This is a genomic window from Streptomyces sp. NPDC015130 (assembly GCF_043080005.1).
GTDB lineage: Bacteria > Actinomycetota > Actinomycetes > Streptomycetales > Streptomycetaceae > Streptomyces.
Window position 1 is genome coordinate 1 of the sequence record NZ_JBIBVC010000003.1, and the last position, 110,592, is coordinate 110,592.

The 110,592-nt window shown below is 73.2% G+C and carries 106 protein-coding genes, 1 tRNA gene and 3 pseudogenes (1 of these 110 only partly in view); 57 read left to right on the forward strand and 53 right to left on the reverse strand.

Features of this window, described 5'->3' with window-relative positions:
• Window positions 1-246 precede the first annotated feature (246 nt).
• The 4 genes from ACF08F_RS06320 to ACF08F_RS06335 form a co-directional block, all read right to left on the reverse strand.
• The gene (locus ACF08F_RS06320; RefSeq protein WP_392297335.1) at window positions 247-1,689 is read right to left on the reverse strand and encodes a GH1 family beta-glucosidase; all 1,443 of its coding nucleotides are present in this window, start codon (window positions 1,687-1,689) and stop codon (window positions 247-249) included.
• Between the two features lie 71 nt (window positions 1,690-1,760).
• Window positions 1,761-2,648, reverse strand: a complete 888-nt coding sequence (locus ACF08F_RS06325; RefSeq protein WP_392297336.1) for a carbohydrate ABC transporter permease — start codon at window positions 2,646-2,648, stop codon at window positions 1,761-1,763.
• Window positions 2,649-2,653: 5 nt separating this feature from the next.
• Window positions 2,654-3,658 (reverse strand): carbohydrate ABC transporter permease, encoded by a 1,005-nt coding sequence (locus ACF08F_RS06330; protein WP_392297337.1) that lies wholly within the window; start codon window positions 3,656-3,658, stop codon window positions 2,654-2,656.
• Window positions 3,659-3,750: 92 nt separating this feature from the next.
• Complete coding sequence (locus ACF08F_RS06335) at window positions 3,751-5,091, reverse strand: ABC transporter substrate-binding protein (protein ID WP_392297338.1); 1,341 nt, start codon at window positions 5,089-5,091, stop codon at window positions 3,751-3,753.
• Window positions 5,092-5,423: 332 nt separating this feature from the next.
• On the opposite strand from ACF08F_RS06335, the gene ACF08F_RS06340 reads away from it, so the two are divergent.
• Window positions 5,424-6,503, forward strand: coding sequence for a LacI family DNA-binding transcriptional regulator (locus ACF08F_RS06340; protein WP_392297749.1), 1,080 nt, complete (start codon window positions 5,424-5,426; stop codon window positions 6,501-6,503).
• Between the two features lie 125 nt (window positions 6,504-6,628).
• Here ACF08F_RS06340 and ACF08F_RS06345 read toward each other — a convergent pair whose 3' ends face one another.
• Together ACF08F_RS06345 and ACF08F_RS06350 are read right to left on the reverse strand one after the other, a co-directional pair.
• Complete coding sequence (locus ACF08F_RS06345) at window positions 6,629-8,392, reverse strand: glycoside hydrolase family 6 protein (protein WP_392297339.1); 1,764 nt, start codon at window positions 8,390-8,392, stop codon at window positions 6,629-6,631.
• Between the two features lie 132 nt (window positions 8,393-8,524).
• Window positions 8,525-10,093: a cellulase family glycosylhydrolase gene (locus tag ACF08F_RS06350; protein ID WP_392297340.1), complete on the reverse strand. Its 1,569-nt coding sequence runs from the start codon at window positions 10,091-10,093 to the stop codon at window positions 8,525-8,527.
• Between the two features lie 522 nt (window positions 10,094-10,615).
• Here ACF08F_RS06350 and ACF08F_RS06355 point away from each other — a divergent pair.
• Genes ACF08F_RS06355 through ACF08F_RS06365 form a run of 3 tightly spaced genes read left to right on the forward strand, consistent with a single transcriptional unit; the run spans window position 10,616 to window position 12,043 of the window.
• Entirely contained in the window at window positions 10,616-10,813 is a 198-nt protein-coding gene (locus ACF08F_RS06355; protein WP_392297341.1) for a hypothetical protein, read from the forward strand.
• Window positions 10,794-11,333, forward strand: a complete 540-nt coding sequence (locus tag ACF08F_RS06360; RefSeq protein ID WP_392297342.1) for a SigE family RNA polymerase sigma factor — start codon at window positions 10,794-10,796, stop codon at window positions 11,331-11,333. Before ACF08F_RS06355 ends, ACF08F_RS06360 begins: the two co-directional genes overlap by 20 nt.
• Complete coding sequence (locus ACF08F_RS06365; protein WP_392297343.1) at window positions 11,333-12,043, forward strand: hypothetical protein; 711 nt, start codon at window positions 11,333-11,335, stop codon at window positions 12,041-12,043. The genes ACF08F_RS06360 and ACF08F_RS06365 overlap by 1 nt, the downstream gene beginning before the upstream one ends.
• A 175-nt stretch (window positions 12,044-12,218) precedes the next feature.
• Here the strand turns inward: ACF08F_RS06365 and ACF08F_RS06370 are convergent, their stop codons facing one another.
• Complete coding sequence (locus tag ACF08F_RS06370) at window positions 12,219-12,701, reverse strand: hypothetical protein (protein WP_392297344.1); 483 nt, start codon at window positions 12,699-12,701, stop codon at window positions 12,219-12,221.
• A gap of 119 nt (window positions 12,702-12,820) precedes the next feature.
• On the opposite strand from ACF08F_RS06370, the gene ACF08F_RS06375 reads away from it, so the two are divergent.
• Together ACF08F_RS06375 and ACF08F_RS06380 are read left to right on the forward strand one after the other, a co-directional pair.
• Window positions 12,821-13,168 (forward strand): PadR family transcriptional regulator, encoded by a 348-nt coding sequence (locus ACF08F_RS06375; RefSeq protein ID WP_392297345.1) that lies wholly within the window; start codon window positions 12,821-12,823, stop codon window positions 13,166-13,168.
• Entirely contained in the window at window positions 13,165-13,911 is a 747-nt protein-coding gene (locus tag ACF08F_RS06380; RefSeq protein ID WP_392297346.1) for a permease prefix domain 1-containing protein, read from the forward strand. Before ACF08F_RS06375 ends, ACF08F_RS06380 begins: the two co-directional genes overlap by 4 nt.
• Before the next feature lie 115 nt (window positions 13,912-14,026).
• Here the strand turns inward: ACF08F_RS06380 and ACF08F_RS06385 are convergent, their stop codons facing one another.
• From ACF08F_RS06385 to ACF08F_RS06440, 12 genes are all read right to left on the reverse strand, one after another.
• A complete protein-coding gene (locus tag ACF08F_RS06385; RefSeq protein WP_392297347.1) occupies window positions 14,027-15,163 on the reverse strand; it encodes a pectinesterase family protein in 1,137 nt (378 codons plus the stop codon).
• A gap of 40 nt (window positions 15,164-15,203) precedes the next feature.
• Entirely contained in the window at window positions 15,204-16,529 is a 1,326-nt protein-coding gene (locus ACF08F_RS06390; RefSeq protein ID WP_392297348.1) for a polysaccharide lyase family 1 protein, read from the reverse strand.
• A 2-nt stretch (window positions 16,530-16,531) separates the two neighbouring features.
• The gene (locus tag ACF08F_RS06395) at window positions 16,532-17,377 is read right to left on the reverse strand and encodes a rhamnogalacturonan acetylesterase (protein WP_392297349.1); all 846 of its coding nucleotides are present in this window, start codon (window positions 17,375-17,377) and stop codon (window positions 16,532-16,534) included.
• Complete coding sequence (locus tag ACF08F_RS06400) at window positions 17,374-18,714, reverse strand: ABC transporter substrate-binding protein (protein ID WP_392297350.1); 1,341 nt, start codon at window positions 18,712-18,714, stop codon at window positions 17,374-17,376. The genes ACF08F_RS06395 and ACF08F_RS06400 overlap by 4 nt, the downstream gene beginning before the upstream one ends.
• A gap of 70 nt (window positions 18,715-18,784) precedes the next feature.
• Window positions 18,785-20,335, reverse strand: a complete 1,551-nt coding sequence (locus tag ACF08F_RS06405; protein WP_392297351.1) for a family 43 glycosylhydrolase — start codon at window positions 20,333-20,335, stop codon at window positions 18,785-18,787.
• A complete protein-coding gene (locus tag ACF08F_RS06410; protein ID WP_392297352.1) occupies window positions 20,332-21,183 on the reverse strand; it encodes a PmoA family protein in 852 nt (283 codons plus the stop codon). The genes ACF08F_RS06405 and ACF08F_RS06410 overlap by 4 nt, the downstream gene beginning before the upstream one ends.
• A complete protein-coding gene (locus tag ACF08F_RS06415; RefSeq protein ID WP_392297353.1) occupies window positions 21,180-22,343 on the reverse strand; it encodes a Gfo/Idh/MocA family protein in 1,164 nt (387 codons plus the stop codon). Before ACF08F_RS06415 ends, ACF08F_RS06410 begins: the two co-directional genes overlap by 4 nt.
• A 32-nt stretch (window positions 22,344-22,375) precedes the next feature.
• Window positions 22,376-23,275: a carbohydrate ABC transporter permease gene (locus ACF08F_RS06420; protein ID WP_392297750.1), complete on the reverse strand. Its 900-nt coding sequence runs from the start codon at window positions 23,273-23,275 to the stop codon at window positions 22,376-22,378.
• Between the two features lie 14 nt (window positions 23,276-23,289).
• Window positions 23,290-24,243 (reverse strand): carbohydrate ABC transporter permease, encoded by a 954-nt coding sequence (locus tag ACF08F_RS06425; RefSeq protein WP_392297354.1) that lies wholly within the window; start codon window positions 24,241-24,243, stop codon window positions 23,290-23,292.
• 112 nt (window positions 24,244-24,355) lie between these two features.
• Window positions 24,356-26,140 carry an L-arabinonate dehydratase gene (gene araD, locus ACF08F_RS06430; RefSeq protein ID WP_392297355.1) on the reverse strand — a complete coding sequence of 595 codons (1,785 nt, stop codon included), beginning with the start codon at window positions 26,138-26,140 and terminating at the stop codon, window positions 24,356-24,358.
• Complete coding sequence (locus ACF08F_RS06435) at window positions 26,137-27,078, reverse strand: dihydrodipicolinate synthase family protein (RefSeq protein ID WP_392297356.1); 942 nt, start codon at window positions 27,076-27,078, stop codon at window positions 26,137-26,139. Before ACF08F_RS06435 ends, araD begins: the two co-directional genes overlap by 4 nt.
• 11 nt (window positions 27,079-27,089) lie before the next feature.
• Entirely contained in the window at window positions 27,090-27,740 is a 651-nt protein-coding gene (locus ACF08F_RS06440; protein ID WP_392297357.1) for a GntR family transcriptional regulator, read from the reverse strand.
• Window positions 27,741-27,987: 247 nt separating this feature from the next.
• Here ACF08F_RS06440 and ACF08F_RS06445 point away from each other — a divergent pair, with 247 nt between their 5' ends.
• The 3 genes from ACF08F_RS06445 to ACF08F_RS06455 all read left to right on the forward strand — a co-directional run bounded on the left by ACF08F_RS06445 (window position 27,988) and on the right by ACF08F_RS06455 (window position 29,363).
• Window positions 27,988-28,527 (forward strand): VOC family protein, encoded by a 540-nt coding sequence (locus ACF08F_RS06445; protein ID WP_392297358.1) that lies wholly within the window; start codon window positions 27,988-27,990, stop codon window positions 28,525-28,527.
• Window positions 28,528-28,587: 60 nt separating this feature from the next.
• Window positions 28,588-28,908: a hypothetical protein gene (locus ACF08F_RS06450; protein WP_392297359.1), complete on the forward strand. Its 321-nt coding sequence runs from the start codon at window positions 28,588-28,590 to the stop codon at window positions 28,906-28,908.
• A gap of 143 nt (window positions 28,909-29,051) precedes the next feature.
• Entirely contained in the window at window positions 29,052-29,363 is a 312-nt protein-coding gene (locus ACF08F_RS06455; RefSeq protein WP_392297360.1) for a hypothetical protein, read from the forward strand.
• A 144-nt stretch (window positions 29,364-29,507) separates the two neighbouring features.
• Here the strand turns inward: ACF08F_RS06455 and zapE are convergent.
• From zapE to xylA, 5 genes and pseudogenes are all read right to left on the reverse strand, one after another.
• Window positions 29,508-29,684 (reverse strand): annotated as a pseudogene (gene zapE, locus ACF08F_RS06460) (AFG1/ZapE family ATPase); the annotation flags it as partial.
• A gap of 43 nt (window positions 29,685-29,727) precedes the next feature.
• On the reverse strand, window positions 29,728-30,372 hold the full coding sequence (locus ACF08F_RS06465) for a lactate utilization protein C (protein ID WP_392297361.1): 645 nt from the start codon (window positions 30,370-30,372) through the stop codon (window positions 29,728-29,730).
• On the reverse strand, window positions 30,369-31,793 hold the full coding sequence (locus ACF08F_RS06470; RefSeq protein ID WP_392297362.1) for a lactate utilization protein B: 1,425 nt from the start codon (window positions 31,791-31,793) through the stop codon (window positions 30,369-30,371). Before ACF08F_RS06470 ends, ACF08F_RS06465 begins: the two co-directional genes overlap by 4 nt.
• Window positions 31,790-32,506 (reverse strand): (Fe-S)-binding protein, encoded by a 717-nt coding sequence (locus tag ACF08F_RS06475; RefSeq protein ID WP_392297363.1) that lies wholly within the window; start codon window positions 32,504-32,506, stop codon window positions 31,790-31,792. The genes ACF08F_RS06470 and ACF08F_RS06475 overlap by 4 nt, the downstream gene beginning before the upstream one ends.
• Before the next feature lie 222 nt (window positions 32,507-32,728).
• On the reverse strand, window positions 32,729-33,898 hold the full coding sequence (xylA, locus tag ACF08F_RS06480; protein WP_392297364.1) for a xylose isomerase: 1,170 nt from the start codon (window positions 33,896-33,898) through the stop codon (window positions 32,729-32,731).
• Between the two features lie 135 nt (window positions 33,899-34,033).
• Between xylA and ACF08F_RS06485 the strand changes: the two genes are divergently transcribed.
• The 4 genes from ACF08F_RS06485 to ACF08F_RS06500 all read left to right on the forward strand — a co-directional run bounded on the left by ACF08F_RS06485 (window position 34,034) and on the right by ACF08F_RS06500 (window position 36,931).
• Entirely contained in the window at window positions 34,034-35,653 is a 1,620-nt protein-coding gene (locus ACF08F_RS06485; protein ID WP_392297365.1) for an FGGY family carbohydrate kinase, read from the forward strand.
• 85 nt (window positions 35,654-35,738) lie between these two features.
• Window positions 35,739-35,966, forward strand: coding sequence for a hypothetical protein (locus ACF08F_RS06490; RefSeq protein ID WP_392297366.1), 228 nt, complete (start codon window positions 35,739-35,741; stop codon window positions 35,964-35,966).
• Between the two features lie 79 nt (window positions 35,967-36,045).
• Window positions 36,046-36,429, forward strand: a complete 384-nt coding sequence (locus ACF08F_RS06495; RefSeq protein WP_392297367.1) for a VOC family protein — start codon at window positions 36,046-36,048, stop codon at window positions 36,427-36,429.
• A 115-nt stretch (window positions 36,430-36,544) separates the two neighbouring features.
• A complete protein-coding gene (locus tag ACF08F_RS06500) occupies window positions 36,545-36,931 on the forward strand; it encodes a VOC family protein (RefSeq protein ID WP_392297368.1) in 387 nt (128 codons plus the stop codon).
• Between the two features lie 57 nt (window positions 36,932-36,988).
• Here ACF08F_RS06500 and ACF08F_RS06505 read toward each other — a convergent pair whose 3' ends face one another.
• The gene (locus ACF08F_RS06505; RefSeq protein WP_392297369.1) at window positions 36,989-37,864 is read right to left on the reverse strand and encodes a GNAT family N-acetyltransferase; all 876 of its coding nucleotides are present in this window, start codon (window positions 37,862-37,864) and stop codon (window positions 36,989-36,991) included.
• A gap of 179 nt (window positions 37,865-38,043) precedes the next feature.
• Between ACF08F_RS06505 and ACF08F_RS06510 the strand changes: the two genes are divergently transcribed.
• Both ACF08F_RS06510 and ACF08F_RS06515 read left to right on the forward strand, forming a co-directional pair.
• Complete coding sequence (locus ACF08F_RS06510) at window positions 38,044-39,339, forward strand: serine hydrolase domain-containing protein (RefSeq protein WP_392297370.1); 1,296 nt, start codon at window positions 38,044-38,046, stop codon at window positions 39,337-39,339.
• A 128-nt stretch (window positions 39,340-39,467) separates the two neighbouring features.
• Complete coding sequence (locus ACF08F_RS06515) at window positions 39,468-40,685, forward strand: ROK family protein (protein WP_392297371.1); 1,218 nt, start codon at window positions 39,468-39,470, stop codon at window positions 40,683-40,685.
• A 114-nt stretch (window positions 40,686-40,799) separates the two neighbouring features.
• On the opposite strand, the gene ACF08F_RS06520 is transcribed toward ACF08F_RS06515, so the two are convergent.
• Window positions 40,800-41,603 carry an MBL fold metallo-hydrolase gene (locus tag ACF08F_RS06520; RefSeq protein WP_392297751.1) on the reverse strand — a complete coding sequence of 268 codons (804 nt, stop codon included), beginning with the start codon at window positions 41,601-41,603 and terminating at the stop codon, window positions 40,800-40,802.
• A gap of 219 nt (window positions 41,604-41,822) precedes the next feature.
• Between ACF08F_RS06520 and ACF08F_RS06525 the strand changes: the two genes are divergently transcribed.
• From ACF08F_RS06525 to ACF08F_RS06535, 3 genes are all read left to right on the forward strand, one after another.
• Complete coding sequence (locus ACF08F_RS06525) at window positions 41,823-43,313, forward strand: ABC transporter permease (RefSeq protein ID WP_392297372.1); 1,491 nt, start codon at window positions 41,823-41,825, stop codon at window positions 43,311-43,313.
• Window positions 43,314-43,386: 73 nt separating this feature from the next.
• Window positions 43,387-44,073 (forward strand): ABC transporter ATP-binding protein, encoded by a 687-nt coding sequence (locus tag ACF08F_RS06530; protein WP_392297373.1) that lies wholly within the window; start codon window positions 43,387-43,389, stop codon window positions 44,071-44,073.
• A gap of 187 nt (window positions 44,074-44,260) precedes the next feature.
• The gene (locus ACF08F_RS06535; protein ID WP_392297374.1) at window positions 44,261-45,133 is read left to right on the forward strand and encodes an alpha/beta fold hydrolase; all 873 of its coding nucleotides are present in this window, start codon (window positions 44,261-44,263) and stop codon (window positions 45,131-45,133) included.
• On the opposite strand, the gene ACF08F_RS06540 is transcribed toward ACF08F_RS06535, so the two are convergent.
• Window positions 45,102-46,139 carry a M23 family metallopeptidase gene (locus ACF08F_RS06540; protein WP_392297375.1) on the reverse strand — a complete coding sequence of 346 codons (1,038 nt, stop codon included), beginning with the start codon at window positions 46,137-46,139 and terminating at the stop codon, window positions 45,102-45,104. The two genes, ACF08F_RS06535 and ACF08F_RS06540, sit on opposite strands and share 32 nt — an antisense overlap.
• Window positions 46,136-47,251 carry an SPFH domain-containing protein gene (locus ACF08F_RS06545; protein WP_392297376.1) on the reverse strand — a complete coding sequence of 372 codons (1,116 nt, stop codon included), beginning with the start codon at window positions 47,249-47,251 and terminating at the stop codon, window positions 46,136-46,138. The genes ACF08F_RS06540 and ACF08F_RS06545 overlap by 4 nt, the downstream gene beginning before the upstream one ends.
• Window positions 47,252-47,517: 266 nt before the next feature.
• Here ACF08F_RS06545 and ACF08F_RS06550 point away from each other — a divergent pair, with 266 nt between their 5' ends.
• Together ACF08F_RS06550 and ACF08F_RS06555 are read left to right on the forward strand one after the other, a co-directional pair.
• Window positions 47,518-47,994 carry a hypothetical protein gene (locus tag ACF08F_RS06550; protein WP_392297377.1) on the forward strand — a complete coding sequence of 159 codons (477 nt, stop codon included), beginning with the start codon at window positions 47,518-47,520 and terminating at the stop codon, window positions 47,992-47,994.
• Between the two features lie 120 nt (window positions 47,995-48,114).
• Window positions 48,115-49,143 carry a S66 peptidase family protein gene (locus ACF08F_RS06555; RefSeq protein WP_392297378.1) on the forward strand — a complete coding sequence of 343 codons (1,029 nt, stop codon included), beginning with the start codon at window positions 48,115-48,117 and terminating at the stop codon, window positions 49,141-49,143.
• 84 nt (window positions 49,144-49,227) lie between these two features.
• On the opposite strand, the gene ACF08F_RS06560 is transcribed toward ACF08F_RS06555, so the two are convergent.
• The 3 genes from ACF08F_RS06560 to ACF08F_RS06570 all read right to left on the reverse strand — a co-directional run bounded on the left by ACF08F_RS06560 (window position 49,228) and on the right by ACF08F_RS06570 (window position 51,881).
• On the reverse strand, window positions 49,228-49,650 hold the full coding sequence (locus ACF08F_RS06560; RefSeq protein WP_359675448.1) for a DUF350 domain-containing protein: 423 nt from the start codon (window positions 49,648-49,650) through the stop codon (window positions 49,228-49,230).
• Window positions 49,651-49,817: 167 nt separating this feature from the next.
• Window positions 49,818-50,420, reverse strand: a complete 603-nt coding sequence (locus ACF08F_RS06565) for an HdeD family acid-resistance protein (RefSeq protein WP_392297379.1) — start codon at window positions 50,418-50,420, stop codon at window positions 49,818-49,820.
• 54 nt (window positions 50,421-50,474) lie between these two features.
• Window positions 50,475-51,881 (reverse strand): dipeptidase, encoded by a 1,407-nt coding sequence (locus ACF08F_RS06570; protein WP_392297380.1) that lies wholly within the window; start codon window positions 51,879-51,881, stop codon window positions 50,475-50,477.
• Window positions 51,882-52,061: 180 nt separating this feature from the next.
• Here ACF08F_RS06570 and ACF08F_RS06575 point away from each other — a divergent pair, with 180 nt between their 5' ends.
• Both ACF08F_RS06575 and opcA read left to right on the forward strand, forming a co-directional pair.
• Complete coding sequence (locus ACF08F_RS06575; RefSeq protein WP_392297381.1) at window positions 52,062-52,628, forward strand: DoxX family membrane protein; 567 nt, start codon at window positions 52,062-52,064, stop codon at window positions 52,626-52,628.
• A gap of 32 nt (window positions 52,629-52,660) precedes the next feature.
• Window positions 52,661-53,572, forward strand: coding sequence for a glucose-6-phosphate dehydrogenase assembly protein OpcA (gene opcA / locus ACF08F_RS06580; protein WP_392297382.1), 912 nt, complete (start codon window positions 52,661-52,663; stop codon window positions 53,570-53,572).
• A gap of 22 nt (window positions 53,573-53,594) precedes the next feature.
• Here the strand turns inward: opcA and ACF08F_RS06585 are convergent, their stop codons facing one another.
• Window positions 53,595-54,782: a cytochrome P450 gene (locus ACF08F_RS06585; RefSeq protein ID WP_392297383.1), complete on the reverse strand. Its 1,188-nt coding sequence runs from the start codon at window positions 54,780-54,782 to the stop codon at window positions 53,595-53,597.
• 276 nt (window positions 54,783-55,058) lie between these two features.
• On the opposite strand from ACF08F_RS06585, the gene ACF08F_RS06590 reads away from it, so the two are divergent.
• The gene (locus ACF08F_RS06590; protein ID WP_392297384.1) at window positions 55,059-56,249 is read left to right on the forward strand and encodes a cytochrome P450; all 1,191 of its coding nucleotides are present in this window, start codon (window positions 55,059-55,061) and stop codon (window positions 56,247-56,249) included.
• Window positions 56,250-56,403: 154 nt separating this feature from the next.
• On the opposite strand, the gene ACF08F_RS06595 is transcribed toward ACF08F_RS06590, so the two are convergent.
• Window positions 56,404-57,375, reverse strand: coding sequence for an acetylxylan esterase (locus tag ACF08F_RS06595; RefSeq protein ID WP_392297385.1), 972 nt, complete (start codon window positions 57,373-57,375; stop codon window positions 56,404-56,406).
• Window positions 57,376-57,927: 552 nt separating this feature from the next.
• Here ACF08F_RS06595 and ACF08F_RS06600 point away from each other — a divergent pair.
• Window positions 57,928-58,209 (forward strand): hypothetical protein, encoded by a 282-nt coding sequence (locus tag ACF08F_RS06600; protein WP_392297386.1) that lies wholly within the window; start codon window positions 57,928-57,930, stop codon window positions 58,207-58,209.
• A gap of 542 nt (window positions 58,210-58,751) precedes the next feature.
• Here ACF08F_RS06600 and ACF08F_RS06605 read toward each other — a convergent pair.
• Window positions 58,752-59,711: an SMP-30/gluconolactonase/LRE family protein gene (locus ACF08F_RS06605; protein ID WP_392297387.1), complete on the reverse strand. Its 960-nt coding sequence runs from the start codon at window positions 59,709-59,711 to the stop codon at window positions 58,752-58,754.
• Window positions 59,712-59,818: 107 nt separating this feature from the next.
• Between ACF08F_RS06605 and ACF08F_RS06610 the strand changes: the two genes are divergently transcribed.
• Complete coding sequence (locus ACF08F_RS06610; RefSeq protein ID WP_392297388.1) at window positions 59,819-60,280, forward strand: Lrp/AsnC family transcriptional regulator; 462 nt, start codon at window positions 59,819-59,821, stop codon at window positions 60,278-60,280.
• A 105-nt stretch (window positions 60,281-60,385) separates the two neighbouring features.
• On the opposite strand, the gene ACF08F_RS06615 is transcribed toward ACF08F_RS06610, so the two are convergent.
• Window positions 60,386-60,871, reverse strand: coding sequence for an SRPBCC family protein (locus ACF08F_RS06615; protein WP_392297389.1), 486 nt, complete (start codon window positions 60,869-60,871; stop codon window positions 60,386-60,388).
• Window positions 60,872-61,014: 143 nt separating this feature from the next.
• Here ACF08F_RS06615 and ACF08F_RS06620 point away from each other — a divergent pair, with 143 nt between their 5' ends.
• The 6 genes from ACF08F_RS06620 (at window position 61,015) to ACF08F_RS06645 (ending at window position 65,468) form a co-directional block, all read left to right on the forward strand.
• Window positions 61,015-61,575: a SixA phosphatase family protein gene (locus tag ACF08F_RS06620; protein WP_392297390.1), complete on the forward strand. Its 561-nt coding sequence runs from the start codon at window positions 61,015-61,017 to the stop codon at window positions 61,573-61,575.
• A 103-nt stretch (window positions 61,576-61,678) separates the two neighbouring features.
• A complete protein-coding gene (locus tag ACF08F_RS06625) occupies window positions 61,679-62,692 on the forward strand; it encodes a glutathione S-transferase family protein (RefSeq protein ID WP_392297391.1) in 1,014 nt (337 codons plus the stop codon).
• Window positions 62,693-62,887: 195 nt separating this feature from the next.
• Window positions 62,888-63,112, forward strand: a complete 225-nt coding sequence (locus tag ACF08F_RS06630) for a DUF6479 family protein (protein WP_392297392.1) — start codon at window positions 62,888-62,890, stop codon at window positions 63,110-63,112.
• A complete protein-coding gene (locus ACF08F_RS06635) occupies window positions 63,109-63,435 on the forward strand; it encodes a hypothetical protein (protein ID WP_392297393.1) in 327 nt (108 codons plus the stop codon). Before ACF08F_RS06630 ends, ACF08F_RS06635 begins: the two co-directional genes overlap by 4 nt.
• Before the next feature lie 310 nt (window positions 63,436-63,745).
• Window positions 63,746-64,300 (forward strand): hypothetical protein, encoded by a 555-nt coding sequence (locus tag ACF08F_RS06640; RefSeq protein WP_392297394.1) that lies wholly within the window; start codon window positions 63,746-63,748, stop codon window positions 64,298-64,300.
• A 736-nt stretch (window positions 64,301-65,036) separates the two neighbouring features.
• Window positions 65,037-65,468, forward strand: a complete 432-nt coding sequence (locus ACF08F_RS06645) for a hypothetical protein (protein ID WP_392297395.1) — start codon at window positions 65,037-65,039, stop codon at window positions 65,466-65,468.
• Window positions 65,469-65,704: 236 nt separating this feature from the next.
• Here the strand turns inward: ACF08F_RS06645 and ACF08F_RS06650 are convergent, their stop codons facing one another.
• Window positions 65,705-65,848 (reverse strand): hypothetical protein, encoded by a 144-nt coding sequence (locus tag ACF08F_RS06650; protein ID WP_392297396.1) that lies wholly within the window; start codon window positions 65,846-65,848, stop codon window positions 65,705-65,707.
• A 124-nt stretch (window positions 65,849-65,972) separates the two neighbouring features.
• Window positions 65,973-67,133, reverse strand: coding sequence for a serine/threonine-protein kinase (locus tag ACF08F_RS06655; RefSeq protein ID WP_392297397.1), 1,161 nt, complete (start codon window positions 67,131-67,133; stop codon window positions 65,973-65,975).
• 264 nt (window positions 67,134-67,397) lie between these two features.
• Between ACF08F_RS06655 and ACF08F_RS06660 the strand changes: the two genes are divergently transcribed.
• Together ACF08F_RS06660 and ACF08F_RS06665 are read left to right on the forward strand one after the other, a co-directional pair.
• Window positions 67,398-67,622, forward strand: coding sequence for a DUF6458 family protein (locus ACF08F_RS06660; RefSeq protein ID WP_392297398.1), 225 nt, complete (start codon window positions 67,398-67,400; stop codon window positions 67,620-67,622).
• 60 nt (window positions 67,623-67,682) lie between these two features.
• On the forward strand, window positions 67,683-68,057 hold the full coding sequence (locus ACF08F_RS06665; protein WP_392297399.1) for a PRC-barrel domain containing protein: 375 nt from the start codon (window positions 67,683-67,685) through the stop codon (window positions 68,055-68,057).
• A gap of 48 nt (window positions 68,058-68,105) precedes the next feature.
• Here the strand turns inward: ACF08F_RS06665 and ACF08F_RS06670 are convergent.
• Window positions 68,106-68,179 (reverse strand) — tRNA-Trp (locus ACF08F_RS06670).
• A gap of 768 nt (window positions 68,180-68,947) precedes the next feature.
• Here ACF08F_RS06670 and ACF08F_RS06675 point away from each other — a divergent pair.
• Window positions 68,948-69,535, forward strand: coding sequence for a DUF6328 family protein (locus tag ACF08F_RS06675; protein WP_392297400.1), 588 nt, complete (start codon window positions 68,948-68,950; stop codon window positions 69,533-69,535).
• 96 nt (window positions 69,536-69,631) lie between these two features.
• On the opposite strand, the gene ACF08F_RS06680 is transcribed toward ACF08F_RS06675, so the two are convergent.
• Together ACF08F_RS06680 and ACF08F_RS06685 are read right to left on the reverse strand one after the other, a co-directional pair.
• The gene (locus ACF08F_RS06680; protein WP_392297401.1) at window positions 69,632-71,362 is read right to left on the reverse strand and encodes a thiamine pyrophosphate-dependent enzyme; all 1,731 of its coding nucleotides are present in this window, start codon (window positions 71,360-71,362) and stop codon (window positions 69,632-69,634) included.
• 33 nt (window positions 71,363-71,395) lie between these two features.
• Window positions 71,396-72,988 (reverse strand): FMN-binding glutamate synthase family protein, encoded by a 1,593-nt coding sequence (locus ACF08F_RS06685; RefSeq protein WP_392297402.1) that lies wholly within the window; start codon window positions 72,986-72,988, stop codon window positions 71,396-71,398.
• 169 nt (window positions 72,989-73,157) lie between these two features.
• Between ACF08F_RS06685 and ACF08F_RS06690 the strand changes: the two genes are divergently transcribed.
• Complete coding sequence (locus tag ACF08F_RS06690) at window positions 73,158-73,601, forward strand: hypothetical protein (protein WP_392297403.1); 444 nt, start codon at window positions 73,158-73,160, stop codon at window positions 73,599-73,601.
• 116 nt (window positions 73,602-73,717) lie between these two features.
• The gene (locus ACF08F_RS06695) at window positions 73,718-73,879 is read left to right on the forward strand and encodes a DUF5670 family protein (RefSeq protein ID WP_392297404.1); all 162 of its coding nucleotides are present in this window, start codon (window positions 73,718-73,720) and stop codon (window positions 73,877-73,879) included.
• A 78-nt stretch (window positions 73,880-73,957) separates the two neighbouring features.
• Here the strand turns inward: ACF08F_RS06695 and ACF08F_RS06700 are convergent, their stop codons facing one another.
• The gene (locus ACF08F_RS06700) at window positions 73,958-74,185 is read right to left on the reverse strand and encodes a DUF5133 domain-containing protein (RefSeq protein ID WP_392297405.1); all 228 of its coding nucleotides are present in this window, start codon (window positions 74,183-74,185) and stop codon (window positions 73,958-73,960) included.
• Window positions 74,186-74,469: 284 nt separating this feature from the next.
• Here ACF08F_RS06700 and ACF08F_RS06705 point away from each other — a divergent pair, with 284 nt between their 5' ends.
• The 4 genes from ACF08F_RS06705 to ACF08F_RS06720 all read left to right on the forward strand — a co-directional run bounded on the left by ACF08F_RS06705 (window position 74,470) and on the right by ACF08F_RS06720 (window position 82,881).
• The gene (locus tag ACF08F_RS06705; RefSeq protein WP_392297406.1) at window positions 74,470-78,498 is read left to right on the forward strand and encodes a HAMP domain-containing protein; all 4,029 of its coding nucleotides are present in this window, start codon (window positions 74,470-74,472) and stop codon (window positions 78,496-78,498) included.
• 115 nt (window positions 78,499-78,613) lie between these two features.
• Window positions 78,614-81,235, forward strand: coding sequence for a SpoIIE family protein phosphatase (locus tag ACF08F_RS06710; protein ID WP_392297407.1), 2,622 nt, complete (start codon window positions 78,614-78,616; stop codon window positions 81,233-81,235).
• Window positions 81,236-81,294: 59 nt separating this feature from the next.
• Window positions 81,295-81,660, forward strand: coding sequence for an STAS domain-containing protein (locus ACF08F_RS06715; protein WP_392297408.1), 366 nt, complete (start codon window positions 81,295-81,297; stop codon window positions 81,658-81,660).
• Between the two features lie 60 nt (window positions 81,661-81,720).
• On the forward strand, window positions 81,721-82,881 hold the full coding sequence (locus ACF08F_RS06720) for a PP2C family protein-serine/threonine phosphatase (protein ID WP_392297409.1): 1,161 nt from the start codon (window positions 81,721-81,723) through the stop codon (window positions 82,879-82,881).
• Between the two features lie 133 nt (window positions 82,882-83,014).
• On the opposite strand, the gene ACF08F_RS06725 is transcribed toward ACF08F_RS06720, so the two are convergent.
• The gene (locus tag ACF08F_RS06725) at window positions 83,015-83,527 is read right to left on the reverse strand and encodes a MarR family winged helix-turn-helix transcriptional regulator (RefSeq protein ID WP_392297410.1); all 513 of its coding nucleotides are present in this window, start codon (window positions 83,525-83,527) and stop codon (window positions 83,015-83,017) included.
• 113 nt (window positions 83,528-83,640) lie between these two features.
• Here ACF08F_RS06725 and ACF08F_RS06730 point away from each other — a divergent pair, with 113 nt between their 5' ends.
• The 8 genes and pseudogenes from ACF08F_RS06730 to ACF08F_RS06765 all read left to right on the forward strand — a co-directional run bounded on the left by ACF08F_RS06730 (window position 83,641) and on the right by ACF08F_RS06765 (window position 92,046).
• Entirely contained in the window at window positions 83,641-84,873 is a 1,233-nt protein-coding gene (locus ACF08F_RS06730) for a PP2C family protein-serine/threonine phosphatase (RefSeq protein WP_392297411.1), read from the forward strand.
• Between the two features lie 92 nt (window positions 84,874-84,965).
• Window positions 84,966-85,445, forward strand: a complete 480-nt coding sequence (locus tag ACF08F_RS06735; RefSeq protein WP_392297412.1) for an ATP-binding protein — start codon at window positions 84,966-84,968, stop codon at window positions 85,443-85,445.
• Between the two features lie 59 nt (window positions 85,446-85,504).
• Complete coding sequence (locus tag ACF08F_RS06740; RefSeq protein ID WP_392297413.1) at window positions 85,505-85,912, forward strand: STAS domain-containing protein; 408 nt, start codon at window positions 85,505-85,507, stop codon at window positions 85,910-85,912.
• Window positions 85,909-88,122 (forward strand): SpoIIE family protein phosphatase, encoded by a 2,214-nt coding sequence (locus tag ACF08F_RS06745; protein ID WP_392297414.1) that lies wholly within the window; start codon window positions 85,909-85,911, stop codon window positions 88,120-88,122. The genes ACF08F_RS06740 and ACF08F_RS06745 overlap by 4 nt, the downstream gene beginning before the upstream one ends.
• A 171-nt stretch (window positions 88,123-88,293) precedes the next feature.
• Window positions 88,294-89,976 (forward strand): annotated as a pseudogene (locus ACF08F_RS06750) (SpoIIE family protein phosphatase).
• Window positions 89,973-91,088 carry a B12-binding domain-containing protein gene (locus ACF08F_RS06755; protein ID WP_392297415.1) on the forward strand — a complete coding sequence of 372 codons (1,116 nt, stop codon included), beginning with the start codon at window positions 89,973-89,975 and terminating at the stop codon, window positions 91,086-91,088. Before ACF08F_RS06750 ends, ACF08F_RS06755 begins: the two are co-directional and overlap by 4 nt.
• Window positions 91,085-91,486 (forward strand): STAS domain-containing protein, encoded by a 402-nt coding sequence (locus tag ACF08F_RS06760; RefSeq protein WP_392297416.1) that lies wholly within the window; start codon window positions 91,085-91,087, stop codon window positions 91,484-91,486. The genes ACF08F_RS06755 and ACF08F_RS06760 overlap by 4 nt, the downstream gene beginning before the upstream one ends.
• 134 nt (window positions 91,487-91,620) lie before the next feature.
• Window positions 91,621-92,046: an SsgA family sporulation/cell division regulator gene (locus ACF08F_RS06765; RefSeq protein ID WP_392297417.1), complete on the forward strand. Its 426-nt coding sequence runs from the start codon at window positions 91,621-91,623 to the stop codon at window positions 92,044-92,046.
• A gap of 97 nt (window positions 92,047-92,143) precedes the next feature.
• Here the strand turns inward: ACF08F_RS06765 and ACF08F_RS06770 are convergent, their stop codons facing one another.
• On the reverse strand, window positions 92,144-92,566 hold the full coding sequence (locus ACF08F_RS06770) for an ATP-binding protein (RefSeq protein WP_392297418.1): 423 nt from the start codon (window positions 92,564-92,566) through the stop codon (window positions 92,144-92,146).
• 170 nt (window positions 92,567-92,736) lie between these two features.
• On the opposite strand from ACF08F_RS06770, the gene ACF08F_RS06775 reads away from it, so the two are divergent.
• Entirely contained in the window at window positions 92,737-93,597 is an 861-nt protein-coding gene (locus ACF08F_RS06775; RefSeq protein WP_392297419.1) for an RNA polymerase sigma factor SigF, read from the forward strand.
• A 73-nt stretch (window positions 93,598-93,670) separates the two neighbouring features.
• Here ACF08F_RS06775 and ppk2 read toward each other — a convergent pair whose 3' ends face one another.
• From ppk2 to ACF08F_RS06790, 3 genes are all read right to left on the reverse strand, one after another.
• Window positions 93,671-94,630, reverse strand: a complete 960-nt coding sequence (ppk2, locus tag ACF08F_RS06780; RefSeq protein WP_392297420.1) for a polyphosphate kinase 2 — start codon at window positions 94,628-94,630, stop codon at window positions 93,671-93,673.
• Window positions 94,627-95,070 carry a hypothetical protein gene (locus tag ACF08F_RS06785; RefSeq protein ID WP_392297421.1) on the reverse strand — a complete coding sequence of 148 codons (444 nt, stop codon included), beginning with the start codon at window positions 95,068-95,070 and terminating at the stop codon, window positions 94,627-94,629. Before ACF08F_RS06785 ends, ppk2 begins: the two co-directional genes overlap by 4 nt.
• 119 nt (window positions 95,071-95,189) lie before the next feature.
• Window positions 95,190-95,870: a DUF4230 domain-containing protein gene (locus ACF08F_RS06790; protein WP_392297422.1), complete on the reverse strand. Its 681-nt coding sequence runs from the start codon at window positions 95,868-95,870 to the stop codon at window positions 95,190-95,192.
• Between the two features lie 267 nt (window positions 95,871-96,137).
• Between ACF08F_RS06790 and ACF08F_RS06795 the strand changes: the two genes are divergently transcribed.
• Both ACF08F_RS06795 and ACF08F_RS06800 read left to right on the forward strand, forming a co-directional pair.
• Window positions 96,138-96,773 carry a VanZ family protein gene (locus ACF08F_RS06795; protein WP_392297423.1) on the forward strand — a complete coding sequence of 212 codons (636 nt, stop codon included), beginning with the start codon at window positions 96,138-96,140 and terminating at the stop codon, window positions 96,771-96,773.
• 161 nt (window positions 96,774-96,934) lie between these two features.
• Window positions 96,935-97,768 carry a class II glutamine amidotransferase gene (locus tag ACF08F_RS06800; protein WP_392297424.1) on the forward strand — a complete coding sequence of 278 codons (834 nt, stop codon included), beginning with the start codon at window positions 96,935-96,937 and terminating at the stop codon, window positions 97,766-97,768.
• A gap of 55 nt (window positions 97,769-97,823) precedes the next feature.
• On the opposite strand, the gene ACF08F_RS06805 is transcribed toward ACF08F_RS06800, so the two are convergent.
• Window positions 97,824-99,080, reverse strand: coding sequence for an NAD(P)/FAD-dependent oxidoreductase (locus tag ACF08F_RS06805; protein WP_392297425.1), 1,257 nt, complete (start codon window positions 99,078-99,080; stop codon window positions 97,824-97,826).
• A gap of 86 nt (window positions 99,081-99,166) precedes the next feature.
• Entirely contained in the window at window positions 99,167-100,666 is a 1,500-nt protein-coding gene (locus tag ACF08F_RS06810; protein WP_392297426.1) for a cryptochrome/photolyase family protein, read from the reverse strand.
• 306 nt (window positions 100,667-100,972) lie between these two features.
• On the opposite strand from ACF08F_RS06810, the gene ACF08F_RS06815 reads away from it, so the two are divergent.
• Window positions 100,973-101,878, forward strand: coding sequence for an SDR family oxidoreductase (locus tag ACF08F_RS06815; RefSeq protein ID WP_392297752.1), 906 nt, complete (start codon window positions 100,973-100,975; stop codon window positions 101,876-101,878).
• Window positions 101,879-101,902: 24 nt separating this feature from the next.
• On the opposite strand, the gene ACF08F_RS06820 is transcribed toward ACF08F_RS06815, so the two are convergent.
• Window positions 101,903-102,442 carry a hypothetical protein gene (locus ACF08F_RS06820; protein ID WP_392297427.1) on the reverse strand — a complete coding sequence of 180 codons (540 nt, stop codon included), beginning with the start codon at window positions 102,440-102,442 and terminating at the stop codon, window positions 101,903-101,905.
• Between the two features lie 239 nt (window positions 102,443-102,681).
• On the opposite strand from ACF08F_RS06820, the gene ACF08F_RS06825 reads away from it, so the two are divergent.
• The 3 genes from ACF08F_RS06825 (at window position 102,682) to ACF08F_RS06835 (ending at window position 106,100) form a co-directional block, all read left to right on the forward strand.
• Window positions 102,682-105,075 carry a hypothetical protein gene (locus tag ACF08F_RS06825; protein ID WP_392297428.1) on the forward strand — a complete coding sequence of 798 codons (2,394 nt, stop codon included), beginning with the start codon at window positions 102,682-102,684 and terminating at the stop codon, window positions 105,073-105,075.
• Window positions 105,076-105,389: 314 nt separating this feature from the next.
• A complete protein-coding gene (locus ACF08F_RS06830; RefSeq protein WP_392297429.1) occupies window positions 105,390-105,806 on the forward strand; it encodes a hypothetical protein in 417 nt (138 codons plus the stop codon).
• A 240-nt stretch (window positions 105,807-106,046) separates the two neighbouring features.
• Window positions 106,047-106,100: a hypothetical protein gene (locus ACF08F_RS06835; protein WP_392297753.1), complete on the forward strand. Its 54-nt coding sequence runs from the start codon at window positions 106,047-106,049 to the stop codon at window positions 106,098-106,100.
• Window positions 106,101-106,133: 33 nt separating this feature from the next.
• On the opposite strand, the gene ACF08F_RS06840 is transcribed toward ACF08F_RS06835, so the two are convergent.
• Entirely contained in the window at window positions 106,134-106,562 is a 429-nt protein-coding gene (locus ACF08F_RS06840; protein WP_392297430.1) for a Fur family transcriptional regulator, read from the reverse strand.
• 358 nt (window positions 106,563-106,920) lie between these two features.
• Between ACF08F_RS06840 and katG the strand changes: the two genes are divergently transcribed.
• Window positions 106,921-109,116 (forward strand): catalase/peroxidase HPI, encoded by a 2,196-nt coding sequence (katG, locus tag ACF08F_RS06845; RefSeq protein ID WP_392297431.1) that lies wholly within the window; start codon window positions 106,921-106,923, stop codon window positions 109,114-109,116.
• Between the two features lie 135 nt (window positions 109,117-109,251).
• Here the strand turns inward: katG and ACF08F_RS06850 are convergent, their stop codons facing one another.
• Window positions 109,252-109,572 carry an aldo/keto reductase gene (locus ACF08F_RS06850; RefSeq protein WP_392297754.1) on the reverse strand — a complete coding sequence of 107 codons (321 nt, stop codon included), beginning with the start codon at window positions 109,570-109,572 and terminating at the stop codon, window positions 109,252-109,254.
• 38 nt (window positions 109,573-109,610) lie between these two features.
• Here ACF08F_RS06850 and ACF08F_RS06855 point away from each other — a divergent pair.
• Window positions 109,611-109,757 (forward strand): annotated as a pseudogene (locus ACF08F_RS06855) (LLM class flavin-dependent oxidoreductase); the annotation flags it as partial.
• Window positions 109,758-109,901: 144 nt separating this feature from the next.
• On the opposite strand, the gene ACF08F_RS06860 reads toward ACF08F_RS06855, so the two are convergent.
• Complete coding sequence (locus ACF08F_RS06860) at window positions 109,902-110,405, reverse strand: flavin reductase family protein (protein WP_392297432.1); 504 nt, start codon at window positions 110,403-110,405, stop codon at window positions 109,902-109,904.
• Window positions 110,402-110,592 carry the final stretch of an LLM class flavin-dependent oxidoreductase gene (locus ACF08F_RS06865; protein WP_392297433.1) on the reverse strand. 940 nt of this gene lie beyond the right edge of the window, so only the last 191 of its 1,131 coding nucleotides appear in the window; its start codon lies beyond the right edge, outside the window — the gene reads right to left on this strand; it ends in the stop codon at window positions 110,402-110,404. Before ACF08F_RS06865 ends, ACF08F_RS06860 begins: the two co-directional genes overlap by 4 nt.

Genomic DNA, 110,592 nt, shown 5'->3' on the forward strand with positions numbered 1-110,592 from the left:
GGCCGCCCGAAGGGCGGGCCCGACGGCGTCTGGTGCGTGCGATCGCAAGGCGGAGGGTCACCCCGATACTGGACGTATCGGGGTGATCCCGACAATGCGGCGAGCGTGCGTGCCAGGCGCCGTCGGGCAGGCGGGACTTTCGCAACACGCCCTAGCGAGCGTCCTGCCGATCAGGCCGGGTTCGCAGCGCCCGGCAGCGCGACGGGCCGTGCCGGTGGTCCCGGCACGGCCCGTCGCACCGCCGCCTCAGTCGCCGTGCGGGGCGTGCAGCTCGCCCGTCCGGGCCACCCGGCCGTACCAGCGGGCGCTGGACTTCGGGGTGCGCTCCAGGGTGTCGTAGTCGACCCGGACCGCTCCGAACCGCTTCGCGTAGCCGTACGCCCACTCGAAGTTGTCCAGCAGCGACCAGAGGAAGTAGCCGCGGACGTCCACCCCGTCGGCGATCGCGCGGTGCACGGCCTCCAGGTGCGCGTGCACGTAGGCCGCCCGCTCCGGGTCGTGCACCGAGCCGTCCTCGCCGACCTCGTCCTCGTACGCGGCGCCGTTCTCGCTGATCACCAGCGGCAGCTCCGGGTAGGCGGTGGAGACCCGGTTCAGCAGGTCGTACAGCGCGCTCGCGTCGACCGGCCAGCCCATCGCCGTCCGCTCGCCGGGCGCGCGGTGGAAGGCGACGGAGTCCGCGCCGGGCCACGGCGAGTGCTCGCTGTTGCCGTGACCGTCGTCCTGCGGCTTCTCCTCGCCCTCCGCGACGTGCGAGACCAGCGTCGGCGTGTAGTAGTTGACGGCCAGCAGGTCCAGCGGCTGCCGGGTCGCCGCCGTGTCGCCGTCCCGGACGAAGGACCAGTCCGTGAGGTGGGCGGTGTCCGCGAGCAGGTCCTCGGGGTAGGCGCCGTCGAGCATCGGGCCGAGCCAGATCCGGTTCCCGACGGCGTCGATGCGGCGGGCGGCGTCCAGGTCCTCGGCCGAGTCCGTCAGCGGGCGCACCTCGTGGAGGTTGAGGGAGACCGCGAGCTGCCGGTCCGCCGGGAGCGCGGCCCGCAGGGCCTGGACGGCGAGGCCGTGCCCGAGGTTGAGGTGGTGGGCGGCCCGCAGGGAGTCGACCGGGTCGGTGCGGCCCGGGGCGTGGACCCCGGAGCCGTACCCCAGGAAGGCGCTGCACCAGGGTTCGTTGAGGGTGGTCCACCGGGTGACCCGGTCGCCGAGGGCGTCGGCGACGATCCCCGCGTACTCGGCGAACCGCTCGGCGGTGGACCGCTCGGGCCAGCCGCCGGCGTCCTCCAGCTCCTGGGGCAGGTCCCAGTGGTAGAGCGTCAGGGCCGGTGCGATCCCGGCGGCGAGCAGCTCGTCGACGAGGGCGCGGTAGAAGTCCAGACCCTTCTGGACGGCGGGTCCGCGCCCGGTCGGCTGGACCCGGGACCAGGAGACGGAGAACCGGTAGGCGTTCAGGCCCAGTTCGGACATGATCCCGACGTCCTCGCGGAACCGGTGGTAGTGGTCGACGGCCACGTCACCGGTGTGGCCCTCGAAGACCCTGCCGGGGGTGTGCGAGAAGGTGTCCCAGATGGACGGTGTGCGGCCGTCCTCCGCCGCCGCCCCCTCGATCTGGTACGCGGCGGTGGCGGCGCCCCAGAGGAAGTCGGACGGGAACGAGCGGACGGCGGTGAGCGGCCGGGTTTCGGACGCGGTCATAGGAGGGCGCTCCCAACGCGGTTACGGGGTCGGTACGTTCGGAAGGTGGTGTGCGAGCGGGTGCGGGCCGCTCAGCTCTTGACGGCGCCCGCCGTGATGCCGCCCACGATGTGCTTGCCGAGGAAGGCGAAGACGAGCAGCAGCGGGACGGTGGATATCAGGGCGCCGGTCAGGACGACGGCGTGGTCCACGGTGTGGTTTCCCGCTCCGAGGCCGGCGAGGGCCACCTGGAGGGTGGGGTTGCCGTCCTGGGTGAGCGCGATGAACGGCCAGAAGAAGTCGTTCCACGCCTGGACGAAGACGAGCATGCCGAGCACCGCCATCGCGGGCCTGGCCACGGGGAAGACGACGTGCCAGATCACCCGCAGGCTGTGCGCGCCGTCCATGCGGGCGGCCTCCACCAGCTCGACGGGCAGGGCCTCGACGAGGAACTGGCGCATGAAGAACACGCCGAAGGCGGCGACGAGCGAGGGCAGGACGACCGACTGGAGCTGGTCGAACCAGCCGAGGTCGGTGATGATCCGGTACAGCGGGATGACGCTGAGCTGCGGCGGGATCGTCATCGTGGCGACCACGAGCGAGAGCAGCATGCCGCGCCCCCGGAAGGGCAGCTTGGCGAAGGCGAAGCCGGCGAGCGTGGAGAAGAGGACGGTGGACGCGGCCACCAGACCGGCGACGACCGTGGTGTTGATCAGCGCCTCGCCCATGTGGACCTGGTTCCAGGCGAAGCTGAGGTTGTCCAGGAGGTGGGGGCCTGGCAGGAGCGGCGCCGGGGCCTGGACGACGCGCTCGCCGCTGTGGGAGGCGGCGACCAGGTTCCAGTACAGCGGGAAGAGCGAGACCACGGCGGCCACGGCCAGCAGGACGTAGGTCACGGGGCCGGCGTGGTGCTGGCGACCGGCCGTCTGGCGGAACCGGCGCCCGGACCGGGGTGCTTCCCTGTCGAGAGTGCGGGCCATGGGGTTCAGCCTCCCAGCTTCTTGCGGTTGTGACGGGAGACGAGTGCCTGGACGCCGCCGACGAGCAGGAGGAGCAGCAGCATGATCCAGGCGATGGCGGAGGCCTGGCCCAGCGCGTTGTTGACCCACCCCTTCTCGTACATCAGCAGGCTCAGCGTCTGGAACTGGTTGCCGCTGCCGCCGCTGATGCCGACGCTGCCGCCGTAGAGCATCGGCTCGCCGAAGAGCTGGGTGGCGCCGATGGTGGAGACGACGACGGTGAAGAGGATCGTCGGCCGGATCGACGGGATGGTGACGCTGATGAACTGGCGCCAGCGTGACGCCCCGTCGAGGGAGGCGGCCTCGTACAGGTCCTGGGGCACGGCCTGCATGGCGGCCAGGTAGATCAGCGCGTTGTAGCCGGTCCAGCGCCATATGACGATCACCGAGATCGCGATCTGCGCCGGCCACTTGGACGACTCCCACGGGACGGGGTCGAAGCCGATCCAGCCGAGGACGGTGTTGATCATCCCGTAGTCGGTGTTGAAGAGCTGGGCGAAGACCAGCGTCGCGGCTGCGATCGACGTGGCGTACGGGGCGAGGACCGCGATCCGGAAGAAGCCGCGGCCGCGGAGCCTGTAGTTGAGCAGGTGCGCGAGGCCCAGGGCCATGAGCAGCTGGGGGACGGTCGAGATGACGCCGATGGTGAAGGTGTTGGCGAGGGCGTTCCAGAAGAACTCGCTGGTCGCGAGGTCGGTGTAGTTCTCCAGGCCCTTCCACTGCGGATCGCCGCCGAGCTCGACCCGGTGGAGCGAGAGCCAGCCCGTGTAGATCAGCGGGAAGAGGCCGAAGGCGGCGAAGGTGAGGAAGAAGGGGGCGACGAAGACGTACGGGGTCGCCTTGATGTCCCAGCGGTAGAGGGTGCTGCGCCGGCCGCCGGGGGCGGAGCGGCGGCTCCGGGGGCCGGAGGAGGAGGGCGGTGCGGCGGGCGGCGGGGAGCCGTCGGACCTCGCCCGAACGGAGGTGGCCACGGGGGCGTCCTTCCAGGTCGATGCGTGCGGTGGTGCGGACGGTGCCGGTCCGCCGCCGGCTGTGGGAGGCGGCGGACCGACAGGCGCCCCCGCTACTGGTCGATCTTGTCGTCGACCAGCTTCTTGACGTTCTCCCAGGCCTTGGCCGGGTCGGTGCCGCGCTGCTCGATGTCGAGGATGCCGTTGTCGGTGAGGAAGGTCTTCACCTGGCCGTCCCAGCGGCTGATGGCGGCGGGCGTGATCCCGGCGGCGGCGGACGAGAAGATCTTGCCGACCGGGGTCTCGCCGAAGTACGGCAGCTTGGCGTCCTGGACCGCCGAGGAGGTGAGCGTGTCCTTGGACGAGGGGATGTTGCCGTTGACCGCGAAGACCTTGGCGTGCTGCTCGGGGGCGGTCAGCCAGGCGGCGAGCTCGGCCGCCTCCTTGGTGTGCTTGCCGGACTTCGGCACGGCGAGGAAGGCGCCGCCCCAGTTGCCGGCGACCGGCGGCGCGGCGATGTCCCACTTGCCCTGGTTGGCGGGTCCCGCCTGGTCCTTGATGATGCCGGTCATCCAGCTCGGGCAGGCGACCGTGGCGAACCTGGAGTTCTTGAAGGCGGCGTTCCAGGTGCCCTTCTCGTCGAACTGGCGGAGCTTGGCGGTCAGTCCGCCCTCGCTCGCCGCGACGGCGGTCTCCCAGGCCTTCTTCACGCCGGGGCTGTTCTCCCAGTCGAGCTCGCCGCTCGTGTTCGCGTACTGGACGGGGTCGCTGGAGACCACCGCGTTGAAGAGGCCGCTCGCCGAGTCGTGGAAGGCGGTGCCGGCGGGCGCGTTCTTCTTGTACGTCTTCCCGGTCTCGACGAACTTGGCCCAGTCGCCGGCCCACAGCGCGGCGACGGCCTCGCGTTCGGTGGGCAGCTTGGCCTTGGCGAAGAGCTCCTTGTTGTAGCAGACGGCCATCGGGCCGATGTCGGTGCCGAGGCCGATGACGCTGCCGCTCGCCGTCGTCGCCTGCTTGACCTTCCAGTCGAGGAAGGCACCGATGTCCGCGCCGCCCTCCTTGCCGAGGTCCACCCACTTGTCCGCCATGGTCTCGCCGGTCGCCTCGGCGATGTAGCCGACCTCGACGGCCTGGATGTCGGCGAGACCGTTGTTCTGGCCGAGGCGCAGCTTCAGCGTGTCCCAGTACTTCTGACCGTCGGAGACGTTCGTCTCCTCGATCTTGATGTTGGGGTGGGCCTTCTCGTACTCGGCGTAGAGCTTGGCGCCGGTCTTGTTGTCGTACCCGAAGGAACCGAAGGTCCCGACCCGCAGGGTGATCTTGCCGCCGCCCCGGGCGTCGCCGTCGTCGTCGCTGCCGCTGCCGCAACCGGTGAGCAGGGTCGTCCCGGTCACGACGACGGCGACCGCCGCGATCGCCGCACGGCGTCCGCGTCTGCTGCTGGAAGTGCGCATTCCACTCTCCTCGTCCAAAGGTGGTGCTCGTTGTGCGCCAAGAGGTCCGGCCGGCTGATCGCGGCTCGGCGGCTGCCCGCCAGGACCTGATGCAGGCTGTGTGCGCTCGATGGGAGCGCTCCCACGTCGCTGCCGGAAGGTTGCTGCCTGGCGGGCGCGGGTGTCAAGACATGAACGCGGATTCGTTACGGGAAGGTGCTCGGCGGGTTTCGCCGGGGTCGCGCGGGGTCCGGGACGTCATCTCCTGAACACACGCACGTGGCGCGGGGAGAGGGTGGTGAACTAGTGTGGGAGCGCTCCCATTCGCCGCAGTGGTCGTGGTGGGCTGCACGATGTCCTACGAGGGGAGTTCGGCGCTTGTGAACGGACGGCAGAACGGCAGACCGACCCTGGAGCAGGTCGCGGCCAGGGCCGGGGTCGGCCGGGGAACGGTCTCCCGGGTGATCAACGGCTCCCCCCGGGTGAGCGAGCAGACCAGAACGGCCGTCGCCCGAGCCGTCGCCGAACTCGGCTACGTACCCAACCAGGCCGCCCGCGCCCTCGCGGGCAGCCGCACCGACGCCATCGCGCTCGTCATCCCCGAGGCCGAGGCCCGGCTCTTCGCGGAGCCGTACTTCCTCGACCTCATCCGCGGAGTGAGCGCCGAACTGGCCGACGCCGACAAGCAGTTGCTGCTCACCCTGGTCCGCAGCGAGCAGGAGCGGCAGCGTTTCGAGCAGTACCTCGCCGCCCAGCGCGTCGACGGGGTGCTGCTCGCCTCGGTCCACGGCGACGACCCGCTGCCCGACCGGATCCGCGAGCTCGGCCTCCCGGTCGTCATGAACGGGCGCCGCTCGGAGGCCGAGCCCGTGCCGTACGTCGACTCCGACAACATCGGGGCCGGGCGCACGGCCGTCGCGCACCTCGTGGGCGGCGGCCGGCGCCGGATCGCGACCGTCACCGGCCCGCTCGACATGTACGTCGCCCGCGCCCGGCTCGGCGGCTACCGCGCGGGCCTCGCCGAGGCGGGGCACGCGCCGGACGAGGACCTCGTCTCCACCGGCGACTTCACCGAGGAGGGCGGCCGGCGGGCCATGCGGCTGCTGCTCGACCGCAGTCCGGACCTGGACGCCGTCTTCGCCGCCTCCGACGTGATGGCGGCCGGGGCGCGCGGGGTGCTGCGGGAGGCGGGGCGGCGGGTGCCCGAGGACGTGGCGCTGGTGGGGGTCGACGACTCGGCGGTGGCGCGGCTGATGGATCCGCCGCTGACGAGCGTGCGGCAGCCCATCGAGGAGATGGGGCGCACGATGGCGCGGATGCTGATCCGGGAGATCCAGGGGATCCAGGAGTGCGGCGGTGGCGGTGTGGAGGTGCCGGAGGAGCCGCGGCGGCACGTCCTGCCGACGGAACTGATCGTGCGCGAGTCCTGCTGACGGCCCCGGCGCCGGATGCGGCACGGCTCGTCGGCGGAGGCCGCGCGGACTCCTGCGGCCGGCCGGGACCCGACGGGGTCCGGCCGGCCGCAGGCCTCGTGCGAGAGGTCTCGCCGGGGGCGGTGCTACAGCGCCGGGTGGGCGTTCTTCAGGAGCTCCTGGAACTGGGCCGAGAACCACTGGCCCGAGATCGGGGCGTCCGGCAGTGAGCCCGACATGCTGTTCCCGTTACGGGCGTTGCCCGTGTAGGTCGGGTCGCACATCCGGTCGAAGCCCTTGCCCTCGTTGTTCGGGATCTCCTTGCTGGCGCCGTCGGACTCGCCCGGGGGCTTCATCCAGACGTACGCGTCGATGCCCGCGGCGGGCGCCGCCTGGGGCCGCTCGCCGAGACCGGCGCCGGCCTGGTTGCACCAGTTGCCGAGGTGGATGCGACGGTCGTAGCGGCCGCCGTTGACGTAGGTGTCGACGCTGGTCAGGGCGCCCGGGCCGGTGGGCCGGGCGGCGCCGCCCCAGCCGTTGCGGGAGGTGTCGATCAGCATGCCGAGGTTGCTGCTGAAGCCGATCGAGACCAGCTTGGCGCGCATCGCCTGGGCGTAGGACAGCTCGTCGGTGTACCGGTTCCAGTCGACCCACTTCGACTGGCGCACGGAGGTGCCGTTGACGCTGTCGTCGACGGTGAAGTGGTCCTCCTTCAGGGCGCTGTAGTTGGCGGTGTTGACGATGAAGCCGTGCACGTTGTCGACCGTGGAGCCCTCGGCCACCGCGGCCTGCCTGAAGAGCTCGGCGGACGGGCCGAAGTTGTCGTCCCAGCCCAGCCAGCCGTGGTGTCCGGCGTCGATGTAGTTGTAGACGTTGCCGATCGCGCCCAGCTTCTTGAGCGCGTAGCCGACACCGGTGATGTAGTTGCCGTTGGCCTTCATGACGTCACAGTTGGCGGTGGCCGTCGGGCGGCCGGAGACGTTGGTGACCAGGTTGGGCAGCGAGTCGATCTCGACCGTGGTGACGATCCGCAGGCCCGCGTACTTCGGGTCGGCGAGGATCGCGGCGATCGGGTCGATGTACTCGGTCTTGTAGCGGCCGATCTCCGTCGGGCCCAGCTCGCCGTTGGAGGCGAGCGCGGCGCAGTCGCGGCCGGGCAGGTTGTAGACCACCAGCTGGACGACGAGCTCGCCGGAGCCCTTCTGCTCCAGGGCCTTGTCGAGGTGGCCGCGCAGGCCCATCGAGGTGGCGGAGCCGTTGACGGCGGCGATCCGGTCGAGCCAGACGCCGGTGGGCTGGCCGGAGACCTTGGTGCCGCCCGGCTCGGCGGCGGCCTTCGCTGCCCACTCGGGGTTCACGTACACCTTGGCGCCGGCGTACGGGTTGTCGGCCTTGGTCCCGGGCGGCGGCGTGGTGGGCGGTGTGGTCGGGGGAGTCGTGGGCGGTGTGGTCGGGGGTGTGGTGGGCGGTGTCGTCGGGGTGGAGCCGTTGCAGACGACCCCGTTCAGGGTGAAGGCGGCCGGCACCGCGTTCGTACCGCTGTAGGAGCCGTTGAAGCCGAATGAGGTGGAGCCGCCCGTGGCGAGCGTCCCGTTGTAGGAGACGTTCCTGGCGGTGACGGCGGCGCCGGACTGGGTGATGGTGGCGTTCCAGCCCTGGGTGACCTGCTGGTTGCCGGCGTAGGACCAGGCGAGCGTCCAGGAGGACACGGGGTCGCCGGTGTTGGTGACGGTCACGTTGGCGCCGAAGCCGGTGTTCCACTGGTTGGTGATCTGGTAGTTCACCGTGCAGCCGGGGGCCGCGGCGCCGGCGGTGGCGGTGCCGAGGACGGTGGCGGTCGCGCCGGTGGCCGTGACGAGGCCGAGTGCCGCCAGGAGGGCGGTGCGGCTGGTGCTTCTGGTGCGGCTCATGCGGGTGGGGGTTCCTTTCCGGTGACTCACGAGGGATTCGCGAGGGGTTCGAGAGGGGTTCACGAGGGATTCGAGGGGCTTTCACGGCGTGAGGGGTTCCACGGCGTGACGGCTTTCACGGGGTGACGGCTTTCACGGGGTCAGCGCGCGCAGATGGTCGCGCAGCCCGATGCCGAATGCGGTGGGGGTGCCGTCGTACGAACTGATCAGCGCGGGACCTGAGTTGCAGTTCCAGGTGTTCCAGGTCCAGCCCAGGTACGAGAGGCCGCGGTCGTCGAACCACTTCATGACGCGGTCGATGAACGCGTGTCCGCAGGTGTTCTCACCGATCTCGCCCGCGAGGAGCGGTACCTCGGCGGCCACGGGGGCGAGGGTGCTGTTCCAGCACGTCTCGTCGGCGCAGGTGTTGAAGTTGTAGACGTGCCAGGCGGCGGCCAGATTGCCCGCCGGGTCCGTGGGTCGGTACGCGCGCCACTGGCTCAGGTCGTTGGAGTACGCGAGGCCCGGGACGAGGACCAGGTTCTTCGCCCCCGTGGCGCGGACGGCGTCCACCAGGTCCTGCATGCCGGCGACCTCGTAACCGATGCCGGGACAGGTGCCGCCGTCGCGCCAGCAGGTCCATGCCTGGGTCGCGGTGGAGGTCGCCCGGTCCGGGTAGGGCTCGTTGAACAGGTCGAAGACGACCCGCTTGTCGTGCTTGAAGGTGTTCGCCACCGAGGTCCAGAACGCCGGGGTGTACCGGGCGCCCGGCATCGGCTTCTGGCAGGAGGCGTGCACGTCGGAGCAGCCGGCCGAGTTGCCGGTGTACTGGCCGTGCGTCCAGTGCAGTTCGACGACCGGGGTCATGCCGTGGGCGAGGACCTTGGTCACCAGGCCCTTGACCGCGTCGACGTAGTGCGCGCCCCGGTACTCGGGCTTGATGTTGTCCAGGCCCAGCCAGCACTCCTCGTTGAGGGGGATGCGGACCGTGTTGGCCTTCCAGTCGGCGATGGCCTCGACCGAGGCGTCGTCGACGGGACCGTCGAAGAAGCCGTGGCCCTGGACGCACATGAACTCGCCGCCGGAGCGGTTGACGCCGAGGAGGCGGCGGACCGCGCCGTTCTGGTCGGTGAACTTGTTACCCGTGACGCCGAGTTCGGGCGCGCCGGTGACGGGGGTCGGCGGCGGTGAGGTCGGGGGAGTGGTCGGTGGGGTCGTCGGGTCGGTGGGGGGCGGCGTCGGGGTCGTCGGGGTGGGTGTGGGTGTGGGTGTGGGGGTCGTCGGGGTGGGTGTCGGGGGAGTGTTCGTGTCGCAGGGCGTGCCGTTCAGGGTGAAGGCGGTGGGTGCCGTGTTGGCGCCCGTCCAGGAGGCGATGAACCCGGCCGTCACCTCGGCGCCCGTCCCGAGCGCCGCGTTCCAGCTCTCGTTCACGACCGTGACGGAGGCCCCGGACTGGGACCACTTGCCGCCCCAGCCCTGGCCGACGGCCTGGCCGGCCGGGAAGGCGAAGCCGAGGCTCCAACCACTCAGCGCGGCACTGTTGTTGGTGACGGTGACGGCACCCTGGTAGCCGCCGGCCCACTGGCCGACGACCGAGTACTCCACGGTGCAGGCGGATGCGGCCGCGGCTCCTGAGGCCGTACCCATGACGGCGAACGCGGTGCTCGCCGTCGTGAGCGCCACTCCTGCGAGCAGCGCGGAAAGACGTGGGGGATGTCGCATGAGCGAGTCCTCGCAGCGAGGGCACACCACTGGCGGTGTGCCGACCGGACGGATTCGCTCCCACTGGTCGGGCAGACCGTAGCGTCAACTGCCGCCAAGGAAAAGAGGGGTTGGGTAAATTTCCCCGTCATCCGCCTTCGACTCTTCGCACACCTTGACGCCGATGCGGGCCCCCTGCACAGTGGGAGCGCTCCCACTGGTTCAGGGCTTGTCCCCACGGGCTCATCCGCTCTTCGCACCCCCGTCCTCCCGAGCCGCGAGGAGAACCACCCGCATGTCGCCACCCCGTGTACGACGATCACTCCGCCTGGATCGGCACCCTCTCCGCGGGGGCCACCGCCGACGCCGGGTGGTCCCCGAGCGGGGGCCGCCCGGCCTCCGGGTCCCCGGACTCTTCACGGCCCGTCTGGACAGCTCGGTGAGCGGCCGCTTAGGGTCGGGGCCGGACCAACGGGCGGTCGCCCGGAACCAACACCGACGGGCGGTCGCCCGGATCACCGGGAACGGACGAGGAGCGCACACGTGGTCACCCTCGCCGATGTCGCCCGCCACACCCGGGTGTCGGCCGGCATCGTCAGCCGCGTGCCCAGCGGCAAGCGCTCCGTCTCCGCCCCCGCCGGCTCCGCACCACCCACCGGATCCACCGGATCCACCCGATCCACCCGATCCGCCCGGTCCACCGGATCCACCGAGGGCCGTCGTGGTCGCGGCGGACGCTGAGGCCGACGACAGTGCGACGGAGTTCCGGGCCTTCTTCGCGCGTCACTACGCCGAACTCGCCCGCCTCGCGCACCTGCTGACCGGCGAGACCGACGCGGCCGACGACCTCGCCGCCGACGCCATGCTCGCGCTCTGGCACCGCTGGGACCGGGTCCGCGCGGCCGATCACCCCGCCGCCTACGCCCGGGGAGTCGTCGCCAACCTCGCCAAGACCCGGATCCGGGGCACGGTGCGCGAGCGGCGCCGGATCGCCGCCTTCTGGGACCGCCGCCCCGACCACGTCGAGGACCCCGACGTCCCGGCGGTCCTCGACGTACGGACGGCGCTGCGCTCCCTGCCCTTCCGCAAGCGCGCCTGCGTGGTGCTGCGGCACGCCTTCGACCTCTCCGAGCGTGACACCGCGCTCGCGCTGGGGATCTCGGTCGGTACGGTCAAGAGCCAGACCTCCAAGGGGATGGCCGAGCTCCAGCGCCTTCTGGGCGACCGGGCCGCCACCGAACTCGTCGCGGGGAGGCGTTGATGGACGAGGAGCGGCTGCGCCGCGAGCTGCGTGAGGCCGGGCTCGCGCACCGGCCCGACCACGCCCGCATGCTGGCCCGGGTGGAGCGAGGCCTCGCGGCTGCGCCGCGGGCGTCCGAGCGGCGCCCCGCCGTCGGCCGGAGGACCTTCCCCGGAGCCTTGCCGTGGGCTTCCCCGTGGACCGGCAGGCGCTGGACGGCCGCGTTGGCCGTGGCGGTGGCCGTCGCCGGGGTGGTCGGTGTCGGCGGGCTCGCCGTGACCACGCTGGACCGCGGGCCGGTCGCCCCGGCGTCGGCGCCGCCCGCGCCCGGGCCGGTGGCCGCCGCGGCCGGCACCGTCGACCCCGGCAGCAACCGCTGGTGGGCGCAGGGCGATCTCGCGGTGACGACGGAGACGCAGGTGTCGGGTCTCGTCGTCGACGTGCGGGTGGCCCGTACGGCCGGCGTCGTGAGCACGGGCCACTGGCGCACGCGCCCGGCCGAGGACTTCGCCGTGACGGTCACGGAGGAGCCGGGGGCCCTGCACTACCGGTGGACCCTGAAGCCGGGCCGCACGGTCCCGCCGGGCCGCCACGTCTTCGCCGTCCAGTACAACCACGCCGAGGGGGTAAGGGACGCCTCGGCCGACACGTACACCGTCGCCCTGACGGGCGCCGACGGCGGCCGGTCCACGCTCAGGGGCGGCTTCGGAGGCGCGGCCCCGGCGAAGTGACGCCCGCGCGCCGGGGCCGTACCGATACCCGTGTCCCCTGCTCCTCCGGGCGGACCGCCCCTCGGCCGCGTGGGGGAGCGGGTTCGGACCGGGTTGGGACTCCCCGGCGGGTGCCGTCCGGGATCGTCGGGAGCGGACGGGCCGCTCGGCGGCCCACCGCCACAGAGGACCGCGATCACACGCCCGTCGTGGAGCCCGGGCGGACGATCATCAGGACGACGACGACCGCCCAGAGCAGGTTGAACACCCCGGTGAGCATGGCCAGTCGGGATGCCACCGGGCGGGCCTCCGTCTCGGTGGCCGCGGCCTCGGCCAGGGCGAGGAGGCGGCGCTGGCCGGGCAGGACGGCCAGGCCCAGGAGGGCCGCGGCGAGTGTGGTCAGGAGCATCGACGCGATCAGCCAGGCGTCGGTCAGGACGCCGAGCTGGGCGCCGGTCGCCACGCCGAAGACCGGGACGACGACACCGGCGACGGCGTACCCGGCGCAGACGCGGTGCAGGACCACGGCCGTTCCGGTCCGTCCGGACGGCCCGTCCTCCCGCTCCCCGCCGCCGCAGGCCCGCAGGGCGACGCGGGGGAACATCGAGGCGGCCACGGTGATCGCCCCCACCGTGACGATCGCCACCAGGACGTGGACGGACAACAGGAATTCGGTCACGGCGTGTGCCTCCGCACGGGAGCTGGATGAGACCGGCAGCCCCCCGATGTGTTGGCTGCCAATATATTGCTCTCCTATGCATACACTGCCTACCGGTCTTGTGGGTAGGCTGCCTACTCATGAAGGCGGATGCGGTACGAGGGCACCTCGACGGGCTGCTGCTCGCGGTGCTCGAACAGGGCCCGCTGCACGGGTACGCGATCATCGCCGCGGTCCAGCAGCGCAGCGGCGGTGTGCTCGAACTGCGGACGGGCACGATCTATCCGGCGCTCCAGCGGCTGGAGCGGCTCGGACTCCTCAGCAGCAGCTGGCAGTCCTCCTCCGGCGAGCGGCGCCGACGCTGCTACGAGCTCACCGAGGCCGGCCGGGAGACCCTGGCCGGCGAGCGCACGGCGTGGAGCGAGTTCACCACCGCCATCGGCTCGGTCCTGAACCCGGCCGCCCCGCCGCCCGGCCTCACCACATGACCACCGCCGCCGGACAGCCGGACCCCCTCGACCCCACCGCCGCCGGACAGCCGGACCCCCTCGACCCCCACGCCGCCGGACAGCCGGACCCCTTCGACGCGTACGCCGCCGAACTGGCCGCCGCCCTCCACGGACCCGCCCGCGCGAAGGCCCGGATGGTCGAGGAGATCCGCGGCGGACTCGCCGACACGGCCGACGCCCACGCCGAGCGCGGTGACCCTTACCCGGACGCGATCCGCGCGGCGGTAAGGGAGTTCGGGACGGTCGAGGAGCTCGTGCCGAGCTGTCAGCGCGAGCTGACCCTCGCCCAGGCCCGGCACACCGCCCGGGCCGTCGCGCTCACCGCCCCCTTCCTCGTCGCCTGCTGGTACCTGGCCGTCACCCCCGCCGCCGACCCGGCCGGGGCCGTCCCCCGCACCGCCCAGCTCATCGCCGCGCACCTGGCCGGGCTCGCGACCGGCGCCGCCCTGCTCTCCGCCGCGACGCTGGCCGTCACCGGCACCCTCGCCCGCCGGCTGCCCACCCCGCCCCGGCTGCCCCTCTTCATCGCCTGGACCGGCACCACCGCCGGGGTCGCGATGGCCGTCACGACGCTCGCGCTCGCCGTCGCCTCCGCCCTCGCCGCGAACTGGCCGCTCCTCGCCTGCGCCGGAGCCCTCGCGGCCGTCTCGCACGCGGTCGTGGCGACCTCGGCCCGCGCCTGCCGCCGCTGCGCCCGCCTCCCGGTCTCCCGGACGGCGTGACCCGGCGGACGTGCGGCGCCCTGCGTGCGCTCTGGCGGACTTCCCTCTCCTCCGTCCCCGAACGGCGCGGCACCCGGACCCTGTCCGAGGCCCGGGTGCCACGCGTGTCCCGCCGTCAGGCGCGGGCCCTCCAAGGCACCCAGTCGCCGAGATACGTCTCCCGCGTCGCCGTCGCCGCCTCGGCGGCGCCGAGCTGCGGACGGTTCTCCGGGACGAGGACCACCGCGCCCCGGCCCGTGTTGCGGTACTCCGCGAAGCGCTGCGCCTGCCAGGGGTGGGCGTCGCGCATGTTCGCGTACGGAGCCGCCGTGTCGATCCCGGCACCGAGGACGCTGTCCCGGACCACCAGCGACGGCCGGGCGGTCGGGTCAGAACTCGGCACCCAGGGCCGGGCCAGCTTGTAGTGGCCGTCCGGGGCCTCGCTCGTGACCCGCGAGCGGGAGACCAGGAAGCCGTACGGGTTGGCGCCCGCCGTCGACGGGGCGAACACGAAACCGTACGGCGCGCCGACCAGATCGGTGCGGAGCAGCGTACGGAACCGGCAGTGCTCGAAGACCGCCCGGGCGCGCCCGAAGACGAAGTCGACGTCACCCTCGACGTGGCAGTGCGCGAAGTACTGCCGGGCGAAGGACGCCAGGGACGTCGAGTCCGCGTACAGCGTGTCCTGGTGACCGAGGAACCGGCAGTGGAAGAACGCGGAGCGGTCGCCCTGCGCCTTCAGCGCGACGGCCTGCGTGCCGGGGTTCCCGGGCAGGTCGGTACGGAGGAAGTCGTTGGCGAAGGTCACGTACCGCGCCGTGAAGCCGTCCGCCTGCACGGTCGTCGTCGCGGAGCCGCTGGTGCCGTGGGTGCCGCCCTCGGGCCGGGGCGTGCCGGCGGCGTTGTCGTACACCACGACGACGTCACGTGGATCGCCGCTCGCGCCGATCCACGTCATGCCGGTACGGGCGGCGGTGACGACGACGGTCTCCCGGTACGTGCCGGCGGCGAGGACCAGCGTCCAGCCGGAGCCGCTCGCCGCGGAGACCGCGGCCTGGACCGTGGTGTGGTCGCCGAGGCCGCCGGGGTGCACGTAGAGCGTCCGCCCGGTGAGGCGTGCGGCGGGCGAACCGAAGCGTCCGAAGGGCCTCTTCGACGACGGGGACGCGCTCGCGGTCGTGGCGGGCAGGGCCAGGGCGACCGCCGCGCCGAGACCGGCGGTGAGCAGGGAACGGCGGCCGGGGGCGGCCGTTCCGGGACGGTGCGAGGGCATGCGGGTGCTCCATTCTTCCGGGACGGGGTTCGACGCCGGGTCAGCGGAGGCGGCCCGCGCCCGCGCGGTGGTCGACGAGCGCCGGGACGGCCCTCGGGTGGTCGACACGGGTGCGCAGCACCGGGGTCCAGCCGGCGTCCCCGCGCAGGATCTCCCCGGGGTACTGCTCGTTGTGGACGGCGAGCAGGTCGACCGGACGGCCGTTGACGTGGTTGCCGGAGGTCGTGACCGGCGCGTCCTTCCACTTCTTCAGGATCTGCCCGGCGGGCACGTCGGCGGCGAGCGTGAACGCGTTCTTCTCGGCGACGAGCTGCGACTCCTGGCCGATGCCGAGGCTGTAGACGTAGGACGGACCCGCCACCACGAAGTGGTTGTTGTACGCGTCGACCTGACCGAAACGCACCCGGGGCGCCCGCTCCACGACCTTGTCGAAGAGGTTGTGGTGGAGGGTGACACGGAGCCTGCCGCGGTCCGTGGCGCCCGCGCTGTCGCTGTTGCCGATCATCAGGGTCTTGTCGTGCTCGGTGAAGACGTTCCACGAGACCGTGACGAGGTCCGCGCCGCGCACGACGTCCAGCTCGCCGTCGTGCTGCTGGTAGACCTCCCCGTAGTACGAGGGCAGCGAGCTGTCCGGGTGGGCCCCGTCGGTGAAGGTGTTGTGGTCGATCCAGACGTGCGTGGAGCCGTACACGACGAGGCTGTCGTACTCGGAGTTCCACGCCCCGGTCGCGCCGTCCGTCGGGTCCCACTGGGGGAAGCAGTCGAGGGGGCTCTCCAGGGTGAGGTTGCGGACGACGACGTTGTCCACGCCCTGCACCTGCAGGCTGCCGCCGGTGATCCCGGCGTGCCTCCCGACGCCGACGATCGTGGTGTTGCCCGGCACCTTCACCTTGATCGCCTTGCCCTGCGCGGTGGCCGAGGCGGCCCGCAGCTCCTCCTGGGGGCCGGTGACCTCGTCCTCGTACCCCCAGACCGCGGGGTCGTAGTCGGAGAGGTAGCGGGCGAAGTCGTAGCCGGGGGCCTCGAAGGCGGCGCAGCCCTGGGCGGTCGCGTCCAGCGTGCCCCGCACCTTCACGATCCGGGGCTCGGTGCCCGGCGCTTCGAGCGCGGCCCGGAACTCCTCCCAGGTGGTGACGGTGAAGACCCGGGAGGCCTCGGCGGCGGAGCCGCCGGTGGTGCCGCCGCCCTCGGACGCCCATCCGTCGCCGGTCGGCAGGACCGCCCTGGCCGGGTCGGCGGCGGGGTGGTGGCCGGTGCGGGCGCCGGTGGCCGGGTGGTGGCCGGTGTGGGCGCCGGCGGCGGGCGCGGTGACCGTCAGGGCGAGGGCGGTCGCGGCCACCACTCCCAGCTTGCGGTGTCGGTTCACGGTCAGCTCTCCTCGGAAACGGGCCAGGTGATCCGGTCGGTGGGTATCTCGTCGTCCAGGCGGCACGTCTCCCGCGGTGCGAGGACGTGCGTGCGGAGCAGCTCGGCGGTGACGAGGCGGGCCACCTCGATCGCGCCGGGCGGGTTGAAGTGGGTGTTGTCCTGCTCGGTCGCGGTCCAGTTGAAGTACGTCTTCGTGGCCTCGGGGCCGAGCTCCTGCCACAGCGTCAGAGACAGCGCCTCGATGTCGAGCAGCGGGACGTCCGCCTCCAGGGCGGCCTCCCGCATCGCCGCCGGATACGCGCCGTGTGTGCGCAGCGCCGTGCCGTCGGCGGCGAACCTCCGCCGTTCCACGGAGGTGGCGAGCACCGGGAGGGCGCCCCGGGCCCGCGCGCCCTCGACGAAGACCCGCAGGTTGTCCTGGTACGTGGTCCACGGCTCGGTGTGGCGGGTGGGGTCGGCGACCTTGGCGTCGTTGTGGCCGAACTGGACCAGGAGCAGGTCGCCGGGGCGGATCGCCGCCAGGATCGGGTCGAGCCGGCCCTCGTCGAGGAAGCTCTTGGTGCTGCGTCCGTCGACCGCGTGGTTGGCGACGGTCAGCCCCTTGTGCAGGAAGAAGGGGAGCGCCGTGCCCCAGCCGGTCTCGGGGGCGGCGTCGGCGTACTTCTGGGCGGCCGTGGAGTCGCCCGCGAGGAAGACGGTGCGCATACGGGGGCGTCCTCGGGGTGGGAGTCCCGGGGAGGGGAGTCCTCGGGGCGGGAGTCCTTGGGAACGGGCGGTGGGCGCCCCGGCCAGGGCGAGCGCGAGGCCCGCCCCGGCCGTGACCACCGCGCGGCGGCCGACGCTCACTGCTTCTGCTGCTTCCACTCGGCCTGGGCCGCGTTCAGCTGCTCGGCGAGCCCGTCGAGGAAGGCCTTGGCCGTCGTCTTCCCGAGCAGGACCTTCTGGAAGCCGGCCTCGTTGTCGGCCTTGGAGATGGTGTTCCAGTCGGGCAGGTGGTACGGCAGCTGGACGATCGCGGCCTTGCCGCTGAAGAGGACGTCGGCGGCGAGCTTGGTCGGCTCGGCCTCCTGGAGCCACGCGTCCTTCGCGGCCTCCGTGTTGGCGGGGATCGCGCCGGCCGACTTGTTCCACTTGCTGTTGGACTCGTGGGAGGCCGCGAACTCGATGAACTTCCAGGCGGCGGCCTTGTTCTTGCTGGACGAGAAGAGGCCGAGGCCGTCGACCGGGTTGGAGACCTGCACCCGGGTGCCGTCGTCCAGGGTCGGGTTCGGGATGCCGCGGAACTTCTCCGTGCCGAGCGCCTTCACATGGTCCTGGTACGAGCCCAGGTTGTGGTTCAGCATGCCGATCTCGCCGCTGTCCCACTGCGCGACCATCTTGGTGAAGTCGTTGTTGACGTCGGCGGCGGGGGTCGTCCGCTTGAACAGTCCGGCGTACTTCTCCAGGGCCGCGACGTTCTTCGGGTCGTTGACGGTGGTCTTGTCGCCGTTCCAGAAGTCGGTGATGCCGCTCTGGCCGTACATCGCGTCCAGGGCCTGCGCGATGGAGCCGGCGCCGCCGCGGATCGTGTAGCCGAAACGGTTCTTGTCCTTCTGCGTGAGCTTCCCGGCCGCCGCGTAGAACGCCGACCAGGTGGTGGGCTCGGCGAGGCCGGCCGCCTTGAACAGGTCGGTGCGGTAGTAGAGGACGCCGTTGCTGGCGGAGGTGGGGACCGTGAACAGCTTGTCCTGGCCGCCGGCGGCCTTGACGCTGTCGACCATGCCGGTGTTCAGCCTGCCCTTGAGCGAGCTGTCCTCGACCCGGGCGTCCAGCGGCTCCAGGGCGTCCTGGGCGGCGATCCCGGCGAGCATGGCCGCGCCGACGCCGCCGACGTCGGGCAGTGCGCCGCCCTGGATGGCGGTGTCGTACTTGGACTGCACCTCCTTGGAGGCCACGCCGACGTACTCGACGTCGATGTCCGGGTTCGCCTTCTCGAAGTCCGCGATGATCTCCTTCCAGACGTCGGTGCGGACGCCGCCGTTGTTGTCCCAGAAGGTGATCTTGCCCTTGCCCGATCCCTCCGTGCCCTTGTCGCCGCCCGCGCCGCTGCCGTCGTCACCGCAGGCGGTGGCGGTCAGGGCGAGGACACCGGACAGGGCGAGGGCGACGGCGGCTCTGCGCCGTCCGCCGGGGAAGATGGTCATCGTCGGCTCTCTTCTCTCGGGGTCTTGCGGGGATGGGGATGTGGGGGAGCTCAGAGGGGTCAGTGGGGTGTCAGTCGGTGACGTGGAAGTCCGAGAACACGGCCGTCCCGGCGTGTCCCGAGCCCTCCGGCGCGCCGGCGAACAGGCCGAGCAGCGCGCCGACCCAGCGCCAGGGGGCGGCGGCGAACTCCGGGCCCAGCGGGACCGGACCGTCATCGGTGCCGTGGGAGGAGTACGAGAAGCGGCAGCGCGCGTCCGTCGTGACCTCGATCCGCAGCAGGACCCGGTCCCCGGCCACCGGCCGGGAGCGGGCCGCGTCCCGTTCGCGCCCGGCACCCGCCGGGGCGAAGCGGTGCGTCAGCCGGACCGTGCCGTCCGGGGCGCGCTCCAGACCGATCCAGGCGTACGCGTCGCCCAGGACCACGAGCCCCGCGCGGGCCCCGGCGGCCTCGCCGTCGAGGCGCAGCCCGACCTCGACCGCGCACGCCCCGGCCGGCAGCCGCTGGGTGAGCACGTGCGGGACGCTCCGCAGGTCGTCGAGCCGCTCCGTACGCACACAGCCCAGGCGCAGGCCGTCGCCCGCGTGCTGGGTCGCCCAGCCCTCGTCCGGATTGGCGGTCCACTGCCACTGGCGGCCGAACCGCCCGCCGGGGAAGGTGTCGTCGACCGCCGGCCGCGACGGCGGCTGCTCCGGCAGGCGCGGCTTGCGGTGGACCCGGACGGGCGCGCCGCCGTCGCCGAGCACCGGCCAGCCGTCCGCGCCCCAGCGCATCGGCTGGAGGTGGACGAGCCGGCCGTGCGCGCCCGACTGCTGGAAGTGCAGGAACCAGTCCTCGCCGTGCTGGGTGCGCACCCAGCCGCCCTGGTGGGGGCCGTTGACGTCGGTGTCGCCCTGCGCGAGCACGGTCCGCTCCTCGTACGGGCCGTGGAACGACCGTGACCGGAAGGCGCCCTGCCAGCCGGTGGCCACGCCCCCGGCCGGGGCGAGGATCCAGAACCAGCCGTCGTGCCGGTACAGCTTCGGTCCCTCCAGGGTGAACCAGCCCGGGATCAGGTCGGCGTCGACGAGGACCCGGCCCTCGTCGAGGACCTTCGTGCCGTCGGGGCTCATCCGGTGGCCGGTGAGCCGGTTGTTGAACCCGGCCCGGGACTTCGCCCACCCGTGGACGAGGTACGCCTCGCCGGACTCCTCGTCCCACAGAGGGCAGGCGTCGATCAGTCCGAGCCCCGACTTCACCAGGTGCGGCGGGGTCCACGGCCCGCGCACCGAAGGGGCGTTGACCTGGAGGATCCCGTGGTCGGGATCGCCCCAGAAGATCCAGAACCGGCCGTCGTGGTGCCGGAGCGAGGGCGCCCAGACCCCTCGGTCGTGCCGGGGCACGGTGAACGCGGCCGCCGGTTCGAGCCGCTCCAGGGCGTGGCCCACGATCGTCCAGTTGACCAGGTCCCGGGAGTGCAGCAGCGGCAGGCCGGGGGCGCGGCCGAAACTGGACGCCGTCAGGTAGTAGTCCTCGCCGACCCGGACGACGTCCGGGTCCGACCAGTCGGCCGCGAGGACCGGGTTGCGGTACGTGCCGTCGCCCAGGTCGCCGGTGGGGGCCCGGCCGGCCGGGCGGCTCACGAGGCCACCGCCTTGCGGACCAGGGCGGCGGCGCCGGACCGGTCGAGCCGGCCGTCGGCGACCACGGTCACCACCCGGCGTACGAAGGTCTCCCCGGCGGGCACCGGCAGCCGGCCGTCGTGGGCGAGGGACGAACCCACGCCCGGATACTCGGCGGCCCGCACGAACCACGGGTCGCGGCGGGTCGTCTCCGTCGCCCCGGCGAAGAGCAGGGTCCAGCCGTCGCCCGCGAGCGCCACCCAGTCGGACCGGGCGCCGTGCACCGACTCCTCGTCGTCGGCCCCGGGGTCCGCGCCGAAGACCGCGGGCACCGCCGCCTCCTTGGGCGCGCGCCAGAAGAACCCGCCGTACGCGGCGCCCGGCCGGCCGTTCGTCGCGGGACTGCCGATCGACAGATCCCGCCCCGACGTGTTGACGAGCGAGAACGTCAGGTCGAGCGCCCAGGCGGTGTCCGTGAGGGCCGTGGCCGCCACGGTCCGGTGCTCGCGCAGGAGCCGCTCGCCCGCCGCCCACCAGCTCAGCTCCTCGACGAAGCCGTCCGGGTCGCACAGCTTGAACCCGTCGTGGCGCTGCACTCCGTGGTTGTCGAGCTCGACCGGGCCGCGGCCCCGGACGAAGGTGCGCCCGCCCCAGAAGTTGTGGCCCGCGACGTCGGGGACGGCGACCCCCGCCCCCAGGTGGTGCGGATGGTCCGCGGGCACGGTCTCGGTCACGACCCGCCCGGCGAGGGTCGTCACCGGGTGCAGGTACGGCCGGGGGGAGTGGCCGATGGCCAGCGGCGGCCGGGTGGTGTAGCGGGCGACGGTGCGCCCGGCGCAGCGCAGGAGGGTCGGGTGCCCGGTGCTCATCGCGCCCCCGCCCGGGTCGACGGCGCCCAGGCGGCGCCGAGTTCGGAGAAGAGCCGCAGCTCGTCGGCGCTCGCGTCGACCAGGGCGTCGATCCCGTCGACGACCCGGCGGGGCGCGATCCCGCCGGGCTCGTGGTGCCAGTGCCCGGCAGGCACCTCCAGCGGATCCGGGGCGGTCCGGACCGCCTCGACGACCTGCATGAACGCGCCCGTCTCCACCGGGGGCACCCGCAGCGGCTCGCCGTCCGTCACCTGCGCGACGAGGTTCTCCAGGAGGTCGGTCCGCCCGTACACGGTCTCCACCGGCCCGTGCCCGGCCCGCTGGACCAGGACCCGGTCCTGCCGGTACCAGAAGGTGATGCGGCCCCGGCTGCCGTGGACGACGACGTACGGCTCCGAGGACCGCTCGGCGCAGAGCGTCGCCGCCACCGTCACCTGGGGGCCGGCCGCCGTCACGACCCGCACGCAGGAGGTGTCGTCGGACTCGACGGGATTGGCGCGGAGCAGTTCGCTCTCGATGTGCTCGACGTCCTCGGCCCGGGTGGCTCCGGCGAGCGCGAGCGCCGTGGCGACGGCGTGCGCGAGGGGGTTGGTGAGCACCCCGTCGACGACGTCGGCGCCGCCGAGGCGCCGGCGACCCGCCCAGGGCGCGCGCCGGAAGTAGGCCTCGTCGCGGACCCAGGCCCCGGCGGCGCCGACGCCGAGGAGTTCCCCGATCGCGCCCTCCTCGACCATCCGGCGGATCGCGACCACCGCGTGCGAGCCGAGCGACTGGAAGCCGATCTGACAGGCCACTCCGGCCGCCGCGACCCCTTCGGTCATCCGGCGGAACTCCGCGAGCGAGGGGGCGGGCGGCTTCTCCAGGAGGATGTGCGCCCCGTGCCGGGCGGCGGCGAGCGCCATGTCGGTGTGGGTCTGGATGGGCGTGCTGAGCACGGCGACCCGGGCGCCGGTCGAGGCGAGGAGCGCCTCGAAGTCGGCGGACTGCTCCGGGTCCCCGATGCCGTCCAGCTCGGCCGCGTCCAGCGGGCGCAGCTCGCAGACCCCGGCCAGGCGGACGAGCCCGCGCTCCTCCAGGCGGCGGATGTTGAGGAGGTGGCTGCGGCCGTGACCGCGGGCGCCGGCGAGGACGACGGGCAGCGGGATGCGTGCGGGGTTCATGTCTTCCTCGTCGAGGGTCGTCCGGGCGCCGTTCATCCCTTCACCGCCCCGGCGCTGAAGCCGGTGACCAGCCACTTCTGGATGAAGGCGAAGACGATGACGACGGGGACGGCGGCGATGACCCCGCCGGCCGCGAGCGCGCCGAGGTCGACGCTGTCGGCGCCCATCAGGGTGTTGAGGCCGACGGGGATCGTCTGCTTGGACTGGCTGCTGAGGAACATCAGGGCGAAGAGGAAGTGGTTCCAGGCGTGGACGAAGGCGAAGGAGCCGACGGCGACGAGCCCGGGCCGCAGGAGCGGCAGGACGACGATCCGGAACGCGGAGAAGCGGTTGCAGCCGTCGACCCAGGCGGCCTCCTCCAGGGAGTACGGCACGTTCCTGATGAAGCCGCTGATGAGGATCATCGACAGCGGGAGCTGGAAGACGGTCTCGGCGATGACGACCGAGCCGAGCGAGTTGATCATCCGCAGCTCGGCGAAGATCTGGAACAGCGGGACGAGCAGCAGGGCGCCCGGCACGAACTGCGAGCAGAGCAGGGCCAGCATGAAGCCCTTCTTGATCCGGAAGTCGAAGCGGGCGAGCGCGTACCCCCCGGCCAGGGCCACGACCGTGGTCATGACCAGCACCGCGACGCCGATGAGCAGGCTGTTCTGGAAGAAGACGCCGAAGCTGCGCTCCGTCCACACCTTCTCGAAGTGCTCGGTGGTCATCGGCCAGGGCAGGAGCGAGGTGGAACCGGCCGGCCGCACCGCGAACAGCAGGATCCAGTAGAAGGGGACCAGGGTGAAGACGAGGTAGATCCCGAGCGGCAGGTAGATCTGCCAGCGGGGGACCTCGTCCCAGGCCCGGCGGCGCTTGCGGGCGACGGCCGGCGGGGTCCGGTCGGGGGGCGGTGGGACCTGCGCGGCCCCGGGGGCGGGGGCGGCGGTCAGGGTGGACTCGGCTGTCACTTGCCGTCGCCTCCGAACTTGCTCAGGCGCAGATAGGCCATCGAGCAGAAGAGAAGGATCACGAACGCCACCGTGGTGAGGGCGGAGGCGTATCCGAAGTTGTGGGCGTCGACGCTGGTGTGCGCGATGTACAGCGGGAGCGTGGTCGTCTCGCCCGCGGGGCCGCCGCCGGTCAGCGTGTACAGCAGGTCGACGTTGTTGAACTCCCACACCGCGCGCAGCAGCGTGGACAGCACGATCGCGTCCCGGATGTGCGGCAGCGTGATGTGCAGGAACTGGCGGACCCGGCCGGCCCCGTCGACCTCGGCCGCCTCGTACAGGTCCTTCGGCACGGACTGGAGGTCGGCCAGGATGAGGATGGCGAAGAAGGGCACCCCGCGCCACAGGTCGGCGACGATCGCCGCGGGGAACACGGTCGCGGTGTCGGAGAGCAGGGACGTGCCGTACTCGCCGATGCCCAGGTCCGCCAGGTAGCGCGTGATGCCGGTCTGGGAGTTGTAGAGCAGCACCCAGATCGCGGAGGTGAGCACGCCCGAGACGGCCCACGGCGAGAAGACGAGGGCCCGGCCCAGGGCGCGGCCCACGAAGGTCTGGTTCACGATCAGGGCGAGCGCGAGGCCGAAGAGCAGCTGGAGGGTCACCTCGACCACGACCCACTTCAGGCTGAAGGACAGCGTCCCCCAGAAGTGCGGGTCCTCGGTGAAGATGCGGGTGAAGTTGTCGAGGCCGGCGAAGCCGTTCCGCCAGGGCTTGGTGGGGTTGTGGTGCCGGAGGCTGTAGTAGAAGACGCTGAGCACCGGGTAGGCGATGAAGCCCAGCATCAGCAGACCGGCGGGGGCGATCAGGAGATACGGCAGTCGGCGGGGGGCCGATCCCGTGCGGCGGCGCCTCCGTGCCGGATCGGCCTGGGGCGTTCCGGCCTGGGGCGGTGAGGTCACAGCTGAGGCCATGACGGCGGCTCCGTTCTCGGTGAAGCGCTTCGCGAACGACTTCGAGATTTCGGACAGGGGGGACGAGGGGGAGGTGCGTTCGGGGTTCCGACGGTGCTTCGCGCGGCGGGGCTCAGCCCGCGTACGGGTCGGGGGTGGTCCCCGGCCTGGCCAGGAACGCGAAGTCGCAGCCGGTGTCGGCCTGGGAGATCTGCTCCATGTAGAGCGCGCCGTAGCCGCGTTCGTACCGCACCGGAGGCGGTGTCCACGCGGCCTTCCGGCGGGCCAACTCCTCCTCCGTGACGTGCAGATGGAGTGAGCGCGCCGCGACGTCGAGAGTGATCGCATCGCCCGTGCGGACCAGGGCGAGGGGTCCGCCGACATGGGACTCGGGCGCCACGTGCAGCACACAGGCCCCGTAGCTCGTCCCGCTCATCCGGGCGTCGGAGATCCGGACCATGTCCTTCACCCCCTGCTCCAGGAGGTACGAGGGGATCGGCAGCATCCCGTACTCCGGCATGCCGGGACCGCCCTTGGGTCCCGCGCCGCGCAGCACGAGCACATGGTCCGCGGTGATGCCGAGCGCCGGGTCGTCGATGGTCCGCTGCATGGTCCGGTAGTCGTCGAAGACGACCGCGGGACCCGTGTGCTTCAGCAGCCGCGGCTCTGCCGCGATGTGCTTGATCACCGCCCCGTCCGGACAGAGGTTGCCCCGCAGCACGGCCACCCCGCCCTCGGCGGCCAGGGCCCCGGCCCGGTCCCGGATCACGTCCTCGTCGTGCACGAGCGCGCCGGCCAGCTGCTCGCGCAGGGTGGCGTGCGAGACCGTCGGCCGGTCCAGGTGCAGCACGTCCGTCAGCCGCGACAGGAAGCCCGGCATCCCGCCCGCGAAGTGGAAGTCCTCCATGAGGTACCGGCCGCCGGGACGCAGGTTCGCCAGGACCGGGACGGTCCGCGCGATCCGGTCGAAGTCGTCGAGCGTGAGCTTCACCCCGGAGCGCCCCGCCATCGCGATCAGGTGGATCACCGCGTTCGTCGAGCCGCCGAGCGCCAGGACGGCGGCGACCGCGTCCTCGTACGCCTCCCGGGTCAGCAGCCGCGACAGCCGCAGGTCCTGCCGTACGAGCTCGACGATCCGCAGCCCCGAGGCCGCCGCCATCCGGTCGTGGCCCGAGTCCACCGCAGGCACCGAGGAGGCGCCCGGCACGGTCACGCCCAGGGTCTCCGCGGCGGCGGTGAGCGTGGAGGCCGTCCCCATCGTCATGCAGTGGCCGGGGGAGCGGGCCAGGCCGCTCTCCAGCTCGGCCATCTCGCAGTCACCGATCCGGCCCGCCCGCTTCTCGTCCCAGTACTTCCACATGTCCGTGCCGGAGCCGAGGGTCTCGCCGCGCCAGTGCCCGGGCAGCATCGGCCCGGCCGGCACGAAGACGGCCGGCAGGTCGACGGAGGCGGCGCCCATCAGCAGCGCCGGGGTCGTCTTGTCGCAGCCGCCCATCAGGACCGCCCCGTCCACCGGATACGAGCGGAGCAGCTCCTCCGTCTCCAGGGCGAGGAGGTTGCGGTAGAGCATCGGCGTCGGCTTCTGGAACGTCTCCGAGAGGGTCGAGACCGGGAACTCCAGCGGGAAGCCGCCCGCCTGCCACACCCCTCGCTTCACGGCCTGCGCGCGGTCCCGGAGGTGGACGTGACAGGGGTTGATGTCGGACCACGTGTTGAGGATCGCGATCACCGGCTTGCCGAGGTGCTCCTCGGGCAGGTAGCCGAGCTGCCGTGTGCGGGCGCGGTGGCTGAACGAGCGCAGCCCGTCCGTGCCGTACCACTGGTGGCTGCGCAGCTCCTCGGGGCGCCGGGGGGTGCCGGGCTCGGGGTGCGGGGGGTCGCCGGGCTCGGGGCGTCGGGGGTCGCCGGGGGCGCTCATGACGGCCAGCCGGCGGCTATCGCGGCGACCTCGGCCCGCTCGCTCTCCGGGAGTTCCCGGCTCGGCGGGCGGATGTCGCGGCGGCACAGGCCGAGGGAGGCGAGGGCCTCCTTGACGACGGTCACGTTGTCCGCGCTGCCGTTCGCGGCCCGCAGCTCCTCGAAGCGGCGGATCCGCTCCCACACCTTCATCGCGGTCGGGTAGTCGCCCGCCCGCAGCGCGTGCAGCATCTCCAGGGAGAGCGCGGGGGAGACGTTGACGAGCCCGGAGGTGAAGCCGGTCGCGCCGCTCGCGAAGTACGAGGGGGCGTACGGCTCGGCCAGCCCCGCCACCCACACGAAGCGGTCGAGGCCCGCGTCCCGGGCGAAACCGGCGAACCGGGAGGCGTCCGGGACGGCGTACTTCACCCCGACGACGTTGGGGCAGGCCGCGCCGAGCTCGGCGAGCCGGGCACCGGAGAGGAGCGGGTTGCGGATGTACGGGACGACGCCGAGCTCCGGCACGGCCTCCGCGATGGCCCGGTGGTAGTCGACCCAGCCGCTCTCGGAGACGTACGGGTGGACGGGCTGGTGCACCATCAGCATGTGGGCCCCGGCGGCGCGGGCGTGCCGGGCGGCCTCGACGGCCGTCGGCACGTCGTGGCCGACGCCGACCAGGATCACGGCGCGGTCCCCGGCCTCCTCGACGGTCACCTCGGTGAGGGAGCGGCGCTCCTCGGGGGTGAGGGCGTAGAACTCGCCGGTGTTGCCGTTCGGCGTGAGGGTGCGGACGCCGCCGTCGAGCAGCCGGCGCAGCAGCGCGCGGAGGGCGACGGTGTCGACCGAGCCGTCCGCGGCGAACGGGGTGACGGGGATGGCCACGACGTCGGCGAGGGCGGCCCTGAGGGTCTCGAAGTCGACGGCGGGGGAGTGCTGTTCGTTCTCCGGCTCTTCGTTCACTGGCGGTTCGCTCACTCGTCGTTCAGGGCGGACTGGGGGAAGGCGCGCTCGACGAACGAGGCGATGTGGTCGTGCACGGCCCGGCCGGCTCCCTCGGCATCGCCCGCGGTGGCGAGTCGCAGGATCTCCTCGTGCTCCGAGGCCTCGCGCTCCCAGGAGGGAACGGCGGCCCAGGCGACGGTGGAGACCAGGGCGGCCTGGTCGCGGACCTCGTCGAGCATCCGGCCGAGCAGCGGATTGCCGCAGGGCAGGTAGAGCGCGCGGTGGAAGTCCCGGTTGGCGAGGGACCGTTCGGCCGGGTCCTCGGCCCCGGCGGCCCGGCGCAGTGCCTCGTGCGCCGCGTCGAGCGGGGCGGCGGAGGCGACGGCGCGGCGGACGGCCTCGGGCTCCAGGAGCAGGCGGACGTCGTAGACCGCGCGGGCCATGTCCGCGTCGACCATCCGGACCGTGACGCCCTTGTACTGGCTCATCACCACGAGCCCGCTGCCGGCGAGGGTCTTGAGCGCCTCGCGCACCGGGGTCTTCGACACCCCGAAGCGCGCGGCGAGTTCGGTCTCCACGAGCGCCTGGCCGGGTCTGAGCCCGCCGGTGAGGATGTCGTGCTTGATCGCCTCCAGGACGTACTGGGTGCGGGACGGGATGGGGCTGGGGGCGAAGGCCATGGAGCACTCTCAGATCTCGTGTATCGCGTCTCATATATGACGTACGAAGTGCAACGGGCATGAAGTTAGGGGGGCGTTGGTGTTTCGTCAATGCTTCGCACAGGGTTCGTGAAAGCGTTTTCTATCGTGCCGGGTCAGCGGCCTCGAAGGGCGGGCCCGCCACTCTGCTCTGCCGTACGGTGTACCTGTCTCGGGCCCGCGGGCATGGAGGTCGCCGGCTGACCTAAATGCGGCCTAGCGTGACGGCATGAGCGACGACACCCCCGCCACGCCCGCCTCACCCTCCCCCGCCCCCGTCCAGGCCGTCCCCGAGGGCTACACCACCGTCACGCCCTGGATCATCGGAGCCGACACCGCCGGTCTGATCGACTATCTGGAGCGGGCCTTCGGTGCCGAGGACCTGGGCCGGTTCGTCATGGAGGACGGCACCATCGGCCACGCCGAACTGCGGATCGGGAACGGCCGGATCATGGCCTTCGACAGCCCGCCCGGCTGGGCGCCGACCCCCGCGTTCGTCCGGCTCTACGTGGACGACGCCCGGGCCGTCCACCGGCGCGCGGTCGAGGCGGGCGGAACCTCCGTCACCGAGGTCACCCACCTCTTCTTCGGCGACCTCGTCGGCCGCGTCCGCGACCCGTTCGGCAACCTCTGGTGGATCCAGACCCACATCGAGGACGTCGACGACCAGGAGATGACCCGCCGCCTCACCGACCCGGCCTTCACGAAGGCCATGGAGTACGTCCAGGGGGCGCTGTACTCTCCGGGCCAGGACGACGGCGTCGTGTAGGCGAGGGGGCGGCCGTCAGCGGGCTCGTCGGGCGGGGGCCGTCGTACCTATGATCCGGCCATGACCACAGCAACGAACGCCACCCGCCCCTGTGCCTGCGGGAGTTACTCGTACCTGGTACTTCTCCACGAGACCCCGCACGGCGACAGGACCTGGGAGCCGAAGACGACCCGGTGCACCAGCACCACCCAGAGCACGTACGCCCAGGGTCACGACGCCAAGCTGCGGAAGTTCCTCGTCGAGGCGGGAGTGGCCGGGGTGCAGGTGCGCAAGGCCGAGGAGAAGGTCGTCGTCGAGCGGGACGCGGTGCGGATCGCCGACGACCTCGGCTGGGGGGACGACGTCCGCCAGGCCGTCGAGAAGGGGAGGCGCGGAGTCTGAGGCCCGCCCGGGCGGCGATCGTGACGGGTGCGGCCCGGCAACCTCAACCGAACCGTTCAGTATTGACAGTGAACTGATCGGTGTAGTTCAGTCCTCCCGAGGGCGGTGCGCGCCGCCGTCGCCATGACGAAGGAGGCGGAGCGATGTTCGCGATGGTGTACCGGTGGCGGCTGCGGCCGGGCAAGGAGCAGCTGCTCGTCGACGGCTGGCACCGGGTGACCGTGGCGATCCGTCAGGAGTGCGGAAGCTACGGTTCCAGGCTCCACAAGGCCGACGACGGCACCTGGGTGGCGTACGCGCGCTGGCCCGACCGGGAGACCCGGGAGAAGTGCGGGACCCCCGATCCGGAGGGCGAGGCGATGATGCGCGAGGCGATCCTCGAGTACTTCCCCGAGACCCGCCTCACCATCGTCGACGACCTCCTCGCCGAGCCCGAGCCCCTCGTCGTCGGCTGAGGCGCGGGGCAGCTCAGTCCGCGCGCCGGAGCATCGCGAGCCGGCTCGCCGTGCGGTCGAAGCCGCGCGTCGGGGGGTTCGGCCCTCGGAGAGGGAGGCCGGCGGGTCGGAGCCGATGAGGACCGGCCTGACGCCCCGGTCGCAGGCGACGTCCACGAGGTTCGCGAACCGCCGCCGTCCGTCCGCGGAGGCCTCGGCCGACGGGGGCACGCCGTCCAGGACCAGGGTGTCGAACCGTTCGGCGAGGGCCAGGTGGTCGGGACCCGCCGTCGCCGTCTCGCGCAGTGCGTCGAAGGCGAACCACACGAGTCCGCCGCGCACCGCGCGGGCCGGGAGCTCCCGCAGCCGGCCCGACCGGCCGGCGTCAGCCGTCGGTCACCAGGATGACCTCCAGGGTGCGCGGGCCGTGGACGCCCTCGACCCGGTCGAGCTCGATGTCGCTCGTCGCCGAGGGCCCGGAGATCCAGGTCAGCGGACGCCCCGGATCGAGCCGGGGGAGCGCCGACGGCACCGAGGCCACCACCTGCTCCGGCGCCAGGACCACGCAGACGTGCACGTCGGGAACGAGGGTGAGGGCGCGGCGCCCCTGCCCCGGACCGCCGTCGAGGACGATCGTGCCGGTCTCGGCGATCGCCAGCGCGCAGCCCGTCACCACCGCGTCGACGCCGTCCAGTTCGTACGGGGTGAGCCGGGGCCTGTCGGGCCGCCGGACGGCGTCCGTGGCGGCGAGCCACTCCTCGGGCAGCCCGGGCGGCACGGCGACGCTCCGGGCACCGCGCTCCGCGAGCCGCTCGGCGACCAGGGCGGCGAGGCCGCCGGGGGCGGTGCGGTGGACGTGGGCCCGGTAGTCGGCGAGGTTCTCGTGGAGCAGGCCGAGCACGGCCGCCGGGTCGTCCGCCGTGTGGCTCGTCCGGTAGTCGCGGGCGACGGCGGGCGCCTCGGGCGCGTCGGCGACGGCGGCGCGGACCCGGGCGAGGATCCGCTCGCGCGAGGAGACGGTGTCGGTCATGCGCGGTTCTTCCTCCACCAGTCGCGGAACGGTTCGGCGGGCAGCTCGGGCAGGTCCCGGTGGTCGGACCACTGACGCGCGCCGGGCCCCGGCAGGCGCTTCGGGTGGACCTCGCGGGTCGCGGACGCCAGCCGCTCCCCGGCGGCCAGTACGTGCGGACGGTCGAGGATCCAGGAGGCGGCCCTGATCGCGGCCTTCTCCAGACGGTGACCCTTCCCGCCCTGCCCGGCGACCCGCTCGCGCAGATGCACCAGGACCTCGGGGATGTCGATCGCGACCGGGCACACCTCGTAGCAGGCGCCGCACAGCGAGGAGGCGTACGGCAGCGAGGCGTCGATCTCGCTGACGGTTCCCCGGAGTTGAGGGGTCAGGACGGCGCCGATCGGCCCGGGGTAGACCGAACCGTACGCGTGGCCGCCGGCCCGCTCGTACACCGGGCAGACGTTGAGGCAGGCCGAGCAGCGGATGCAGCGCAGCGCCTGCCGGCCGACCTCGTCGGCGAGGGCGTCCGTACGGCCGTTGTCGAGGAGCACGAGATGGAAGGCGCTCGGCCCGTCCCCGTCCGTCGTACCGGTCCACATGCTGGTGTACGGGTTCATGCGCTCGGCCGTCGACGAGCGGGGCAGCGTCTGCAGGAACACCTCCAGGTCCCGCCAGGTCGGCACGACCTTCTCGATCCCGACGACGGAGATCAGGGTCTCGGGCAGCGTCAGGCACATGCGGCCGTTGCCCTCGGACTCGACGACGACGAGCGTGCCGGTCTCGGCGACCATGAAGTTCGCCCCGGAGATCCCGACCTTGGCCCGCAGGAACTTCTCCCGCAGGTGCAGCCGGGCCGCCTCCGCCAGCTCGGCCGGGGTGTCGCTCAGCCCCTCCGGCGCGGGGCGGCCCCAACTCCCCATCTTCTCGGCGAAGATGTCGCGGATCTCGCCGCGGTTGCGGTGGATGGCCGGGACGAGGATGTGCGAGGGGCGGTCCTCTCCGAGCTGCACGATGAGCTCCGCGAGGTCCGTCTCGTAGGCGGCGATGCCCTCGGACTCCAGGTGTTCGTTGAGCCCGATCTCCTGCGTGGCCATGGACTTGACCTTGACGACCTCCGTCTCGCCCGTCGCCCTGACGAGACCGGCGACGATCCGGTTGGCCTCCGCCGCGTCCGCCGCCCAGTGCACGGTGCCGCCGGCGGCCGTCACCGCCTCCTCCAACTGCACCAGATACCGGTCCAGATGACGGAGCGTCTCGTCCTTGATGCGCTTCCCGGCCTCCCGCAGCGCGGCCCAGTCGTCGAGCTCGGCGACCGCCCGCGCCCGCTTGTCCCGGATCGTGTGTGTCGCGTGCCGCAGGTTCGCCCGGAGCGTCGTGTCGTGGACGGCCTCGCGCGCCGCCTCCGGGAACGCCGGCATGCCGACGAAGACTCCGCTCATCGCCAGGGCTCCTCTTCCGTGCTCGCCAGGATCTCCGCCAGGTGCAGTGCCCGCAAAGGGTCCTCCCGCCGTCTCAGCATCCCGCCCAGGTGCAGCAGACAGGAGTTGTCCGCGCCGCACAGCACGGCCGCGCCCGTGGACTGCGCGTTCGTGATCTTGTCCGCACCCATGGCGGCCGACACGTCCGGGTTCTTCACCGCGAAGGTCCCGCCAAAACCGCAGCACTCCTCCGCCCCCGGCAGCTCCACGAGCTCCAGGCCCTTCACCGCCTCCAGGAGCCGCCGCGGCCGCTCCCCGAGCCCGAGCAGCCGGAGCCCGTGGCAGGACGGGTGGTACGTCACCCTGTGCGGGAAGTACGCGCCCACGTCCGTCACGCCGAGCACGTCCACCAGGAACTCCGTCAGCTCGTACACGCGCGGGCCGAGGCCCGCCGCATCCGCGCCGAAGGACGGGTAGTGGTGCCGCACCATCGCCGCGCAGGAACCGGACGGGACGACGACGTGCTCGTACCCCTCGAAGGCCCGGACCGTGCGCCGGACGAGCGGCCCGGTCTCCTCCCGGTAGCCGGTGTTGAACTGCGGCTGCCCGCAACAGGTCTGCGCTGCGGGGAAGTCGACCTCCACGCCGAGCCGTTCGAGGAGCCGGACCGTCGCCACGCCCGTCGAGGGGAAGACGGCGTCGTTGACGCAGGTGACGAAGAGGGCGACGCGCATCACGGGTTCCTCGGGACGGTTCGGTTCGGGCGGCGGCCGCGTCCCGGGCGGCGCGGCCGGCGGGATCCTTCCGCGGTACGCAGTGTCGCAGGGGCCGCGACGCCGCGACGAGCCGACGCGACGAGCCGACGCGACGAGGGCGGTTCGCCGACGGGAGCGCCGGCCCGCGCCTGCACGAGGACGCCGGCGACTCGCGCCGAGGTCCACCTGTTCCCCGGAGGCTCAGCGGACGCCGAGGAGGTGTTCCAGAGCGAGCTGGTCGAGGTGCTCGAAGGCCATCGACCGGGCGGCGGCGGCCTCCGCGTCGAAGGTCTCGTACGCCGTGGGGTCGGCGAGCAGCGCGGCGAGGCCGTCGGCGGCCGTGGGGACGGCGAGCTCGGGCAGCCGCGAGGCCGCCAGGGCCCCCTGGACGTCGGGGTCGGCGCGGAAGGCCGCCGCACGCTCCTCAAGGATCAGGTAGTTGCGCATGCAGTTCCGCGCCGACTCCCACACCCCGTCGAAGCCGTCCGTGCGCACCGGCTTGAAGTCGAAGTGGCGCGGCCCGGCGTACCCGGCGGTCTCCAGGAGGTCCACCAGCCAGAACGCCTGGCGCAGGTCGCCCGCCCCGAAGCGGAAGTCCTGGTCGTACTTGATGCCCGACTGACCGTTGAGGTCGATGTGGAAGAGCTTGCCCGCCCACAGGGCCTGCGCGATGCCGTGCGGGAAGTTGAGCCCGGCCATCTGCTCGTGCCCCGTCTCGGGGTTCACCCCGACGAGCTCCGGGCGCTCCAGGCGCTCGATGAAGGCGAGGGCGTGCCCGACGGTCGGCAGCAGGATGTCGCCGCGCGGTTCGTTCGGCTTGGGCTCGATCGCGAACCGCAGGTCGTAGCCCTGCTCGGTGACGTACTCGCCGAGGAGGTCGAAGGCCTCCTTCATCCGGTCGAGCGCGATCCGCACGTCCTTGGCGGCGCCGGACTCGGCGCCCTCCCGGCCGCCCCAGGCCACGTACACGCTCGCGCCGAGCTCGACGGCCAGGTCGATGTTGCGGAGGGTCTTGCGCAGCGCGAAGCGGCGCACGTCCCGGTCGTTGGCGGTGAAGGCGCCGTCCTTGAAGACGGGGTGGGTGAAGAGGTTGGTCGTCGCCATCGGGACCGCGAGCCCGGTCCGCTCCAGCGCGGCACGGAAACGCTTGACGGCGGTGTCGCGCTCGTTCTCCGAGGCGCCGAAGGGGATGAGGTCGTCGTCGTGGAAGGTGACGCCGTACGCGCCGAGGGCGGCGAGCCGCTCGACGGTCTCGACCGGGTCGAGGGCGGGGCGGGTGGCCTCGCCGAAGGGGTCGCGGCCCTGCCAGCCGACGGTCCAGAGGCCGAAGGTGAAGCGATCCTCGGGGGTGGGGGAGTAGAGCTTCGGCACGGTGTGTCCTTCCCTTGCTCTCGTGATTTGTTATCTGAGATAACTAATACGGGACGAGGGCGCCCCGACGCCAGACCCGGACCCGGATCCACATCCGGATCCGGACCGGACGACCCAGAGAGATGAGGTGAGGGCATGCGCACGCGTACGCGCACCGGCCGCTCCGTCGTGATCGGCGTGGACAGCTCGACGCAGTCCACCAAGGCCGCCGCCGTCGACGCCGCGACGGGCGAGCTCCTCGCCGTCGGTCGCGCCCCGCACACCGTCACCGGCACGGGCGGCGCGCGGGAGAGCGATCCCGGCGAGTGGTGGACCGCCCTCGTCACGGCCGTCCGCGCGGCCGTACGGGACGCGGGCGTCCCGGCCGCCACCGTCACCGGCATCGCGGTCGCCGGACAGCAGCACGGCCTCGTCGCCCTCGGCCCCGACGGCCGGCCCCTGAGGCCGGCGCTGCTGTGGAACGACACCCGCTCCGCCCCGGAGGCCGCCGCCCTCGCCGCCGCGCTGGGCGGCCCGGAGTCCTGGCTGGAGCGCACCGGTTCGGTGCCGGTGGCCGCCGTGACCGCCGCGAAGTGGCAGTGGCTGCGCGCCCACGAACCTGCGCACGCCGCCGCGACGACCGCGGTCCGCCTCCCGCACGACCACCTCACCGAACGTCTCACGGGCCACGCGGTCACGGACCCCGGGGACGCGTCGGGGACGTGCTGGTACGGAGCCGGGGCGGGAGCGGGCGGGGGAGCGGGTACGGAAGAAGGCGCTGGAGCGGGTGTGGAGGCGGGATCCGCCACGGAGGCGGGGGCGGGTACGGAGGCAGGGCCGGGTACGGGTACGGGAGCGGTACGCGGTGGCGGCTACGACCCCGAGATCCTGGACCTCCTCGGCCTCGACCCCGCCCTCCTGCCCGATGTCGCCCCCTCCGGCGCCACCCGCGTCGGGACCCTCACCGCGGCCGCCGCGGAGGCCCTCGGGCTGCCGCGTACGGTCGTCGTCGCCGCCGGCACCGGCGACAACATGGCCGCGGCCGTCGGCCTGGGGCTCGGCGGCGCGGGCCTGCTCGACCACCCGGTCGTCAGCCTCGGCACCTCCGGCACGGTCTTCGCCGCGACCCGGACCCGGCCGGCCGCCCCCGGGCTCGCCGGCTTCGCCGCCACCGACGGCACGTACCTCCCGCTCGGCTGCACCCTCAACTGCACGCTCGCCGTCGACCGGTTCGCCGCCCTCCTCGGCCTCGACCGCGAGGACACGGCGCCGGGCGGTGACGCGGGGGTCGTGGTCCTGCCGTACCTGGACGGCGAACGCACCCCGGACCTGCCGCACGCCGCCGGGCTCGTCACCGGCCTGCGCCACACCACCGACCCGCGTGCGGTCCTCGGCGCCGCCTACGAGGGCGCGGCCTTCACCGTCCTGCGGGCCCTCGACGGACTCCTCGCCGCCTGCGGCCTCGACCTGACGGACCCCGCCGTACGGGACCGTCCGCTGCGCCTGATCGGGGGCGGCGCGCGCGGCAGGGCGTGGACCGACACCGTACGCAGGCTCTCCGGGCGCCCCCTGGTCGTCCCCGCCGCGGAGGAACTCGTCGCCCTCGGGGCGGCGGCCCTCGCCGCGGCCGCCGTCACCGGCGAGGACCCCGTGACCCTGGCCCGGTCCTGGGGCACGGGCGAGGGCGAACTCCTGCCACCACTCGCGCGCTCGACGGAGACGTGGGACCGGATCGCCGGAGTCCTCACGGCGGCGAGCCCGGAACTCCTGAGCTGAACCACGTTCCCTTCCCCGGAGATGACCAGGGCGGTTACCGTGGCGGAACGACGGGGGACGACGGGGGACGACGGGGGGAGTCGCCATGACTGCTGTACTGATCCTTTTCGGGGTGCTCGGCGGTGTCGGCGTGCTGATGACGGTCACGCTGATGCGGCGGGGCAGCAGCCGCACCGAGACGGCCGAGGGCATGCTCGCGGAGCAGGAGGCGCTGCGCCAGGCCCAGCACGACCGGGCGTCCTTCGGCTCCTCGGCCGTCCACAACTCCGTACCGACGGCGAGCGACACGTACAGCCGCCGCGGCCGCCCCTGACCCGGCGGAAGGCCCGGCTCCGGCAACGGGCCCGGGCGGGTGACGACCGGCTCCGGAGCCCGCTCCGTACACTGCGGGCATGGCATGCCGCATCAGTGAACTGATCGTCGACTGCGCGGACCCGGCCCGGCTGGCCGCGTTCTGGAGCGAGGTCCTCGGCTACGTCGAACTCGGCCGGGAGGACGACGGAAGCATCGAGATCGGGCCGCCCGACGCAGGCTTCGGCGGCCCGCAGCCCACGCTGGTCCTCAGCCCGAGCAGCGACCCGCGGCCCGGGAAGCTCCGCCTGCACATCGACGTCAGCCCCACCGACCGCGACCAGGACGCCGAGCTCGCGCGCCTGCTCGCGCTCGGCGCCAGTCCCGCCGACGTCGGCCAGGACGGGACCGAGAACTGGCACGTCCTGGCCGACCCGGAGGGCAACGAGTTCTGCCTCCTGCACGCCCGGATCCCGTCCGTCTGACCGCCTCGGGCGCGCTGTGCACACTTGATCGACTCCCCTCGGACCTGCATGATCGTCTGGCTCCGGCACGACCGCGACCGGACGTGACACACCTTCCAGAACGGGGATTCCACACATGCGCGTCAAAGCCTTCGACCACCTGGTACTGAACGTGACCGACGTCGACAGGGCGCTCGACTTCTACACCGGAGCCCTGGGCCTCGCTCCCGAGCGGGTCGAGGAGTGGCGGGCCGGCAAGGTCTCCTTCCCGTCCGTGCGCATCGACGAGAGCACGGTCATCGACCTCTTCTCGCGTCCGCGGGGCGAGTCCAACGTCGACCACATCTGCCTGGTCGTGGACCCCCTGGACTGGCAGGAGGTCATAGACTCCGGGACGTTCGACGTCCTGGAGGGCCCCGTCCCGCGCTGGGGCGCGCGCGGTTCGGCCCAGTCGGTCTACGTGAAGGACCCGGACGGCAACACCGTCGAGCTGCGCTGGTACCCGCAGGACGTCGAGGCCTGACGATCCGGCACGACCGGAACCGGGGCGCGCAGGGGTGACACCCCGCAGGGGGTGCGCCTACGCGTCCCGGTACCGGTCCCGCACCTCGGTGCGGCTCCGGAAACCGGCCGACTCGTAGGCGGCGACGGCGCCGGTGTTCGCGCTGGGGGTGCAGACGAGCGCGCTCGACGCGCCCAGCTCCCGGAGCGCCGCCGCCGCGGCGAGGCTGATCGCCCTCCCGTACCCGCGCCGCCGGTGCGCCCGGTGGACGCCCATCGGTTCGAGCACGCCGGGCCTGCCGGGACCGGCCGACCACACCGTCACGGCCGCGACCGCCTCGCCCTCCTCGTCGTACGCGAGGAGGCACCGGGCGTCGGTGAACGGCAGTCCGGCGGCCATCGCGTGCCAGCGGCCGTCCGAGAACGTCGATCCGTCGAACGCCGCCCGGATGACGGCGGCGTACACGTGCGCGTCCCCCGGCCCGGCCACCTCGATCCGTACGCCCGGGATCCCCGCGTCGGCCACCGGCTCGGTCAGGTCGCGGCGCAGAGGCGTCCAGGGCTCGTCCGTGCCCCAGCCGCACTCCGCCAGCAGGTCCTGGAGCAGGGCGTCCCCCGGCGCCTCGATGCTCGCCTTACCCGCGGGCAGGACGCCGCGCTCCGGCCCGGTCACGTCGTCCGCCAGGCGGCGCGCCAGCTCCTCGTCCCGTCGGACGTCCGGCGCGGTCGTCAGGCGCAGCAGCCCGGGGCCGTCCAGCAGTCCGACCGCGAGGATCCTTCCGTCGCGGCTCCACGTCCTGACCGCCGCGGCGGTAGCCGCTCCGCCCGACCGCCAGAACCAGCCCACGTCCCCCGGATGCAGCTGGGACGGCGCACCGTCCTCCTGCCACTCCCGCAGCGCGCCCACCGCCCGCCCCAGCCCGTCGACTTCCGGTGTGCTCAGTACGATCGCCATGCCCCGATCACACCGCACGGCGCCCGCCGTGCGCACCCGGATTTCCGCGGGGCGGCGCCTGCGGGCGGGCCCGCGCTGCGTCCGAACGGCGTCAGGTGTCTGCCCCGCACGGGCGCGACCGGACCCGCGCGCGGAGTGTTCCGGCGGGCGCCGCCGGACTTCCGGACATAGTGCCGCCCATGACACGAACCCCCTTCCGTTCCCTGACGCGGCCACGTACGCGTCCCCGGGCGGGCGTCCGCACGTCCCTCCTCTGCGCCGCGCTCCTCGCCGTCACCGTCCAGACGGCCGCCCTGACCGTCCCGGCGACCGCCGTCACGGCCCCGGCGACCGCCGTGACCGCCCCGGCGGCCGCCGGAGACGGCGGGCGGGACTGCGTACGGACCGAGGATCCCCGCGACGACCGGGCCCGCCGCATCCTGGCCATCACCCGCAAGGCCAAGAAGGACCTCCGTCTGAACGCCGTGCAGCTGCGGGTCACCGTCGACGGGCACGAGGTCGTCACCGACGCGCTGGGCGAGTCCATGACCGGGGTCCCGGCCGAGCCGGACATGCACTTCCGTGCCGGCTCCGTCGCCTTCGCCCACATCGGTACGGCCCTGCTCCGGCTGGTCGAGGAGCGGAAAGTCCGCCTCGACGACACCGTGGAGCGCTGGCTGCCCGATCTGCCCAAGGCCGACAGGATCACCCTGCGGATGCTGGCCAGCAACACCACCGGCCTCCACGACTACGTCACCGACCCGGCCTTCGGCGCCGAGCTGGAGGCCCATCCCTTCCGCGCGTGGACCCCGAAGGAGCTGGTGAGTTACCCCCTCCGGCACTCCTTCTGGTATGAGCCGGGCGCCAGTTGGAGCTACTCCCACGCCAACTACGTGCTGCTGATCGCCGCCTTGGAGAAGATCACCGGCGTCCGGATCGACAGGCTGGTGCGGGAGAAGGTCACCGGTCCCCTCGGACTGCGGAACACACGGAACAACTTCACGCCCGACATCCCGCGCCCCGTCCTGCACGCCTTCACCTCGGACCGCGGCCTCTACGAGGAGTCCACCTTCTGGAACCCGTCGTGGACCACCGCGCCCGGCGCCGTCATCACCACCCACATCTGCGACCTCGCGCGCTCGGCCCAGGCCATCGGCAGCGGCGAACTCCTCTCGCCGCGCTCCTACCGCACCCTGCTCGACCCGGGCACGGTCGGCCTCGGCGGCGCGACCAAGACGTGCCCCGCCTCGATCTGCCTGAAGCAGACCGAGGCCAAGCACTTCGGCTTCGGCGTCATCGTGATCAACGGCTGGGTGATCCAGAACCCGTCCTTCTCGGGGTACGCGGCCATCCAGGCGTACCTCCCGTCGGAACGCCTCGCCATCGCGGTCTCCGCCACGAAGACCGCGACCACCCCCGAAGGCAACATGGCCCAGGAGGTCGCCAAGCGGATCGCGGCGGAACTCGCGCCGGGCACGCCGCTGGACATCGGCTGACGCGGCGGCGGCCGGCGGGCCCGCGCGCGTCGGCCCCCGGCCGCCCCAGGGGGACCAGTAACAGAAGAAGGTTCGGTCACCGAACTGTTTTCTGGTGAGCGAAAGGGGCGACTAGGCTCTCGCTCACCATGAACCAGCCCACGGAACCCAAGGCCGACAAGTCGGGCGTGCGCCGGCACAACCTGAGCCTCGTCCTGCGGACCGTCCACGAGGCGGGCGAGACGACCAGGGCCGCCGTCGCCGCCCGCGTCGGACTCACCCGGCCGGCCGTCTCCTCCCTCGTCGAGCAGCTCCTCGACCTCGGCTTCCTCGTCGAGTCGGGCAAGACGTTCAGCGGACAGGCGGGCCGGCCGGGCACCGTGCTGAAACCGGCGGACACCGGACCCGCGGGACTGGGCGTCGAAGTCAACATCGACTACGTGTCGGTCTGCGTCGCCGACCTCACGGGCACCGACCGGGTCCGGCGCACCGAACGCCTCGACAACCGTGCGGCCGGTGCGGCCGAGGTCCTGGACCGGGCCGCCCGCATCGCGGCGGACACCCTCGACGAGGCGGCCGGACTGGGGCTGGTCCCGGCCGGCGCCGGACTCGCACTGCCGGGACTCGTCACCGGCGGGACCGTCCGGCAGGCGCCCAACCTCGGCTGGAACGAGGTCGCCGCCGAGCGCCTCTTCGGCGAGGCCCTCGCCGCGCGTCGCCCCGGCACGGGCGGCCCCGCGGGCCTGGCCCTGACCTCCGACAACGAGGCCAACATGGCGGCCCTCGCCGAGCTGTGGTTCGGCGCGCTCGGCGACCTCCGGACCTTCCTGTACCTGACCGGCGAGATCGGCGTCGGCGGAGCGATCGTCGTCCGCGGGGAACTCCTGCGCGGCGCGCACGGCTTCGCCGGCGAGATCGGCCACCTGACCGTCGACGCGGAGGGTCCCCGCTGCCGCTGCGGATCGCGCGGCTGCCTGGAGCGGTACGCGGGTCAGGCGGCGCTCCTGCGGGCGGCCGCCGCCCCCGACGTCACGGAGCTCGTACGCCGTGCCGAGTCGGAGGAGCCGGTCGCACTTGACGCGCTCGCCGAGGCGGGCCGCATGCTCGGCCGTGCCCTGTCGGGCGCCGTGAACCTCCTGGACCCCGAGGCCGTCGTCCTCGGCGGCATCTACCCGCTCCTCATGCCCTGGCTCGCCCCCGCCGTCGCCGAGGAGCTCGCCGCCCACGTCGTCTCCGGCCTCTGGCCCCCGGACGCGGCCCGCCTCCGCGCCGCCTCGCCGACGTCCGACGCGGCCAGGGGTGCGGCGGCCCTCGTCCTCCACGACGTCCTGACGGACCCGCTCGCCTACGCCACACCGGTCGCCTGACGCGCCTCCGGCAGGCGGCCGACGGCCGACGGCCACCGACCGTGGTCACGGCGGCAGGGGCGCCGGCGGCCGGTCTCGGACCCGGCGGTCAGGCCTCGGTGCCGGACCCGGCGGTCAGGCCTCGGTCCCGGACCCGGCGGCGGCCTCGGGCAGGTCGACGAACGGCCGGGTCAGATGGGCCGTCGCCAGTACCGCTCCGCGTTCGACGGCCCGCGCGAGCAGCTTCTCGCGGGAGGCCCGCGCCGTCTCCGGGTCGCGCTCGTGCGCGTACGCGACGCCCGGGGCGGCGAGCTGCACCGCATGGACGAGCAGGTCTCCGGTGACCAGGACGTCCCGGCCGTCCGCCCGCTCGACGAGGACCGACTGGTGACCGGGGGTGTGCCCCGGCGTGGGCAGCAGGGTGACACCGGGCCGGAGCCGGTGCGCGCCGTCGACCTCGTGCAACCGACCGGCGGCCCGCAGCGGTTCCACGACCCAGGACCACACCGGGTCGCTCCGGTCGAGGGCGGCGGTCTCCGCGCTCTGGACGGCGTACCGGGCATCCGGGAAGAAGGGCCGGCCCGCGGCGTCGGCGGCCCAGCCCGTGTGGTCCTCGTGCAGGTGCGTCAGGACCACCGTGTGGACGTCGCCCCGGTCGATCCCGGCTTCCGTCAGCAGGTCCGGCAGCCGGCCCGGGACGGGACACCAGGGCGCTCCCGGTCCCTCGGCGGGGCCCACGCCGGCGTCGATCAGGGTCCAGCCCCCACCGCCCGGGTCGGCTACCGCGAAGCAGCGGAAGTCCAGCCGCCAGGCCCCGTCGGGCCCGACCGAGCCCGGGTCCAGGGCTGCGGCCGCCGCCCAGTCGGCGGGGGTCGCGCCCGGGAACGCGTCCCGCGCCGACTTGAAGAACAGCCCCGTGGCGTCGAGCAGGGCGGTCACCGCCCCCTGCCGCGTCTCGTCCGCCCGCTCCCGCTGCCGTGCCGTTCCCGGCCCGACCGTTCCCCCGTTGTCCGTCATGGCGCCGACTCTGCCAGCCCAAGGTCCGGCCCGCCCGGGGATTCGGCCGATCTCCCGGCCCGTGATCCGGGCTGACGTGCTCTCATCCGGCTCTCACGCGGGCCTTATCCCACCATCACACGACGCTCCTACCTTCGCGCCATGTTCTTCACCTACCTCCGGCGCGAGCTGCGCCGCCGCAGAAAGGCGGCGCTCGTCGTCGCCTCCGGGCTCGCGCTCGGCATCGCGCTGGTCATCGTCGTCAACTCCGTCTCCGCCGGCATGAAGGTCGCCCAGGGCAAGGTGCTGGAGTCCCTCTACGGGCTCGGCACCGACCTGACGGTGACCAAGGCCCAGGAGCGGCTCCAGGAGGGCGCGCGGCCGCAACGGCCCCGGTTCGAGTTCGAGGGCCAGGAGGAGGGCGAGGAGAAGCAGAGCAGCGACCGCCTGATGGTCCAGGGCTTCCAGACGCTCGCGGACTCCACCGTCGCGACGGTCGCGAAGCAGCAGGGCGTCGACCGGGCGGTGGGCGGTCTGAGCCTCGTCAACCTGAAGATCGACGGTGAGTTCACGCGCGGCCGGATCCAGCGCGGCGAGCAGCAGCCCGGCCGGCCGGCCCGGCCGGGCGAGGCCACCGGCGGAGGCTCGGGCGGACCCGGCGACACGGTCACCGGCGGCGGCGCGGCCTTCGACGTCGACTCCTTCACGCTCTACGGCACCGACGTCACCGTCCCCGACCTCGGCCCCCTCACCACCTCCACCGTCTCCGAGGGCCGCACCTTCACGGCCACCGAGACCGACGCGAAGGTCGCCGTCCTCGACAGCGCCTACGCCGAGCAGGAGGGGCTCGCGGTCGGCGGGAAGCTCACGGTCAAGGGCGTCGCGTTCGAGATCGTCGGGCTCGCGACCGCCGACAGCGGCCAGTCCGCCGCCCAGGTCTACCTGCCCCTGAAGCAGGCGCAGTCGCTGTCCGGCTCCACCGGCAAGATCACCACGATCTATGTGAAGGCCACCGACTCGACACGGATCGAGGCCGTCAAGACGGCCATCCAGAAGAACGTCTCCGGCACCACCGTCACCACCTCGGCCGATCTCGCACAGACGGTCTCCGGCTCCCTGGACACCGCGGCGAACCTCGCCACCACGATGGGCAGGTGGCTCTCGTACGCGGTGCTCCTCGCCGCCGTCCTCGTCGCCGGCCTGCTCACCTCCTCGGCGGTCGGCCGCCGGGTCCGCGAGTTCGGCACGCTCAAGGCGCTCGGCTGGACGAGCGGCCGGGTCACCCGCCAGGTCGTCGGCGAGGCACTCGTCAACGGCGTCGTCGGCGGGGCCCTCGGCATCGCGGCCGGCCTCGCGGGGGCGTACGCGGTCACCGCCGTCAGCCCGAACCTCACCGCCGAACTCGGCGCGAGCGTCGGCGGCTTCGCAGGCCGGGGCGGCGGCGCGGTCTTCGGCGGCGGCGCGGGCGGCCCCGGTGGAGCCCGTACGGCCGTCGGGAAGACCGTCGAGATCGCCCTCACCGCCCCGGTCGGCGTCACCACGGTCGGTCTCGCCGTGCTCCTCGCCCTCGGCGGCGGTCTCGTCGCCGGCGGCGTCGGCGCGTGGCGCGCCTCGCGCCTGCGCCCCGCCGACGCGCTGCGCCGCGTCGAGTAGCCGAGAACACCGGGGCCGGCCCGTGGCCGTGGCCGAGCGCCCGCACCGCACCACCTCACACCGGAGTCGCACCATGTACGAACTCATCGGCGTCACCAAGCAGTACCGGCGCGGCCGGAGCAGAGTCGACGCGCTCGCGGGGATCGACCTCGCGATCGGCCAGGGGGACCGGCTGGTCATCCAGGGCCCCACGGGCGGCGGCAAGTCCACCCTGCTCCAGATGCTCGGCGGCCTCGACCGCCCCACCGCCGGCAGCGTCCTCCTCGACGGCACCGACCTCGCGAAGCTCCCGGAGCGGCGACTGACGGCCGTACGCGGCCAGAACATCGGCTTCGTCTTCCAGAGCTTCAACCTCATCCCGACCCTCACCGCCCTGGAGAACGTGGAGACCGCCCTGGTCCCGCTCGGCGTCAAGGCCGCCGACCGCCGCGACAGGGCGGCCGCGGCCCTGGACTCGGTCGGGCTCGGCGAACGCCTGGGGCACCTGCCGTCCGAGCTCTCCGGCGGCCAGCAGCAGCGCGTGGCCATCGCCCGCGCGCTGGTGAAGCGGCCGAAGGTGCTGCTCGCCGACGAACCGACGGGCAATCTCGACGAGTCGATGCGGGACGAGATCGTCGACCTGCTCGAAGGGCTCTGCGAGGAGCACGGGCTGACCTTCGTCATGGTCACCCACGACAGCGCCGTCGCCCGCCGCGCCCCGCGCCTGGCCACGATCCGCAAGGGCCGGATCACGGTGAAGGAGAACCGCCCGGTCGGGTGAACGGCCGGGTGGGCCTGCCGTCGAGCCGTCGAGCCGTCGGGCGGTCGAGCCGTCGGTCCGCCCGTCGAGCGGTGGAGACGGGGATCACCGGACACCGTAGCGGTGTTCGGCAATGCCGAACACCGCTACGGTGTCCGGGCACCGGAAGTCCGGCACGCGCCCTCGGGGTCAGGAGTCAGGAGTCGCGATGTTCACCTTCACCTCCCGGGACGGGATCGCCGTCCACGTCCACACGTGGCTCCCCGAAGGGGACGCGCGGGGCGTCGTGCAGATCGCGCACGGCATGGGCGAGCACGCCGCCCGCTACGCCCCGCTCGCCGAGCACCTCACCGGCCTCGGCTTCGTCGTCTACGCCGGCGACCACCGAGGCCACGGACTCTCGATGCACGCGGGCGCGGGCCACTTCGGCGAGGACGGCTGGAACCTCCTCGTCGAGGACGTCGCCGCCCTCACCCGGATCGCCCGGGACCGCCACCCCGGGGTCCCGGTGATCCTGCTGGGGCACAGCATGGGCTCCTTCGCCGCCCAGCAGTACCTCCTCGACCACGCCGACCTCGTCGACGGTGTCGCCCTCTCCGGCACGACGGCCGTGGACGGGCTCCTCACCGGACTCGCCGATGCCGCCCGACAGGCCGCGGAGGCGGGCGTCGGGGGAGGCGGCGTCTTCGACGCCTTCAACGCCGCCTTCGCGCCCCACCGCACGGAGGCGGACTGGCTCAGCCGCGACGAGAAGCAGGTCGACGCCTACCTCGCCGACCCGCTCTGCGGCTTCGCCGCCGACGCCCGGGGGATGGCCGACATGGGCGCCGCCGCGGCCCGGCTCGCCGTACCCGAGGGCATCCCGGCGGCCCTGCCGGTCTACGTCCTCGTCGGCGACCACGACCCGCTCAACGCCCGCCTCGCCCTCTCCGACCTGCTGGTCGCCCGCTACCGCGAGGCCGGGCTCACCGACCTCACGTACCGCAGCTACGAGGGCGCACGCCACGAGCTCCTCAACGAGACCAACCGGGACGAGGTCGTCGCCGACCTCACCGCCTGGATCGAGCGCGTGACGGCCTGACCTCGTCTCCTACGCGGACGCCGTGGCCGCGCAGATAGGCCAGCGGGTCGACGTCCGAGCCGAAGTGCGGCGTGGTCCGCACCTCGAAGTGGAGGTGCGGGCCCGTGACCCGTCCCGTGCTCCCGGACCGCGCGATCCGCTGACCGGCCGACACGGACTGCCCGGGGGACACGTCGATCCGCGAGAGGTGGGCGTACTGCGTGTAGCGGCCGTCGGGATGGCGGATCACGACCTCGTAGCCGTACGAGCGGCCGTACCGCGCCGTCACCACGCGCCCGGGGCCGACCGCGCGGACCGTCGTCCCCGTAGGCACCGCGAAGTCCTGGCCCGTGTGGTAGCCCCTCGACCACGCACCCGGCTGCCCGTAGTACCCCGTGAAGACGTGCGAGGAGACCGGCGCCGTCCAGCCCCGCGCGGACGGAACGGCGGGGGCCGTGGGGCCGGTCGACTCCGAAGGGCCCGTGTTCCCCGAGATGCCCGTCCGCTGCTCGTACTTCGACCGGTGGCTCGTCCAGTACCAGTGGCCGCGGTACTCGTACCAGTAGACGCGGTCCCGGGCGTCCCAGCCCTGCCGCCCCCGGAAGACGGGCTCACCGGTGCGGCCGCCGCCGGTGGGGCCCGTGCGCTGGACGTACGTCGCGTGGTGGCTCGTCCAGCGCCACTCGCCCGCCGCGTCCCGGAACCAGTACTTCGAACCGTCCCAGCCGGCGTGCGCGGGGGCCGGTTCGGCGACAGCCGTTCCCCCTCCGGCGCCCACGAGGGCCACCGCCCCGACGGTCGCGACGACGGCACGACGTACCCCGTGCAGTGCCGCCGCACCGGAACGCACGCCGTCCGGGACCTGCCCGCGGGCGGCTTCGCCGCAGCCCGCGCAGGCGCAGTCCCGAGGTATCTCGTCGGTGAACCCGGGCGCCGGGAGCTCGGGCGCGGCGGGCTCAGAAGCGGTGCGCCCGGGAGCGGCGGGTTCGGGTGCGGTGAATCCGGGGGTGTTCACGATGCTCGTCACTCCTGGTCCTGGGGGGCCGGCCCGCCACGCCGGGTGCAGAAGGCCACGGTCAGGTCCTTGACCAGGGCCTGGCGTTCGAAGTCGTCGAGTACGACGAGCCCGCGGGTGGTCAGCCGGGTCACGGTGTCGTCCACGGCGTCGATCACGCCGGTCAGGACGGTGTCCCGGTGCTTGGCGTCGAGCGCCGCGATCTGCCGCCGCTGCATCGCGGCGGCGACCTCGGGGGCGTACTCGATGCGTGTCGGCTGGGCCGAGAAGACCGCGATGCCGACCGGCCGGCACTCGGCCGCGAGCATCCGGGTGAGGGCGTCGCCGACCGCCTCGGCGTTCCGCAGGGTCGGTGCGTCGCCCCGGAAGGCGTCGGCGGGCAGCTGGGAGAGGACCCGCGCGGTGGCCGCCTCCACCTGCTCCCGCAGATAGCCGAGATGGTCGTCGACGGCGTAGAGGGCGCGGGCGGTGTCCCGTACCGACCAGACCACCAGGACCACGACGCGGAGCGCCGAACCCTCGGCGTCGACGACGGAGATCGGTTCGCTGCGCCAGTGCCGCAGCCTGATGTCGATCCGGCGCCGCAGCACGAACGGACTGACCCAGGCGAGGCCGGTGCGCCGTACGGTGCCGCGGTAGCGGCCGAAGAGCGACAGCACCCAGGCGGAGCCCGTGCGGCCACGGGTCAGGCCGCCGAAGGCGACGACCGCGACGACGGCGCAGCCGGCGAGCGCGGCCCACTGCCAGGGCGGCAGCCGGGCGCCGCTCAGGGGGCGGGCCCGCCACAGGGTCGCGGCGGCTCCGGCGAGCGCGGTCAGGCCGGCCAGGACGGCGAGCGAGCCCGGGAGGGCGGGTGCGCGGCGCTCGACGAGGTCGGGGTCCGGGTCGGAGGGCGGCGGACGCCGGGGGACGGCGACCGGTGGCACGGCCTGCGGGGGCTGCGGCTGCGGGGACTGCGGGGCCTGCTCGGTGGGGTGAGCGGGCGGCCGTACGGACGCGGTCCTGCCCGTCCGCTCCCCGGGCCGGGCGATGGACTCCGCCGCCCGTGCCCACGCCGCTGCTCCAGTCAGTTCCACCGCCTCCGGCCGGTGGCCGGGCCTGAGCAGGGTGTCGGTCGGTCGCACGGGCTCCGACCGAAAGAGGTCGTCCATCGGTATGGCGTCGGGGTGGCGACGCACTCGGACGGGCAGGGGCCGCTTCTGTGGCTCGGTCATGAGGCCCTTCCGGCCGTCGTCCGGAGATGACGGCACGTCGGATGATCTTCAAAGGCCATCGTCACAGGGGTGAATGTCCGGAATGCCACGACGAAAGTCCCGAATGTCCAAGGCTTTGGTCCCTTGGCCACGGGTTTACGCGGGCGGTTGTCAGTGGCGGCGCCTACCGTTTTCGTATGACGACGACGAGCGGTGGGGGAACGTTCGAGGCGGCGACGGGAGACGGTCCGCCGCTGCCCGGGTCCGAGGCCGAGCAGCGTTCACGGGAGGTCCGGGCGGCCCGCGACGGGCTGCTCCAGATCCGACGACTGACGAACGGTCAGGGGGGTGACCCGAAGGCGTACCCCGCCGAGTGGGAGCGCGCCAGACCGGTCCGCGCGGTGGCCCTGGCCCTGGAGGCCGGTGGAGTCACCCCCTCCTCGGTGGACGCCGCGGGCACGCGGATCGCCACCGGCTACCGCGTCAGGACGGGGGACGCCCCGGCGACGGCCGTGGTGGAGTGGCTGGGCCCCCCGGGCTCGGGCGCCGCCCAGGAGGAGCCGGAAGCACTCGCCGCCTGCACGGCCGCGCTCACCCGCCTGGGCTGGGACGCCCTCCTCTACCGAGGCCCGCGAGGGCGCCGCTTCCTGGAGGTGGAGCCCATGACCCCGTGACGGGAGCACCCGAGCAGGACCGGGACGCGGCGTCCCGGTGGAGCCGGGAGCGCGAGGCCCCGGCGGCGGGGCCGGGAATACGATGTTCCCGGTCGGTGACGGCATGCCAGAATCCCGCGCATGCCGATTCGTTATCCCGCACCCCTGCGCCCCGGTGACCGCATAGGCGTCACCTCCCCCTCCAGCGGCGTGCCGAAGAGCATGCGGGCGCGGCTCGACGTGGCGATCCGCGCCGTGGAGGCGCGGGGGTTCGAGGTCGTGGTGGGCGACTGCATGGACGGCGAGGGGCACGTCAGCGCGCCCGCCGCCGAGCGGGCGGCCGAGCTGACGGCGATGCTGACGGACCCCGGCATCAGGGCCGTCGTGCCGCCGTGGGGCGGCGAGACCGCGATCGACCTGCTGCCGCACCTGGACTGGGACCGGCTGCGGGCGGCCGAACCGACCTGGCTCGTCGGGTTCTCCGACATGGCGACCGTCCTGACACCGCTGACCCTCCTCACCGGGACGGCGACCGTGCACGGCAACAACCTCATGGACACGCCCTACCGCGCACCGGAGGGACTCCTGACCTGGCTCGACATCGTCACCGCCGCCCAAGGGCACCCGTTCACCCAGGTGCCGCCGGACCGGCACCGGGCCGCCGGCTGGGACGACTACGTCCTCCACCCCGAGGTGAACGAGTTCACGCTCGACACTCCCGGCCGGTGGACCCGGCTGGACGGCACCGGGGACGTGGACGTCGAGGGGCGCTTGATCGGCGGCTGCGTCGAGATGCTGTGCAACCTCACCGGAACGCCCTACCTGGACGCCTCCGCCTTCGCCCGGGCCGAGGCCCCCGAAGGGCTCCTCGTCTACGTCGAGGCGTGCGAGGACAACGCGTTCGCCATCTGCCGGTACCTGCACGGCATGCGGATGGCGGGCTTCTTCGACGAGGCGAACGCCGTCCTCGTCGGCCGGACCTCCGCCCCCGGCCGCGACTCGCTCAGCCAGCACGAGGCCGTGCTCGACGCGCTCGCCCCGCTGAACGTGCCGATCGTCGCCGACGTCGAGTGCGGGCACGTGGTGCCCTACCTGCCGATCGTCAACGGAGCGCGCGGCCGCCTCGTCCACACGGCGATACGCAGTGAACTGACCCAGACGCTGGACTGACGCGGGCGGCCGCCCGTACCCGGCCCGACGTGCGAGAGGACGCGACCCGAACCGGGCCGCGTCCTCTCGTGCGTACGACGGTCGTCAGGCGATCGAGGCGGAGACGATCGCCGAGACCGCGAGGTTGCAGGAGGCCGTCACCCACACCGCCGGGTGCGGCTCGGGGTCGACGAGCGTCGCGCCGAGCTTGCCCGGCGTCACCAGGTCCAGGACGAGGAAGGCGATCGCCATCATCACGAGGCCGAGCAGACCGAACGCGGCGGTGGAGACGAGGCCCTTGCCGAAGTTGTCGTACGTGGTCCAGATCGAGGTGAAGACGATGCCGCCTATGCCGAGGAGCGCGGAGCTCAGCAGGATCGCGGCGTTGCGGTTGCGCTCTTCCCAGATCTGCCGGCCGAGCTTCCCGGGCGTCAGCAGATCCACGAGCACGATGCCGAGGATCAGCAGGACCACGCCGAGGGCGCCGTAGGCACCTGCGCGGCCCAGGCCGTTGACGATGTCGCTCATGGGATGCCGGCTCCGAAGGGTTGCGATCGCGGGGGATCGGTGGTCAAGGACCGGCAAAATGTAGCGCACAGGTCAAGCGCTCCCGCCGCCCGCCCGGAAATCGGGCGGACGGCGGGAGCGTGGTGGGAGCGCGAAGAGGCGGGCCGAGGCGGCGGTGAGCCGCCCCGTCAGGCCCCGGCGGGCAGGTCCTTGGCGCGCGAGCGGATCATGAATGCGGTGACCCCCTCGACCAAGCCCACCATGAGCAGCCAGATCCCGGCGAGGACGGTGAGGACCTCCGCCGACTTCAGCGGCGAGACGATGAGCACCACACCGGCCACCGCGCTGACGACGCCGAGAAAGACCTGCCAGCCGCGCGCCGGCATCGTGGGGTCGGACGCCGCGGCCACCGTCTGCGTGATGCCCCGGAAGAGCCAGCCGATGCCGATCCAGAGCGCGAGCAGCAGAGTCGACTGCATCGCGCCCCGGAAGCAGAACAGACCGAGCAGGATCGAGAGCGCACCGCTGATGAACGCCATGACCCGCAGAGCGGTCGTCGCATGCGTACCGAAGGCCGCGACCAGCTGCATCACGCCGCTGAAGAGCAGGTAGACGCCGAAGAGCACACCGGCCACGCGCAGGGAGGCATCGGGCCAGACGAGCACCATGATGCCCAGGACCACCGAGACGAGCCCGGCCACGAGCAGCGCCTGCCAGGCCGCGCCCGCCAGTACGCCGAGCGGACCGGGCGGTACGTCCCGCCGTGCGGTCGTGTCATGAGTGTGTGTCATGGAATCCTCGTTCCCTTTCCGTTCGGTGCCGGCGGGGCGTCACGGCCGCCGGGGTCATCCGGCCACCGACGCGTAGTCGCGCAGGAACAGCGCCTCGGCCAGCGCCATGTGCTCGATCTCCGAGGGGTCCACGCTCTCGTTCGGCGCGTGGATGAGACAGCCCGGCTCCTCGACGCCGATCAGCGCGACCTCCGCGTCCGGGAACCGGTCGGCCAGCACGTTGCACAGCGGGATCGACCCGCCCTGCCCCGACTGGACCATGTCCTTCCCGTACGCCTCGCGCAGCGCCGACGCCAGCGCCCGGTACGCCGGGCCGTCGGTGCGCGCCCGGAAGGGCTGCCCGCCGCTCTCCGCCTCCACCTCGACACGGGCGCCCCAGGGCGCGGACGCCACGAGGTGCTCGGTGAGCGCGCGGAGCGCGTCGTCCGCGTCGATGCCCGGCGGCACCCGCAGGCTGACCCTGGCCCGTACCTTCGCCTGGATCGCGGCCGAGGAGCCCACCACCGGCGGGCAGTCGATGCCGAGGACGGTGACGGCCGGCCGGGCCCAGAGCTCGTCGGCGACCGAGCCCGTACCGACGAGGGACACGCCGTCCAGGACGCCCACATCGGTGCGGAACTGCTCGGGCGGGTAGGCCACGCCGTCCCAGGAGCCGTCGCCGGGAAGCCCCTTGATCGCGGTGTTGCCGTCTTCGTCGCGCAGGCCGTCGAGGATCCGCACGAGCGCGGCCAGCGCGTCGGGCGCGGGGCCGCCGAACATGCCGGAATGCATCTCGCCCTTGAGCGTGGAGACGGTCACCACCACGTTGGCGAGCCCCCGCAGCGAGGTGGTCGTGGTGGGCAGCCCGAGCGCGAAGTTGCCGGTGTCGCAGATCAGCAGGGCGTCGGCGGCGAAGAGCTCGGGCTGGAGCGGCACCAGCTGCTCCAGGCCGCCCGTGCCCTGCTCCTCCGAACCCTCCGCCACGAACTTGATGTGTACGGGGAAGGCCTTGCCCTCCGGCCCGCCCAGCGCGCGCAGCGCCGTCAGGTGCATGGCGATGTTGCCCTTGCAGTCGGCGGAGCCCCGCCCGTACCAGCGGCCCTCGTGCTCGCTGAGCTCGAAGGGCGGTGTCCGCCAGGCCGCGTCGTCCAGCGGCGGCTGGACGTCGTAGTGGCAGTAGAGCAGCACCGTGGGTGCCCCCTCGGGGCCGGGCGCGTGGCCGACGACGGCGTCCGTGCCGTCCGGGGTCGTCACCCGCCGCATGTCCTGGAGCCCGGCCTCGGTGAAGGCCGTGACGAGGAAGTCGGCGGCCTTCGCGCACTCCTCGGGCGGGAACTGCCGGGGGTCCGCGACGGAGCGCATCGCCACCAGCCGGGCGAGGTCCTCCTTCGCCCGGGGCATCAGGTTCCGGACCTTCTCCCGCAGAGCGGCGGTGCCGGCGCTGTCGGCGGTCTCGGGGGACAAGGGGGACTCGGTGGTCATGCGTACCCACTTTCATCGGGACGGCCACGGCCCCCTCACTTAAGCAACAGAGGACATATGCCGCAAAAGATGACTCCGATGGAGCAGGGGACGACGGTCCCGGGCGGCGCGTCCGGGTGAGGCGTCCGAGAGTGGACGGCGTACGAGCCCCACTCCCCGACACGTTACGGAGACCCCCTCATGGCCGACCTCAACCGACGCGACCTCGGGCTGCTCGTGCTGCGGGTCGGCACCGGCGCCGTACTCGCCGCGCACGGCACGCAGAAGCTCTTGGGCTGGTTCGGCGGCGGTGGCATCGAGGGCACCGCCAAGGGCATGGAGGCGATGGGCTTCTCGCCCGGCCGGCCGAGCGCGATCGCCGCCGGTGTCGGCGAGGCGGGCGGCGGCCTCCTCCTCGCCCTCGGCCTCGCCACCCCGGCCGCCGGCGCCGCCGCGGCCGGAGCCATGACGGGAGCCGTCGCCGTCCACGCCCCGGCCGGCTTCTTCGCCCAGGCCGGCGGATACGAGTACCCGGCCTTCCTCGGCTTCACCGCCGCCGGGATCGGCATCGCCGGTGCCGGGCGCTACTCCCTCGACCACGCCACCGGCCACGTCCTCGACCGGCCGTGGGTGGTGGCGACCGCCTTCCTCGGCACCGCGCTCGCGGCGGCGGCCGTGGTCGGCCGCCGGGCCCAGGAGAAGGCGTCCCCGCCGGACGACGAAGCGGAGACCGAACCGGCCGACACCGCACCGGGCGAGGAGCGTTAGGCTCGCCGCAGAGGAAGGGACGGGCGCCGCGCATGAAGATCGATCTGACGGACACCAACTCCAGCGAGATCAACAAGGCGATCCTGGAGGGCCGGCGGGCCGTCGGCACACCCGCCGTCGGCGTCGTGCTCACCCTCCTCGTCGTCACCGACGAGGAGAACGCCTACGACGCGGTCAAGGCCGCGAACGAGGCCTCCCGGGAGCACCCCTCCCGCACCCTCGTCGTCATCAAGCGCCACGCCCGCACGCCCCGCGAGCGGCACGAGAACCGGCTCGACGCCGAGGTCAGGCTCGGCACCGACGCCGGCGCGGGCGAGACGGTCCTGCTCCGCTTCCACGGCGAACTCGCCGCCCGCGCCGACTCCGTGGTCCTGCCGCTGCTCCTGCCGGACGCGCCGGTCGTCGTCTGGTGGCCCGTCGACGCCCCGGCGGTCCCCTCCCGGGACCCGCTCGGCGTCCTCGCGCAGCGCCGCATCACCGACATGTACGCGGTCGAGGACCCGCTCTCCGCGCTGGAGGCCCGGGCCGCCTCGTACGCCCCCGGCGACACGGACCTGGCCTGGACCCGGCTCACGCCGTGGCGCTCGATGCTGGCGGCCTCGCTCGACCAGGCCCGGACCACCGTGATCTCGGCCGCCGTCGAGAGCGAGGCGGAGAATCCCAGCGCCGAACTCCTCGCCCGGTGGTTCGAGGTCCGGCTCGGCGTCCCCGTCGACCGGATCGTCAGCGACGGCCCGGTCGTCACGGCCGTCCGCATGGGCACGCCCGACGGGGAGATCCGCATCGACCGGCCGGAGGGCCCGGTGGCCCGGCTCGCCATCCCCGGCCAGCCCAGCCGGGTCCTCGCCCTCAAGGTCCGGACCACCGCCGAGCTGATCGCCGAGGAACTGCGCCGCCTCGACCCCGACGAGGCCTACGCGGCCGCCCTCCGCGGCCGCGCCTGACCCCGAGGGGCCGGGCGCCCGCTCAGCCCTCCGGGGTGAAGACCACCGGCAGGGTCGCCATGCCCCGCAGGATGCCCTCGCGCCGGGTCAGGTCCGCGTCCGGGTCCGCGAGGCGCATGTCCGGGAAGCGGCGCAGCAGGGTGCCGATGGCGATCCGGGCCTCGGCCCTGGCCAGCGGGGCACCCAGGCAGAAGTGCACACCATGGCCGAAAGCGAGCTGTTGCGGGACCTCGCGGCGTGCGATGTCGAGGATGTCGGCGCGGTCGTAGCGGGCCGGGTCGCGGTTGGCCGCGGCGAGCCCGATGATGATCATCTCGCCCGCCGGGATGGTCACCCCGCCGATCTCGTACGTGTCGACGGTGAAGCGCGCGACGCCCCGGCTCACCGGGCCCTCGTAGCGCAGCAGTTCCTCGATCGCGCCGGGGAGCAGCGAGGGGTCGTCGCGGAGCGCGGCGAACTGCTCCGGGTGGCGCAGGAGCGCGTGCATGCCGTTGGCGACGAGGCTCGCCGTCGTCTCGTGGCCGGCCAGCGTGAGCAGGATCGTCATGGCCGTCAGCTCGCGGTCGCTGATCCGCTCCTCGGCCTGTGCGGCGCACAGCGCGCTCAGCAGGTCGTCCTTCGGGTCGGCCTTGCGCTGCGCGATCAACGGCTCGAAGAACTCGGTGAGTTCGGCCCGCGCCCGGGCGCCCTTGGCAAGCCGCTCGGGGGTGTTGGGCGGCATGATGAGACCGACCGCGAGGCGGGCGAAGTCGGGCTGTCCCTCGGCCGGGATGCCGATGAGTTCGCTGAGGACGGCCATGGGCAGCGGGAGCGCGAACTCGGAGACGAGATCGGCCGATCCGCGTGCCGCGAAGGAGTCGGCGAAGGCGTCGGCGTGCGCCTGGACGCGGGGCGCCATCTGCTCGACACGGCGGAAGGTGAAGGCCTTCGAGACGAGGTTGCGCAGCCGCGTGTGGTCCTCGCCGTTGGCGACGAGCATGCTGGCCATCAGGACGTTGGTGCGCTCCTGATGGGCCATCTCCTCCTCAAGTCCGTTGACCCCTACCGGACTACTGCTGAGCCGGGGGTCGGTGAGCGCGGCCACGGCCTCGTCGTAACCGGTGACCATCCACACTTCAAGAGTGGGATTCAGCCGGACGCGCTGAACGACTCCGTGCTCACGGATCCGCTCGAAGAGTGGGTAGGGGTTGGGCTGTTGGGCAACGTTCACCGGAACATCGTGAACAATCGTCTGGTCCTGGCCGGTCATCTTCCGTAACTCCCCGAAGCTTTGTGAAAGATCTGAGGCAGGTAGTCATACCAGCCACCTCAGTTGCGTGGTAGCGTCACCGGCGCTCGGCTCGAATGGCGTACGGGGAAGGACCGGCGAACCGTCGGTGGCACACCGGCGAGACGCTCCGCCCACCGGCGGACCGGCGTCTCGCTCAGCTCGACTCGTCAGCAGGCAAGGCCTCAACCAGGCCGTATGCGAAGGGGGAGATGTGTCGTGGAGCAAGCGTTAGGCGTGGACCCGATCCTGGATCTGGTCCGTCCGTCGAACCTGCGGAACCCGTACCCCGCGTACGCCCGGATGCGGGAGTCCGCCCCCGTCTTCTGGCACGAACTGCTCGGTTCCTGGGTACTCACCCGCCACGCCGACTGCCTCGCCGTACTCACCGACAGTCACCGCTTCGCCTCCGACTGGCGCCGCGCCGGGGAGGACATCCCCGCGCCGCTGCTGAGCGTGCAGACCCTCGATCCGCCGGAGCACACGGCCATCCGGCACCTGCTCCTCGACGGCTTCCGGGCCCAGGACCGGCGGGCGCTGCACGACGGTCTGGACCTCCAGGTCGACGACCTGCTCGCGGAGTTGGCCGAGCGTCCCTCGTTCGACCTGGTCGGAGAGCTGGCCGAGCCGGTGGCGCTGCGCTTCGTCACCGCCTTCCTCGGCGTCCCGGCCCCCGAGCTCGACTGGTTCGTGCCCATGTCCCGTACCGTCGTCGACGGCATGGACGCCGGCCTGTGGCCGGAGAAGCACGAGCCCGCCGTCGCGGCCAGGGCCCGGCTCGCCGAGTACGCCGGCGGATGGCTCGCGGATCCGCCCAAGGAAGGGCTCATCGCCTACGTCGCCGAGCACGCGGCGGACAGCGGCGTAGAGGAAACGATTCTGCGGAACAGTCTGCGCGCGGTCCTGCACGCCGGCTACGAATCCGCCTCACGCCTCCTCGGCAACGCCGCGGCGGCCCTCCTGGCCACCCCCGGCGCGACGGCCGCCTTCCGGGCGACCCCGTCCTCCGCCGTGGACGAACTCATCCGGTACGACGCACCCGTCCAGGCGGACGCCCGGGTCTGCGTCACCGACACCGAACTGGGTGGCGTCACGATGAGAGCGGGTGATCCGGTCACGCTGTTCCTGGGCGCGGCCAACCACGACCCGCTCCGCTTCGACCACCCCACAGAGCTGCGACTCGACCGCGCCCCGAACCCGCACCTCGGGTTCGGCCGCGGGGCCCACGCCTGTCTGGGCGCGTCCATGGCTATCCGGCTCGCCGGATCGGTCCTCGGGGCCCTGGCCAGGGACTACCCGGACGCACGGGGAGTCGCGGAACCGGAACACCGGCGCAATCTGACCCTCCGCGGTCTCGACCGCTTCGAGGTCACTCTGCGCCCGAGAGCGGGGGAGGGGGTACGACCATGAAGTACTGGCACTGAAACCAGTGAGCGGGGCGCCCGTCCGGGAGGCGCGCGCCACGCCTCGTGCACGACGACCGTGCACGACCTGAAGCCCGAGCCTGTTGTACGGCTCGGGCTTCAGCCCTGTCCGGACCCGTCCGGAAGGCGTCGTGGCGGCCTCAGCCGCGCAGCCTCCCCGGCAGCCAGCGGAGCTGGGCCGCCTGCTGGAAGGAGCCGCCGCCCTCGTGGTCGTTGAAGTCGTAGACCTCGATCTCCTTGTCCTCCTCCGCGTACGCGTTGAAGGCCGCGAACACCGTGGACGGCGGGCACGTCTGGTCCTCCAGAGCCGTCGAGAACAGTGCCGGCGCGGTGGCACGGGCGGCGAAGTGGACGCCGTCGAAGTACGCCAGCGTGTCCCGCGCCCGATGGACGCGGCCCCGGTGCGCCTTGAGGTAGTTGCCGATCTCGCGGTACGGCATGCGGTCCGTGAGGGTCGTCGCGCGCGGGAAGTCGCAGAGGAACGGCACGTCGGGGGCGACGGCCACCAGGTCCCGTACCAGCCCGGCCACCGCGAGGGTGATGCCGCCGCCCTGGCTCGCGCCGGTCACCGCCGTCCGGCCGGCGTCGACCAGCGGGTGCGAGCGGGCCGCCTCCACGGCACGGACCGCGTCCGCGAAGAGCCGCCGGTAGTAGTAGGTGTCCGGATCCTCGATGCCCCGGGTCATGAAACCCGAGGCGGCGGGGGCACTGCCGACCGGGTCGGGGGTGTCGCCGGTCGCCCAGCCGCTGCCCTGCCCCCGGGTGTCCATCACGAAGTGCCCGAATCCGGCGGAGGCCCAGAGCAGATGGGTGTGCGGCAGCCCGCGCCCGCCTCCGTACCCGAGGAACTCGACGACCACGGGCAGCGGTTCGGAGGTGCCCGCCGGCAGCGCGAACCAGCCCTTGACCGGATGGCCGTCGAACCCGGCGAACGTCACGTCGTACGTCTCCACCGTGGCGAGCCCCGTCGCGACGCGCTCGAACCGCGCGTCGAGCGGGTGGGCGCGGGTCTCGGCCAGGGTCTTCGCCCAGAAGGCGTCGAAGTCCTCGGGCTCCACGGACGTGCTGCGGTAGGTGCGGAGTTGGTCGACGGGCAGGTCGAACTGGCTCATGGGAACCGCCTGGTGAGTGAGGTGTCGTCCGAGATCTCGACCGGTCACTCCGGTCCTCACCACCCTAGGGCGTGTTGCGAAAGTCCCGCCTGCCCGACGGCGCCTGGCACGCACGCTCGCCGCGTTGTCGGGATCACCCCGATACATCCAGTATCGGGGCGACCCTCCGCCTTGCGATCGCACGCACCAGACGCCGTCGGGCCCGCCCTTCGGGCGGCCGGCGCTACTTTCGCAACACGCCCTAGTGGGACTCCGGCATCGATTCATGTACGTGAATCAGCCGAGGGCGCATCAACCGGCCCGCCGACGCCTCGCGCCGAGCCCCGCACGGACGACCCGCACCGGTGACCCGCAGCGGTGACCCGCGCCGAGGCCCCAATCCGATGCGTCGCACCGACACAGCACACCGACACGTCGCACCGACACGTCGCACCGACACATCGCACGGAGCGGGCCACGAGAACGCCCCAGGAGCGCTCCCCGTGGCATCCTCGGACGATGCCCCCACCGCGTACGGCTGCGGGCCTTCGTCGTCCTGCGCGGAGGAACACCATGCTCATCAGCCACACCGTTCGCCACCACGTCCTGCACGTGGCGCTCCACCGTGATCTGGACGTCACGAACAGGGCAGCGGCGGCCCTCCAGATCCAGGCCCTGGTCCAGACCCACCGCCCGAGCAGCGTGGTCATCGCCCTCCCGGCGGCCGACCCCACCCCCGCCACGCTCAGCGCCCTCGCCCGCGCCCACCGCATGTGCGGCAGCCTCGACATCCCCCTGACACTCACCGGCGCAAGCATCCGCACCAGCCGCCTCCTGGAGGCGAACACCCCGTAGGGGGAGGCCGAACGCCGGTGGCCGACGGACGCCGACCGCCGAGCAGGCGGTCGCCGGTCCCCGGCCCGGGCGCTCCGCGGGGGTGGGTCCGGTGGTCACTCGGCCCAGGGCAGCGGGATCCTGTCCTCGCTGCCCGGGAGCATCGCCCGGCCTCCCGCGGCCATGGCGACCAGTGCCTGCGCCGGGCCGCCCACCGCCTTCGGCTCCCGTACCGCACCGGCGGGGACGATGACGGCCTGACCGGGCGCGGCCCGGTCAGGCCCTCCACCTCGACCTCGAACTCGCCCGCCAGGGGCATCCACACCTGCTCGCGGTCGATGACGTGCACCGGCGTGCCCGTGTCCAGTTCCACCCGCCAGGTACTGACCTCGGTGCTGCTCCTCTCCGAGTTCGTGAGCCGTATGGACGCCGAGGGGTACGCCGAACTGCGCCCCGTCTGGTGACCTCGCGCGGCGCCAGGCGCGGCCCACCGCCGCACGTTCCGCGGCGCTGCCCCGCCGACGCGCCGAGCGCGACCGTCCCCGTCGGCCGGGCGCCGTCGGTCACCGGTCGGCCGGGGCCGACCAGGGTCGGCGGCCCGGTCCGGTCGGGTGGGTGCCGGTGTTGCCCATGACCACCGAGTAGAGGCTGGTCTCCGCCGCGATGAAGAGGCGGTTGCGCTTGGCACCGCCCCAGGAGATGTTGGCGACCGCCTCCGGGACGTTCAGCCGGCCGATCAGGGTGCCGTCGGGGTCGTAGCAGTGCACGCCGTCGTTCATCGCGGCGACCCAGAGCCGGCCGCCGTCGTCGAAGCGGAGGTTGTCGAAGCGGGCCTTCTCGCGGGCCCCCGCCTCGGCGAAGACCTTGCCGTCGGACAGGGTGCCGTCCTCCCGTACCTCGAAGACCCGGACGACGCCCGCCCTCGTGTCGGAGACGAAGAGCTGCCGCTCGTCGGCGGAGAAGACCAGGCCGTTCGGCGCGCCGAAGCAGTCCGCGACCAGCCGCACCTCGCCCGTGGCCGGGTCGATCCGGTACACGTTGTTGGCGCCGATCTCGCTGTCGGCGCGGTACCCCTCGTAATCGCTGGTGATGCCGAAGTCCGGGTCGGAGAACCAGACCGAGCCGTCGGACTTCACGGTCGCGTCGTTCGGGCTGTTCAGCCGCTTGCCCTGCCACCGGTCGGCCAGCACGGTGAGCGTGCCGTCGTGCTCGGTCCGGGTCACCCTGCGATTGCCCTGCTCGCAGGTGATCAGCCGGCCCTCGCGGTCCAGGGTGTTGCCGTTGGTGTGCCCGGCGGAGCGGCGGAAGACGCCGACCGCGCCGGTCTCCTCGTCCCACCGCAGCATCCGGTCGTTGGGGATGTCGCTCCAGAGCAACTGGCGCCAGGCGGGCACGTAGAGAGGCCCCTCGGCCCAACGGCAGCCGGTGAAAAGGACCTCCAGCGCGTCGTCGCCGTTCATGCACCTCCCCGCGCGGAACCGGTCGTCCAGCATCTCGTACAGCCCGGGGCGCTCGTCGCTCATGGAGTCCACTCCTCACGAAACCTGCCATACGCCGAACATGAATCGGCCTCAGGTGCAGAATGCAAGATGAGGTACGGTCAGTGATAGCAGAAACCGAATGGAGAGTTGTGGATCACATCGACCGGGTCCTGCTGGATCAGCTCCAGCAGGACGCCACCCAGTCCTACGCCGCACTCGGCCAGGCCGCCGGCCTGTCGGCCGGTGCCGCCCACGAGCGCGTACGGAAGCTGCGCGAGCGCGGCGTCATCCGGCGTACCGCCGTCGACGTGGACCCGGCCGCCGTCGGCAGCGCCGTCCTGGCCTACGTGATGGTCGACTCGACGTCCTGGATGGGGGATTCGGCACAGGACTTCGCCGCGATCCCCGAGGTGATGGAGGCGCACGTCATCGCCGGCAGCGCCTCGGTGATGCTGAAGGTCAGGACCGCGACCACCGAGCAGCTGCAGGACGTGCTGCGCCGGATCTACGCCATCGACGGGGTCAGCGGAACACAGGCCACCGTGGTCCTGGAGACCTTCTTCGAGCGACCGCTCTCGCCGCTCCCGCCTCTCACCGCCGACCAGGGGTGACCCCCGGATCCCCTCGCACCCGGACGACCGGCCCGCGGTGACGACAGGCCGCCCGGGGTGACGACCGGCCTGCGGTGACGACCGGCCCGCGGTGAGGGGGCGCGGTCAGGGGCGCCAGGCCTCGGCGGCGGCCGGGAGCCGGGTGACCACACCGTCGCCCAGCTGCTCGAACTCCCGGCGCAGGAACGGCGCGGCGAGCCTGGCGAGACCCTTGAACCGCAGCGACGCCCGGTAGGTCAGCAGCGTCGACGTCCCCTGCTCGGTGAACCGCAGGTCGTCCAGTGCGGTCACCGTCTTGTTCTCCCCGACGAACAGCAGCCGGTCGGAGTCCCGTACGACGAGCTCGTACCGCAGCTCGGTGGTGCGGCCCCGGAACCGCGAGGTGTTCAGCCACCGTGCCCCCGGCCGCACGAGTCCGTCGTCGAGCCGCACGCAGCGGAGGGTGCCGGGATCCCACTCCTCGGTGCGGGCGAAGTCCTCCAGATATCCGACGACCTCGGCCCGCGGACGCCCCACCCTCATGACCCGCTCCACGGTGATCACCGCACGGCCCTCCTCTCGCATGGCGCCGCCCACGACGGCTCCGTTCATCCAGGGCTTCCGGATCCGCGGCCGGACCGGATGCACCGGCCGGCCGGCGGACGGCCCGCCGCGCCGGTGCGTGCGGCCACCGGGACGGGGTAGGCGCACCTTCCGTAGCGACCCGGAGCCGTACGCGCGCGGAAGGAGACGCCATGTCCCCGAAGCCCGGATCCCGGCGGGCGCCGCCGGGCGGAGACGGCACGGACGGGTTCCGGCTGCTGCTGGTGCGCCACGCCAAGGCCGTGCGCAAGGACCGGCGGATCGACGACCGTGACCGCGAGCTGAGCGGGCGGGGCAGGAACGACGCGCCCCGGACGGGCCGCTGGCTCGCGGACTCCGGGCCCAGGCCCGACTTCGTGCTGTGCTCTCCGTCGCGCAGGACCCGCCAGACCTGGCTGCTCGCGGCCCCCGCGCTGGACGACCCGCCGCCCGTCGTCTACGACGAGCGCATCTACAAGACGCCGCCGAGTGAGCTGGTCTCCGTACTGGCCGAGCGGGACCCGGGCCTTCGTGCCGTGGTCCTCGTCGGCCACAACCCGGGGATCCACGAGCTGGCCGCCGACCTCTGCGGGAGCGGCCCTCCGGACCTGCTGGAGCGGGTGAGGGCGGGTTTCCCGACGTCGGGGGTGGTGGTGATCGAGGTGCCCGGCGGCTGGGAGCTGCTGTCGCCCGGCAGCGGAAGGGTGATCGCCTGCTGGTCACCGGCCGACTGACCCGGCCGGCACGGACGGAGGGTCCGGCCGGTTCCGCCGGCGGGTGGGCGGTGCCGTGGCGGGCAGGAGCCCGCTCCGTACACGAGGAGAAGGGTGCGGAACGATGACCGGTGACGGCTCGTACACGAGCGACCGCACGTACAAGCGCGACCGCAATTACCTCACCACCCGGATCACGGCCGACGGACGGGACGGTTACCCGGTGGAGCCCGGCCGGTACCGCCTGATCATCGCCCGCGCCTGCCCGTGGGCGAACCGGAGCGCGATCGTACGGCGTCTGATGGGGCTGGAAGGCGTGCTCCCGATGGGGATCGCCGGACCCGTGCACGACGAGCGGAGCTGGTGCTTCCACCTCGACCCCGGAGGCCGGGACCCCGTCCTCGGGATCGAGTGGCTGAGGGAGGCGTACGTCGCGCGCGAACCCGACTACTCGAAGGGCGTCACCGTGCCCGCGATCGTGGACGTCCCGACCGCCCGCGTGGTGACCAACGACTTCGAGCGGATCACGCTCGACCTGGGCGCCGAGTGGACGGCCCATCAGCGGGACGGGGCGCCGGAGCTGTATCCGGAGCGGTGGCGCGACGAGATCGACGACGTGGCCGGCAAGGTGTACCGGGACGTCAACAACGGCGTCTACCAGTGCGGCTTCGCCGGTGACCAGGCGGCGTACGACCGGGCGTACCGGAGGCTGTGGGAGCGGCTGGACTGGCTGGAGGAGCGGCTCGCACGCCGGCGCTATCTCGTCGGCGACACCCTCACCGAGGCCGACGTCCGCCTGTTCCCGACCCTCGTGCGCTTCGACGCCGTCTACCACGGCCACTTCAAGTGCAACCGGCACAAGCTGAGCGAGATGCCGGCCCTCTGGGCCTACGCGCGGGACCTGTTCCAGACGTCCGGCTTCGGGGACACGATCGACTTCGCGCAGATCAAGGCGCACTACTACGTCGTCCATCACGACATCAATCCGACCGGGATCGTCCCCCGGGGCCCGGACGTCCGCGGCTGGCTCGCGCCGCACCACCGGGAGGAACTCGGCGGCCGGCCGTTCGGCGACGGCACCCCGCCCGGGCCGCCACCCCAGGCAGAGCGCGTGCCGTCGCCCGCCGGAATGCGATGACGACGGCCGGCTGATGACCGCGAGGACGTGGGCGGCTTACTGATGCCTTCGAGGACCCAGGAGGCTTACCGATGACCGTGAGGACCCGGGAGGCTTCCTCGCCACCCGGCGTGCCGCGATTGCTTCGGCGTTGCCGGGGTAGCAGCGCCAGCGTCATGCTTTGCCCTGTTTTCTTCCCTTCAGGAAGGCGGATTCATGTCTCTCTCCCTGGTTACCGCCTCCGGACTCGCCGCGTCCGGATCGCCCTCGCTGCTCCTGCTCCTGGTGGGAGTGGTGCTGGTGGTCATACTGCTCTCCGCGTTCTGGTGGGGTTCCCGTCGTGTCGCCCGCAGACGGCAGAACGCCCGAGTCGCCCAGCCGCCGGCCGCGGAGGCGAGGCGGGATTCCTGGTCCGCCCCGGAGGAGGGGCAGGAGCGATGAGCCGGGACGCCTACGTCCCGCGAGGGAGCGGAGGAGACGCCATGGGCCAGAAGAAGCAGCGCAGGACGGACGAGGGCCGTGGTAGCCGGCCGCGCACCACGCCTGCCGACGCGGTGGGGGAGAGCGGCGACGACGAGGCCCGCAGGGCGGCCGACGAGGCCGTGACCTCCAGGGGACCCTCCGGCGGGGGGCGCAAGGCCGACGAGCACCGCGGCACGGCCGGCCGTGGGGCCGGTGACCGGCAGGGCGCCGGCGGCCACACCGCCAAGCACCAGCGCCCCGGGGTGGGACGCGAGGAGCAGACACGGCGGCACGACGGCTGACGGATGTGCCGGGTCAGTCGCCGCAGTACCGCGGCGCCGTAGCGCCCCATGTGTGTGGGTGGGGGAGTCTGCCCCGTCCACAGGCACCGCCTCCTTCGACGAGGGCCACCGGTCGACTCCGGTGGCCCTCCCGGCATGTGCCGGTGCGCGCTCGGGGGCCGTTCTGTCGTCGCACCTCGGCTCCGCCCGTCCTGGATGCCCGGTTTGCCTTCCTGAGTGAGGGGCACGCGGATCTCCATGAGTCCCGGGCCCCTCGCAGGGCCGGGCAGGAAGAGCGCGACTTCGAGGGAACGCGGAAGGGTGAGGGCCGATGTCGATCGGAATCGTCCTGGTCGTCGTCGCGGCCGTCGTCGTGGTCGGGTTCGCCGCCGGTGCGGCGGCGGACCGCCGACGGCGATCGCGACTGCGCGACCGCTTCGGGCCCGAGTACGAACGGGCCGTCGAGGCGACCGGCAGCAGACGGGCCGCGGAGCAGGAACTGGACGCCCGCGAACGCCGCTTCGCCGGACTGGAGATCAAGCCGGTGCCCGGTGAGGCGCGGGAGCAGTACGCGCGGCGGTGGATGCGCGTCCAGGAGGAGTTCGTGGACCGGCCCGAGGCCGCCGTCCGCGACGCCGACGAACTGGTGGCGGCCCTGATGCACGACCGGGGTTACCCCGACGAGGGCTACGAGCAGCGGCTGCGTGACCTGTCGGTGCGGCACGGCCGCGCCCTCGAGTACTACCGGGCGGCCCTGGAGGTCCATGCGTTGAGCACCCACGACGCCGCCACCACCGAACAGCTGAGGGGCGCGATGATGCACTACCGCACCCTCTTCGACGACCTGCTCGCCGACGGCGAGCCGACCGGCACCCGCCGGTCCTGACGCGGAGGCAGGAGAGATGCGACACCACGAGACGTCCGAGCGCGCGACCCGGGCGCCGGGTCGACGACACCACACGGACCCGACGGGCGAGTACCCCGAGCGGTCGGAGGGCCGCCCCGAGCCGGCTGAACGCCCCGAGCCGGCTGAACGCCGCAAGTCGCCTGACCGCGCCGAACCGGCTGACCGGCCCGAGCCGCCTGTGCGGCCCGAGTCGTGGAGCGGGCAGGGCCGGTCCGGCCTCGGCCGACCCGGACCCGCGACGACCGAAGGCGGCGCGGTGCGCCCGCCGGAGCACAGCCCGGCAGACGCACCGGCCCCGCCGTGGCTGCACGGCGCGGAGGAGGCGGCCGGGCCCAGCGCGGCAGCGCCCCGGGCTGCATACCGGGCCACGCCCTCCGACCCGCCCCAGCAGGACCAGCCGCAGCGGACCGCGTCGCGGCCGGGTGGGCCTCAGCCGGGCGGGCCGCAGCAGGGTGGGCCTCAGCCGTACGGGCCCCAGCCAGGCGGACCGCGGCAGGGTCGGACGCAGCAAGGCGGACCGCAGCAGGGTGGGCCCCGGCCGGCCGGGCCTCAGCCAGGTGGCGCCCAGGCGGGTGAGCCCCAGCAGGGTCAGCCGCAGCCCGGCCGGCCGATGCACGAGCAGTCCCCGCCCGGCGGCCCGGGCGGCGCGCCGCTCCCGCCCGCGGTGTCCCCGCGGGTACCGGCTCAGAGGACGCCTCGCGCGTACCCGCCCGCCATGCCCCAGATCCCGCCCCAGCCCTCCGCGCCCTCGGGTCCGGCGCCCGCTGCCCACGGCGGTCACGCGCGGCACGCCGCCCCCGCCCCGCAGGAGCGGTCGCAAGGTCCGGACGACGGACGCCCCACGCGACCCGGCGCCGCCGGAGCGGACGCGGAGGGGATCCCGGATCTGCTCGGCCCGGCCGAGGAAGGGGAGTTCCGCCGCCGCTGGCACGAGGTCCAGGGCCGGTTCGTCGACGACCCCCGCCAGGCGGTCCACGCGGCCGACGTCCTCGTCGGGGACGTGATGAGGACCCTGGCGGACACCTTCGCCCGGCACCGGCACACCCTGGAGGGGCAGTGGAGCCAGGGGCTGGAGGCCGACACCGAGAGCCTGCGCCTCGCGCTCTGCCAGTACCGCGCCCTGTTCCAGCGCCTGTTGTCCACCTGACACCCGAAGGCGCCCCCGTTACCGCGCCCGGCGGTGCGCTCGGCCTCACGGCCCGCACTGCCGGGCCGGCGTCATGTCCGGGCCGCTTCCCCTCAGGCGCTCCACTCCGGTCGCCCTGGCCGCACGGCGCCTCCGCGCAACGCCGCGCAGGGTCCGTACTCGCGCACACCGACGCCCCGCGCGGTACCTCGCGCGGGGCGTCGGTGGTCCGGCCGTGAGGGCCGGGCGAGCAGGTGTCAGCGGTGGCGCAGCCTGCCGAGCAGGCGCCGTGCCTGGGCGCGCCTGCGCGGGTCGGCCGCGGCGCGGCGAAGGGACGCCGCCGCGCCACGGCCCTGGGGACTGCGGGCGAGTCGCTTGATGCGGTCCAGCAGTGCGGTCATGGGATCGTCCTCCTCCGATGTCGAATGCGCGGGGCGGTTCCCGAGAGGGCGCGCCTACCGAAGAACCTGGTACTGCGTATTGCCCTGAGTGGCCGTCTCACACCTCAAGGTTGCCGATGGCCCATCAGGTGAGATGGTTCAGCTGGGTGTTCGCGTACGGGAGTGGCGACGCGGGTGCGCTCGTCCGGGTCCGGTCCGCCGCCCCGCCCCGGGGCGCCGCCTCGCCGGCGGGCGCGCCTCCCAGCGAGCCGGTCAGCGTGAGCCCGAGCGTGACGAGGGTCGCCGCCACGGCCCGCCCGGCGGCGGGCCGCCCTGGCCGGGCCGCGGAGGACCGGCGCGACCGTGGCAGCCGGTGTGACGGGTGTGACCGGCGTACCCCCGCCTCCCTGGAGCCGGACGCGGCGGAAGGCGCGGAAGGCGCGGAGGGCGCGGAGGGCGTGGAGGTACGTCCGGCGGTTCGCGGGTCGGCGAGGATCCGGGCGCAGGCGGCGGCGTCCGGGCGGGACTCGGGGGAGCCGTCGGTCATCGCCGTGAGCAGGCGGGCGAGTTCCGTCGGGAGACCGGGCGGCAGCACCGGAGGGCGGTGCAGGTGCGCCAGCGCCGCCTCCAGCGGTGCTCCGCCGTACTCCGGCTCGCCCTTGAGGGTTTCGAGCAGCACCAGGCCGAGGCTGTACACGTCGGCCGCGGTCCCCGTCCTGCGGCCCAGGGCCTGCTCGGGCGCCATGTAGGAGGCGGTGCCGACGAGGGTGCCCGCGCCCTCGGGGTCGTCGTCCGCGGCCTCGACCCGTCGGGAGATGCCGAAGTCCGTGAGGTGCGGGGTGTCCGACCGGTCCAGCAGGATGTTCGACGGCTTGACGTCGCGGTGGACGACGCCGTGGGCGTGCACATGGGCGAGGGCCGAGGCCAGGGCGGCCCCGGTTCGGCAGGTCGCGGCGGGCGTGAGGGCGCCGCGGGCGATCCGTCGGCGCAGGGTCGTCCCCCGGACGAGCTGCATCACCAGGAACGGCCGGCTCGCGTCGAGGCCCGTGTCGTAGAGGGTCACCAGGCCGGGATGGTGCATCCGGGCCAGCAACCGGGCCTCCTCGCCGCACTGGGCGTCGGTCCGGCGGGCGCCCGCGGGCCGGAACACCTTCACGGCCACGGGGCGCCGCAGCCGCAGGTCCAGTGCTTCGTACACGTCCGCGGCGCCGCCCCGGCCCAGGAGTCGGTCGAGCCGGTAGCGCCCGGCGACGGTACGGGCCGTCCATGTGACGTCCGGGTGTACGGGCCTCGCTCGGACCTGCATCGGGGGCTCCCTGGGGGTGTGGCCGACCCTCTGCCGACGGGCCGGGTATCGGGTGCGTCGCCCGCCGGTGCGTGTGCGGGCCCGCGGTTGAACGCGTGCCCCGTCCGCCCATGAACATCCCCGGGAAGACGGTGGACCGACGGCTCCGGCGCGCCGACGGGCCGATAGGGGAACCGGCTCGAACGTCTCCGGGGACGGCGGAATGATCCCCGGAGACCCGGGTACGCGGACGCTGTCCAAGCCGCAGGGGAGGAGCAACCAACCATGGGTCTGGGACTGTTCATCATCATGATCGCCGTCGGGGCCATCCTCACGTTCGCCACCGACTGGGAGCTCGAAGCGGTCGACCTCGATCTGGTCGGCCTGATCCTGATGGGCGTCGGCCTGCTCGGGACGTCCGTCTACACCAGCGTTCTGCGCCGCCGCCGCATGGTGGTCCCGCCGGTGGCGCCCACGGTCACCGACGACGACCGTCGTGACCTGCTCTGAGGCGGCCCGCACGTCCGGCGCCGCGCCCTGCACGAACTCAGCGACAGAGGAGTGACAGCGATGACCGACCATCTGTGGTCCTTCAGCACCGAGTCCGGCCACCTGGCGGGTACCGACCTGACCGGGTGGCGCGTCGAGGCCTCCGACGGGCACATCGGCAAGGTGGACAAGCACTCCGACGAGGTGGACGACTCCTACCTGGTCGTCGACACGGGCGTCTGGATCTTCGGCAAGGAGGTGCTCGTCCCGGCGCGGGCGGTGACCCGTGTCGACCTGGAGGAGCAGACCCTCCACCTCGCCCTGTCGAAGGAACAGGTGAAGGACTCGCCCGAGTTCGTCTCCGACAAGCACCTCGCGGACCGCCAGTACCGCGAGGAGATCGGCCAGTACTACAGCACGGCCTGGCCCTTCCCGGGAGGTCGCGGCGGCCTCTGACGGCCGCCGGAGCGCGGTCCACGGGGACCGGCGCCGGCGCGTCCTCGGCAGGGGTGACAGGAGTCGAACCTGCGACATCCGGTTTTGGAGACCGGCGCTCTGGCCAGCTGAGCTACACCCCTTCGGTGTACGGGAAGCGTGCCACGCCCACGGGAGGCGGCGCCACCGGTTATTCGGGTGAGCGTCGGGGAGGAAGGGTGGCATGGATCCCGGTCGACGGGGCAGGCGGGTGTCGAGCGATGGGTCACGCTCACGCCGGACGATCCGCGGTTCTCCCCCTTCCCGCGGGTCGGCGGCACCCGCGAGCGGCCCGCACCCCACAGGGTGCGGGCCGCTCGCATGCGGCCCCCGGGCGCGCGGCCCGCAACGACGTGCCGGCGGACCGGACCGCCGAGCGGTTCTTTCGTCCTCGGGGTTTGACCCCGGGCGGAGCGGCAAACCGAACCGGTGGGTGCCGAAGGCGGAATGACGGTCGGTCGGCCCACGGAAGCCACGCAGGAGGTGCTCATGTCGAACCCGGCCCGGGCCCTCGTCCGTGTGGCACCGTGCGCCGCGCCTGCCCGTCGTCCGACCCGCCCTCCGGTGACGCCGCCGTCACGGCAGCCGGAGTCCGCGGTCCCGTCCGACGATCCCAGTGCCTCGGGCCGGAGCGAGGAGAACCGCACGAACGCTCCCGCCGTGACCCCCGACGCACCGCGCGGACGGTGGCGGCACCACGCGCCCCCGCGCACGGCCGGTACGCCGCGGGCCTGACTCCGCCTCGTGCCGCGCCGGACGGAAGCCCCCACGCTCGACGGGGGCTTCCGCCGTGCCTGCCCGGCTCCCTGTCCCGTGCCCGTGCCCGTGCCCGTGGCCGTGTTCCGTGTTCCGTGTTCCAGAGGAGGATGTTCGTGAACGAACGAAGCGGTGGTACCCCGGAGGTCGAGCCGAGGGAGGCACGCCACGGCGGAAGGGCACAGGAGCCGGGCAGCGACACCGGCAGCGGTGTCGGCGCCGGCACCGGCAGACGCGACGGGCGCGGCGAGACGGAGGAGGAGCGCGCGGACCGGAGGTGGCAGGAGCTCCTGCAAGAGATACGGGTCGCCCAGACCGGCGTCCAGATCCTCCTCGGCTTCCTCCTCACCGTGGTGTTCACCCCGCTCTTCCACGACTTGGAGCGCACCGACAAGACGATCTACCTGGTCACGGTCGTCCTCGGGTCTCTGGCGACGGGCGCGCTGATCGGCCCCGTCTCCTTCCACCGGATCGTGTCCGGGCGGCGGGTCAAGCCCCAGGCCGTCGCCTGGGCCTCCCGGCTCACCTTCACCGGCATTCTGCTGCTGCTCGCGACGCTGACGGCCGCCCTGTTCCTCATCCTGCGGGTGGCGACCCACGACCCGTACGTGCCCTGGCTGGTCTCCGGCGTCCTCGCCTGGTACCTGATCTGCTGGTTCGCCCTGCCCTTGTGGGTCCGTACCCACTACGCCGACGGAAGCTGACGGGGCTGACCGGGCTGCGCGCACGACCAGGGAACCCCGAGGGGCGGCCCGCCATCGGGCGGGCCGCCCCTCTCCGGCCGGTCGGCGCGTCACCGCTCAGCGCGCACCGGAGGGGAGGTTCTCCTTGATCTTGGCGATGGCGAAGCCCCATCCCTGTGACACCGTCGGCTTCCCCGGCACGGCCACCTCAGCCGGGTTGGTCAGCACGTCGAGGAGGACCGGGCCGGGGAGGGCGAGCGCCTTGCGCACGGCCCCGTCCAGCTCGCCCGGCGCGGTGACGCGGATGCCGGTCAGGCCGAGGGCCGCGGCCACCGCGGCGAAGTCGGGGTTGTCCAGTACCGTCCCGAACTCGGGAAGCCCCGCCTGCTCCTGCTCCAGCTTGACCATGCCGAGGCGGCGGTTGTCGAAGACGACGAGCTTCACCGGCAGCCGTTCGGAGCGGATGGTCATCAGGTCGCCGAGCAGCATGCCGAGGCCGCCGTCGCCGCAGAAGGCCACGACCTGCCGGTCCGGTGCCCACAGCTGCGCCCCGATGGCCTGGGGCATGGCGTTGGCCATGGAGCCGAGGTTGTAGGAGCCGATCAGCCGGCGGGTGCCGCGCATCCGCACGTGCCGCGAGAGCCACACGGTGGCCATCCCGGTGTCCGAGGTGAAGATCGCGTCGTCGGCGGCGTGACGGTCGACGGCCGCCGCGAGGGCCTCGGGACGGATGTCCGCCTCCCGGTTGTCGAACATGGCCCGTACCCGTCCCAACAGCCGCCTGTCGTGGGCGGGGTCGGCGAGGGCGGCCTGGCCCTCCTGCCAGTCCGCGTACCGCTCGCGGGCCTCGTCGAGGTGGGAGCGCGACGGGACGGGGGCCAGCAGCGGCAGCAGGGCCCGCAGCGTCGCGCCCACGTCCCCGGCGAGCCCGACGTCCACCGGAACACGGCGGCCGAGGTGCTCCTCGCGGGTGTCGATCTGCACGACCCGGCAGTCCTCCGGATACCAGTCCCGGTAGGGGAAGTCCGTCCCGAGCATGATCAGCGTGTCGCAGGAGTCCATGGCGTGGGCCGCGGCCGGATTGCCGATCAGGCCGGTCTGGCCGACCTCGTACGGGTTGTCGTGCTCGAAGCCCTCCTTGGCCTTCAGGGTCAGCACCATCGGGGCCGAGAGCAGCTCGGCGGCGCGCAGCACCTCCTCGCGGGACTCCCGGGCACCGCGCCCGACCAGGAGGGTGACCCGAGAGCTGCCGGCGATCACCTCGGCCGCCTCGGCGAGCGCCGGGTCGTCGGGACGCGTGACGGCCGGGCGCGGCAGCGCGAACCGCGTCGGCCGGTCCTCCTCGACCTCCTGGTCGCCGAGGTCGCCGGGGACGGTCAGTACCGCCACGCCCCGCCCGGTCACCGCCGCCCGCACCGCGGACTCCAGCAGCCGGGGCAGCTGGGAGGGGGAGGTCACCGTGGCCCGGTACACGGCCACGTCCCGGAAGAGGAGGTCGTTGTCGACCTCCTGGAAATAGTCCCCGCCCACCTCCGACAGCGGCACCTGGCCGCAGATCGCCAGGACCGGTGCCCCGCTCTTGGCCGCGTCGTACAGTCCGTTCAGCAGGTGCACCGAGCCCGGCCCCACCGTGCCCGCGCAGACGGCGAGTTCTCCGGAGAGCTGGGCGCGTGCTCCTGCGGCGAAGGCCGCCGCCTCCTCGTGGCGGAAGCCGGTCCAGTCGATGCCCTCGGTGGTCCGTACGGCGTCGGTGAGCGGGTTGAGCGCGTCGCCGACCACGCCGAAGACGCGGCCGACACCGAGGTCCGCGAGCCCGTCGACGATCACCTGTGCGACGGTACGAGTCATGGGGTTCTCCCTTCACTGTGGACGTCGACCGGTTCACCGGAGGGTGAACCGGTCCGGATGAGCCGCCTTCCAGTCGCCTGCCCACGTGTCCGGAACCGACGCGGGCGACAGCAGCAGGTCGGGTTCGAGCGGTTCGTACAGCTCGGCGTGGGACCGCACGGCGTCCGGTCCGACGCGGCGCAGCAGCATGTCGGGCCCCAGCTGCCGGGGGCTGTCGGCGCCCATGGCGGCCATGAGTGCAAGGGCGCTTTGGACGGTCGCCTCCTGGAAGCGCCGGACCCGCTCCGCCTTGTCCCGGACGTCGAGGGCGCGGGCGCGCCGTCGGTCCTGGGTGGCGACGCCGACGGGGCAGGTGTTGGTGTGGCAGCGCTGGGCCTGGACGCATCCGAGGGCGAACATCATGGCCCGGGCCGAGTTGGTGTAGTCGGCGCCCTGGATCAGCCGCTTGACGATGTCGCTCCCGGTGGCGATCTTGCCGGAGGCGCCGATCCGGATCCGGTCGCGCAGTCCCGTGCCGACGAGGGCCCGGTGCACCGTGGTCAGGCCCTCGGTGAGGGGCAGGCCGACGGTGTCCGCGAACTCCAGCGGGGCGGCGCCCGTGCCGCCCTCCGCCCCGTCGACGACGATGAAGTCCGGCGTGAGGTCCTCCTCCAGCATCGCCTTGCAGACGGCGAGGAAGTCGCGGCGCGCGCCCACGCACAGCTTGAAACCGACCGGCTTGCCGCCGGAGAGCTCCCGCATCCGGCCGAGGAAGCGCGCCAGTTCCCGAGGGGTCCGGTAGACGCGGTGGTACGGCGGGGAGATCACCGTGCGGCCCTCGGGGACGCCGCGGACGGCGGCGATCTCCCGGCCGACCTTGGAGCCGGGCAGGACGCCCCCGATGCCGGGCTTCGCGCCCTGGCTGATCTTCAGCAGGACGCAGGCGACCTCGTCGAGCGCAGCCTTGTCGGCGAACCGTCGCGGGTCGAAGCCGCCGTCCTCGGTACGGCAGCCGAAGTAGCCGGTGCCGATCTCCCAGACGAGGTCGCCGCCGGGGGCGAGGTGATGCTCCGATATCCCGCCCTCGCCGGTGTCGTGGGCGAAACCACCCTGCCGGGCGCCCTCGTTCAGGGCGCGGATCGCCCGGGCCGACAGGGAGCCGAAGCTCATCGCCGACACGTTGAGCAGGGCCATGTCGTAGGGCCGGGCGCAGTCGGGGCCGCCGATCCGGACCCGGGGCGGCTCGTCCGGCACCGGGCGCGGGGCCATGGAGGGGACCAGGTACTCGGTGCCGGTCCGGTCCAGCTCCAGCTCGGTGCCGAAGGGGTCCTCGGCGTCCGTCCCCTTCGCCCGCTCGTACACGATGGACCGGGTGTCCCGGTCGAAGGGCACGCCGTCGACGTTCCCCTCGACGAAGTACTGCTGCACCTCGGGGCGGATCGCCTCCATCGCGAACCGCAGGTGCCCGAGGAGCGGATAGTTGCGCAGGATCGAGTGGCGCCGCTGGACGACGTCGTACGACGCGACGGCGGCGAGCAGCAGGGCGGGTCCGGCCGCGCACCACCACCACGGGGACACCAGGACGGCCGCGAGGCCTGTGGCGGACGCGGTGAGGACGGGGAAGACCACGAGCAGTGACGTCACCATGGACGACCGTCTGTCCCGGACGGGCGCGGTCAAGCGCGCGCGAGGGGAACGGGGGAGAGAACGGGAACGGGAGAGGGAAACGCGCGAGGGGAACGGGCCTGGGCGGGACCCGGCGGGAACGGGACGGTCCACCAGGTTTAGCGTGCGGGAGTCCGGCGAGACGATGCCCATGAGTGCTTCGGAGAACAGCGAGCGGAACCAGTTCCCCTGGACCGGCCCCTACGTCGTCCCGGACTACCCGGACCTGACGCGGGTGGACGACCCGGACGTGCCAAGGGACGACGACCCCGACGTGGAGGGGGAGGACGACCCCGACGTGGAGGGGGAGGACGACCCCGACGTGGACGAGGGGTACGGGCCGGCCGCTCTCGGGCCGCCGAGCTTCCTGCCCGCGCCGTTCGCCGAGAAGGCCCGCGCCGCCGCGTACATGGCCCGTGGCGCCGGGAACGGGCTGTGGGCCGCCGCGCGTGCGCACCCGACCGTGACGGCCGGTACCGCCGTCGGCACGGCGGCCGCGCTCGCCCTCGTGTACGGGTGGGGACGCCGGTCGGGGCGCCGGGCCGCGCGGCGCGACCTCGGCCCGGTCGCGCTGTTCCTCACCCGCCGCGGCTGACCGGGCGGGCGCTTTCCCGTCCCCGTACCCCGTAGGCGGCCGGTGCGCGTGTGTACGCCGCCGCCCGGCCGTCCCTCCGCCTTGTGCCGTCACCGTCCCCATGGAGGTCGAACCGCATGGTCCCCCTGCTTCTCGTCCTGCTGCTCATCCTGCTCCTCTTCGGCGTGGGCTTCGCCGTCAAGGCGCTCTGGTGGATCGCCGTCATCGTGCTCGTCCTGTGGCTGCTGGGCTTCGTGGCCCGGCCGAAGGGCGGCACGGGCCGCTGGTACCGCTGGTAGGCGGTCCCGCGGCGCCCGGCCGCCCGTGACACGACCGAGCCCGGCACCTTCCGTCAGGTGCCGGGCTCGGTCGTGTGCTCAGGCGCTCAGCACCGAGTCGTCCTCGGGCCGGGCGCCCGGCAGGCGATGGCGGGCCGCGACCAGCGCCGCGTCCACGTCACGCGTACCGGTGGAGACGCACAGCGTGTAGGCGATGTCGTCCATGCGCCGCCGTACTTCTGCGCCGCCGTTCTCGGCCTGGAGCGCCTTGAGTGTCTCGTACTGCTCGATGAGACCGCGCAGGACCGCGGGGTGGGCCATCAGCACGTACTGCTCCCCTCGTCGTCGGGGCGGTCGACCGCCCGGTTCGACGCGCGGCTACCCCGGTCTCGCCGTCGTATGCCCTCTGGCCGTGGCCGGAGAGGGCGGGTTCCGGCCGGATGACCCGGCACCGCCCTCCTCTTGTCGATCACGGAGGGGTAGTGTCGTCATCGATTGCCGTACGGCAACGATCGCGGCAGTCGGACCCGGCCCGGGGGAGCGGGCGTCCGGCACGCGGCGTGGGTCGCACGGTCCGTGTGCGCGAGCTTGGTGGGGAACGAGGATGGGGCATGTCTGAGACGACGACCAGGGGCTCCTCCGGCCGGGGGCACCCCGGACCGGCCGCGATGGGCGAGCCTGAACTCCGTCAGCTGCTGGCAGGGCTCACGGCCGTGCGGGACGGCGATTTCGGCACCCGCCTGCCGGACGAGGCGCACGGGCTGATGGGCGAGATCTCCCGGGTGTTCAACGGGATGGTCGACCAGCTGTCCCTGTTCACCTCCGAGGTGACGCGGGTGGCGCGCGAGGTCGGCACGGAGGGGACGCTCGGCGGGCAGGCCGCCGTGCCCGGGGTCTCCGGCACCTGGGCCGACCTGACCGACTCGGTGAACGCGATGGCCGGCAACCTCACCACCCAGGTCCGTGACATCGCGCACGTGGCGACGGCCGTCGCCAAGGGCGACCTCTCGCAGAAGATCGACGTGGACGCGCGCGGCGAGATCCTGGAGCTGAAGAACACCATCAACACGATGGTCGACCAGCTCTCGGCCTTCGCCGACGAGGTCACGCGCATGGCCCGGGACGTGGGCACCGAGGGCATCCTCGGGGGACAGGCCGACGTGAAGGGCGTCTCCGGCACCTGGCGCGACCTGACCGACTCCGTCAACTCGATGGCGGGGAACCTCACCGCGCAGGTGCGGGCGATCGCCCATGTCGCCACCGCCGTCGCGGGCGGCGACCTGTCGAAGAAGGTCGACGTGGACGCCCGGGGCGAGATCCTGGAGCTGAAGACGACCATCAACACGATGGTCGACCAGCTCTCGGCCTTCGCCGACGAGGTGACCCGCGTCGCCCGCGAGGTCGGCACCGAGGGCAACCTCGGCGGCCAGGCCACCGTCCGGGGTGCCTCGGGCACCTGGAAGGACCTGACCGACAACGTCAACGTGATGGCCTCCAACCTCACCGGGCAGGTGCGCTCGATCGCCCAGGTCGCCACCGCGGTGGCCCGCGGCGACCTCTCCCGCCGCATCACCGTGGAGGCCAAGGGCGAGGTCGCCGCCCTCGCCGACACCATCAACACCATGGTGGACACCCTGTCCGCCTTCGCCGACGAGGTGACCCGCGTCGCCCGCGAGGTCGGCACCGAGGGTCGGCTCGGCGGCCAGGCCAGGGTGCCGAACGTCGCCGGCACCTGGAAGGACCTCACCGACAACGTCAACTCCATGGCGAACAACCTGACCGGACAGGTCCGGAACATCGCCCAGGTCACCACCGCCGTCGCCAACGGCGACCTGTCGAAGAAGATCGACGTCGACGCCCGGGGCGAGATCCTGGAGCTGAAGACGACCATCAACACGATGGTCGACCAGCTGTCCTCGTTCGCGGCCGAGGTGACCCGCGTGGCCCGCGAGGTCGGCAGCGAGGGCCGGCTCGGCGGGCAGGCCGAGGTCGAGGGGGTCTCCGGTACCTGGAAGCGGCTGACCGAGAACGTCAACGAGCTGGCGGGCAACCTCACCCGTCAGGTTCGCGCCATCGCCGAGGTCGCGAGCGCCGTCGCCGAGGGCGACCTCACCCGCTCGATCACCGTCGAGGCATCGGGCGAGGTGGCCGAGCTCAAGGACAACATCAACGCCATGGTCGGCTCGCTGCGCGAGACGACGCGGGCCAACCTGGAGCAGGACTGGCTCAAGTCCAGTCTGGCCCGGATGTCCGCGCTGATGCAGGGCCACCGCGACCTGGCCGTCGTCGCCGAACTCGTCATGGACGAGCTGACCCCGCTCGTGGCGGCCCAGTACGGCGCGTTCTACCTCGCCGAGGAGGGCGCCGACGGTGTCGAGCTGGGCCTTGTCGGCTCCTACGGACGCCCCGTCGGCGGCCAGGACCGGGTCCGCTTCCGGCTGGGCGAGTCGCTCGTCGGACAGGCCGCCCGCAGCCGCCGCACCATCGCCGCCGAGAACGTCCCCGCCGACTACGTCACGATCTCCTCGGGTCTCGGAGCCACGTCCCGGGGCAGCCTCGTGGTGCTACCGGTCGTCGTCGAGGAGCAGGTGCTCGGCGTCATCGAGCTGATGTCCTTCAGCCCCTTCACCTCCGTGCACCGGGACTTCCTGGAACAGCTCATGGAGACCGTCGGCGTCAACCTGAGCACCATCGTCGCCAACGCCCGCACCGACGAACTCCTGGACGAGTCCCAGCGACTGGCCGGCGAACTCCGCTCGCGCACCGAGGAACTCCAGGTGCGGCAGGAGGAACTCCAGCTCTCCAACGCCGAACTGGAGGAGAAGGCGGCCCTGCTCGCCACGCAGAACCGCGACATCGAGGCCAAGAACCTCCAGATCGAGCAGGCCCGGCAGGAGCTGGAGGACCGCGCCCAGCAGCTCGCCCTGGCCTCCACGTACAAGTCGGAGTTCCTGGCCAACATGAGCCACGAACTGCGCACCCCGCTCAACAGCCTGCTGATCCTGGCCCAGTTGCTGGCCCAGAACCCGACCCGCAACCTCACCGCCAAGCAGGTCGAGTACGCCGGCATCATCCACTCGGCCGGATCCGACCTGCTCCAGCTGATCAACGACATCCTCGACCTCTCCAAGGTGGAGGCCGGGAAGATGGACCTCAACCCGGAGCGCGTGCCCCTGCGCAGGCTCCTCGACTACGTCGAGGCCACGTTCCGCCCCCTGACCTCGCAGAAGAGCCTCGCCTTCGCGGTCGCCACGGCCGCCGGCGTCCCCGTCGACCTGGTCACCGACGACACGCGGCTCCGGCAGGTGCTGCGCAACCTGCTGTCGAACGCCGTGAAGTTCACCGAGCAAGGCGGCGTCGAGCTGCGCATCGAACCGGCCTCGGACGGCGAGCTGCCCGTGTCCGTGCACCGCGGCGGCCCCGTCGTCGCCTTCCGCGTCGCCGACACCGGCATCGGCATCGCCGCAGAGAACCTGGAGGCCATCTTCGGCGCCTTCCAGCAGGCCGACGGGACGACCAACCGCAAGTACGGGGGCACCGGCCTGGGCCTCTCCATCAGCCGCGAGATCGCGCAGCTGCTCGGCGGCGCCCTCACCGTCGCGAGCGTGCCCGGGGAGGGCAGCACCTTCACCCTCTACCTCCCCGTCACCCGTACCGACTTCACCGAGCGGCCCGATCCCGCCGCCCCGCCGACGGGCCCCTCGGCGGTGCTCACCGTCCCGGCCCCGGCCCGGGGCGGCGCGCTCGCGCTGCCCGGCGCCCCGGCCGCCCGGCCGACCCGGCGCCTCCTCGTGATCGAGGAGCGTCCGCGCGGGCTCCTCGCCGTCGTCGCCGAGAACGCGGTCACCCAACTCGCGGTCGACGGCGGGCACACGGGCCGGGCGGACATCGAACTGATCGCGGTCGTCGGCCCCCAGGAGGCCGCCGCCGCGCTCGCCACCCAGCCGTTCCACTGCGTCGTGCTCGACGTCGACATGGCGGACGGCGACGCCCTGCGCTTCCTGGACGCCATGGACGGCGACGAGGCGCTGCGCACCGTCCCCGTCCTCGCCCACAACAACCGTCGGCTCCCCGCCGACGAGGAGGGCGCCCTCCAGGACCTCGCCGGCCGCCGCCCGCTGGAACTCCTCTCCAGCCTCGACGAGCTGCGCGAGCGGATCGCCCTCCACCTGTCCGCGGAGCAGCCCGGGGACGTCGTGCCGCTGGTGCGCGGCGACCACTGGGCGCCCGCGCCCCGGGCCGTCGACACCACCCTGCGCGGCAGGACCGTCCTCGCCGTCGACGACGACGCCCGCAACCTGTACGCCCTCAGCGGCATCCTGGAGCTGCACGGCATCACCGTGCTGCACGCCGAGAACGGGCGGAAGGGGATCGACGCGCTCCTGGCGAACCCGGCCGTCTCGCTCGTCCTGATGGACGTGATGATGCCGGAGATGGACGGCTACACGGCGACCGCGCGGATCAGGGAGCTGCCGCAGTACGCGGACCTGCCCGTGATCGCCGTCACCGCGAAGGCCATGCCCGGCGACCGGGAGAAGAGCTTGGCCTCCGGCGCCAGCGACTACGTCACCAAGCCCGTCGACGCCGACGAACTCATCGCCTGCGTCAGCCGCTGGCTCGACGGCGGGGCGGCCTCGTGACCGTTCCCGCGGGACCGCCCCGCGCTCCCCGCCCGGCCCCGGGGCGCCGCACCGGCGCGCCCCGGCCCCGTCCGCACGGCGGCCCCGGGGCCGCCGCGACCGAGGAGTCGTCGACGTGAGTGCCCCCCGCTTCCCGGGCGGAGACCCGTCCGCTGGCCTCCCCGAGACAGGCGCCGCCGCGCCCCCGGCCTCCGGCGCCGCCGTCCCGTACCCCACCGACGGTGCGCCGTCCGCCGCGTCCGCCGAGGGCCGGCTGGCCGCCACGGTGGAACGGCTGCGCGGCGAGGTGGCCGCCGCGCACGCGGCCGCTGAGGGCCGCGCCCTGATCGAACTCGCCAAGGGGGTCATCGTCGAGCGCCTGGGCTGCGGCCCCGCCCAGGCGGCCCGCCAGCTCGCGGAGCTCGCCGACCGGGCCGGACTGTCACTGCTGGAGCTGGCCGCGGACATCATCAACCAGGCGGCCCGGGACCGGATGGCCGAGGCGGCGGACGAGTTCGTGAGGACGGCCGTCGGCGAGCCCGCCGCCGGCACTCCCGAGCCCCCCGCGTCCACCACCTACGCTCCCGCATCTGCCGCCGACGCCCCCGCGACCTACACTCCCGCGTCGCCCGCCAACACCACCGATCCCGCCGCCTACGCCCCCAACACCCCCGTGCCCGCCCCCAACGCCGCTCCCGCCGCTCCCGCCGCCTCGGTCGCCGTGCGGCTGCGTACGGCGGAGAGCGCGGCGCTCAGCGCCGGCGACACCCAGGCCGTCGCCGAGTCGCTGCTCCGGCACGCCCTCGAACCCCTGGGCGCCGTCGCCGTGGCGATCTGGACCACCGGCCCGGACACCTCGCTGAGTCTGCGCGGCCACGCCGGCTTCGGCCTCGACGAGGCGGCCCGCTGGCACTACGTGCCGCCGGGCGTGACCACCGCGGCCCGCCAGGCGCTCACCGGGCGCCGCACCGTCCGGTACGCCTCCCTGGCGGCCGAGGGCATCCCCTCGATCGGCCGCGCGCGCCGTCCCGACGGCGGCCGGGTCGTCGTCCCCGCCGGGACGGGCGGCCGCATCCACGGCGTACTGGAGATCTGCTGGGCCCGGCCGCTCGGCCCCCTGCCGCAGGCCGTGGAGCGCCAGATCGAGGCCCTCGCCGAGCTCTGTGCCCACACCCTGGAGGTGCTGCCGGAGGCGTCCCCCGGCGGCTTCCCCGTCCCCGGCGGCTTCCCGGCCCCCGGTGGGGACGGGGCGCCGGCGCTGGCCGAACTCTCGGACGGGCTCTACGACCCCGCCCTCGTCCTCACCCCCCACCTGGACGAGGCGGGGCAGCTCGTCGACTTCCGCATCCGGCACGCCAACGCGCACTTCCGTGATCCGGCCGGACGGCCCCGCGGTTCCGTCGACGGGGCCCTGCTCCTGGAGGCGTACCCGGCGACGGCGGGCGGCAGCGAACTCTTCGAGCGGATCGAACGGGTCTACGCCACGGGGGAGCCGTTCCGCGCCCGCCGGGTCCGGCTCACGGCCCTGGTGGACCAGGTGCCGCTCGCCTCGCTCGCCGACATCAGCATCAGCAGGTACGGCGCGAGCGTCCTGCTCATCTGGCGCGTCGAGGACGAGTCGGCACGCCTCGCCGGCCTCCTCCAGCACGCCCAGCGCCTCGGCCGGGTCGGTGCCTTCGAGGAGGACGTCGTCGCCGGGGACATCACCTGGCACGGCCACCTGTACGAGCTCTTCGGCCGCAGACCGACGGAGCCGCCGGTCGCCCTCCGCGACCTCGCCGCCCACGCCCACCCCGACGACGCCGGCACCATCCGCCGCTTCCTCCGGAAGGTGCTGCACCAGCGGCGGGTGGGCTCGACCGCCTTCCGCATGGTCCGCCACGACGGCGTCACGCGGCACATCCGGGTGACCGCCGAACCCGCCCTGGGCACCGACGGTGGCCTCCAGGCCGTCCGGGGCGCCTACCAGGACATCTCGGCGCAGCACTGGACCGAGGTCGCCCTCACGGCCACCCGTGACCGGCTGGCGGCGACGGAGGAGGCGGCCGAGGAACGCAACCGGCTCACCCTCCAGCTCCAGCACGCCATCATGCCGCCGGCCAAGCCGCCGCTCGACGCGCCGGGGCTCGACGTCGCCGTGCGCTACCGTCCCGCCGAGTCCGAGTCCCTGGTCGGCGGCGACTGGTACGACGCGGTCGTGCTGCCGTCCAAGAAGGTGCTCCTGTGCGTCGGGGACGTCGCCGGCCACGGGGTGGAGGCCGCCACCGGCATGGTGGTGCTGCGCAACGCCCTGCGCGGCCTCGCCGTCACGGGCGCGGGCCCGGGGCAGCTGCTGTCCTGGCTCAACAGCGTCGCCCACCACCTCACCACCCAGCTGACGGCCACCGCCGTGTGCGGCATCTACGACCCCCTGAGCCGCACCCTGCGCTGGGCCCGCGCGGGGCACCTCCCGCCGGTGCTGGTCCGCGGGGACGAGGCGCTCGACCTGCCGCTCCTGCGCGGGCTGCTGCTGGGGGCCCTCGCGGAGGCCGAGTACGAGGAGACGGAGCTGCAGCTGGAGCCCGGCGACACGGTGCTGATGTACACCGACGGGCTCGTCGAGCGGCGGGACACCGCCGTCCACGAGTCCGTCGCCCAGCTGCTCACCGTCGCCCGGCAGCCGTCCGCCGGCCTCGAACACCGGCTGGACCAGCTGCTGGAGCGCAGCAAGTCGGACACGGACGACGACACGTGCGTCGTCGGCGTCCAGGTGTCCTGACTCCGTCCGTCCGCTCCAAGACCGGCCCCGACCCCGACCCCCCATGGAAAGCAGGCAACATGTCCGAGCGAGAACCGAACCTGGACGTCGACGTGGAGATCCGCGACGACCGCACGGCGGTGCTGACCGTCGAGGGCGAGCTGGACATGGAGACCGCCGGTCGGCTGGCCGGCGTTCTGACGGAGCAGCTCGGCCAGGGGCGGCGCCGTCTCGTGCTGGACCTGTCCGCCCTCGGCTTCATGGACTCCTCGGGGCTGAACGTCCTGATCAGGGCGGTCAACAGGGCGCGCGAGACCGGTGGCGACCTGTATCTCGCCGCGCCGACCCCGGCCGTGCGCCGCATCCTGGAGATCACCGGCGTGACGACGACGATCCCGCCGCACGACGGCGTGGCGGACGCGCTGGCCGCGGCCGGCGCGAGATAGCGGACGGGTGGCCCGGTCCCGTGCACGGGACCGGGCCCGGGGAAGAGGAAGAGGAGGACCGTGCACGAGATCGCCGAGATCGAGCAGGAGCTCCGCCGGGCGGCTCCGCACCGGCTCGTGGGGGTCGTCGAGGACGCCCTGAGGGAGCGCTGCGCGGTGCTGCGGGTGGAACTCCGCCTGGCCGACTACGGATTGCGGACGCTCCAGCTCGTCGGGCAGGTCTCCGGGGCGGATCCGTCGGTGCCGATCCACGACAGTCCCGAGGGCCGTGCCTTCGGGGCCCAGGAGCCGCACGTGGTCCGGGAGGCCGGGGCGATCCGGCTCCACCTGCCCGTCACCGTCCGCGGGGACCGGCTGGGGGTGCTGACGGCCGAGCTGCCCGCGGAGGCCGACCTCAGGCCGCTGCTGCCGGGGCTCGCCCAGGTCTGCGAGGCGCTCGGCCACGAGATCCTGGTGGCGGAGCGCGACACGGACCTGTACGTCCTGGCGCGGCGTGCGACGCGGCTCACGCTCGCGGCGGAGATGCAGTGGCAGCTGCTGCCCGGTCGTTCCTGCTCCCGTCCCGAGTTCGCCCTCGCCGCCCATCTGGAGCCCGCCTACGCGATCTTCGGCGACAACTACGACTGGTCGGTCTCGGACGGCCGGCTGACCCTGACGGTCACCAACGGCATGGGGGAGGGCATCGAGGCCGCCCTGCTGACGAACCTCGCGATCAACGCGCTCCGCAACGCCCGACGGGCCGGCCTCCCGCTGGCGGACCAGGCCGCGCTGGCGGACCAGGCCGTGTACGCCCAGTACCGGGGCGAGGCCTTCGTGTCGGTGCTCCTGCTCTGCTTCGACCTGGCCACGGGCGAGGTGGAGGCCGTGGACGCCGGATCGCCCCGCCTGTGGCGGCAGCGGGGGCAGGCGGTGGAGCCCGTCGGCTTTGAGGCCCAGCTGCCCCTCGGCATGTTCGAGGACACCGTGTACGTGCCCGAGCGGTTCGCGGTGCGGCCGGGCGACCGGCTGTTGTTCGGCAGCGACGGCGTGTACGCGGCCGTCTCGCCCGCGGGGGAGAGCTACGGGGACCGGGCGCTGGCCCGCGCGCTGCGGGGGACGCGGCTGCTGCCGCCCACGCACGTGCCGCAGGCGGTGCTCCGGGAGCTCGCCGCCCATCACGGCGGCAGCCCGCTGGAGGACGACGCCCTGGTCGTCTGCCTCGACTGGCACGGCACCGTGTGAACAGTTGCCGTGTGGCAACTGTATCCTTGGGGCAACACGCGCCGGGTGCCCGGAACGACGCCGGCAAGGACGACCAGAGGTGGCAATGAGGACATGGGGTGCGCGCCCGGCAGGAGCCGGCGTCGCGCGGGGATCAGGCCGAGCTGACGTCCTTCAGCGGCGTGCGCGCGGGTGACGAGGCGGCCGCTCCGCCCCCGTCCACGGCCTCGTGGAACCCGGTGAGCCCCCGCAGCAGCGCCTTGCGGCTCGTCGGAGACATGTCCGCGATGACCGCGAGCAGGGCCTCCTCGCGCTGGGCCCGGAGGTCCCGCAGGTACGCCTTGCCCTGCACGGTCAGGTGCAGCTCCAGCTGCCGACGGCTCACGGGGCTGGGCAGCCGCTGTACAAAGCCCAGCGCCTCCAGCCGGTCGCACATGCGGCTCACGGAGGGCGGCGCGGAGCCGAGCAGCTCGCCCAGGGTGCGCAGGCTGATGCCCTCCTCGCGGTCCAGGCTGTACAGCACGCGCAGCTGACTCGCCGAGACGGGTGTCGACGACACCATGTCCCGGCCGCGCTCCCACAGCACCTCCAGCAGCTCGATGAGCTCCCGGGCTGACTCGGCCGTCCGCTGCGGTTCCCGCGACGGCGGGACGGGGTTGCCGTTCATGCCTGCCGACCCTCCTCGGACGTCCCGGGCCGGGGACAGCGGCCTTGCGACGTACCGGTCATCTCCACAGCTCTATCTCTCCAGAAGGCGGTACGGATCCGGTGGACCGACACGTGACAGTGGAAGGCGCACTGCGCGGGGCAGCACCACATCTCCTCCTGGACTCCCTCCGTACGAGTCTCGCGCACCTGTACGCCGCGACCTCCGCCGACCTGCTGCTCGTCGACTACGGACTCACGACCCTGCGCCCCGTGGAGCCCGTCCAGGCACCTGCCGGGATGCCTCACGCGCCCGTGGACGCGGGCCCCGCCGGCCGCGTCTTCCACACCCAGCAACCATATCTTTTCCGCGATGTCGGGCCCACGGCGACCGTTTACCTGCCCGTCACGGTCCGCGGCGACCGGTTCGGCGTCCTGGTCGTCGCCCTGCCCGCGGACCGGTCCGCCCCGGAGACCACCGCGAGCCTCGCCCGGGTCGCCGAGACCCTCGGACACGCCCTGCGCGTCGCCGACCGCCACACCGACCTGTACCGCCGCACCCGCAGGACGCACGCCCTCAGCGTCGCCGGGGAGATGCAGTGGGACACCCTGCCGGGCCGCGCCTGCGCCGGACCGGCCTTCGACCTCCACGCCCACTGGGAGCCCGCCTACACCTCCGGAGGACACCTCCTGGACTGGAGCGCCACCGAGCGCGACCTGGTGACGGTCGTCGCCGACGGCGCCGGCCCCGGCACCCCGGCCGCGCTGGCGAGCACCCTCGCCCTGACGGCGCTCCGCAACGCCCGGCGGGCCGGGCTCGACCTGGTGACCCAGGCCAGCCTCACCGACCAGGCCCTCTACGGGCAGTACCGCGGCGAGCACCCCCTCTCCGCCCTCCTGCTCCGGCTCGACCTGACCACCGGCGAGGCCGAGGTGGTGGACGCCGGGTCGCCGACCCTCTGGCGTGTCCGCTCCACCGTGACCGAGCGCATCGAACTGGACCGCCAACTGCCCCTGGGTATGTTCGAGGACACCGTCTACACCCCCCAGCGCCTGCGCCTCCTGCCCGGCGACCGGCTCGTCTTCGTCGCCCACGGCACCGGAGAGCCGACCGCCGGCGGCGGGCACGAGGCGCCGGACGGTCCCGTCGCCCGCGCCCTCACCGGCGCACACCGCCGGACGGGCGCGGACATCCCCCGGACCGTCGTACGGGCGCTGCGCGGCACACCCCGTGACGTGCCGGACTCCGTCCTCGTACTCTGTCTCGACTGGCGCGGCCACGAGGCCGGAATCCCGGGCGAGGGGCGGCACGGGGGGCCGCACCGACCTCGCCGGAGCCCCCTCGACGGACGGTCGACGGGAGTGTGATCCGCGAGGCGGGCGGTGTGGGAACCATGAAGAGGGGAAAGGCGGGTACGAGGAGCCCAGCCGCCGGCCCAGGACGAAGGGAGACCAGCGCCATGACGGACGCGATCACCGCGGAGCGCGCGGTCCCGGATCCCCTGCTGTCCGCGGGGGCCGTCTACGGCGACGCCGCCCGCGGCGGGGCGATCGCCGCCGCCCGCGCCTTCACCGCCGAGTTCCTCGCGGCCGCCCCGGCCGTGCTGCCCGGACCGGTCGGTGAGGAACGCGTCGAGATCGCGCAGCTGGTCGTCAGCGAACTGGTCACCAACGCGATCCGGCACACGGCCGGCCCCTGTCGGCTCCTCCTCGAACTGGGCCGCGACACCCTGGAGATCTCCGTCTTCGACCAGGAGGCCGCCGCCCCCGTCCCCCGCGGACACGACCCCCGCCGCATCGGACAGCACGGCGTCGAGATCGTCGTCGCCCTCTGCGAGAGCCTGACCGTGGAGCCCGCCCCGGACGGGAAGCGGGTCCGCGCCCGCCTCCCCCTCGCCGTCATGAATCCGGAGCCCCGGGGAACACGGAAGGGACCATGACGTCCACGGCCTGACCGGCGGGGACGTTCCTCAGGAAACGCGCACGGAGGAAGTCGAGGGTGTTCTCGGTCGACGTCGGACAGGAGGAGCGGGGCACGGTGCTGGTGCTCCGCGGCGAGCTGGACTTCGACAGCGCCGTCCAGCTGGACGAGGCGGCACGGACGTGCCCGGGAGCCGGCGACGGCGCGGGGCTCGTCGTGGCCGACCTCGCCGCCCTCACCTTCTGCGACTCCAGCGGCATCAGCGCCCTGCTGCGGCTCTACCGCCACCTGGCCGCCCAGGGCCGGACCCTCGGGCTCGCCGCCGTACCGAGCACCGTCCGGCGGCGGTTCGCACTGACGGGGCTGGACCAGATCTTCCTCGTGCACGCCGACGTGCACGAGGCACTCGCCGCGGGACCGGCCGGGCCGGACACCGCACCCGAAGCCGGAGCACCGGCGCGGCAGAACAGGAAAGAGAGCGCATGAGGCGCGTACCGGGTCAGCACCCCCACCGGCCCGACCCGGCGAAGGACCACGGTCGCGCCGCCGTCGACCCGGCGGAGGACGACCTCAGAGTCCTGTTCGGCGAGAGCACCGCCGTCTTCGCCTCCCTCGCCGGCCCGGCACACATGGTCGAGAGCGCCAACCCGGCGTTCTTCAGCGCCATCGGCGCCGGCCCGCGCGTCCGCACCGGCGTGCCCCTCGGACAGCTGCTGCCCGAGCCCGCCGCCCAGGGGCTGATCGGCCTCCTCGACCGGGTCTACCGCTCGGGCACTCCCCGGACCGGCCGCGACGCCCGGGTCCTCCTCGACGGCGGCGGCGAACCGCGGGAGGCCTTCTTCGACTTCAGCTACGAGCCGCGCGTCGACTCCGGCGGCAACGTCACCGGCGTCCGGGTCATCGGCGTGGAGACGACCCAGGTCAAGCAGGCGCAGCGGTTCACGGCGGAACACCGCGCGCTCCTGGAGCAGATCGCCCGGCAGGCGCCGCTGCACGAGGTCCTGGACGGAATGGCCCGCGCGATAGAGGAACTGTCGCCGGAGGACCTCGTGGTCTCCGTCCTCCTCGCCGACGGCGCGGGCCGGCGCCTCCTCCACGGCGCGGCCCCCAGCCTGCCCGATTCCTACAACCGGGCCGTCGACGGGATCGAGATCGGCGAGGGCCGCGGATCCTGCGGCACCGCCGCGCACCGCCGCGAGCCCGTCGTCGTCGGGGACATCGCCACGGACCCCCTGTGGGACGACTTCCGCGACCTGGCGCGGCGGGCCGGCCTGGCCGCCTGCTGGTCCACCCCCGTCCTGGGACGCGACGGCGCCCTCCTGGGCACCTTCGCGATGTACCACCGGAACCCGAGGCTTCCCCAGTCGGCCGACCTCGCCCTCGCCCGCCTCTTCGCCGACACCGCGGCGCTCGCCGTGGAGCGGCAGCGGGCCGAGACCGCCCGCCGGGCCGCCGAGACCCGGGAGCGGTCGGCCCGCGAGGACCTCGCCTTCCTCCTCCAGGCCAGCACCGCCCTCACCGTCGACCTCGACGCCGCCCAGACCCTGGAGCGGCTGGCCGCCTCCTGCGCCCCGCGCCTGGCGCCGCTGTGCGCCGTCGACATCGTCGAGAACGGGCGCCTGCGCCGCGTCGCCACGGCCGCCCCGGACGAACGCCGACGGGAGGTCCTCGCCTCGCACATCCCGGTCTACGACGCCGACGACGACGCCGTCGCCCGGGTCCTCGCGACGCGCGCGAGCGAGATCGCCCGGCGCGCCCCCACCGGACCGGGACCCTGGCAGGACCTCGGCGTGACGGGCTACCTCTGCATCCCGCTGCTGGACCGGGGTACCGCCTTCGGCACCGTCACGCTGCTCTCCACCGAGGAGGAGCCCTTCGACGGCCACCGCGTGGCCCTCGCCGAGGAACTCGCCCGCCGTGCCGCCTCCGCCGCCCGCAACGCCCGCCAGTACACCCACCGGGTGACCCTGGCCCGGGACCTCCAGGCCGGGCTGCTCATGCCGGAACTCCCCGACGTGCCCGGCGCGGACGTCGCCACCTCCTACCACCCCGCAGGCGAGGGCCTCGACATCGGCGGCGACTTCTACGACGTCTTCCCGCTCGGCGACGGGCGCTGGGCCTTCCTGCTCGGCGACGTCTGCGGACGCGGAGCCATCGCCGCCACGACCACCGCCCTCGTCCGCCACACCGCGCGTGCCGTCGCCCCCCTGCTGCCCGGTCCCGAGGACGTCGTCGCGGCCGTCAACCGGGCCCTCGTCAACCGGCCGGGCAGCCACGGCACCGGCTTCGTCACCCTCGTCTACGGCCGGCTCACCCCCACCGGACACGGCCTGGACGTCGAACTGGTCCGGGCCGGCCACACCCTGCCCCTCCACCTCGACGCCCACCGCACGACCCGCCTCGTCGACGCCCCCGGATCCCTGCTCGGCATCTCCGCCGGCACCGACGTCGTCACCCGCACCCTGCATCTCGACCCGCACGAGAGTCTGCTGCTCTACACCGACGGCATCACGGAGGCCCGCGACGGCACGGGCGAACAGTTCGGCGAGGAACGCCTCGCCGAGGCCGCCGCCGGGACCCCGCCCCGCCGCTCGGCCCAGCAGCTCGTCGACGCCCTCACCCGGGCGGTACGCGACTTCACGGGCGGACACGAGATCGACGACGACCGGGCGGTCCTCGTGCTCACCGCCACCTGAGCACCGCCTCCCGTGAAGCACCCGCGCCAAAACCGTGAGGAGGCTGCAAGGACGTCCGGGGCATACCGGAAGAAGGGTGTTCACTTGATGTGCGGCGCCCACTGCGCAAGGGTGGACGGACAGCTGTCGTCGACTGGGAAGGTGGCGGGCCACCGAGCACGGGCCACGCATATGACATTTTTCGAAGACGGGTCCCACCGCTCCCGGGAGACCGCGGGAGCGGGCAGCACCTCCTGGCTCGGGTCTCCGCACCCGGCGGTGGTGGCCGACCGCGACGGCGGCGTCGTCGAGTTCAACGCCGCCGCCGCCGACCTCTTCCCGCGGATGGGGGTCGGCAAGTGGCTGGACGAGGTCGTCCCGCCCTAGCTCGCCGACGCCCACCGGCGCCTGGCCCACCCGGCACGCAGACCCGCCGTCACGGCCGCGGCGCGAGCGGGACCCGCCCCGCTGCGCGGCAGCCACGACGGCCGGCTCCTGAGGGCCCACCCCACCGAGGCCGGGCACGGCGACGTGGCCTGGTGGCTGGTCGACGACTCCGACCTGACGGCCGCTCAGGACGCCCTGCGCACCGAACGGGAGCGCCACGCGATCCTGGCCGAGGCGTCCACCCAGCTGCTGGCCTCGCTCAACCCCGAGCGCTGCGTGGAGAAGGCGGCCCTGCTCGCCGCCGCCCACCTCGGCGACGCGGCCCTCGTGATCACCCCGCCCGTGCGGAACCGCTACACCGTGGTCACCGCCATGGGCGGAGGAAGCGAGCGGACCCAGCTCACCCTGGACCCGGCCCTCGTACCCGGTCTCGCCGAGGCACTCCAGGGCTTCCCGCCGGTGCCCGCGCGCTGGATCGACCCGGCCGAACTGCCGTCCTGGGCCGTGCCCGAGGGTTTCGGAGGGACCCCCGGCTCCGTCGCCATCACCCCCCTGCCCGGCCACGGCGTGCCCGCGGGCGCCCTGATCCTGCTGCGGCGCTGCGGACGGCGGGCCTTCGACGCCTCGGAGGAGCGCTTCGCCGGGCTGTTCGCCGCCCGCGCCGGCGCCGCCCTGTCGGCCGCGCGGCTCTACGCGGAACAGGCCCGCATCACGCGCGCGCTGATCGCCGAACTCCTCCCGCCCGCGCTCCACCACGTCGGAGGGGTCGACTTCGCCGGCGGCTACCGCACCTCCCAGGACACCGAGCGGATCGGCGGCGACTTCTACGACGTGCACCCCGGCACCGAGGACGGCCAGGAGACGCTCGCCGTCCTCGGCGACGTGTGCGGCAAGGGGCTGGACGCCGCCGTGCTCACGGGCCGGATCCGCAGCACCGTACAGGCCCTCTCGCCCCTCGCCGGCGACCACCAGGACGTCCTGCGGCTGCTCAACGGCGCCCTGCTGACCGCCCGCCACACCCGCTTCGCCACCCTGGTCCTGGCCTCGGTGCGGCGCACGGGCGGTCGCGTGCGGCTCCGACTCACCAGCGCCGGCCACCCCCGCCCGCTCGTCCTGCGCGCCACGGGAGAGGTGGAGGAGGCGGACACCGGCGGGACCCTGGTGGGCGCCCTCCCCGTCGTCACCAGCCGCTCGGCGATCGTGCACCTGTCGCCCGGCGAGACCTGCCTGCTCTACACGGACGGGATCACCGAGGCCCGCGGCGGGCCCCTCGGCTCGGACATGTTCGGCGAGGACCGGCTGCGCTCGGCGCTCGCCGAGTGCGTGGGGCTCCCGGCCGAAGCCGTCGTCGAGCGCGTGCAGATGATCGCCGGGAACTGGGTGGGCCGCGGCTCCCACGACGACATGGCCGTCGTCGCCATCACCGCGCCCCACACCACCCACCTGTCCGCGGTGAACGGCCACACCCGGGGCAGGTACACCGCATGAGCACGCAGACCACCACCCCGACCGCCCCGGCCGCCGCCGACCTCACCGCCGTCCGCCGCCGGCTGTGGGCGGCCCTGGAGGCGAGGGACGAACCGGCGGCCACCGCCGCCGTCCTCGACGCCCACGACGCCGGGATCCCGGCCGAGGACCTCCTCCTCGACGCGATCGGCCCCGTCCAGGCGAGGGTCGGCGCGGAATGGGCCGCCGGCCGCGTCGGAGTCGCCCAGGAGCACGCCGCCACGGCCATCCAGGACCGGGTCGTCGCCGCCCTCGCCCACCGCACCGCGGCCGGGACCGGACCACGGCCGGAGACCCGGGAGGCGCCCCGGCGCGTCACCGTCGCCTGCGTCGACGGCGAGTGGCACGCCCTGCCCGCCCGTCTCCTCGCCGAGGTCCTGCGCGGCCGGGGCTTCCTCGTGGACTACCTCGGGGCGCACGTCCCCACCCCCCACCTCATCGCCCACCTGCACCAGACCGGCACGGACGTCGTCGCCCTCTCCTCCTCGCTGCCCGTCCGGCTCCCGACGGCCCACGCCGCCGTCACCGCGATCCAGGCCATCGGCCTCCCCGTCCTCGTCGGCGGCGCCGCCTTCGGCACCGACGGCCGCTACGCCCGGCTGCTGGGCGCCGACGGGTGGGCGCCTGACGCCCGGTCCGCCGCCCGCCTCCTCGCCGCCGGGGGCCTGCGCGCGGACGCGACCCGGCACGCCGCCGGAGTCCTGCCCCACCTCGCCGACCAGGAGTACACCCTGGTCACCCGCGCCCGGCCCCGGCTGGTCCGCCAGGTCCTCCACGGCCTCGCGGAAGCGGTCCCGGCGACGGCCTCGTACACCGACCGGCAGCGGGAGCGGACCGCCGAGGACATCGCCCACATCGTCGACTTCCTCGGCGCGTCCCTCTACACCGACGACGCCGGGCTGTTCACCGGCTTCGTCACCTGGACCGCCGGGATCCTCCGGGCCCGCGGCGTCCCGGGCGACGCCCTCGTCGCCGCGCTCGACCTGCTGGCCGACGCCCAGCACGACTTCCCCCGCGCGCGGGCGCACCTGGCCGCCGGCCGCCGCGCCCTCCTCCACGTACCCGCCCCGCCCGCCCCAGGACCCCACGCGTGAACACTCCGGACCACACCTTCGACATCCAGGCCGTCCTCGCGCCCGACAGGGTCCTGCACGTGACGCTCGCCGGCGACCTGGCCTGGGACCGCGCCGACGAGCTGCTGGACGCGGCCCGCACCCACCTCGACCCGGCGACCGCCCCGACGGGCCTCCGCGTCGACTGCGCCGGACTCACCCTGTGCGACTCGACGGGCCTCTCCGCCCTGCTGGCCCTCCACCGGCTCGTCGAGGCCGCGGGCGTCCCGCTGCACCTCGACCGCAGACCGCCCTTCCTCGACCGGCTGCTCCTCCTCACCGGCACGTACGAACACCTGACGGGCCGGTCCGAGACCGCGGGGCCCGACGGCGACACCCCGAGCGGCGCGGCGGACGGCCCTCGTCCGCCCGGTCCCTGACGGTCGTTCACGACCTTCACGCAATCGTCACGTCATCGGCGCATCCGCCACGGCGGCACGAGGTGTAACAGGGGCGGGACGGGTCAAGCGGACACCGCACCCGCTCGCTGACAGCCCCTCAGCCGGAGGACCCCATGCCCCAGCACCCCGTCGCGCCGCTCCCCGCACCGCGCGTCCTCACCCGGCCCATGGCCATGGAACTGCTCACCCCGGACGAGTCGCTCCGGATCGACACCACCGTCGGCTACGACTCCCGCGACCCCCACGCCCTGACCATCGCCTTCCACCTCCTCGGGGAGAACGCGGTGGTGTGGCGCGTCGACCGCGAGATGGTCCTCACCGGGTCGCTCCGGCCCATCGGTGACGGCGAGATCCGGCTCCGCCCCGGCCCCGGGGGTGGACTCCTCCTGCGGCTCGGACCGGCGGACCGGCGCGCCGACGTCAGCTGCGACCGGGAGGAGCTCGCCCGCTTCGTGCGCGAGACCTTCGTCCTCGTGCCGCAGGGCACGGAGGAACGCCACATCGACTGGGGACCGCTGCTCGCGTCCCTGAGGCGCTGAAGTGCGGCGCGCCGGAACCCCGTACGGGGACGCCGGCCGTCCTCGGACGGGTCCGTGGAGCGACCGGGGCGGCCGGAGCCGGGCCGGAGCGGCTACCTCAGTCGGGAAGGCCGGGGACGGCCGGGCGGAAACAGGCCGTGACGTCCTTGCCCCGGGGACAGGGACGAGTCCGCACCTCGTCGGCGAGCGCGTCGACCAGGAGCAGTCCGCGCCCGCCCAGCGCGCCGTCGTCCGGGCTGCGCTGCTCGGGCACCAGCGGCGACGCGTCGTGCACGGTGACGTGCAGGCACTCCTCGTCCCAGGTGAGGATCAGCTGCGCGTCGCTGCGGGCGTGCACATGGGCGTTGGTGACCAGTTCGGAGACCGTCAGCACGACGGAGTCCGCGACACCCGGGGCCGTTCGGTCCCAGCCGAGCGCGGCCAGGTGCTCGCGCGTCCAGTCCCGGGCCGTCTTCACGCTGCTGCCCATCGGCAGCGACCGCGCCCAGCCGACGGCCCTCATCGAGGGATCCCGTGTCATGACTCTCCTTCCGACGAGCGGTTCGAGGTTCCGTCTGCCCGTCGACGGGGGGAAAGGAACCGACCGAAAATGTACGAGGAGTTGGTGGGTGTGGACGTGAGAAGACAGGGTAGGCGAGCAACCTCAGGGCCTCGCGTCCCGATGCAGAACACACGTGAAAGGGGAACGGTGTGACGGTCACCACGATGATGTCGACCACGGGAGTCGAGTCCGGAACGGGGACACTTCCCCAGATCCCGGACACGTCGGCGGTCGCGCCCAAGGACGCGAGGGCCTTGTCGAAGATCTTCTTCCAGGAGCTCACGACGCTGGAGGAGGGGACGCACGAGTACCAGTACGCGCGCAACACCCTCATCGAGATGAACATGAGCCTGGTCCGCTACGCCGCCGGCCGGTTCCGCCACCGCGCCGACGAGATGGAGGACATCGTCCAGGTCGGCATGATCGGCCTGATCAAGGCGATCGACCGGTTCGAGCTGTCGCGGGAGGTCGAGTTCACCACCTTCGCCGTCCCCTACATCGTCGGCGAGATCAAGCGGTTCTTCCGGGACACCTCCTGGGCGGTGCACGTGCCCCGCCGGCTCCAAGAGGCTCGGGTCGAGCTGGCCAAGGCGACCGAGGAACTCGGCACCCGCCTCGGCCGCATGCCGACGGTCAAGGAGCTGGCCGACCTGATGAGCCTCACCGAGGACGAGGTCACCGAGGCGCGACTTGCCTCCAACGGCTACAACTCCTCGTCGCTGGACGCCGCCCTGGGCGGTGAGGACGAGGACGGCGACACCTCGCTGGCCGACTTCATCGGCACCGAGGACCCCGCCATCGCGCTGGTGGAGGACTTCCACTCGCTGGCCCCGCTCATCGCCGACCTCGACGAGCGCGACCGCCGCATCATCCACCTGCGGTTCGTCGAGGAACTGACCCAGGCACAGATCGGTGAACAGCTCGGCTGCTCGCAGATGCACGTCTCACGACTGCTCGCGCGCACCGTACAGCGCCTGCGCGAGGGCCTCCTGGGCGCCGCCGCCGGCTGATCCGGCCGGCCCCGCACGGCTCCGGGGTTCCCGTACCCGACCCACGTCGGGTACGGGAACCCCGGAGCCGTCCTCATGCGGCCGGGTGCTGGCCCCGGCCCACCGGAGGACCGGCCAGCGGCGTGGGGGAGAGCGTCGACGGCTCCTCACCGGCTTCCAGGAGGGTGTCGGCGGCACCCACGATCAGGGGATCGGGCCGGCCCACGGCCTCTGCGTCCTTGCTGGCGTAGTCGATCCGCCACAGCAGATAGCGCATCGCCTCCAGCCGCGCCCGGCGCTTGTCGTTGCTCTTGACGACCGTCCACGGCGCGTCGGCGGTGTCGGTCGCGCGGAACATCCCGATCTTCGCGGTGGTGTACGCGTCCCACAGGTCCAGCGAGGCCAGATCCGTCGGCGACAGCTTCCACTGGCGGACGGGGTCCACCTGCCGGATCGCGAAGCGGGTGCGCTGCTCCGCGCGGGAGACCGAGAACCAGAACTTGACCAGGACGATGCCGTCCTCGACCAGCATGGACTCGAAGACCGGGCACTGCCGGAGGAAGAGCGCGTGCTGCTCTTCCGTGCAGAAGCCCATGACCTTCTCGACACCCGCGCGGTTGTGCCAGGAACGGTCGAAGAACACGATCTCGCCGCGCGCGGGCAGGTGGGGGACGTACCGCTGGAAGTACCACTGTCCCGCCTCCCGCTCGGTCGGCTTGTCCAGGGCGACGATCCGTGCCCCACGGGGGTTCAGCCGCTCCGTGAAGCGCTGGATCGTGCCGCCCTTGCCCGCGGCGTCCCGCCCCTCGCAGATCACGACCAGCCGCGCCCCCGTCTCCTTGACCCAGCGCTGCAGCTTCAGCAGCTCGATCTGCAGGACCCGCTTGGTCCGCTCGTACTCCTGGCGGCGGACCTTCCGGTCGTAGGGGTAGTTCTCGCGCCAGGTCCGGATGGGCTTCCCCTGCGCGTCCAGCAGGACGGGCTGCTCCGGCTGGCTGGTGTCCACGCTCAGCCCGGCCAGGAGGTCGTCGCCGGGGACGTCGGCGCCGCTCATGCGCCGGCTCCTTCGCCCGGCGAGTGGTCCGGGTGCCCGGGAGTGCGGCGCTCCCTCTGGAGCCGTGCCTCGAAACGGTGCTCGCGGCCGCCGGCCAGGGCCGAGACCGCGGTGCGCTCCAGCTGCCGGAACGGCTCGTAGTAGGTCTCGTTGTAGGCGTCGACGATCTGGTACGTCCAGTGGCCGGGCACGACGTCGCGCCCCAGGATCTCGGTCTCCACCCGGTCCGCCCAGGCCTGGTGGCCCGCCTCCCGCAGGAGCTTGACCGCCCGGTCGAGCTCGAAGTCCGCGGTGCCGGTCAGCTGGTGGAAGCCGTACAGATGGCCCCGGGCGCGCTCCACGGTCTCCAGTGCCTTGGACAGCGAGCCGAGGGCCTCGACCGTGGTGGCGTCCGGGGCGGCGGGGCCGGGATCGCCCGGGTCGTCGTCGTGAGTGCTCATGGAGGGCCCTTGCCCGGTCGGCGGACCGACATGAGCGCGTCGGCCCACACATCACCCGGACGGCGCGGTCGGGCACGAGGGCACCCCGCCGGAACGCCCTGAGTCCCGCCGGATCCCGATCAGACGAACGTCACGGTCACCCGCTCGAAGCCCAGGCCCAGCAGCAGTTCCCGCAGCATCGCGGCGGTGTTCCGCTCCGCCCGGGACGTCAGGTCGGACTCGCGGGCCGCGTCGCCGATGCGTCGGGCGGCGAGGACGTTGACGGCCTGTTCGCTCGCGGGGTTGTCCGAGAAGAGATCGCCGATCCGGTCGAGGAGACCCCGCTGCTTCGACACCGCGTACGACCGCTCCGGATCGAGCGCCGGGTCGGCCAGCCGGGCGTGCGGCAGCCGGAGGGTGGCCTCGGTCCGGCCTGCGTCGACGGTCACGGCGTCGTCCCCGAGGCCGCCGAACTCGACGTACGAGACGACGCTGCCGCTCGCCACGTACAGCGTGCGGGTGCCGCGGATCGAGTCCGGCAGGAACCGCGCGTCGTGCTCCAGGTCGACCACCACCTGGTAGGTCCCCGCCGCCCCCTCGTACCGGCTCAGGTCCTGGACGGACCGCAGGACGGCGGGGCCCGATCGGTCCTTCACGTCCGTCCCGAAGACGTCCAGGCCGGGGATACGGAGGAACTGGCCGATCAGCATGAGGGCGACGGCGAGCACGAGCAGGACGACGGCGGCGAGGGGCCACCTCCCACCGGGTCGCTTCCACGAACGGCGGGACGGCGCGGGGCTGTTCTCGGTCTCTTCTCCCATGCGGGCCGGATGCCCGGGTCCGCCGCTTCCACACCCAACTCCGGCCGGGACAGGCTCTGTTGGGGCCGGAGGGGCAGATGTTTCGGAAGTGGGCGCCTCGGGGGCCGCGGGGCATGCGACGCCCCGGCGGGGGTACGCGGGATCCGTTCGCCCGAGGACACCCAGGGGAGGAGACGGCTCATGTTCGGTCGGAGAGCGGGGCGGGGCGGTGCGTCCGCCGGAGGGAACGGGAGTGACCGCGGGGCGGTCGCGGGGGGTGCGGGCGGCGTGGCGCCGGCGGAGGGGAGCCCGGAGCGGAAGGAGCCGGACACCGCGGCGCCGCAGGCCCCGGCCCCTGCCCGGAGCCCGGCCAAGACCCAGCCCCAGACCGAGACCCAGCCCCAGCCCCAGCCCCAGGCTCCGGTCCGGCGCGGTCCGGGGCGGTTCGTGCGGGTGCTCGTCGCCCTCACGGCTCTCGTGGGCATGGTGGCGTTCGCCGTGGTCCTGGCCCGGCTGACGCTGGAGGCCTCGCCGGCCTCCGTACCCCTCACCCACAGCAACCTGACGCCCGGGCGCTCGATCGAGGCCTACCTCGGCCGCCCCGCGTTCGTGGACACCGTCAAGCAGCTCGGGGGCAACATCCTCCTCGGCGTCCCCTTCGGGATCCTGCTGCCGCTGCTGTCCCGCAGGGCCCGCGGCTTCCTCCGCGTCGCGCTCCTCACCGCGGCCACCATGCTGCTCGTGGAGCTGGTGCAGGGGGCGCTCGTCACGGGCCGGGCCTTCGACATCGACGACGTCCTCCTCAACACCACGGGAGCGCTCCTCGGCTACCTGGCCGTCGGCCGGCGGCTGGGCCGGGCCGTGCACCCCCGCCGGCACCCCCGCTGGTGGCAGCGCCGGCGCACGGCCCGTACCTCGGCATGACAGCCGGGACGGCGGCCCCGGCGTAGGACCGGCCGAGGCGGGTAGCCGCCGGGGCACGGCCGCCGGACCGCCGGTGTGGCGACCCGGAGCGGCGGTACCGAGAATGGGAGGACCGAATGGTGTTGCGGACCCGGCTCGCGCAGGGACCCAGGTGATCGCCCATGTGTCGATGGCTCGCGTACCGGGGGACGCCGGTACTGCTCGAAACGATCCTCTACCGGCCGGCCCACTCCCTGATCGACCAGAGCCTGCACTCCAAGCTGGGCGTGGAGACGACCAACGGGGACGGCTTCGGCGTCGGCTGGTACTCGGAGCACAGCGACACCCCGGCGCTCCTGCGGGAGGTCGGGCCCGCCTGGAACAACCGCAACCTGCGCGAGCTGGCGGACCACGTCAGGTCTCCGCTCTTCTTCGCCCACATCAGGGCGTCGACCGGAACGGCCGTGCAGCAGTCGAACTGCCACCCCTTCCGCCACGGCCGCTGGATGTTCATGCACAACGGCGCCATCGACCGCTTCCTGCTGCTGCGCCGCGACCTGACCATGCTCGTCGACCCGGCGCTCTACGCGGACATCGAGGGAACGACGGACTCCGAGGTCATGTTCTACCTGGCCCTGACCTACGGCCTCGACGAGGACCCGGTCGCGGCCGTCGCGAGGATGGCGGGCGTCGTGGAGCGGGTCGGACGCGAGCACGGGGTGGAACACCCCCTCCAGATGACGCTCGCCCTCACCGACGGCGAGCGCGTCTGGGCCTTCCGCTACTCCAGCGTCGGGACGTCCCGCTCGCTGTTCTACAGCAACCGGGTCGAGGCCCTGCGGCGCCTCCACCCCGACGTCGCGTTCCTCCAAGGCGTCTCGGGGGAGACCCGGCTCATCGTCTCCGAGCCCCTCGGAGACCTGCCGGGCGCCTGGAACGAGGTGCCGGAGAACAGCTACGGCGTCGTGCAGCCGGGCACCGACGAGCTGCACCGCTTCGCCCCCGCCGCGGCCTGAGCCCGCCCGCCGGGGAACCGCCGGGTTCGGGCGGCGTGCGGAGGGCCGCCGTCCCTCAGACCGCGCCCGCCCGAAGGTCGTCCAGGACCGCGCGGGCCGCCCGGGCACCCGAGGCAAGCGCGCCCTGGACCGAACCGGTCGCCCGATGGTCCCCGCACACGTACCGGCCGGGTGCCCATCGCACGGACCGGGAGAGCGGCGTCGGGCCCGGCATCGCCGGCAGCGCGTCCGGGACGGTGACGCGGTGGACGGGCTCCCAGCCGCCCGTGTCCGCGCCGTACACCTCGCCGAGGGCCGCGAGCACCGCGGCCGTGTCCGACGGCCCGGGCGAGCCGAGCACCGACGTGGACACCAGCGCCCGGCCGTCGGTGGCGAACCCCGGCTGGACGGCAGTGAGGACGCAGGTGTTGAGGAACCTGCGCGCGGAGTCGACGACCAGCACGGGTTCGTCCAGGGGAGGCCGGTCGGCCGCGTGGTACAGCGTGGTCACGGTCCGGCCGTCCGGGACGGCCAGTCCCGGCAGCAGCTCCGCCGCGATCCGCTGCCCGGTGGCGACGACGACCGCGCGGGACCGCACCTCGCGCCCGTCCGCGAGGACCACGCCGTCCGGTCCCAGCGCGGACACCACGGTCCCGGTGCGCGGCACGTCCGGCGGCAGCCGCGCGGCGAGCTGGGCGGGCACGGCGCCGATCCCCCCGGCCGGGAGACACAGGGTGCCGCGCAGCATGCTCCGCCACACCAGGTGGAAGAAGCGCGCCGAGGTCTCCAGCCGGTCCTCCAGGAACACGCCGGAGAGGAACGGCCGGAAGAACGTCTCCACGAGCCGCGGCGACACGCCCGCCGCGGCCAGCGCCTCGCGCGTGGTCCCGTCGGCGCCGCGCCGCAGCACGGACGCCGGAGCCAGCGCGTCCCGCGCCGACAGGACGGAGAGCGCGAGCAGGTCGCGGCCCGACGCGAACCGTCCCGGCAGCAGGTCCCGGGCCTCGCCCGGGCGGCGGGTCGGATCCGTGAACCGGCGTGGCCCGCGCTCGGTGTGCACGATCACCCCCGGCGTGAACGGCCGGAGCCTCAGGGGCCTCAGCCGCACCCGCCGCTTCACCTGCGGATACGAGGTGTTGAACACCTGGAAGCCGCGGTCCACGGTGAAGCCCGCCACCCGGTCGGTGCGCATCCGGCCGCCCACCGCGTCACCCGCCTCCAGGAGCAGCACCCGCAGGCCCGCCGCGCACAGGTCGGCGGCGCAGGCGAGGCCAGCGGCCCCCGCTCCGACGACCACCGCGTCGTACCTGGTCTCGCCCGACGTCCTCTTCATGCCGTCCTCTCTCCGTGTCCGCGGGGTCGCTGCCGCCCGGGGGCCTTGCCGATCAGGCCGGGCACCCCCTGGTGGTGTCTTGCCGATCAGGGCGGGCCGCCTCCCCGCTTCCGCTCTTGTTCCAGGAGGGCGGGCAGGTCCCGCAGCCGATCCAGTCCCGCCACCGGCCGGGACGTGCGGGGGTTGCGGCCGAGCCGGTCGCGGTGCCGGTGGAGGAAGGCCCAGTATCCGGCCGTGAACGGGCAGGCGTCCGCGCCGACCCGCCGGTCGGGGCGGTAGGGACACGGCCCGCACAGGTCGCTCATGCGGTCGATGTAGGCGCCGCCGGAGGTGTACGGCTTGCTCGTCATCCGGCCGCTGTCGGCGTACTGGGACATGCCGACGACGTTGGGCAGCATCACCCAGTCGTAGCCGTCGGCGAAGCTGCGGTGGAACCAGTCGGTCACGGCGGCCGGGTCCCAGCCGCGCTGGAGCGCGTAGCTGCCGAGGACCATCAGCCGCGGGATGTGATGGGTCCAGCCCGTGTCCCTCACCTCGCGCAGGGCCGTCGCCACGCACCGGGCCGACACGGCGTCCGCGTCCAGCTCCTCCCACCAGCCGGGGACGGCCCCGGTGTGCCCGAGGACGTTGCTCGACCGGTACTCCTCGCCGAAGTGCCAGTAGAGGTGCCGGACGTACTCGCGCCAGCCGGCGATCTGCCGGACGAAGCCCTCCGCGGACCGGAGCGGCGCTCCGCCCGCCCGCCAGACGGCCTCCGCGCCCTCCACGCACTCCGCCGGGTCGAGGAGTCCCAGGTTCAGGGACGTCGACAGCAGGCTGTGGCTCATCACGCCGTCGCCGGCCAGCATCGCGTCCTCGTACGCGCCGAACCCGGCGAGCCGGTGGTCCAGGAAGCGCCGCAGCGCGGCGAGCGCCTGCCGCCGGTCCGCAGGGAACGCCCGGGGACCGTCCCGGCCGACGAAGGAGACGTCACCGTCCCGCACCCAGCGGTCCAGGTCGTGCCGGACCTCCGCGTCGATGTCGTCCTCCCGGGGCCTGTACGGCGCCGGCGCGTCCAGCGAGCGGGCTCCCCGCGGCGGGGGCTCGCGGTTCTCGCGGTCGAGGTTCCACCCACCTCCGGCCGGGCCGTCCCCCTCCATCAGGAGGTCGTGGTCGCGGCGGACCCGCCGGTAGAAGTCCTCCATGCGGAGCGTGCGCCGCTCCTTCGCCCAGGCCGCGAACTCGTCCGGACCGACGAGGAATCCGCGCGGCGGCAGCACCGTGACGTCGTCGAGCGAGCGGACCAGGCCCAGCGCCGCCCGGGAAGAGGGGTGGTGCACCGTCACCCGGCCGCGGCCGACGGCACGCCGAAGCCCCTCCCGGTACGTGTCCGCCCGCACGTACGTCACCCGGTCGCCGAGCTCGGCGGCGCGGTGCCGCATGGCCGACAGGACGAGGTGGGCCTTCACCCGGTGGAAGCGCCGGCGGCGGAAGACGGAGCGGGCCTCGATCATCACGACGGGGGTGTCACGGGCGGGTCCCTCCTTGCCAGGCGCCAGGAAGGCAGGTCCCAGCTGGTCCCCGAAGAGCCAGTGCGTGTCCGTCATGCCTCACCCGTCCTCGTCGGTCTTCTCCGGGCCGTACTCGTCGACGTCCGGGTCCTGCTCGTCGACGTCCGGGGCTCGCTCGACGACGCCGGGCGGTACCCGAGGAGACCGGGCCTGCCCGAGGACGTCCGGGCAGGCCCCGACGACGACCGGCCGTCCCGCACGCCCCGTCCATCCGTCTTCGCCCCGGGCGCCCCCGCCGGATGCAGCGATGCCCGGTTCGGAGCACCCCGCCGCATCCGTCGCCCGCGCGGGGGCGGAACTGGACACGAGTCCCCCGAACCCGCCGAACATCCGGAGGCCCTCATGCCGCGCTCCTGGGAACTTGAAGGACGTACCGCCGTCGTCACGGGCGCGGCCCGCGGGCTGGGCGCCGGACTGGCCCGCCGGCTCGCGGGGCGCGGGATGCGCGTGGCGCTGCTCGGGCGGGAGCACCCCACGCTCGCCGCCGTGGCCGAGGCACTCGGCACGGAGAGCCACGTCGTCGAGGTCGACGTGACCGACGACGCGGGGATGGAGCGGGCCGCCGCGGAGGTGACCAGGGTCCTCGGCGCCCCGTCCGTCGTCGTCGCCAACGCGGGCGTCGCCGAGGGCGGGCCGTTCGAGACCTCCGACCCCGAGACCTGGCGCCGCGTCGTGGAGGTCAACCTCGTGGGCAGCGCGATCACCGCGCGCGCCTTCCTGCCCGGTCTGCGTTCCGGCGGCGGCTACTTCCTCCAGGTCGCCTCCACCGCCGCCTTCGGCGCGGCCCCGATGATGAGCGCGTACTGCGCCTCCAAGGCGGGCGCCGAGGCCTTCGCCCGCTCCCTGCGGGCCGAGGTGGCGCACCAGGGCGTCGGTGTGGGCGTGGCGTACCTGCACTGGACCGACACCGACATGGTCCGCGACGTCGACCGCCACCCGGTGCTGCGTGAACTGCGCGGGCACATGCCCGGGCCCGCCCGCCGTGTGTATCCGGTGGACCGGGTGGCGTCCTGGCTCGTGCGGGGAGTGGAACGGCGCTCCGCCTCCGTGTACGCCCCGCCCTGGCTGAGGCTCGCCCAGGCCGGCCGGCCCTTCTTCCCCCTCGCGGTGGACCTGCTCTCCCGGCGCGAACTGCCCCGTCTCCTGCGGGCGCACTCCTTCGAGCAGACCGGCCTGCTCGGCGCGGGCGGCCACATCGAGGAGAGGCTGATCGACCGGACGCCCGCCGGCCCGCCGAAGCGCCGGTGATCACGGAGGGCGCCACGGAACGGCTTACTCCCCGTCCTCCCCGTCCTCCTCGTCCTCCTCGTCTTCGTCGTACCAGCCTTCGATCATGCCGACGAGCCGTTCGTCGACCGGGTCGCCGAACTCGTCCTCGGTGGCGAGGAGCCGGCGCAGCGTGTTCAGGGGGTACCAGTGTTCGCCGGGCTCGGCGTCGGGTGCGCCGACGCAGGGGGTGTCCAGGTACGCGGGGTCCGGGGCCGCCGGATAGAACGTCGGGAGCACGCCGAAGGCCACGTCCGGTTCGAACTTCCACACCCAGCCCTCGCGCCGTCGGCGCAGGGTCTCGCCGACGTACCACACGGCCCCCTGGACGAAGGGGGAGCGGCGCTGTGCGGTGATCTCCTCCGACCCGGCGAACGACTCCTCGACGAGTTCTTCCAGGGCGTCGAGGGAGGCGTCGGAGAAGTCGAACCGGTCGACGCCGCCCGCTTCCTGGGCCCAGCGTTCGAAGGCGGCCCGGCGTTCGCCGAGCCAGACCAGGAGTTCGGGGTGGCGGGTGGAGTCGTAGTCGGCGGGGGGTGTGGTCATGGGCCAGAACCTACCGAAGCGCGCCGCCACCCGCGCAGGATCTTCGCGGAGTCATCACACGGCACGTCAACAACAGCTTGTACCTGAGGTGTTGACGACCCCTAGTGTGGTTCGTCGGCAGGAGTGGGCACGATACGGGGGCCCCTTGTCCGGCCTGCCCTCGCAGTCTTGAGTCCCGTGGCCCCCACGACCAGGGACACTACGTGAGCACATCTATACGACAGCGCCTGAAGAGGCGCTTGACTGCCGCGCTGGCGGTCGTCTCCTCGGCGGCGGTGCTGCTGGTAGGCCTGCCGTCCGTCGCGTCGGCCGCGCCCGGGGACTACGCGAAGATCACCGGCGGCAAGCGGTGCGACCAGATGCACCTGAAGAGGACCGTCCCGCGTACGCCGAACAACTCGGGTGCGCCGACGGGGGAGCACCACTGGACGAAGTCCGGGCCGGACGAGGAGTACTACTACAACAACGCGTTCAAGGGCTTCGAGAACGTTCCCGCGCCCACCGCCGCCGAGCTGGGGCAGGTCACCGGCAGTCGCGCGGACATCGACAAGTGGGACAAGGCGTATGCGGCCTCCAAGGACCCGGAGGACATGCGGAAGGCGATCTACTCCCGCTACAAGCGGCACCGGACCGAGTCGAACAGCCCCAAGCCGTTTGGCAGTTGGAAGGTCAACCTGATCAGCGCACAGGTCAGCAAGCAGAAGGGGGGCGTGTTCGAGGTCAAGGCGGTTCAGGACTTCAACATGGTCGGCCCCGACTGGCTGTGCGAGGTCACGATCGAGATCTTCGACAAGGACGGCAAGAAGATCGCCTCCCGGCGGTACGACTCCTACAACCAGCGCACCGGTGAGCTGGGGGAGTTCAAGTCCGACGGGAAACGCAAGCCGGCCCAGCTCCGGGCCGACAGGATCATCCTGCGGCACAAGGACGCGAAGTACGACTTCACGCGGCACCGCCTGACGATGTTCACGTCGGAGAAGCCGAACGGCGCCACCCTCCGCGACTACAAGGCCGAGAACGACAAGCTGCGGACGGAGCGGGGGACCGGGAACAACGCGATCCGGATCGCGGAGCGCCGGGCGACCGCGAAGGGCCAGTGGCCGCAGACGAAGTACACGAAGACGTACAACGTGTTCAACCCGCTGCCGAACCGAGGTACCCAGGGCCCGGGCGCCTCGATGGCCTACGGGTCGGGACAGAACCAGGCCCAGGCACGGCAGTTGCAGAACCAGTACCTGGCGGACAACGCCCGGTCCGCGCTCGGCCGGGGCCCGGGCGGGGTGGACTTCTCCACCCTGGAGCTCCAGTACGTCGGCAACCCGGTCAAGGGCAGGGCCCTGGACTACTCCATGAAGGCCGACCTCGTGCCCGACGAGGACGACAACCCGGGCTGGGGCGGACAGGCGAAGCTCGAACTGGCCTCCGACGCCCTGTTCACCTGGCTGGCACTCACCCCGGACCGGCAGTGGGTGAACCTCAACCCCGACCAGCCCGACACCATCATGGACAAGGCGTTCGGTGAGACCGACGCCGGCCGAGTCCTCCTCGTGGCCGACATGGAGATGAAGCGGGACTTCTCCCGCGCCATGGACCCCAAGAAGTCCCCGGGCAGGGAGTTCATGGACGCTGCCCCCAAGGTCGACGGGGTGCCGTGCTGGGGATCGGGACGCAACTGGATCGTTCCCGGCCGGGCGAAGGTGCGCGAGCAGGACGGCGGGATCTACATCCTCGACGCCCCACTGGAGGTCAACCACGCGGCGATGGACTTCGACACCCCCGTACAGGGCGAGGACTGCTCGAAGAAGCTCAGCAAGGAGGAGAACGAGCGCAGCCACCGGCTGATCACCCAGTACCTCGTCCCTCATGTCGAGAAGCAGATCAACACCGACCCCAAGTACGCCGATCTGCGCCGCGTCTACAAGTCCCGCGTCGCGGCCGAGTGGATCCGCCAGCAGGACGCGCGGAAGGCCACCGACTTCCGTCCCCTCATCGACAGCAACGACCTGAAGCGGTGGCCGCTGCGCGGTGAGAACGCCGACTGGGACAAGCGGACCGTGTGGAAGGAGATGGTGAAGTCCTTCACCGAGGGCGACTACACCTATGAATGGCCCCTCGGCGACGGCCGGATCTACACGTTCTTCGTCGGGGGCATCGACTTCGCGAAGGCCCCCAAGCGGAACGTCACCGCGGTCGAGTTCACCGCCCAGCACCGCGAACTGCCCCGCACGACGAAGGACTCCGTCCGCACGGAGACCTCCGCCCGCGACAGCGACACCGCGTTCCTGGGCGGCAACGGCGCCGCCCTGACCGATGACGGCAAGCCCGACCCGACGCCGACCCCGACCACTCCGACGCCGACCCCGACCACTCCGACCCCGACCGCCCCGACGCCGACCGCCCCGACGGACCCGCCCACGTCGCCGACCCCGGCCCCGACCGACCCCGGCAACGGTGACACCGGCGGCAACGGCGCCACGACACCTCCGGCGAACCGACCGGACCCGGACGGCGGCCTCGCCGACACCGGATCGAGCACCCCGATCGGCCTGATCTCCGGCATCGCCGCGGCCATCGCCGCCACCGGCGCGGCCTTGGTCTGGTGGATGCGGCGCCGCCGCACCGCCGAGGAGTAGCCCGAACGAACAGCCCGAACAGAAAGGGCCCCACCCCGGTTCACCCCGGGGCGGGGCCCTGCCCACGTGTCCTGGGCCGTAGGCGTCCAGCTCGTCGCGGCCTCCGAACGACTACTGGTAGCGCTGGGCGCAGAGACGGGGCAAGGTGTGCACGGGAGGCATGATGACCGGCAAGGTGTGTGGGTGGCAGGTGACCGTGTCCCGGGCAACTGTCCATGACGACAACGGAATCACCGCCAGGGCCAACTGTGCCCTCCCCGGCGCTGTGGCGCGGTACTGACATGCGCCGAGTCGTTCTCGTACCACTGCTGGCGATGGCCCTGGCAGGATGCGCGTCTCTCGGTCAGGACACGCTGTGCACCAAGGTCGACGCCGATTCGTCGGTCTCCGCCGTATGGCGGCCTGCCGACTTCGGCGGCCAGGACACGGCGAAGATCCGTCTGTGTGTGGACGGCACCTGCGAGGAGCGGACGTCGGGCAGTCCCGACGACCCGTTCGCGTCGCTGTCGGTCCGCCTTCCCGACGACATAGGTGCAGTCACCGTGGAGGTGCGGCTCACCGTGACGTCCGCGAAGAGCGGTGGCACGGTTGTCGAGGACAGCACGCGGGCCGGACTGACGGAGCAGCACCCCAACGGCTCTTCCTGCCCGCCCACTGTCTGGACGGCGACGTTCCGCGCTCACCCGGAAAAGGGCCTCACTTCACCCGAGGGCATGAAGCTCCAGGGGTGAAACGATCCACGTACGTTACGTCGGCACAGAAAGGTGAGAAGGACCTTGGCCGAAGCCCGGAATCCCCGAGATCGACCCGCATGTTGTCACATCGAGAAGAACAAGTGACGTCGGAGCACTATGGACTTCGAACCCCGCGTGAGGCGTCCGAGATCGTATCCGCGGAGTGGCGGAGAATCCCGGAGATGAGCGAACGGCGCATCGACCCCGCGATCCCGCGCGCATCCCCGGCTGCGGGAGTTGTTTCCCAGGGTCAGTCACGGAGCGCTGTACTTCAGTCGGTGCACCCGGTGAGGCATCCGTGACCCCTCCGGCATCCCGACGGAGTCACCCCGGCGGCGGACCCGCCGTGCAGGAGGGGCACAGCCCGCGGTAGACGATCTCGACGTCGGACACCGCGAAGCCGAAACGCTCCTGCGCGGGCAGGCCGGCCAGCGGGTCGCCGACCGGGTGGACGTCGCGGATGAGGCCGCAGCCGGAGCACACGAGGTGCTGGTGGGGGCGGTGCGCGTTCGGGTCGTAGCGTTTGGCCCGCCCGTGCGCGGAGAGTTCCGCGACCTCGCCGAGCGCGACCAGCTCGCCCAGGGTGTTGTAGACACTGGCCCGGGAGATCTCGGGCAGGCGCCGGGCCGCGCGGGCGTGGACCTCGTCGGCGGTGAGGTGCACGTGCTCGCCGTCGAGGACCTCCGCGACGACACGCCGCTGGGACGTCATACGCCAACCGCGCCCCCGCAACCGCTCCAGCAGGTCACTCATCTTGGTTCACCAGTTCGGGCTCGGCCGGACAGAAGATTCGGTAGGACAAGCGATTCGGTAGGACAAGCGGTTCGGTGGGGCAAGCGATTCGGCGGAACCGGGTACGGGGCCGATAAGGGAACTGCAGAGTACCCGGCAGGGATACGCGCCGGGCTTTTCCCCACCGGCGGGAGCGATATCGATGATCGTACGATCTTTCCCGTTCCCGACCTTTCCCGCCCGGCCCGAGGGGGAAAGTTTCTCGGCCGGCGAAGCCCTGCGTGTTCTCTCCGCCGGGCGGTCCGCGGTGCGCGACCATACGGACGCCGTCAAGAGCGAGCAGCCATACGGAAGCACTGAGACAGGAAGAAGGACGGACGTGTCCGGCAGCGAAAGCGAGAACCCCGCAATTCCCTCCCCCACCCCCGCGCCCTCTCGTCCCAGGACGAACCGGGACTGGTGGCCGAACCAGTTGGAACTCCAGGTTCTCCACCAGAACTCGCCCCAGGCCAATCCGATGGGCGCGGACTTCGACTACGCGGAAGAGTTCGCGACCCTGGACGTCGACGCGCTCAAGCGCGACGTCTTCGAGGTGATGACGACATCGCAGGACTGGTGGCCCGCCGACTACGGCCACTACGGGCCGCTCTTCATCCGGATGAGCTGGCACGCGGCGGGAACGTACCGCATCGCCGACGGCCGCGGCGGCGGCGGTTCCGGCGCGCAGCGCTTCGCCCCTCTCAACAGCTGGCCGGACAACGCGAGTCTGGACAAGGCGCGGCGGCTGCTCTGGCCGGTGAAGCAGAAGTACGGGCCGAAGATCTCCTGGGCCGACCTTCTGGTCTTCGCCGGCAACTGCGCCATGGAGTCGATGGGGTTCAAGACGTTCGGATTCGGCTTCGGCCGGGAGGACATCTGGGAGCCGGAGGAGGTCTTCTGGGGTCCCGAGGACACCTGGCTCGGAGACGAGCGCTACAGCGGTGACCGGGAACTCACCGGTCCTTTCGGTGCGGTGCAGATGGGTCTGATCTACGTCAATCCCGAGGGGCCCAACGGAAATCCGGATCCCCTCGCCGCCGCCCGCGACATTCGCGAGACGTTCGGGCGCATGGCGATGAACGACGAGGAGACGGTCGCGCTCATCGTCGGCGGTCACACCTTCGGCAAGTGCCACGGCGCGGTGGACCCCGAGTACGTCGGTCCGGAACCGGAGGCCGGCCCGCTGGAGCAGCAGGGCCTCGGCTGGCACAACTCGTTCGGCAGCGGCAAGGGCGTCGACACGATCACCAGCGGGCTCGAGGGCGCGTGGACGAGCGAGCCGACGAAGTGGGACAACGGGTACCTGGACAACCTGTTCGCCTACGAATGGGAGCTGACGACGAGCCCGGCCGGGGCGCAGCAGTGGACCCCCAAGGACCCCGCGGCGCAGGGCACGGTGCCGGACGCGCACGATCCCGGCAAGCGGCACGCCCCGATGATGCTGACGACGGACCTCGCGTTGAAGCTGGATCCCGTCTACGCCCCGATCTCGAAGAGCTTCCACGAGAACCCGGACAAGCTCGCCGACGCGTTCGCCAGGGCCTGGTACAAGCTGCTGCACCGGGACATGGGCCCGGTCTCGCGCTATCTCGGCCCGTGGACCCCCGAGCCGCAGCTGTGGCAGGACCCGGTGCCGCCGGTCGACCACGAGCTGGTGTCGGACGGGGACGTCGCCGCCCTCAAGAGCCGGATCCTCTCCTCCGGGCCGACCGTTTCCCAACTGGCCGCCACGGCCTGGGCGTCGGCGGCCAGCTTCCGCGGCACCGACAAGCGGGGCGGTGCGAACGGCGCCCGGATCCGGCTCGCGCCGCAGAAGGACTGGGAGGTCAACGCCCTTCCCGAGGTGGCCGAGACCGTCCGGACCCTCGAAGGGATCCAGCAGGACTTCAACGGTTCCCAGAGCGGCGGGACCAAGATCTCGCTCGCGGACCTGATCGTCCTGGGCGGCTGCGCGGCGGTCGAGCAGGCCGCGAAGAACGCCGGGCACGACATCACGGTCCCGTTCGCGCCGGGACGCACGGACGCGACGCAGGAACAGACGGATGTGGAGTCGTTCGCCGTGCTGGAACCGCGGGCCGACGGGTTCCGCAACTACCTGCCGACGGGTGAGAAGCTGCCGCCGGAGACGCTGCTGCTGGACCGTGCCTGCATGCTGAACCTGACGGCGCCCGAGATGACGGTGCTGGTCGGCGGTATGCGCGCCCTCGGCACCGGCTTCAAGGGGTCCGCGCACGGTGTGTTCACCGACCGGCCGGAGACCCTGACCAACGACTTCTTCGTCAACCTGCTCGACATGGGTACGCAGTGGAAGGCGTCGGCCACGGACGAGAACGTGTTCGAGGGGCGCGACGCCGGCGTGGAGGGCGGCGAACCGAAGTGGACCGCCACTGCCGTGGACCTGGTCTTCGGCTCGAACTCCCAGCTGCGGGCCGTCTCGGAGGTCTACGCGGCCAAGGACGCGCAGGAGAAGTTCGTCCGTGACTTCGTCGCGGCCTGGGACAAGGTCATGAACCTCGACCGGTTCGACCTCGCCTGACGCGACACCCCCGCCGACGACGACCGGATGACCACCGGACGTCGACTCGCTCCCGGGGGCCGCGGTGAGCGCCGCGGCCCCCGGATCGGCTTCGGCGGGCCGTCGGCGGGCCGGGACCCGCCCTGGTCCGTCCCGTCAGCCGAGGGGACGGCGGCGGACCGTCGGCTCGCGCAGGGACGGCGGGGCGTAGCCCGCGTCCCGGGACGACAGGGTGGTGCCCGGGGGAACGATCTTGTCGATCTCGTCCAGGACGTCCGCCGGCAGGGGCCTGTCGGCCGCGCCGAGCTGGGACTCCAGCTGCTCCAGGGTGCGCGGGCCGATGATCGGGGCGGTGACCGCCGGGTGTGCGAGGACGAAGCCCAGGGCCAGCTCGATCAGGGTGAGGCCCGACTGCCCGGCCAGGACCGCGAGCGCCTCGACCGCCTCCAGCTTGACCGCGTTCTCCGCGCTGCCGATCTCGAAGCGGCCCGGCTGGCGGGCCGCCCGGCTCGACTCCGACGGTGCTGCTGACGGCTCTCGCCGGGGCGACCGAGCACATCGGTCTGATCGCGACCGCCTCGACGTCGTACAACGAGCCGTACAACCTGGCCCGCCGGTTCGCCTCCCTGGACCACGTCTCCGGCGGGCGGGCCGGATGGAACACAGACCGGCGGCCGCCGCCGTGTCCGGTGCCGTCGTGTCCGTCGGCGGTGTGGAGGGCGGGGGTGCCGAGGACGGCGGTGCCTTCTCCGGCCCGCCGGTCACGGTGGCCGTGCCACCGCCCGTTCGGGAGGTCAGGTCGAGGTTCATCGAGGCTCCTGGGGTCGGGGGAGGAGGGAGCGGAACGAACTGGCGTGGAAGACGAGGGGGTCCACGTCCCGGTCGAGGCGCAGGTCGTGGACGCGCAGGACGACGATGTCGTGATCACCGGCTCGGATCTCGTCGTCGACCGAGCAGGTGAACCAGGCGGCGGCGTCGTCCAGCAGCACCGCGCAGTCCTCGTCCGCCTGCCACGAGCCCCCGGCGAAACGCTCGTCGGCGGGACCGGCGAGCCGCCGGCACAGCGCCCCCTGGTCCGCGCCGAGCACGCTGACGCCCAGGCGGCCGGCGCGGCGCAGCACCGGCCAGGTGCCGGAGGTGCGCGCCATGCAGACGGAGACCAGCGGCGGCGCGAGGGAGACGGTCGTGAACGAGCTCGCGGCCAGCCCGGCCGGCCTGCCGTCGACCAGGGCGGCGATCGCCGTGACGCCGGTGGGGAACGTGCCGTACACGGCGCGCAGGGAGGTGGTGTCGTGCAGGACGGCGGTCATGCGGGAGCCTCCGAGGAGTGGGCGGGGGACAGCGGCCGCACGGCTGATCCGGCGGGGGACGCGGCCGGCTCCGTCAGGAGCGGGAGCAGGGCGTCGCCGACGCGGGCGATCTCCTGCCGGTACGGGGTGTCCGACAGCACGAAGTGGGTCACGCCGAGCTCGCGGTACCGGTGCAGCGCGTCGGCGA

Excerpts from the sequence above, each read along its gene's own strand:
- ACF08F_RS06490 (WP_392297366.1), top strand. The coding sequence starts at position 35,739 with ATGACTGCTGTACTGATCCTTTTCGGGGTGCTCGGCGGTGTCGGCGTG.
- ACF08F_RS06695 (WP_392297404.1), top strand. The coding sequence starts at position 73,718 with ATGGTCCCCCTGCTTCTCGTCCTGCTGCTCATCCTGCTCCTCTTCGGC.
- ACF08F_RS06505 (WP_392297369.1), bottom strand. The coding sequence starts at position 37,864 with ATGGCGATCGTACTGAGCACACCGGAAGTCGACGGGCTGGGGCGGGCG.
- ACF08F_RS06715 (WP_392297408.1), top strand. The coding sequence starts at position 81,295 with ATGTCCGAGCGAGAACCGAACCTGGACGTCGACGTGGAGATCCGCGAC.
- ACF08F_RS06570 (WP_392297380.1), bottom strand. The coding sequence starts at position 51,881 with ATGACCACCGAGTCCCCCTTGTCCCCCGAGACCGCCGACAGCGCCGGC.
- ACF08F_RS06575 (WP_392297381.1), top strand. The coding sequence starts at position 52,062 with ATGGCCGACCTCAACCGACGCGACCTCGGGCTGCTCGTGCTGCGGGTC.
- ppk2 (WP_392297420.1), bottom strand. The coding sequence starts at position 94,630 with ATGAGCGGCGCCGACGTCCCCGGCGACGACCTCCTGGCCGGGCTGAGC.
- ACF08F_RS06535 (WP_392297374.1), top strand. The coding sequence starts at position 44,261 with ATGTTCACCTTCACCTCCCGGGACGGGATCGCCGTCCACGTCCACACG.
- ACF08F_RS06485 (WP_392297365.1), top strand. The coding sequence starts at position 34,034 with ATGCGCACGCGTACGCGCACCGGCCGCTCCGTCGTGATCGGCGTGGAC.
- ACF08F_RS06500 (WP_392297368.1), top strand. The coding sequence starts at position 36,545 with ATGCGCGTCAAAGCCTTCGACCACCTGGTACTGAACGTGACCGACGTC.
- ACF08F_RS06640 (WP_392297394.1), top strand. The coding sequence starts at position 63,746 with ATGTCGATCGGAATCGTCCTGGTCGTCGTCGCGGCCGTCGTCGTGGTC.
- ACF08F_RS06685 (WP_392297402.1), bottom strand. The coding sequence starts at position 72,988 with ATGGTGACGTCACTGCTCGTGGTCTTCCCCGTCCTCACCGCGTCCGCC.
- ACF08F_RS06385 (WP_392297347.1), bottom strand. The coding sequence starts at position 15,163 with ATGCCCTCGCACCGTCCCGGAACGGCCGCCCCCGGCCGCCGTTCCCTG.
- ACF08F_RS06565 (WP_392297379.1), bottom strand. The coding sequence starts at position 50,420 with ATGACACACACTCATGACACGACCGCACGGCGGGACGTACCGCCCGGT.
- ACF08F_RS06745 (WP_392297414.1), top strand. The coding sequence starts at position 85,909 with ATGAGGCGCGTACCGGGTCAGCACCCCCACCGGCCCGACCCGGCGAAG.
- ACF08F_RS06380 (WP_392297346.1), top strand. The coding sequence starts at position 13,165 with ATGACCACCGCCGCCGGACAGCCGGACCCCCTCGACCCCACCGCCGCC.
- ACF08F_RS06805 (WP_392297425.1), bottom strand. The coding sequence starts at position 99,080 with ATGAAGAGGACGTCGGGCGAGACCAGGTACGACGCGGTGGTCGTCGGA.
- ACF08F_RS06375 (WP_392297345.1), top strand. The coding sequence starts at position 12,821 with ATGAAGGCGGATGCGGTACGAGGGCACCTCGACGGGCTGCTGCTCGCG.
- ACF08F_RS06725 (WP_392297410.1), bottom strand. The coding sequence starts at position 83,527 with ATGAACGGCAACCCCGTCCCGCCGTCGCGGGAACCGCAGCGGACGGCC.
- ACF08F_RS06625 (WP_392297391.1), top strand. The coding sequence starts at position 61,679 with ATGACCGGTGACGGCTCGTACACGAGCGACCGCACGTACAAGCGCGAC.
- ACF08F_RS06595 (WP_392297385.1), bottom strand. The coding sequence starts at position 57,375 with ATGAGCCAGTTCGACCTGCCCGTCGACCAACTCCGCACCTACCGCAGC.
- ACF08F_RS06680 (WP_392297401.1), bottom strand. The coding sequence starts at position 71,362 with ATGACTCGTACCGTCGCACAGGTGATCGTCGACGGGCTCGCGGACCTC.
- ACF08F_RS06340 (WP_392297749.1), top strand. The coding sequence starts at position 5,424 with ATGTCCTACGAGGGGAGTTCGGCGCTTGTGAACGGACGGCAGAACGGC.
- ACF08F_RS06645 (WP_392297395.1), top strand. The coding sequence starts at position 65,037 with ATGCCCCAGATCCCGCCCCAGCCCTCCGCGCCCTCGGGTCCGGCGCCC.
- ACF08F_RS06550 (WP_392297377.1), top strand. The coding sequence starts at position 47,518 with ATGACGACGACGAGCGGTGGGGGAACGTTCGAGGCGGCGACGGGAGAC.
- ACF08F_RS06635 (WP_392297393.1), top strand. The coding sequence starts at position 63,109 with ATGAGCCGGGACGCCTACGTCCCGCGAGGGAGCGGAGGAGACGCCATG.
- ACF08F_RS06600 (WP_392297386.1), top strand. The coding sequence starts at position 57,928 with ATGCTCATCAGCCACACCGTTCGCCACCACGTCCTGCACGTGGCGCTC.
- ACF08F_RS06425 (WP_392297354.1), bottom strand. The coding sequence starts at position 24,243 with ATGGCCTCAGCTGTGACCTCACCGCCCCAGGCCGGAACGCCCCAGGCC.
- ACF08F_RS06350 (WP_392297340.1), bottom strand. The coding sequence starts at position 10,093 with ATGCGACATCCCCCACGTCTTTCCGCGCTGCTCGCAGGAGTGGCGCTC.
- ACF08F_RS06560 (WP_359675448.1), bottom strand. The coding sequence starts at position 49,650 with ATGAGCGACATCGTCAACGGCCTGGGCCGCGCAGGTGCCTACGGCGCC.
- ACF08F_RS06555 (WP_392297378.1), top strand. The coding sequence starts at position 48,115 with ATGCCGATTCGTTATCCCGCACCCCTGCGCCCCGGTGACCGCATAGGC.
- ACF08F_RS06790 (WP_392297422.1), bottom strand. The coding sequence starts at position 95,870 with ATGGGAGAAGAGACCGAGAACAGCCCCGCGCCGTCCCGCCGTTCGTGG.
- ACF08F_RS06440 (WP_392297357.1), bottom strand. The coding sequence starts at position 27,740 with ATGGCCTTCGCCCCCAGCCCCATCCCGTCCCGCACCCAGTACGTCCTG.
- ACF08F_RS06800 (WP_392297424.1), top strand. The coding sequence starts at position 96,935 with ATGTGTCGATGGCTCGCGTACCGGGGGACGCCGGTACTGCTCGAAACG.
- ACF08F_RS06785 (WP_392297421.1), bottom strand. The coding sequence starts at position 95,070 with ATGAGCACTCACGACGACGACCCGGGCGATCCCGGCCCCGCCGCCCCG.
- ACF08F_RS06830 (WP_392297429.1), top strand. The coding sequence starts at position 105,390 with ATGGCCCTGGCAGGATGCGCGTCTCTCGGTCAGGACACGCTGTGCACC.
- ACF08F_RS06840 (WP_392297430.1), bottom strand. The coding sequence starts at position 106,562 with ATGAGTGACCTGCTGGAGCGGTTGCGGGGGCGCGGTTGGCGTATGACG.
- ACF08F_RS06650 (WP_392297396.1), bottom strand. The coding sequence starts at position 65,848 with ATGACCGCACTGCTGGACCGCATCAAGCGACTCGCCCGCAGTCCCCAG.
- ACF08F_RS06765 (WP_392297417.1), top strand. The coding sequence starts at position 91,621 with ATGCCCCAGCACCCCGTCGCGCCGCTCCCCGCACCGCGCGTCCTCACC.
- ACF08F_RS06605 (WP_392297387.1), bottom strand. The coding sequence starts at position 59,711 with ATGAGCGACGAGCGCCCCGGGCTGTACGAGATGCTGGACGACCGGTTC.
- ACF08F_RS06495 (WP_392297367.1), top strand. The coding sequence starts at position 36,046 with ATGGCATGCCGCATCAGTGAACTGATCGTCGACTGCGCGGACCCGGCC.
- ACF08F_RS06665 (WP_392297399.1), top strand. The coding sequence starts at position 67,683 with ATGACCGACCATCTGTGGTCCTTCAGCACCGAGTCCGGCCACCTGGCG.
- ACF08F_RS06820 (WP_392297427.1), bottom strand. The coding sequence starts at position 102,442 with ATGACCACACCCCCCGCCGACTACGACTCCACCCGCCACCCCGAACTC.
- ACF08F_RS06810 (WP_392297426.1), bottom strand. The coding sequence starts at position 100,666 with ATGACGGACACGCACTGGCTCTTCGGGGACCAGCTGGGACCTGCCTTC.
- ACF08F_RS06470 (WP_392297362.1), bottom strand. The coding sequence starts at position 31,793 with ATGAGCGGAGTCTTCGTCGGCATGCCGGCGTTCCCGGAGGCGGCGCGC.
- ACF08F_RS06655 (WP_392297397.1), bottom strand. The coding sequence starts at position 67,133 with ATGCAGGTCCGAGCGAGGCCCGTACACCCGGACGTCACATGGACGGCC.
- ACF08F_RS06755 (WP_392297415.1), top strand. The coding sequence starts at position 89,973 with ATGAGCACGCAGACCACCACCCCGACCGCCCCGGCCGCCGCCGACCTC.
- ACF08F_RS06705 (WP_392297406.1), top strand. The coding sequence starts at position 74,470 with ATGTCTGAGACGACGACCAGGGGCTCCTCCGGCCGGGGGCACCCCGGA.
- ACF08F_RS06815 (WP_392297752.1), top strand. The coding sequence starts at position 100,973 with ATGCCGCGCTCCTGGGAACTTGAAGGACGTACCGCCGTCGTCACGGGC.
- ACF08F_RS06345 (WP_392297339.1), bottom strand. The coding sequence starts at position 8,392 with ATGAGCCGCACCAGAAGCACCAGCCGCACCGCCCTCCTGGCGGCACTC.
- ACF08F_RS06770 (WP_392297418.1), bottom strand. The coding sequence starts at position 92,566 with ATGACACGGGATCCCTCGATGAGGGCCGTCGGCTGGGCGCGGTCGCTG.
- ACF08F_RS06690 (WP_392297403.1), top strand. The coding sequence starts at position 73,158 with ATGAGTGCTTCGGAGAACAGCGAGCGGAACCAGTTCCCCTGGACCGGC.
- ACF08F_RS06325 (WP_392297336.1), bottom strand. The coding sequence starts at position 2,648 with ATGGCCCGCACTCTCGACAGGGAAGCACCCCGGTCCGGGCGCCGGTTC.
- ACF08F_RS06365 (WP_392297343.1), top strand. The coding sequence starts at position 11,333 with ATGGACGAGGAGCGGCTGCGCCGCGAGCTGCGTGAGGCCGGGCTCGCG.
- ACF08F_RS06320 (WP_392297335.1), bottom strand. The coding sequence starts at position 1,689 with ATGACCGCGTCCGAAACCCGGCCGCTCACCGCCGTCCGCTCGTTCCCG.
- ACF08F_RS06465 (WP_392297361.1), bottom strand. The coding sequence starts at position 30,372 with ATGACCGACACCGTCTCCTCGCGCGAGCGGATCCTCGCCCGGGTCCGC.
- ACF08F_RS06525 (WP_392297372.1), top strand. The coding sequence starts at position 41,823 with ATGTTCTTCACCTACCTCCGGCGCGAGCTGCGCCGCCGCAGAAAGGCG.
- ACF08F_RS06415 (WP_392297353.1), bottom strand. The coding sequence starts at position 22,343 with ATGAACCCCGCACGCATCCCGCTGCCCGTCGTCCTCGCCGGCGCCCGC.
- ACF08F_RS06660 (WP_392297398.1), top strand. The coding sequence starts at position 67,398 with ATGGGTCTGGGACTGTTCATCATCATGATCGCCGTCGGGGCCATCCTC.
- ACF08F_RS06530 (WP_392297373.1), top strand. The coding sequence starts at position 43,387 with ATGTACGAACTCATCGGCGTCACCAAGCAGTACCGGCGCGGCCGGAGC.
- ACF08F_RS06445 (WP_392297358.1), top strand. The coding sequence starts at position 27,988 with ATGAGCGACGACACCCCCGCCACGCCCGCCTCACCCTCCCCCGCCCCC.
- ACF08F_RS06620 (WP_392297390.1), top strand. The coding sequence starts at position 61,015 with ATGTCCCCGAAGCCCGGATCCCGGCGGGCGCCGCCGGGCGGAGACGGC.
- ACF08F_RS06735 (WP_392297412.1), top strand. The coding sequence starts at position 84,966 with ATGACGGACGCGATCACCGCGGAGCGCGCGGTCCCGGATCCCCTGCTG.
- ACF08F_RS06860 (WP_392297432.1), bottom strand. The coding sequence starts at position 110,405 with ATGACCGCCGTCCTGCACGACACCACCTCCCTGCGCGCCGTGTACGGC.
- araD (WP_392297355.1), bottom strand. The coding sequence starts at position 26,140 with ATGAGCGCCCCCGGCGACCCCCGACGCCCCGAGCCCGGCGACCCCCCG.
- ACF08F_RS06515 (WP_392297371.1), top strand. The coding sequence starts at position 39,468 with ATGAACCAGCCCACGGAACCCAAGGCCGACAAGTCGGGCGTGCGCCGG.
- ACF08F_RS06475 (WP_392297363.1), bottom strand. The coding sequence starts at position 32,506 with ATGCGCGTCGCCCTCTTCGTCACCTGCGTCAACGACGCCGTCTTCCCC.
- opcA (WP_392297382.1), top strand. The coding sequence starts at position 52,661 with ATGAAGATCGATCTGACGGACACCAACTCCAGCGAGATCAACAAGGCG.
- ACF08F_RS06410 (WP_392297352.1), bottom strand. The coding sequence starts at position 21,183 with ATGAGCACCGGGCACCCGACCCTCCTGCGCTGCGCCGGGCGCACCGTC.
- ACF08F_RS06400 (WP_392297350.1), bottom strand. The coding sequence starts at position 18,714 with ATGACCATCTTCCCCGGCGGACGGCGCAGAGCCGCCGTCGCCCTCGCC.
- ACF08F_RS06450 (WP_392297359.1), top strand. The coding sequence starts at position 28,588 with ATGACCACAGCAACGAACGCCACCCGCCCCTGTGCCTGCGGGAGTTAC.
- ACF08F_RS06630 (WP_392297392.1), top strand. The coding sequence starts at position 62,888 with ATGTCTCTCTCCCTGGTTACCGCCTCCGGACTCGCCGCGTCCGGATCG.
- ACF08F_RS06615 (WP_392297389.1), bottom strand. The coding sequence starts at position 60,871 with ATGAACGGAGCCGTCGTGGGCGGCGCCATGCGAGAGGAGGGCCGTGCG.
- ACF08F_RS06335 (WP_392297338.1), bottom strand. The coding sequence starts at position 5,091 with ATGCGCACTTCCAGCAGCAGACGCGGACGCCGTGCGGCGATCGCGGCG.
- ACF08F_RS06510 (WP_392297370.1), top strand. The coding sequence starts at position 38,044 with ATGACACGAACCCCCTTCCGTTCCCTGACGCGGCCACGTACGCGTCCC.
- ACF08F_RS06455 (WP_392297360.1), top strand. The coding sequence starts at position 29,052 with ATGTTCGCGATGGTGTACCGGTGGCGGCTGCGGCCGGGCAAGGAGCAG.